This window comes from Sphingobacterium olei (assembly GCF_005048855.1).
Classification (GTDB): Bacteria; Bacteroidota; Bacteroidia; order Sphingobacteriales; family Sphingobacteriaceae; genus Sphingobacterium; species Sphingobacterium olei.
This window is the reverse complement of sequence record NZ_SUME01000001.1, coordinates 517776-633118: the sequence shown is the minus strand read 5'-3', so window position 1 is coordinate 633118 and position 115343 is coordinate 517776. Positions and strand designations below refer to the sequence as shown.

Annotated in this window: 116 protein-coding genes, 4 tRNA genes and 1 pseudogene (2 of these 121 cut by a window edge); 58 read left to right on the top strand and 63 right to left on the bottom strand. The window is 39.2% G+C overall.

Annotation, left to right across the window (positions count from 1 at the left end):
- The 3 genes in view from FAZ15_RS02685 to FAZ15_RS02675 are tightly spaced (each overlapping or abutting the next) and all read right to left on the bottom strand, a layout consistent with a single transcriptional unit that may run on beyond the window.
- Window positions 1–1244 carry the beginning of an error-prone DNA polymerase gene (locus tag FAZ15_RS02685; protein ID WP_317130481.1) on the bottom strand. Its footprint begins 1927 nt before the window's first position, so only the first 1244 of its 3171 coding nucleotides appear in the window; the start codon lies at window positions 1242–1244; its stop codon lies beyond the left edge, outside the window.
- Window positions 1217–2719, bottom strand: coding sequence for a Y-family DNA polymerase (locus tag FAZ15_RS02680; RefSeq protein ID WP_136899758.1), 1503 nt, complete (start codon window positions 2717–2719; stop codon window positions 1217–1219). Before FAZ15_RS02680 ends, FAZ15_RS02685 begins: the two co-directional genes overlap by 28 nt.
- On the bottom strand, window positions 2713–3513 hold the full coding sequence (locus FAZ15_RS02675) for an ImuA family protein (RefSeq protein WP_136899757.1): 801 nt from the start codon (window positions 3511–3513) through the stop codon (window positions 2713–2715). Before FAZ15_RS02675 ends, FAZ15_RS02680 begins: the two co-directional genes overlap by 7 nt.
- A 54-nt stretch (window positions 3514–3567) precedes the next feature.
- Between FAZ15_RS02675 and FAZ15_RS02670 the strand changes: the two genes are divergently transcribed.
- On the top strand, window positions 3568–4374 hold the full coding sequence (locus FAZ15_RS02670) for an XRE family transcriptional regulator (protein ID WP_136899756.1): 807 nt from the start codon (window positions 3568–3570) through the stop codon (window positions 4372–4374).
- Between the two features lie 7 nt (window positions 4375–4381).
- Here FAZ15_RS02670 and FAZ15_RS02665 read toward each other — a convergent pair whose 3' ends face one another.
- The 5 genes from FAZ15_RS02665 to FAZ15_RS02645 all read right to left on the bottom strand — a co-directional run bounded on the left by FAZ15_RS02665 (window position 4382) and on the right by FAZ15_RS02645 (window position 9441).
- Window positions 4382–5344 carry a helix-turn-helix transcriptional regulator gene (locus tag FAZ15_RS02665; RefSeq protein ID WP_136821929.1) on the bottom strand — a complete coding sequence of 321 codons (963 nt, stop codon included), beginning with the start codon at window positions 5342–5344 and terminating at the stop codon, window positions 4382–4384.
- Window positions 5345–5439: 95 nt separating this feature from the next.
- Window positions 5440–5727 (bottom strand): transcriptional repressor, encoded by a 288-nt coding sequence (locus tag FAZ15_RS02660; protein WP_136821928.1) that lies wholly within the window; start codon window positions 5725–5727, stop codon window positions 5440–5442.
- A gap of 6 nt (window positions 5728–5733) precedes the next feature.
- On the bottom strand, window positions 5734–7479 hold the full coding sequence (locus tag FAZ15_RS02655) for a heme ABC transporter ATP-binding protein (RefSeq protein WP_136899755.1): 1746 nt from the start codon (window positions 7477–7479) through the stop codon (window positions 5734–5736).
- Between the two features lie 7 nt (window positions 7480–7486).
- Entirely contained in the window at window positions 7487–8512 is a 1026-nt protein-coding gene (locus FAZ15_RS02650) for a FecCD family ABC transporter permease (RefSeq protein ID WP_136899754.1), read from the bottom strand.
- A gap of 68 nt (window positions 8513–8580) precedes the next feature.
- Window positions 8581–9441 (bottom strand): heme/hemin ABC transporter substrate-binding protein, encoded by an 861-nt coding sequence (locus FAZ15_RS02645; protein ID WP_136899753.1) that lies wholly within the window; start codon window positions 9439–9441, stop codon window positions 8581–8583.
- Between the two features lie 253 nt (window positions 9442–9694).
- Between FAZ15_RS02645 and FAZ15_RS02640 the strand changes: the two genes are divergently transcribed.
- From FAZ15_RS02640 to FAZ15_RS22790, 10 genes are all read left to right on the top strand, one after another.
- The gene (locus FAZ15_RS02640; RefSeq protein WP_238387129.1) at window positions 9695–12073 is read left to right on the top strand and encodes a TonB-dependent receptor; all 2379 of its coding nucleotides are present in this window, start codon (window positions 9695–9697) and stop codon (window positions 12071–12073) included.
- Window positions 12074–12127: 54 nt separating this feature from the next.
- Window positions 12128–12859, top strand: coding sequence for an HmuY family protein (locus tag FAZ15_RS02635; protein WP_238387128.1), 732 nt, complete (start codon window positions 12128–12130; stop codon window positions 12857–12859).
- A gap of 133 nt (window positions 12860–12992) precedes the next feature.
- Window positions 12993–13790 carry an HmuY family protein gene (locus FAZ15_RS02630; RefSeq protein ID WP_162304850.1) on the top strand — a complete coding sequence of 266 codons (798 nt, stop codon included), beginning with the start codon at window positions 12993–12995 and terminating at the stop codon, window positions 13788–13790.
- 128 nt (window positions 13791–13918) lie between these two features.
- Window positions 13919–14611: a hypothetical protein gene (locus FAZ15_RS02625; protein ID WP_136899751.1), complete on the top strand. Its 693-nt coding sequence runs from the start codon at window positions 13919–13921 to the stop codon at window positions 14609–14611.
- A gap of 85 nt (window positions 14612–14696) precedes the next feature.
- Window positions 14697–15521, top strand: a complete 825-nt coding sequence (locus tag FAZ15_RS02620; protein ID WP_136899750.1) for a hypothetical protein — start codon at window positions 14697–14699, stop codon at window positions 15519–15521.
- 21 nt (window positions 15522–15542) lie between these two features.
- Entirely contained in the window at window positions 15543–16553 is a 1011-nt protein-coding gene (locus tag FAZ15_RS02615) for a hypothetical protein (protein WP_136899749.1), read from the top strand.
- An 87-nt stretch (window positions 16554–16640) separates the two neighbouring features.
- The gene (locus FAZ15_RS02610) at window positions 16641–17945 is read left to right on the top strand and encodes a S41 family peptidase (protein ID WP_136899748.1); all 1305 of its coding nucleotides are present in this window, start codon (window positions 16641–16643) and stop codon (window positions 17943–17945) included.
- A gap of 44 nt (window positions 17946–17989) precedes the next feature.
- Complete coding sequence (locus FAZ15_RS22670) at window positions 17990–18148, top strand: alanyl-tRNA synthetase (protein WP_202912297.1); 159 nt, start codon at window positions 17990–17992, stop codon at window positions 18146–18148.
- A 332-nt stretch (window positions 18149–18480) separates the two neighbouring features.
- Window positions 18481–18672 (top strand): cold-shock protein, encoded by a 192-nt coding sequence (locus FAZ15_RS02605; protein ID WP_136900099.1) that lies wholly within the window; start codon window positions 18481–18483, stop codon window positions 18670–18672.
- A 327-nt stretch (window positions 18673–18999) separates the two neighbouring features.
- Entirely contained in the window at window positions 19000–19158 is a 159-nt protein-coding gene (locus tag FAZ15_RS22790; protein WP_238387127.1) for a hypothetical protein, read from the top strand.
- A gap of 12 nt (window positions 19159–19170) precedes the next feature.
- Here the strand turns inward: FAZ15_RS22790 and FAZ15_RS02600 are convergent, their stop codons facing one another.
- The 4 genes from FAZ15_RS02600 to FAZ15_RS02585 all read right to left on the bottom strand — a co-directional run bounded on the left by FAZ15_RS02600 (window position 19171) and on the right by FAZ15_RS02585 (window position 22411).
- Entirely contained in the window at window positions 19171–19557 is a 387-nt protein-coding gene (locus FAZ15_RS02600; protein WP_136899747.1) for a hypothetical protein, read from the bottom strand.
- A gap of 137 nt (window positions 19558–19694) precedes the next feature.
- Window positions 19695–20327: a fibronectin type III domain-containing protein gene (locus FAZ15_RS02595; protein WP_136899746.1), complete on the bottom strand. Its 633-nt coding sequence runs from the start codon at window positions 20325–20327 to the stop codon at window positions 19695–19697.
- Window positions 20328–20610: 283 nt separating this feature from the next.
- Window positions 20611–20826: a hypothetical protein gene (locus FAZ15_RS02590; RefSeq protein WP_136899745.1), complete on the bottom strand. Its 216-nt coding sequence runs from the start codon at window positions 20824–20826 to the stop codon at window positions 20611–20613.
- A 391-nt stretch (window positions 20827–21217) separates the two neighbouring features.
- Entirely contained in the window at window positions 21218–22411 is a 1194-nt protein-coding gene (locus FAZ15_RS02585; RefSeq protein ID WP_136899744.1) for a collagen-like domain-containing protein, read from the bottom strand.
- Window positions 22412–23500: 1089 nt separating this feature from the next.
- Here FAZ15_RS02585 and FAZ15_RS02580 point away from each other — a divergent pair.
- The 6 genes and pseudogenes from FAZ15_RS02580 (at window position 23501) to FAZ15_RS02560 (ending at window position 26845) form a co-directional block, all read left to right on the top strand.
- Complete coding sequence (locus FAZ15_RS02580; protein ID WP_238387126.1) at window positions 23501–23821, top strand: RNA polymerase sigma factor; 321 nt, start codon at window positions 23501–23503, stop codon at window positions 23819–23821.
- A 2-nt stretch (window positions 23822–23823) separates the two neighbouring features.
- Window positions 23824–23976 (top strand): annotated as a pseudogene (locus FAZ15_RS22785) (RNA polymerase sigma factor); the annotation flags it as partial.
- A 2-nt stretch (window positions 23977–23978) separates the two neighbouring features.
- A complete protein-coding gene (locus tag FAZ15_RS02575; RefSeq protein WP_136899743.1) occupies window positions 23979–24521 on the top strand; it encodes a hypothetical protein in 543 nt (180 codons plus the stop codon).
- A gap of 273 nt (window positions 24522–24794) precedes the next feature.
- A complete protein-coding gene (locus tag FAZ15_RS02570; protein WP_136899742.1) occupies window positions 24795–25034 on the top strand; it encodes a DUF1456 family protein in 240 nt (79 codons plus the stop codon).
- A gap of 168 nt (window positions 25035–25202) precedes the next feature.
- A complete protein-coding gene (locus FAZ15_RS02565; protein WP_136899741.1) occupies window positions 25203–25736 on the top strand; it encodes a dihydrofolate reductase family protein in 534 nt (177 codons plus the stop codon).
- 164 nt (window positions 25737–25900) lie between these two features.
- A complete protein-coding gene (locus FAZ15_RS02560; RefSeq protein ID WP_202912296.1) occupies window positions 25901–26845 on the top strand; it encodes a CvpA family protein in 945 nt (314 codons plus the stop codon).
- Window positions 26846–26933: 88 nt separating this feature from the next.
- Here the strand turns inward: FAZ15_RS02560 and FAZ15_RS02555 are convergent, their stop codons facing one another.
- The 3 genes from FAZ15_RS02555 to FAZ15_RS02545 all read right to left on the bottom strand — a co-directional run bounded on the left by FAZ15_RS02555 (window position 26934) and on the right by FAZ15_RS02545 (window position 28455).
- The gene (locus FAZ15_RS02555; RefSeq protein ID WP_136899739.1) at window positions 26934–27548 is read right to left on the bottom strand and encodes an arsenate-mycothiol transferase ArsC; all 615 of its coding nucleotides are present in this window, start codon (window positions 27546–27548) and stop codon (window positions 26934–26936) included.
- An 18-nt stretch (window positions 27549–27566) separates the two neighbouring features.
- Window positions 27567–28040, bottom strand: coding sequence for a DUF6428 family protein (locus FAZ15_RS02550; protein WP_136899738.1), 474 nt, complete (start codon window positions 28038–28040; stop codon window positions 27567–27569).
- An 85-nt stretch (window positions 28041–28125) separates the two neighbouring features.
- A complete protein-coding gene (locus FAZ15_RS02545) occupies window positions 28126–28455 on the bottom strand; it encodes an ArsR/SmtB family transcription factor (RefSeq protein WP_136899737.1) in 330 nt (109 codons plus the stop codon).
- Between the two features lie 210 nt (window positions 28456–28665).
- On the opposite strand from FAZ15_RS02545, the gene FAZ15_RS02540 reads away from it, so the two are divergent.
- The gene (locus FAZ15_RS02540) at window positions 28666–29328 is read left to right on the top strand and encodes a Pr6Pr family membrane protein (protein WP_136899736.1); all 663 of its coding nucleotides are present in this window, start codon (window positions 28666–28668) and stop codon (window positions 29326–29328) included.
- 519 nt (window positions 29329–29847) lie between these two features.
- On the opposite strand, the gene FAZ15_RS02535 is transcribed toward FAZ15_RS02540, so the two are convergent.
- Entirely contained in the window at window positions 29848–30351 is a 504-nt protein-coding gene (locus FAZ15_RS02535; protein ID WP_136899735.1) for a VOC family protein, read from the bottom strand.
- 134 nt (window positions 30352–30485) lie between these two features.
- On the opposite strand from FAZ15_RS02535, the gene FAZ15_RS02530 reads away from it, so the two are divergent.
- On the top strand, window positions 30486–30989 hold the full coding sequence (locus FAZ15_RS02530) for a GNAT family N-acetyltransferase (RefSeq protein WP_136899734.1): 504 nt from the start codon (window positions 30486–30488) through the stop codon (window positions 30987–30989).
- A 100-nt stretch (window positions 30990–31089) separates the two neighbouring features.
- Here FAZ15_RS02530 and FAZ15_RS02525 read toward each other — a convergent pair whose 3' ends face one another.
- Entirely contained in the window at window positions 31090–31980 is an 891-nt protein-coding gene (locus FAZ15_RS02525; RefSeq protein WP_162304849.1) for a DUF6807 domain-containing protein, read from the bottom strand.
- A gap of 239 nt (window positions 31981–32219) precedes the next feature.
- On the opposite strand from FAZ15_RS02525, the gene FAZ15_RS02520 reads away from it, so the two are divergent.
- Entirely contained in the window at window positions 32220–33737 is a 1518-nt protein-coding gene (locus tag FAZ15_RS02520; protein WP_136899732.1) for a GH3 family domain-containing protein, read from the top strand.
- Window positions 33738–33758: 21 nt separating this feature from the next.
- On the opposite strand, the gene FAZ15_RS02515 is transcribed toward FAZ15_RS02520, so the two are convergent.
- Window positions 33759–34433: a hypothetical protein gene (locus tag FAZ15_RS02515; protein WP_136899731.1), complete on the bottom strand. Its 675-nt coding sequence runs from the start codon at window positions 34431–34433 to the stop codon at window positions 33759–33761.
- A gap of 166 nt (window positions 34434–34599) precedes the next feature.
- Window positions 34600–37074: a glutaminase family protein gene (locus FAZ15_RS02510; RefSeq protein WP_136899730.1), complete on the bottom strand. Its 2475-nt coding sequence runs from the start codon at window positions 37072–37074 to the stop codon at window positions 34600–34602.
- A 261-nt stretch (window positions 37075–37335) separates the two neighbouring features.
- Between FAZ15_RS02510 and FAZ15_RS02505 the strand changes: the two genes are divergently transcribed.
- Window positions 37336–37896 carry a biliverdin-producing heme oxygenase gene (locus FAZ15_RS02505; protein WP_136899729.1) on the top strand — a complete coding sequence of 187 codons (561 nt, stop codon included), beginning with the start codon at window positions 37336–37338 and terminating at the stop codon, window positions 37894–37896.
- Between the two features lie 91 nt (window positions 37897–37987).
- On the opposite strand, the gene FAZ15_RS02500 is transcribed toward FAZ15_RS02505, so the two are convergent.
- From FAZ15_RS02500 to moaCB, 8 genes are all read right to left on the bottom strand, one after another.
- Entirely contained in the window at window positions 37988–38836 is an 849-nt protein-coding gene (locus tag FAZ15_RS02500) for a hypothetical protein (protein ID WP_136899728.1), read from the bottom strand.
- A 330-nt stretch (window positions 38837–39166) separates the two neighbouring features.
- On the bottom strand, window positions 39167–39739 hold the full coding sequence (gene mobA, locus FAZ15_RS02495; RefSeq protein WP_136899727.1) for a molybdenum cofactor guanylyltransferase: 573 nt from the start codon (window positions 39737–39739) through the stop codon (window positions 39167–39169).
- A gap of 34 nt (window positions 39740–39773) precedes the next feature.
- Window positions 39774–40727 (bottom strand): GTP 3',8-cyclase MoaA, encoded by a 954-nt coding sequence (locus FAZ15_RS02490; protein ID WP_136899726.1) that lies wholly within the window; start codon window positions 40725–40727, stop codon window positions 39774–39776.
- A 31-nt stretch (window positions 40728–40758) separates the two neighbouring features.
- The gene (locus FAZ15_RS02485; RefSeq protein ID WP_238387125.1) at window positions 40759–42252 is read right to left on the bottom strand and encodes a rubredoxin domain-containing protein; all 1494 of its coding nucleotides are present in this window, start codon (window positions 42250–42252) and stop codon (window positions 40759–40761) included.
- Window positions 42242–45766, bottom strand: a complete 3525-nt coding sequence (locus tag FAZ15_RS02480; RefSeq protein WP_136899725.1) for a nitrate reductase — start codon at window positions 45764–45766, stop codon at window positions 42242–42244. Before FAZ15_RS02480 ends, FAZ15_RS02485 begins: the two co-directional genes overlap by 11 nt.
- Window positions 45753–47093: an MFS transporter gene (locus FAZ15_RS02475; protein WP_136899724.1), complete on the bottom strand. Its 1341-nt coding sequence runs from the start codon at window positions 47091–47093 to the stop codon at window positions 45753–45755. The genes FAZ15_RS02480 and FAZ15_RS02475 overlap by 14 nt, the downstream gene beginning before the upstream one ends.
- Window positions 47094–47129: 36 nt before the next feature.
- Window positions 47130–48314, bottom strand: coding sequence for a molybdopterin molybdotransferase MoeA (locus FAZ15_RS02470; protein ID WP_136899723.1), 1185 nt, complete (start codon window positions 48312–48314; stop codon window positions 47130–47132).
- 2 nt (window positions 48315–48316) lie between these two features.
- A complete protein-coding gene (gene moaCB, locus FAZ15_RS02465) occupies window positions 48317–49267 on the bottom strand; it encodes a bifunctional molybdenum cofactor biosynthesis protein MoaC/MoaB (protein ID WP_136899722.1) in 951 nt (316 codons plus the stop codon).
- Window positions 49268–49855: 588 nt separating this feature from the next.
- Here moaCB and FAZ15_RS02460 point away from each other — a divergent pair.
- The gene (locus FAZ15_RS02460) at window positions 49856–50602 is read left to right on the top strand and encodes an isocitrate lyase/PEP mutase family protein (protein WP_136899721.1); all 747 of its coding nucleotides are present in this window, start codon (window positions 49856–49858) and stop codon (window positions 50600–50602) included.
- Between the two features lie 91 nt (window positions 50603–50693).
- Here the strand turns inward: FAZ15_RS02460 and FAZ15_RS02455 are convergent, their stop codons facing one another.
- On the bottom strand, window positions 50694–51002 hold the full coding sequence (locus FAZ15_RS02455; RefSeq protein ID WP_238387124.1) for a phosphoribosylpyrophosphate synthetase: 309 nt from the start codon (window positions 51000–51002) through the stop codon (window positions 50694–50696).
- A gap of 77 nt (window positions 51003–51079) precedes the next feature.
- The gene (locus tag FAZ15_RS02450) at window positions 51080–52075 is read right to left on the bottom strand and encodes a Gfo/Idh/MocA family protein (RefSeq protein ID WP_202912295.1); all 996 of its coding nucleotides are present in this window, start codon (window positions 52073–52075) and stop codon (window positions 51080–51082) included.
- A gap of 246 nt (window positions 52076–52321) precedes the next feature.
- On the opposite strand from FAZ15_RS02450, the gene FAZ15_RS02445 reads away from it, so the two are divergent.
- Window positions 52322–52648: a YegP family protein gene (locus FAZ15_RS02445; RefSeq protein ID WP_136899720.1), complete on the top strand. Its 327-nt coding sequence runs from the start codon at window positions 52322–52324 to the stop codon at window positions 52646–52648.
- A gap of 71 nt (window positions 52649–52719) precedes the next feature.
- Here FAZ15_RS02445 and FAZ15_RS02440 read toward each other — a convergent pair whose 3' ends face one another.
- Window positions 52720–53535, bottom strand: coding sequence for a ZIP family metal transporter (locus FAZ15_RS02440; RefSeq protein WP_136899719.1), 816 nt, complete (start codon window positions 53533–53535; stop codon window positions 52720–52722).
- Window positions 53536–53618: 83 nt separating this feature from the next.
- Window positions 53619–54998: a tRNA uridine-5-carboxymethylaminomethyl(34) synthesis GTPase MnmE gene (mnmE, locus tag FAZ15_RS02435; RefSeq protein WP_136899718.1), complete on the bottom strand. Its 1380-nt coding sequence runs from the start codon at window positions 54996–54998 to the stop codon at window positions 53619–53621.
- Window positions 54999–55218: 220 nt separating this feature from the next.
- Here mnmE and FAZ15_RS02430 point away from each other — a divergent pair, with 220 nt between their 5' ends.
- Window positions 55219–55749, top strand: coding sequence for a YceI family protein (locus FAZ15_RS02430; protein ID WP_136899717.1), 531 nt, complete (start codon window positions 55219–55221; stop codon window positions 55747–55749).
- A 248-nt stretch (window positions 55750–55997) separates the two neighbouring features.
- The gene (locus tag FAZ15_RS02425) at window positions 55998–56210 is read left to right on the top strand and encodes a hypothetical protein (RefSeq protein ID WP_136899716.1); all 213 of its coding nucleotides are present in this window, start codon (window positions 55998–56000) and stop codon (window positions 56208–56210) included.
- Between the two features lie 17 nt (window positions 56211–56227).
- On the opposite strand, the gene FAZ15_RS23095 is transcribed toward FAZ15_RS02425, so the two are convergent.
- The 3 genes from FAZ15_RS23095 to FAZ15_RS22780 all read right to left on the bottom strand — a co-directional run bounded on the left by FAZ15_RS23095 (window position 56228) and on the right by FAZ15_RS22780 (window position 58319).
- Window positions 56228–56383 (bottom strand): rhodanese-like domain-containing protein, encoded by a 156-nt coding sequence (locus FAZ15_RS23095; RefSeq protein WP_394343805.1) that lies wholly within the window; start codon window positions 56381–56383, stop codon window positions 56228–56230.
- Window positions 56384–56720: 337 nt separating this feature from the next.
- On the bottom strand, window positions 56721–57518 hold the full coding sequence (locus FAZ15_RS02420) for a sulfite exporter TauE/SafE family protein (RefSeq protein WP_238387123.1): 798 nt from the start codon (window positions 57516–57518) through the stop codon (window positions 56721–56723).
- 9 nt (window positions 57519–57527) lie between these two features.
- Window positions 57528–58319 (bottom strand): DUF6691 family protein, encoded by a 792-nt coding sequence (locus FAZ15_RS22780; protein ID WP_238387122.1) that lies wholly within the window; start codon window positions 58317–58319, stop codon window positions 57528–57530.
- 337 nt (window positions 58320–58656) lie between these two features.
- Between FAZ15_RS22780 and FAZ15_RS02410 the strand changes: the two genes are divergently transcribed.
- Together FAZ15_RS02410 and FAZ15_RS02405 are read left to right on the top strand one after the other, a co-directional pair.
- Window positions 58657–59808, top strand: a complete 1152-nt coding sequence (locus FAZ15_RS02410) for a DmpA family aminopeptidase (RefSeq protein ID WP_136899715.1) — start codon at window positions 58657–58659, stop codon at window positions 59806–59808.
- Between the two features lie 10 nt (window positions 59809–59818).
- Entirely contained in the window at window positions 59819–60664 is an 846-nt protein-coding gene (locus FAZ15_RS02405; protein ID WP_136899714.1) for an aminotransferase class IV, read from the top strand.
- A gap of 178 nt (window positions 60665–60842) precedes the next feature.
- Here FAZ15_RS02405 and FAZ15_RS02400 read toward each other — a convergent pair whose 3' ends face one another.
- From FAZ15_RS02400 to FAZ15_RS02390, 3 genes are all read right to left on the bottom strand, one after another.
- Window positions 60843–62405 (bottom strand): calcineurin-like phosphoesterase C-terminal domain-containing protein, encoded by a 1563-nt coding sequence (locus tag FAZ15_RS02400; RefSeq protein ID WP_136899713.1) that lies wholly within the window; start codon window positions 62403–62405, stop codon window positions 60843–60845.
- Window positions 62406–62543: 138 nt separating this feature from the next.
- Entirely contained in the window at window positions 62544–63506 is a 963-nt protein-coding gene (gene trxB / locus FAZ15_RS02395) for a thioredoxin-disulfide reductase (RefSeq protein ID WP_136899712.1), read from the bottom strand.
- Between the two features lie 38 nt (window positions 63507–63544).
- The gene (locus tag FAZ15_RS02390; protein WP_136899711.1) at window positions 63545–64498 is read right to left on the bottom strand and encodes a 3'-5' exonuclease; all 954 of its coding nucleotides are present in this window, start codon (window positions 64496–64498) and stop codon (window positions 63545–63547) included.
- A gap of 172 nt (window positions 64499–64670) precedes the next feature.
- Here FAZ15_RS02390 and FAZ15_RS02385 point away from each other — a divergent pair, with 172 nt between their 5' ends.
- From FAZ15_RS02385 to FAZ15_RS02370, 4 genes are all read left to right on the top strand, one after another.
- Window positions 64671–65042 carry a hypothetical protein gene (locus FAZ15_RS02385; protein ID WP_136899710.1) on the top strand — a complete coding sequence of 124 codons (372 nt, stop codon included), beginning with the start codon at window positions 64671–64673 and terminating at the stop codon, window positions 65040–65042.
- Between the two features lie 364 nt (window positions 65043–65406).
- Window positions 65407–66216: an MbnP family protein gene (locus FAZ15_RS02380; protein ID WP_136899709.1), complete on the top strand. Its 810-nt coding sequence runs from the start codon at window positions 65407–65409 to the stop codon at window positions 66214–66216.
- A complete protein-coding gene (locus FAZ15_RS02375) occupies window positions 66209–67234 on the top strand; it encodes a cytochrome-c peroxidase (protein WP_136899708.1) in 1026 nt (341 codons plus the stop codon). The genes FAZ15_RS02380 and FAZ15_RS02375 overlap by 8 nt, the downstream gene beginning before the upstream one ends.
- Window positions 67235–67306: 72 nt before the next feature.
- Window positions 67307–68230 carry a transporter family protein gene (locus tag FAZ15_RS02370; protein ID WP_136899707.1) on the top strand — a complete coding sequence of 308 codons (924 nt, stop codon included), beginning with the start codon at window positions 67307–67309 and terminating at the stop codon, window positions 68228–68230.
- Window positions 68231–68294: 64 nt separating this feature from the next.
- Here the strand turns inward: FAZ15_RS02370 and FAZ15_RS02365 are convergent, their stop codons facing one another.
- Both FAZ15_RS02365 and pyrE read right to left on the bottom strand, forming a co-directional pair.
- Window positions 68295–68693, bottom strand: a complete 399-nt coding sequence (locus FAZ15_RS02365) for an SRPBCC family protein (protein ID WP_136899706.1) — start codon at window positions 68691–68693, stop codon at window positions 68295–68297.
- Between the two features lie 12 nt (window positions 68694–68705).
- Window positions 68706–69353 carry an orotate phosphoribosyltransferase gene (gene pyrE, locus FAZ15_RS02360; RefSeq protein ID WP_136899705.1) on the bottom strand — a complete coding sequence of 216 codons (648 nt, stop codon included), beginning with the start codon at window positions 69351–69353 and terminating at the stop codon, window positions 68706–68708.
- Here pyrE and FAZ15_RS02355 point away from each other — a divergent pair.
- Window positions 69352–69963 (top strand): NUDIX hydrolase, encoded by a 612-nt coding sequence (locus FAZ15_RS02355; RefSeq protein ID WP_136899704.1) that lies wholly within the window; start codon window positions 69352–69354, stop codon window positions 69961–69963. The genes pyrE and FAZ15_RS02355 overlap by 2 nt on opposite strands.
- A 47-nt stretch (window positions 69964–70010) precedes the next feature.
- On the opposite strand, the gene FAZ15_RS02350 is transcribed toward FAZ15_RS02355, so the two are convergent.
- Both FAZ15_RS02350 and leuS read right to left on the bottom strand, forming a co-directional pair.
- A complete protein-coding gene (locus FAZ15_RS02350; protein ID WP_136899703.1) occupies window positions 70011–70511 on the bottom strand; it encodes a hypothetical protein in 501 nt (166 codons plus the stop codon).
- Between the two features lie 541 nt (window positions 70512–71052).
- Window positions 71053–73833, bottom strand: a complete 2781-nt coding sequence (gene leuS / locus FAZ15_RS02345) for a leucine--tRNA ligase (RefSeq protein WP_136899702.1) — start codon at window positions 73831–73833, stop codon at window positions 71053–71055.
- A 230-nt stretch (window positions 73834–74063) separates the two neighbouring features.
- Here leuS and FAZ15_RS02340 point away from each other — a divergent pair, with 230 nt between their 5' ends.
- From FAZ15_RS02340 to FAZ15_RS02320, 5 genes are all read left to right on the top strand, one after another.
- Window positions 74064–74942: a cell division protein FtsX gene (locus tag FAZ15_RS02340; RefSeq protein WP_136899701.1), complete on the top strand. Its 879-nt coding sequence runs from the start codon at window positions 74064–74066 to the stop codon at window positions 74940–74942.
- A gap of 19 nt (window positions 74943–74961) precedes the next feature.
- On the top strand, window positions 74962–75204 hold the full coding sequence (locus FAZ15_RS02335) for a DUF3098 domain-containing protein (RefSeq protein WP_136899700.1): 243 nt from the start codon (window positions 74962–74964) through the stop codon (window positions 75202–75204).
- Between the two features lie 4 nt (window positions 75205–75208).
- Window positions 75209–76003 (top strand): undecaprenyl-diphosphate phosphatase, encoded by a 795-nt coding sequence (locus FAZ15_RS02330; RefSeq protein WP_136899699.1) that lies wholly within the window; start codon window positions 75209–75211, stop codon window positions 76001–76003.
- Window positions 76003–76719 carry a tRNA pseudouridine(55) synthase TruB gene (gene truB / locus FAZ15_RS02325; protein WP_136899698.1) on the top strand — a complete coding sequence of 239 codons (717 nt, stop codon included), beginning with the start codon at window positions 76003–76005 and terminating at the stop codon, window positions 76717–76719. The genes FAZ15_RS02330 and truB overlap by 1 nt, the downstream gene beginning before the upstream one ends.
- 62 nt (window positions 76720–76781) lie before the next feature.
- Window positions 76782–77765, top strand: coding sequence for a bifunctional riboflavin kinase/FAD synthetase (locus tag FAZ15_RS02320; protein ID WP_136899697.1), 984 nt, complete (start codon window positions 76782–76784; stop codon window positions 77763–77765).
- A gap of 279 nt (window positions 77766–78044) precedes the next feature.
- Here the strand turns inward: FAZ15_RS02320 and bshB1 are convergent, their stop codons facing one another.
- Genes bshB1 through FAZ15_RS02305 form a run of 3 tightly spaced genes read right to left on the bottom strand, consistent with a single transcriptional unit; the run spans window position 78045 to window position 79944 of the window.
- Window positions 78045–78764 (bottom strand): bacillithiol biosynthesis deacetylase BshB1, encoded by a 720-nt coding sequence (gene bshB1, locus FAZ15_RS02315; protein ID WP_136899696.1) that lies wholly within the window; start codon window positions 78762–78764, stop codon window positions 78045–78047.
- A 39-nt stretch (window positions 78765–78803) separates the two neighbouring features.
- Complete coding sequence (locus tag FAZ15_RS02310; protein WP_136899695.1) at window positions 78804–79295, bottom strand: glutathione peroxidase; 492 nt, start codon at window positions 79293–79295, stop codon at window positions 78804–78806.
- A 7-nt stretch (window positions 79296–79302) separates the two neighbouring features.
- Window positions 79303–79944, bottom strand: coding sequence for a DUF4294 domain-containing protein (locus FAZ15_RS02305; RefSeq protein ID WP_136899694.1), 642 nt, complete (start codon window positions 79942–79944; stop codon window positions 79303–79305).
- A 145-nt stretch (window positions 79945–80089) separates the two neighbouring features.
- Here FAZ15_RS02305 and FAZ15_RS02300 point away from each other — a divergent pair, with 145 nt between their 5' ends.
- From FAZ15_RS02300 to coaA, 8 genes are all read left to right on the top strand, one after another.
- On the top strand, window positions 80090–82297 hold the full coding sequence (locus FAZ15_RS02300) for a RelA/SpoT family protein (protein WP_136899693.1): 2208 nt from the start codon (window positions 80090–80092) through the stop codon (window positions 82295–82297).
- 78 nt (window positions 82298–82375) lie between these two features.
- Window positions 82376–82864 (top strand): Fur family transcriptional regulator, encoded by a 489-nt coding sequence (locus tag FAZ15_RS02295; protein WP_136899692.1) that lies wholly within the window; start codon window positions 82376–82378, stop codon window positions 82862–82864.
- Between the two features lie 126 nt (window positions 82865–82990).
- Window positions 82991–84262, top strand: a complete 1272-nt coding sequence (locus FAZ15_RS02290; protein WP_136899691.1) for an adenylosuccinate synthase — start codon at window positions 82991–82993, stop codon at window positions 84260–84262.
- 8 nt (window positions 84263–84270) lie between these two features.
- Window positions 84271–85551, top strand: a complete 1281-nt coding sequence (locus FAZ15_RS02285) for an anthranilate synthase component I family protein (RefSeq protein ID WP_136899690.1) — start codon at window positions 84271–84273, stop codon at window positions 85549–85551.
- 39 nt (window positions 85552–85590) lie between these two features.
- The gene (locus FAZ15_RS02280; protein WP_136899689.1) at window positions 85591–86823 is read left to right on the top strand and encodes a nucleoside recognition domain-containing protein; all 1233 of its coding nucleotides are present in this window, start codon (window positions 85591–85593) and stop codon (window positions 86821–86823) included.
- A gap of 66 nt (window positions 86824–86889) precedes the next feature.
- Window positions 86890–87264, top strand: a complete 375-nt coding sequence (locus tag FAZ15_RS02275) for a methylglyoxal synthase (RefSeq protein ID WP_136899688.1) — start codon at window positions 86890–86892, stop codon at window positions 87262–87264.
- A gap of 6 nt (window positions 87265–87270) precedes the next feature.
- On the top strand, window positions 87271–87672 hold the full coding sequence (locus FAZ15_RS02270; RefSeq protein ID WP_136899687.1) for an OsmC family protein: 402 nt from the start codon (window positions 87271–87273) through the stop codon (window positions 87670–87672).
- A gap of 95 nt (window positions 87673–87767) precedes the next feature.
- Entirely contained in the window at window positions 87768–88721 is a 954-nt protein-coding gene (coaA, locus tag FAZ15_RS02265) for a type I pantothenate kinase (protein ID WP_136899686.1), read from the top strand.
- On the opposite strand, the gene FAZ15_RS02260 is transcribed toward coaA, so the two are convergent.
- Window positions 88708–89580 (bottom strand): mechanosensitive ion channel family protein, encoded by an 873-nt coding sequence (locus FAZ15_RS02260; protein ID WP_136899685.1) that lies wholly within the window; start codon window positions 89578–89580, stop codon window positions 88708–88710. The two genes, coaA and FAZ15_RS02260, sit on opposite strands and share 14 nt — an antisense overlap.
- A 212-nt stretch (window positions 89581–89792) precedes the next feature.
- Between FAZ15_RS02260 and FAZ15_RS02255 the strand changes: the two genes are divergently transcribed.
- Window positions 89793–90746, top strand: a complete 954-nt coding sequence (locus tag FAZ15_RS02255) for an acetyl-CoA carboxylase carboxyltransferase subunit alpha (protein ID WP_136899684.1) — start codon at window positions 89793–89795, stop codon at window positions 90744–90746.
- Window positions 90747–90825: 79 nt separating this feature from the next.
- Here FAZ15_RS02255 and obgE read toward each other — a convergent pair whose 3' ends face one another.
- From obgE to FAZ15_RS02235, 4 genes are all read right to left on the bottom strand, one after another.
- The gene (obgE, locus tag FAZ15_RS02250) at window positions 90826–91824 is read right to left on the bottom strand and encodes a GTPase ObgE (protein WP_136899683.1); all 999 of its coding nucleotides are present in this window, start codon (window positions 91822–91824) and stop codon (window positions 90826–90828) included.
- Between the two features lie 12 nt (window positions 91825–91836).
- Complete coding sequence (locus FAZ15_RS02245) at window positions 91837–92412, bottom strand: adenylate kinase (RefSeq protein WP_136899682.1); 576 nt, start codon at window positions 92410–92412, stop codon at window positions 91837–91839.
- A 74-nt stretch (window positions 92413–92486) separates the two neighbouring features.
- Window positions 92487–92560: transfer RNA gene (locus FAZ15_RS02240), tRNA-Arg, on the bottom strand.
- Between the two features lie 182 nt (window positions 92561–92742).
- Window positions 92743–92816, bottom strand: a tRNA-Arg gene (locus tag FAZ15_RS02235).
- Between the two features lie 158 nt (window positions 92817–92974).
- Between FAZ15_RS02235 and FAZ15_RS02230 the strand changes: the two genes are divergently transcribed.
- Window positions 92975–93799, top strand: coding sequence for an alpha/beta fold hydrolase (locus FAZ15_RS02230; RefSeq protein WP_136899681.1), 825 nt, complete (start codon window positions 92975–92977; stop codon window positions 93797–93799).
- A gap of 45 nt (window positions 93800–93844) precedes the next feature.
- On the opposite strand, the gene FAZ15_RS02225 is transcribed toward FAZ15_RS02230, so the two are convergent.
- Window positions 93845–94636 (bottom strand): patatin-like phospholipase family protein, encoded by a 792-nt coding sequence (locus tag FAZ15_RS02225; protein ID WP_136899680.1) that lies wholly within the window; start codon window positions 94634–94636, stop codon window positions 93845–93847.
- 180 nt (window positions 94637–94816) lie between these two features.
- Between FAZ15_RS02225 and FAZ15_RS02220 the strand changes: the two genes are divergently transcribed.
- Window positions 94817–96283: a glycoside hydrolase family 130 protein gene (locus FAZ15_RS02220; protein WP_136899679.1), complete on the top strand. Its 1467-nt coding sequence runs from the start codon at window positions 94817–94819 to the stop codon at window positions 96281–96283.
- Here the strand turns inward: FAZ15_RS02220 and FAZ15_RS02215 are convergent.
- The 3 genes from FAZ15_RS02215 to FAZ15_RS02205 form a co-directional block, all read right to left on the bottom strand.
- Window positions 96280–98499, bottom strand: a complete 2220-nt coding sequence (locus FAZ15_RS02215; RefSeq protein ID WP_136899678.1) for a glycosyltransferase family 4 protein — start codon at window positions 98497–98499, stop codon at window positions 96280–96282. The two genes, FAZ15_RS02220 and FAZ15_RS02215, sit on opposite strands and share 4 nt — an antisense overlap.
- Window positions 98500–98723: 224 nt before the next feature.
- Window positions 98724–100991, bottom strand: a complete 2268-nt coding sequence (locus tag FAZ15_RS02210) for an alpha/beta hydrolase family protein (RefSeq protein ID WP_136899677.1) — start codon at window positions 100989–100991, stop codon at window positions 98724–98726.
- A gap of 518 nt (window positions 100992–101509) precedes the next feature.
- Window positions 101510–101583: transfer RNA gene (locus FAZ15_RS02205), tRNA-Arg, on the bottom strand.
- 168 nt (window positions 101584–101751) lie between these two features.
- Here FAZ15_RS02205 and FAZ15_RS02200 point away from each other — a divergent pair.
- From FAZ15_RS02200 to FAZ15_RS22775, 3 genes are all read left to right on the top strand, one after another.
- Window positions 101752–101836, top strand: a tRNA-Ser gene (locus FAZ15_RS02200).
- A 253-nt stretch (window positions 101837–102089) separates the two neighbouring features.
- A complete protein-coding gene (locus tag FAZ15_RS23090) occupies window positions 102090–102494 on the top strand; it encodes a phage integrase SAM-like domain-containing protein (RefSeq protein WP_162304872.1) in 405 nt (134 codons plus the stop codon).
- Window positions 102494–102637, top strand: a complete 144-nt coding sequence (locus FAZ15_RS22775) for a hypothetical protein (RefSeq protein ID WP_238387121.1) — start codon at window positions 102494–102496, stop codon at window positions 102635–102637. Before FAZ15_RS23090 ends, FAZ15_RS22775 begins: the two co-directional genes overlap by 1 nt.
- Before the next feature lies 1 nt (window position 102638).
- Here FAZ15_RS22775 and FAZ15_RS02195 read toward each other — a convergent pair whose 3' ends face one another.
- From FAZ15_RS02195 to FAZ15_RS02180, 4 genes are all read right to left on the bottom strand, one after another.
- Window positions 102639–103073, bottom strand: coding sequence for a hypothetical protein (locus tag FAZ15_RS02195; protein ID WP_136899676.1), 435 nt, complete (start codon window positions 103071–103073; stop codon window positions 102639–102641).
- A gap of 356 nt (window positions 103074–103429) precedes the next feature.
- Complete coding sequence (locus FAZ15_RS02190) at window positions 103430–104041, bottom strand: GIN domain-containing protein (protein ID WP_136899675.1); 612 nt, start codon at window positions 104039–104041, stop codon at window positions 103430–103432.
- Window positions 104034–104411, bottom strand: a complete 378-nt coding sequence (locus FAZ15_RS02185) for a hypothetical protein (protein WP_136899674.1) — start codon at window positions 104409–104411, stop codon at window positions 104034–104036. The genes FAZ15_RS02190 and FAZ15_RS02185 overlap by 8 nt, the downstream gene beginning before the upstream one ends.
- Before the next feature lie 317 nt (window positions 104412–104728).
- Window positions 104729–105370 carry a hypothetical protein gene (locus FAZ15_RS02180; protein ID WP_136899673.1) on the bottom strand — a complete coding sequence of 214 codons (642 nt, stop codon included), beginning with the start codon at window positions 105368–105370 and terminating at the stop codon, window positions 104729–104731.
- A gap of 362 nt (window positions 105371–105732) precedes the next feature.
- Between FAZ15_RS02180 and FAZ15_RS02175 the strand changes: the two genes are divergently transcribed.
- Both FAZ15_RS02175 and FAZ15_RS02170 read left to right on the top strand, forming a co-directional pair.
- A complete protein-coding gene (locus FAZ15_RS02175) occupies window positions 105733–106467 on the top strand; it encodes a LytR/AlgR family response regulator transcription factor (protein ID WP_136899672.1) in 735 nt (244 codons plus the stop codon).
- 182 nt (window positions 106468–106649) lie between these two features.
- Window positions 106650–107093, top strand: coding sequence for a hypothetical protein (locus FAZ15_RS02170; protein ID WP_136899671.1), 444 nt, complete (start codon window positions 106650–106652; stop codon window positions 107091–107093).
- Between the two features lie 279 nt (window positions 107094–107372).
- On the opposite strand, the gene FAZ15_RS02165 is transcribed toward FAZ15_RS02170, so the two are convergent.
- Window positions 107373–107597, bottom strand: coding sequence for a hypothetical protein (locus FAZ15_RS02165; RefSeq protein WP_136899670.1), 225 nt, complete (start codon window positions 107595–107597; stop codon window positions 107373–107375).
- Window positions 107598–107781: 184 nt separating this feature from the next.
- Here FAZ15_RS02165 and FAZ15_RS02160 point away from each other — a divergent pair, with 184 nt between their 5' ends.
- The 3 genes from FAZ15_RS02160 (at window position 107782) to FAZ15_RS02150 (ending at window position 110099) form a co-directional block, all read left to right on the top strand.
- Window positions 107782–108399: an MCP four helix bundle domain-containing protein gene (locus tag FAZ15_RS02160; RefSeq protein ID WP_136899669.1), complete on the top strand. Its 618-nt coding sequence runs from the start codon at window positions 107782–107784 to the stop codon at window positions 108397–108399.
- Between the two features lie 120 nt (window positions 108400–108519).
- Window positions 108520–109701, top strand: coding sequence for a BaiN/RdsA family NAD(P)/FAD-dependent oxidoreductase (locus FAZ15_RS02155; protein ID WP_136899668.1), 1182 nt, complete (start codon window positions 108520–108522; stop codon window positions 109699–109701).
- Between the two features lie 89 nt (window positions 109702–109790).
- The gene (locus tag FAZ15_RS02150) at window positions 109791–110099 is read left to right on the top strand and encodes a DUF4342 domain-containing protein (RefSeq protein ID WP_136899667.1); all 309 of its coding nucleotides are present in this window, start codon (window positions 109791–109793) and stop codon (window positions 110097–110099) included.
- A gap of 61 nt (window positions 110100–110160) precedes the next feature.
- On the opposite strand, the gene FAZ15_RS02145 is transcribed toward FAZ15_RS02150, so the two are convergent.
- The 4 genes from FAZ15_RS02145 to FAZ15_RS02130 all read right to left on the bottom strand — a co-directional run bounded on the left by FAZ15_RS02145 (window position 110161) and on the right by FAZ15_RS02130 (window position 113004).
- The gene (locus tag FAZ15_RS02145; protein ID WP_136899666.1) at window positions 110161–110964 is read right to left on the bottom strand and encodes a M48 family metallopeptidase; all 804 of its coding nucleotides are present in this window, start codon (window positions 110962–110964) and stop codon (window positions 110161–110163) included.
- Between the two features lie 56 nt (window positions 110965–111020).
- Window positions 111021–111671 (bottom strand): glycerol-3-phosphate 1-O-acyltransferase PlsY, encoded by a 651-nt coding sequence (gene plsY, locus FAZ15_RS02140; RefSeq protein WP_136899664.1) that lies wholly within the window; start codon window positions 111669–111671, stop codon window positions 111021–111023.
- Window positions 111672–111687: 16 nt separating this feature from the next.
- On the bottom strand, window positions 111688–112545 hold the full coding sequence (gene nadC, locus FAZ15_RS02135) for a carboxylating nicotinate-nucleotide diphosphorylase (protein WP_136899662.1): 858 nt from the start codon (window positions 112543–112545) through the stop codon (window positions 111688–111690).
- A 78-nt stretch (window positions 112546–112623) separates the two neighbouring features.
- A complete protein-coding gene (locus tag FAZ15_RS02130) occupies window positions 112624–113004 on the bottom strand; it encodes a DUF4783 domain-containing protein (RefSeq protein ID WP_136899660.1) in 381 nt (126 codons plus the stop codon).
- 205 nt (window positions 113005–113209) lie between these two features.
- Between FAZ15_RS02130 and gpmI the strand changes: the two genes are divergently transcribed.
- Both gpmI and FAZ15_RS02120 read left to right on the top strand, forming a co-directional pair.
- The gene (gene gpmI, locus FAZ15_RS02125; RefSeq protein WP_238387120.1) at window positions 113210–114745 is read left to right on the top strand and encodes a 2,3-bisphosphoglycerate-independent phosphoglycerate mutase; all 1536 of its coding nucleotides are present in this window, start codon (window positions 113210–113212) and stop codon (window positions 114743–114745) included.
- Window positions 114732–115286, top strand: coding sequence for a hypothetical protein (locus tag FAZ15_RS02120; RefSeq protein ID WP_136899656.1), 555 nt, complete (start codon window positions 114732–114734; stop codon window positions 115284–115286). Before gpmI ends, FAZ15_RS02120 begins: the two co-directional genes overlap by 14 nt.
- Window positions 115287–115342: 56 nt before the next feature.
- Here FAZ15_RS02120 and FAZ15_RS02115 read toward each other — a convergent pair whose 3' ends face one another.
- Window position 115343 carries a 1-nt sliver of a TerC family protein gene (locus tag FAZ15_RS02115; RefSeq protein ID WP_136899654.1) on the bottom strand. Its footprint extends 776 nt past the window's final position, so only 1 of the gene's 777 nt is visible here; its start codon lies beyond the right edge, outside the window; its stop codon straddles the right edge of the window (only 1 of its three bases is visible, at window position 115343).

The following is a 115343-nucleotide window of genomic DNA, read 5'->3' as shown; positions in this document are numbered from 1 at the left end:
CGGTCACGTCCATATTTTTCATAGATGTACTGGATCACCTCTTCCCGTCGCTCGTGTTCAAAATCCACGTCGATATCCGGTGGTTCATCTCTGGCATCCGACATGAAACGGGCAAATAGCAGATTGATTTTTATAGGATTGACTGAGGTGATCCCCAAACAGTAACAGATCGTAGAATTGGCTGCCGAACCACGTCCCTGACAGAGGATACCGCGTTCGCGGGCAAATCGTACATAATCATATACCGTTAGGAAATAAGAAGCATAGTTCTTTCGTGCAATAAAATCAAGCTCCATCTCAATGGTTTCTTTTATCCTCGAAGGAATATCACCTCCAAATCGAGTAGCAGCCCCTTCCCAAGTCAATTGATTCAGTTCTTCTTGTGGTGTACGTCCATCTGTCGTCAATTCTTCGGGATACACATACTTCAGTTGATCCAGCGAAAAACTACAGGCATCTGCTATTTCTGTGGTACGCGCGATAGCATCGGGATAAGCCCGAAACAGACGCTCCATTTCTTCCTTGGGTTTCAGGTAACGTTCGGCATTGGGATGCAAACGAAATCCGGCATGATGAATCGTACATTTTTCCCGTATGCAGGTCAGGATATCCTGCAATTCGCGGCGCGATGGTTCATGATAATGTATATCCCCCAATGCCACCATGGGGGTGTGAAGCCGTTGCCCCAGTTGATTGATCCGAAACAGTTTTTTGGCATCATCTCCGCGGTAAGTACGTGACGCACCCAGATAGAACTGATGCTGAAGCGCACCCCGGTATTCTTCCATATGCTGGACAAATTCGGGCTCAAGTTCAAATGAGGGAGTAAGCTGATCAGGTGGCAGCGCGATGAATTTGATACCTTGACTATGGGCATATACATCGGCCTTATAGAGGTAACATTTTCCCTTCTCAGCACGCAGATTACCAGTAGTGAGCAAGGTTGAAAGCCGTCCATATGCCGCTAGATCTGTGGGGTAAGCCAATAAACTAGGTCCATCCAACAAATCAAGCCGACAAGCTGGAATAAGACGTATCTCCTGCTTACGTGTAGCGACATGAGCCCGCACGATCCCCGCCATGCTATTCCGGTCGGTCACTGCCAATGCTTTATATCCGAGCTGTGCTGCCTGTTCCACCAGTTCCTCCGGATGAGAAGCACCGCGAAGAAAACTGAAATTGGTGGTTACCTGTAACTCTACATACCCCATAGTCATCACGCAAAATATCCATGTAAATACCATTGATGAGATCGGTCATCGCTATAATGCCCTAAGCGGAATAACCAATACCGTCGCCCTTTCTCATCCTCTACATAATAATAATCGCGATGTTCGCCCTGGTCCATCCACCATTCCCGCTCAATCCGTTCGGGACCATCTGCCTTTTTGATCATATGCGTCTCTCCTTTATACCGGAACAGCATCGGAGGATAATCCGGAATAGGCACCGTTACTTCTATCGGCTGAGGTATGGTAAGCAATTGCGTAGGTCGTGGACGTTCGGTAGGCCAAGAAATCGAAGGTTGTTCTTCTAGCGATGCAGCCCGTTTCACGCCCCGCTCGGGCCAGTGGTGCTCATCGGGCAGATAACGTCGGATCGATTCCTCTCCCATGCGGCCAGCTATCCGATCCAGCAGATGGCCAATTTCTACACGATCAAAGGCGTTGTCCTTATTCCACAGTCTTTCCTGCTCCATATGCAGTTCCTCCACAACCGGTGCTTCTAAGACAAAAAGTTCAATCCCTAATCCCGGTGCTATATGAGCGATTTTCTCGTTGAATAACCGAACTAGATGCTGCCTGTCGCGCGAAGGGCGATTGGTTCCAATGGCAATTTCTTGAACCTTACCATCCATACGAAATGATTTGAAGACCGCTTTTCGCAATCCTTGACCTTCTTTAAACAGCCGAGCGGTTAACGTCTCCAGCAGATTATCCAAAGCAAGCTCTATTGCTTTTCGGGTGCGCACCGGTTCCATGCAGGGAAGTCGTTCCTGATACACGACTACTGGACATACCGGTTCCAGGTATTCCGGACTTGTACCCAATGCCTGCCCTATACGATCAAGCAACTGTTGCCCGAAACGACGACGTAAGGTCGTCGCAGGTAGATGTATGAAATCGCGAATTTTTCTCATCCCCAGCTTGTACATCCGTTGGGTAACAGCATCATCCAATCGTAGTGCTGCCGGTGGCAGGGGCAATAAAGCCGTCAGCAACTCGCCCTCCACAATAGTCTGTCCCTCTTTTCCATAGCGCGAAACAGCCCATGCTATCCCAGGGGTGTCTGCCATCGCAGCACGTACATGATATCCGCCCGCTTTCATCTTTGTTGTAATTTCTTTTAGATAATACCCCTCTCCTTTCCAAAGGTGTGTACAGCCACTTACATCCAACAGTAACCCATCTGGTACATCCACACTTACTAGGGGTGTATAGCGGAGACACCATTCTCCCAAACGGCGGAGCAATTTTTCGGACATAGCGGCATCAAAATCAAACACCAAGAGATTAGGAAAGAGTGCTTTGGCATCAGCCAGCACCATGTTCTCCTTAATACCTTCCGCCTCCGCTTCCTGGCTTACGGCGCGAATCAGCATTCGACCTTTTTCGGCCATGGTCAGCACAAAAGGTTCGCCCCGCAACTCAGGCTGACGAATTGCCAGCCTATCCGTGAGCAAATACGGAAACCAAATTGCGACATATCTCTTTACCATGTTCCTGTCTGTGCATAAACATCTCCCTTAGTTACTACTTGTGCATCTAGATAATGGAATTGTCCTGCAGCCCAACAAATCTGCCACGTTCCCGGTTTACCATTCCGGATCTTTTGCAGTTCCACTTGCCATGCTGGCCGGCCGATGCCGGGTAGCCCGGGATCTGAACTGCTCGGGAGCGGTCGAATATACCAACGTGACACGCAGGCCACATTTTCAATCCGTCTGGGGCGATACCGATGTAGGAAACCCGTGACCCGGCTCTGCTCTACCGCAAGCTGTAGCCTTCGGGAAGCTGTCAGGTCCATATCCCGGATTTCGCCCACTACTCCCGCTAAAGACGGACATTTTAATGCTTCTTCGATTGCCCATAGCGCATCCTTCTCCCGCGACACCTGGATGAATATCACCCGATCTGGATCTATACCAAAACCTGTAAGCGATGGCGGATACAGCTTGTTGCCTATACTTACCCATACACAAAGTCCTTTTTGTTTCATCAGCATCCCCATCAGGCAAGAAATAAATCCGCTGGACGATGCCGCCGCGGCTGCATCACTGCTAATAAATTCATGGATTGCACCTATCGGAAATATTCCTGTAGGAAAGGATTTATCCATTAGACCAAGATCGGAAAGTGGATTATTGCGGTCACTTGGCACAACGAATCCCTCTGCTGCAACAATCATCCTGCGCAGTTCCTCGATTCTATGCTTTTTATCCAATAAACCTTCCATATCCTCATTTTTTGCATATTCGCAAACCTGCGTATTTGCATCTAAGCAAAAATTCATTTATATTTGTCATTATAAATGACAAAACAACGTCATCAATAATAACAATACATAATGGAAGATGCAAAACTTTTTTTCAACACGAATCTGCGTTTCCTAAGGAATCGGAAAAAATTCAGCCAGGAATACCAGGCCCAATTGCTTGGTTTTACACGTAGTAAGTATACCGCGCTGGAAAACGGAAAGACAGAGAATCCACCACTTCTAGACCTCATAAAGATTTCTGATTTTTTTAAAGTGCCATTGGACAGCCTCCTTAAAGTAGACCTGAGCCATTGGAGTGAATTCGACCTGCGTAAAATGGAAACAGGTGCCAAAGAATATATCTCCGGTAACAATCTCCGGGTATTATCCATCACCGTGACTTCCGACAATAAGGAGAATATGGAGTACGTGCCGATTAAAGCCAAAGCAGGATACGCTGCAGGACATACAGATCCGGATTACCTGGCAACATTACCCAAATTTTCCTTACCCAATCTCCCCGAAGGAGCGACCTATAGGATGTTTCCTACTTCAGGTGATTCTATGCTCCCCATTCCCGAAGGAAGCGATATTGTGGCTTCCTATGTGCAGGATTGGACTACACTCAAAAGCAACAGCCTATGTATTGTGATTCTAAAAGGGGAACAGGATTTTGTATTTAAACAGGTAAGCCTACTCGAGGATGGAAAAATAAGGCTCACCTCATTGAACAGCAACTACCCCCCTTTTATAGTGCCCGTAGATGAGGTATTGGAGCTGTGGCAGTATGTGCGGCATCAGACCGATAGTGTCCCTGAACCAGAAACCGATTTACAGGAAATAAAACAACTGTTAATCGATATGCAAAAACATATCAGCAAATCGTCAATGGTCTAACCCTCTTTTACATTTTCAATTCACCGGGGGATATCCCGTAATACTTCTTAAAGGCGCTACTGAAATTATTCTGATGGCCAAATCCAGTAAGAAGAGAGACTTCATAAACCGTATTTTGTTTGGTAAGGAGCAGAATACGTGCTTTTTCCATTCTGATCCGCGTTAGGTAATCGTGTATCGTAACAGAGAAGTATTCTTTGAAATCCTTACGTAGTTTACTTTCACTCATCATAACGACAGAAGCCAATTCCTTTTGTGTTGGTGGATTAGCAATACGTTGTTCCAGAATCTGTCTCGCCATTTCGAGTCGCTGTATATCTTCGGAATTAAATACCTCCGCTGCTGGTGTCCCTTGCTCATTATATTGTTCAAATTGATACATGAGCAGCTCGACAATACGTGACTCCGTATGCAGTCGTCGGATCTCCCCTGACTTTTTAGACTCAATTAGTTCATGGATGGTATGTTGCATTTCATACGTAGCCATAAGATCCTCTTCGGCATAAGACGTATAATAGCCTTTTTCAATATTTTTCACAAAATCACGGTGCAAGAGAGAATCCCGCTTGATGAGGTTTAGGTAATATTCTTTAGAAATCACTGCGATGAAATAACTGTATTGCACACCGGTTTTCATCTCGTGGCTAGATTTTACGGTAGGAATATAGCGGATATTATGACGGCTCATTCCATAAGGTAGTTTACTGCCCGTTGTCTTGTAAAAGATAAACTGACTGGTAATGGCCTCACCTTCCACTTCAGTATAAATATGTACAGGCTTATCAAAACTCATCTCCGTATAGAGAATAAAAAGCCCGCTGGTAGACAGCTGATAATTTGTCATGGTAAGAGGATCGCGCTTAATCTCTATTCTTTTTTCGATCAGCGGCTTATCGGGCATGTAACGATCCGGTATCTCTTCGATAAAAAGCCATTCGTCTAACTCTTCAATTTTACTCTTGATCAACATATAGCAGGATATTCCATTATTTTCAGGTTAAAGATACGGTATTTTTTGCCAGAAAGTGCAGTTATTTAAAATCTTTCTAAATAAGAGGACACCTTTCAATCTGGCTTAATTGCGATCCGAAAAAGTTTCGTACGGTCTTCTTTCATTTTCTTTTCAACAATACCAGCACTTACGAACAGTCGCAATGTCTGGTAAATACAGCTCACACTCACTGTTCTTTTCATACTAATCCAAAGGTCTACGGCGTCTATCCAATCTTTTTGTAGTAGTATCTGATCAAGAATGATGTGTCGTTTTCTGGAGTACTGTAATTGCTGCTCAATACAATAATCCTGCAATAAACGATGTATATCTTCCTGTAAAGCTATTCGCATATGTTCCATAATGCATCAGATTTGAATGGATTTTTTTAGTTGTTCAGTCTGCGATTCTAATACAAAATTACTGCAACTGGGATGAGAAAGTAATCCCCTCTCTATTTGAAATTGCATCGCAACCCTATTATTTTCATCACATAAGCTAAATGTTACTCCATCTGTATCCTTTTCATTTATTTCCAACACAATTCTTAGCCCCTGTAACTTATCCAATGTAATGGTACAATCGGGATAGATAATCTGGTAGCGTTCTCCCTGATCGACCAAACTCATAATCTGGCCTTCGTACGTATATATCCCTTCTGCATTTATTAACGAACAAGATGCTCTTGTTTTCTGCGCAAAAGATTGAGCTACTATACTTTTCCACAAGGGCAGTGCAATCGACCTACCCATACATAGCGGAACAATAGATGGAGAAGTCGGCAAAAGTGTATCTGCATCTTTTTGAAGGGCGTCTTGATCGGGGGATTTATAGCGGGCCAGCAACCCATCATATTCTTCTTTGTTGCTGGTTCCTTCTATCAAAACCACCTTGTGGAGAAGTAAACCTTTATGATCGAAAAACTGGAAACTCTGTCCCCATTCATTGAATACGGCAACTCCTGCGCTCCACGTTGTCATATCCAAGCTCATTCGATATGCCTCATTTTGAACAATCCACACCTGGCGATTCTGATCGCTTATAGGCAGGGTATACACTCCTTTCATCTCCATATACCCCGCTTTATTATATGCGATAGAGTATACCGTACCCAGCTTAGCAAATTCGGTGAGTAATGCAACGAAGTCGGGAATAAGAAGACTGACGTGCTGTGGATAAGCCAATCTAAGCAGTCCTAGTTCCGATAGCCCCATCTCCATAGACTCTTCATCCAGTCTATACAACGGATCTGATTTATAATTCTTTATACAACCATCGATCACCTTATCCTTTTGTCGGATTTGTGGTAGTTTTGTATTAAACTGATCCGCATCCAAGAGCAACTCTTCCAACTTGACAATAGGCTTTAAAGTCTTGGTATCGATAGATACATCTGCCTGAACAGAAAATACCGTGTAAATATTTTGCTTTTCCATGACTTCAATCGGTGTGCCTTCACACCATTTACGGCCGTTTTTGAGCATCAGTATACGATCACTGTATAGGGCGGCCAGGTTGATATCATGTAATACAACCACCACCATAAAACCTTTTCTAGATAGCGCTTTAGTCAACGCCAGGACTTGTTGCTGAAACTGTAAATCCAGCGCAGATACAGGTTCATCCAATAAGAGCAAGCTATCCGGATTGTCCCATATCTGTACCAGCACACGTGCTAATTGTACCCGTTGCTGTTCGCCACCCGACAGGCTAAGGTAAGAGCGATCTGTAAAGATACTTACACCACACACGTCCATTACCTCCTCCACGATTTCTTGGTCGTGGATCGATGGCATAGAGCGGTAGTGTGGGTATCGACCCATTTGCACAATTTCTCCCACCTTAAACGCCATACTCATATTATTATGCTGTGCAAGCATTGCTCTTTTCTTCGCTAATTCCATGGGACTATATTGCTGAAGTGGTTTTCCCATTAAGCTTACCTGTCCTTCTGTAGGTACGGTGTCGCCACATAATAAACGCATAAGCGAAGATTTCCCAGCGCCATTAGCTCCCAACAATGCCAGTACCTCTCCTTTCCGCAATTGAAAGGAAACATCTTTAAGCAATTTTCTGCCCTTTACCTCGTAAGTTATTTTTTCGACACGTAACATGTGTATTTTATTCTTCAGTCATTAAAATATACAAGAAAACCGGTGTTCCCAGTAGTGCGGTAACTACACCTATCGGCAATTCTATAGGAGCCACCAGTACTCGGGATATGATATCAGCCAGCGTGAGGATTAAAGAACCGAAAACAGCCGAAGCAATCAGTACATATCGATGCTCTACACCTCCTAGTAAACGAACCGTATGCGGCACAAGCAGGCCGACAAAACCGATAATACCCGATACGGCTACCGAGGCCCCCACTGCCATTGTGGATAAGACAACAACCCACCGTTTTACTAGGTCGGTACGCATACCCAGAAGATCAGCTTGAGTTTCACCCAGTGCAAACGCATTCAGGGGTTTACTAAAAAAGGGTAAAATAAATAATGGGATCAAAATAAAAGGAAAGATTGCGATCACATTATCCCAGGTCGCACCACCAAGACTACCCAACATCCAGAACGTAATGGTCCGTAACTGCTGTTCGTCGGCTATGTAAGTAATTAATCCGGTCAATGCACCGGCAAAAGCGTTGATCGCAATACCTGCTAACAGCATTGTCGTTACCCGCGGTATGCCTTGCTTTTTTGAAAGCTGATACACCAAAAATGAGGTAAGCCCTGCTCCAACAAAGGCTGCAAAAGCCAATAGATAATACCCAAGCAATTGACTAAGACCCACAAAGAGGACAGTTTCAAACGCGATGATCAATACGGCGAATAACGAGGCTCCTGCAGATATCCCTATTAAGCCTGGCTCCGCCAACGGATTACGGAATATACCTTGTATGGCCGCACCAGACATTCCCAAAGCGGCACCGACCAACACACCCAATAAAACTCGTGGAAACCGAACGATGTAAAGTACATCATTATAGGTTTCATCAACCTGTACATCGTGCATCAGTCCAAACTTCTGTATCAACAGTATCAATACATCCTGCACCGGAATCGAAAAAGCGCCAACCCCAAGAGCAATGATCATCGTGAGCAGTAATCCGATACTCAGTATCCAGATAATCGTGTGTTGCTTCATCTAATTATATTGTTTTAAAATTGCAGATTCGGGAATACGCATAAGCAAAACAATCTGGAGATAAGCTCTTAATTTTTACCATACAATAGTGTATTAAGCTTAATTATCGCTTCAGGAAGACGTGTACTAAAATTAACCAATAAGGGACCGTTCATCTGTATGATACGCTTGTGTTTTCCCGCTTCTGTCGTCCCGATGCCTGGCATTTTAAGTATTGCCTCGATTCCCCCCAAGCTGCTCATTCCAAAGTCAAACATCAGGATGACATCTGGATTAGCTTTGACCAGGGACTCTGTTGTATAGGGTTTGAAATTCGCGAACTCCTGCACAGCATTGCGCCCTCCTGCCAAGGTTATTATTGCATCGAGACTGCTTCCTTTCCCAGCTACACTCATGGTACCAGTACCTCGTGCATAAATGAAGAGCACCTTTGCTTTTTCATCCTTCACATTTTTCGAAACAGCATCTTTTACAGCACGCAATTCCCGTTGCACCTTCTGTGTGAGCAGCTTTCCTTTATCGTTTACATTTAACGCCTGCGCAACAGACTCTATGTAACGGATAGCACCTTTTTCCGAAAATTCCTGCTTAATTTCAGCAACGCGAATGCCAGCGGATTTCAACTGCCCCAGAATACCTGCAGGAATATCGCCTGCAGGTGCTAGAATAAGGTCGGGCCGATAAGCTATAAGCCCCTCGGCTGATACCGACCTATTCTTACTGACTCGAGGCAGCTGAGCTGCCTCGGCAGGCGATACACTTGTTACATCAGCAGCAACAATGGATGCCCCCAACCCCAAGGAATAAACAGTCTCTGTTAAAGCACTACTCAGCGTAATAATACGCTGAGGTACTGCTGCCGTAGCCGTGAAAAACCATCCAATAAAAAGAATAGAAATCCAAGTCGGTAATAAATATTTGATCCTCATTTTGCAATATTAAAGTACAAATCAATCAATAATAAGTCTAAATAAAAATATTTTAATTTAGAACGCTTTGAATTAAGACAGATCAAATATTTAGTTAAAATACTAAAAAACAAGAACTTATTAAACAATCAAACCCATCTTTATCTGCAATAAATATCAATTTTCAGATAAGATTTATCAGATTTCATAGATATAATATCAGAAACATTCCCTTGTTTTGTAACATTATTTAGAATGATTAAAAATAAAAATAGTGAATCAAGCTATATTTTTCATAAAATTAACAGTGTACATTACCGGTTTATCCTCTTTCAGTTTACTTGCCTATGCGCAAGAATTGTATCAGATCAAAGGGCGTGTGCTCGACAAATCTGGCAATGCAATCGTACAGGCCACCATCATACTCCTTCCCGACCGACATACCACTCTTACCGATAAAGAAGGTAGGTTTTCTTTCGATAAGTTATATGAAGGCACTTATCAACTACGTGTCAGCAGCGTTGGTTACTACCCGATCGAGCAGGATCTGCCCTTGAAAAAATCAAGCAGCATAGAACTGACCATGCGTCCAAGTGAAGCTAGTATCACCGAAGTATCCGTTCAGGAGCGCCGACGAAGCGTCGACAATCTCATCAAAACCGAAAATTCGGCTATGCCGGTCAAGATTATTACCCGCCGGGAAATCGAACTTATGGGTAGCCGCAGGCTTGATGAAGTGATGAAAGAGCAGACCGGTATTGCGGTGGTCAACGACATTGCCGGAGGTTCACGGGCGGTAGGTGTTCAAATTCAGGGTTTCAGCAGCAACTACGTGATGGTTTTGATCGATGGGCAGCCCATGCTCGGTAGGAATAGCGGCAACTTTGATCTTTCGCGCATCTCGGTTACCAATATCGAACGTATTGAGATTATAAAAGGCGCGAGCTCTTGCCTATACGGCAGCGATGCCTTAGGTGGCGCCATCAACATTATCACCCGGCATGGAGCCGTAGCACCACAGGCGCATGCCTCCTTTTTATACGGTACGCTCAATACATTAGATGCCACATTAGAGGCTGAAACGCCCTTTGCCAACCAGCGGGGTTCCGTGGTTTTTTCGGGCAATTATTACCGAACCGACGGCTTTAATACCGACAGCAGGTACCTCACCGAAGAAAGCACTACCTTTCCACCCTATACGAACTACAGCTTTCAGGGGCGTACACGCTACCGCATCACCAAAAACGGGACTGTAGGTTTTACGGGGCGCTATGCGGTACGGAATTCCAAGATGATTAATGCGTGGTCGGATGATATAACAATTGAAGACACACAAACAGATCAAGATGTCAACCTATCTGCCAGCTATGACCATACTTTCCATTCAGGCCTTCGGAGCATGACACGTTATTATTTTACGCGCTTTCATACCGCTATGCAAGCACAGTGGCTTCGTCAGGGTATACTAGCCGATGCAGAAGAATTTGGCCAGCAGGTACAACGAGTGGAGCAGCAATTTGCCTATAGCCCTATTCGGACCGTTAAGTTTACCGGAGGTTTAGGTGGTAGTATAGAAATCATGGATAATCAAGATCTTGACGAAGAGCGATCACTCAATACGGCTTTTGCATTTCTCCAAACCGAATGGAAACCCATAGATGGCATACTGACCACACTAGGCCTACGTTACGATTATACCAATGTATATGATGGCCGTCTAAGTCCGAGTTTCGGATTACAGTACCACATCAGTCCGACACTATTGGCGAAGGCGGGTGTAGGTGCCGGATTTAAAGCTCCAGATTATAAAATGCGCTATCAGGTATTTTATAATCCTGCAGCCAACTATCTCGTTGTTGGAAGTGACCGTATTGCCGATGTGATTCAGGCCATGGAAAACAGTGGTGAATTAAGTTTTAAAAACTCCTATATGCTCAATCTTGTATCCGGAAATCTACAAGCGGAAAAAAGTTTATCCAACAATGTGGGATTGGTATGGAATCCGAATTCGAAATGGCAGAGTGAAGTTTCTGCCTTCTACCACCGCATAAATAATCAGATCAATACGATTATCGTCGGAGGAACCACATCGTTTTCAACAGTTTACAGCTACAGAAATCTACCTAAAGCGGTAAATAAGGGTTTTGAAGTTTCCACTACTTACCAGGCTACTGTAGACCTACAACTTTCCGCAGGCTACCAATACCTTATCGCAAAAGATCTCAGCGTACTGGACAGCATACGTGCCGGTGTCTGGCCTTATAACCAGACGATAAACAACCCCGTTACTGGCGAATCACGGGAACCAACCGTTGCCGATTATTGGGGTATCGAAGATCGCTCGCGCCATATGCTCAATCTGAAAGCATTATACGAGTACCGTCCGTGGGAGATGAACTTTAATCTACGGGCAAATATCCGCGGTAAATATCCTTTTCAGGAGACCACTTCCAATCAATTTATCGATAAGTATGATGAATTTGTACCGTATCATGTATTGCTTAATTTAACAATCGAAAAAAACCTATGGAACAGAAAGTTAACCTTGCGCTTAATAGCAGATAATCTGCTCAACTTCACACACCGTAATATGCTCGGCCAGCCCGGAAGGATTATTCTGGGTGGATTAAGTTATCGGTGGATGAAGGAGTAGATGTGAGATACCTTAGAAGTTAGGGATTAGATTAAGATAAAAGAGCAAAGAGCAATGAAAACACTACAAATAATATTAAATGAATGCCGAAGTATCTTCTTGCTAGGCAAGGTATCCTTCGGATTACTGTTTATCCTTTCGCTTTCTTCTTGCGACAAAGATGAGGATCCGCGTCCAGCGTTGGAAGATGGAAAAAGCACTGTTATCTACGATTTGGCAGGCGATGTAGAGGCCTCTATGGCTGAGGGAGTAGAAGGAAAGGAAAACCGACCCTTTTATACCTTTCTCTTCCGTTTTCGTGATCAAAAACAAGTTTGGATCAAAACACAACAAGATTCCTTGCAATGGCTTAAAACCAACGATTGGGATTTAGCTTTTACGGGACCTTACAACTCGGAGGTATATGTCAATAATGCCAACGACAAATTCAATCCTGGATATGAAGGTCCAGCAAGTCATAGCGCTGTGGTACTATTGAAACAATCTTATCAAAGCGTGATCGCAGCGCCGAGCGATGAAGAATTTGATCAAAGCGAGGTTACCAAAATCGGCTGGGCGTCTTCTGAATCGTCGTATGGCTGGTTTCGGTATAGCTTAAGTACCCACATTATGCAGGCCTTGCCAGATAGAACCTATGCTATCCGATTACCCGACGGAAAATATGCTAAATTACAACTTATCAACGCCTATAAAGGTAATCCACCAGCGGTCACCAATATGAATTGGCCTGCCCCCTACTATACTTTCCGGTATTACGTACAACAGGATGGCAGCAAGAATCTGTAAATTAACACTTACTTTCAGCTTCCACAAAAACCGAATTTCATAAACGAAATATCACTTTTCATACATTACCTCTTAAGTAAAGCTATTATATTTGTTATTATTTAGAATGATTTTAAATAAAAATAAAGAAATTATGGATATTAATAAATACATCGAAAAGGCAGCTGTCAGCATAACCTACGTCTTCCTTGCATTTTTAGTTATCGGATTTGTAGCCTGTGACAAGGGAAATGACCCCGGACAGGACGAAGAAGAGATACCAGATGATACAACACCTTCCGATGAGTCCAATTTCTATAAACTTATTCGGGTAGAGAACTTTCAAGGAACGCAGGACAACAATTTCGAGTCTGCAGCAGCAGCTATATATTATAGTTTAGAAAACAATAAGCCCATGGAAGCAAAATATCAACAAACCAACCGTTGGGACCTGGCTTTTGGCGGCTTGTTAAATAGCTTTGTATCTGGCAACAACGGCAGCAACTCTACCAACTCTGGATACGGAAATACGGCCAAAGGAGGTATTGCAATTATAGAAAAACCCTTTGACGAAGTTACGGATATACCTGTCGACAGTGAGTTTAAGACCGGCGGCAACCTCATCGGCACCGATAATTACGGAGAATTTGGTGAAGGAATAGGCTGGTACCTCTATGATTTCGCTGGTATAATCGTGCGTGACGGTGCTTACGCAAATCAACATGTGGCTTACGCACTTGATCGTCCTTTAACACTAAAGAATGGCACAGTCGTTCCTCCGCGTACCGTCATCGTCCGCACGGCAAAAGGAAATTACGCTAAGATCAAGTTAATATCACTTTATAAGGATCAGTTTGAGCGATCAGAATGGACCAGATCGTCGCCCAAAGTCTATTTCACCTTTGAATATATACTTGCACCGGCGGGAAGTACCAAGTTTGAGATTAAATAAAAGTAAACGCTATATATACCAAATAAAAAACCGGATATACGTTGCAGGTACATCCGGTACATGAAGACTAATTAACAATTTTATTCATTAACCGGCCCCTCTTGAAGCGGCAAAATTACAGAAAAAAAATGAAAAAATCATTTAGATTACTAACAATTGCATTTGGACTTGCTGTTATCGGCTTAACAGCATCATGTAATAAAGACAACGATGTCGCACCTGATTTACAGGCAAATAGCTTAGCAGTTACACCTCCAGCCATAGGCGGCACAGCCAACTTTACGGCAGCAAATACCAAAGGGTATCTTACCACAATTTCATCCGGTGTATACGGTGCCCGAAATTTCCATCAGGGAACAGTTCCCGATTTGGTAGATACGACGCAATGGGCGAACCCCGCTGGTACATACTATTACGACCTAGGCAATAACGATGGAGGTACTTCCGGAAATTATGATTTCCTATTTAGCGGAACAGCAAATGCCAGTTTTACCGTAAACACCGCAAAGTATGATTTGTATTATGTAAATACCGCATTTGGAAGTGTAAGCTCCACAGGAGGAACACTTATTCCCTCAGGTACGGCGGGAGCTAACAGTACAAGCGGAACTGGAAATCCAAGTAGTGCCGGATGGTATATCTACGACATCAGTGTCCACATTATGTCAAGCTATCAACCGCGCACCTATATTCTAGTAAATAAAAGTACGGGCAGTGATTGGAAAATCCGTCTAAATAGTGTCTATAAAGATGAGATACCAAATTCAGGGTTTGCAGCCACCAACTTTCCTTTTATGAGTTTTGACTACGCAGAACTGTAGGTCAGGAACAACGCAATAGTTTATTTGGTATACTATAGTAAAATTCCGGTGTCAAGATCTATTGACACCGGTTTATTTAAAAAATATGATGAATACAACTTTACAAACATCTAGATTAAAATTCGGATACAAAGCGATACTATCTGTCGCCTTGATAAGCATGGGACTTATTAGTGCATGCACCAAAACAGAAATTACACCCTACGAGGAAGAACCCATGGCACGCATCAGCAGTTTTAAGATTGTGAATACGGCAGCGGAAATCGTAGGCGCCATCAATGAAAATGACAAGACTATTACGCTTACTATACCCGCAGGCCAGTATCTCAATACATTAGAACCTGAAATTACCGTAGCCGAAGGTAGCACATTAAAAGCTGGATCCGATACCTTGATCACGAATGTACTCACCTACTTTGCCGAAGGCTCTACACGAGAAATCAGCTATCCTGTTACCGCCACAGATGGCAGTACAGCGACCTACCGATTGCTGATTAAAACCAATCAACCCCCATTGCTAATGAATGAGGTGACCACAGACCCCACTAATCCAGTAAGCTATGATCAAACTAATTGGCTGAACACAAACTACATATACATATATAACACCTTAAGTACCTACCCATATTCGACTAACTTTGAATTCGACCTTGAGCTGGCTCAAGCAAGTCTGATCAGCCAGGATGGGACAGCGTATAAGTTTAAGCTGGCACAATCAGGCGTACCTCCCATCATTTCGTCTGCTTATATGCTCCTGAATTTAAACAATATCGAAGGACGCGTAGTGGGAAGTGGACGAGATCAGGTTTATACAAATACCCCACCAGAAGGTTTGTACCACATTAAACTTCGGTATTACAGTCGCGAGACCACGCTGGAAAATCCAATCCGCATTTTCTACAATAATTAATCCGCTTTAACAATCATGACAATGAAAAAATATTTATATCCTGTAGCTTATCTGTTTTTGTTAATCGGAACAGGCGTATTGGGTTCCTGTAGCAAAGAATACGAGACCGCTCCCACACCTTACACTGAGATTACTTCTTTTAAAATAGGTTATTATAACGGACAAGACACTATTGCGGGGATTATCGATGGTTCAACCATTCATATTGTATGGCCTGGCAGTACCGAGTGGCCTATTCCAGAAACCGTCAATCCGGAAATAACCGTATCCAGGAATGCGACGGTCTCTCCAGCTTCTGGCGCAAACATACCACTGGAAGACGGAACGACCTATACCGTAACCGCCCAGAATGGTACAGCCAAGACCTATACCATTAAATTAATAAACGGGGCCCTATTGCCTTCTTTCGTCGACGAAACTGCCATTAATGTACAAGTAGGAACAAAATATACTATTAATCTGTTTAATACTGCAGGAGATGGTTCGGACAGCCTTTTCCTAGTTAACGACAACAATGAAGAATTTAAGGTAATTCATAGCGCACAGGTTTCGGTCGGTGGAATTAATTTTATTGCCGATCAGCCCGACGGATCAGGCATTCCAGCCGGAGATTATTATGCAAAGGTCGTCAACAAATACAACGTACCTGTCAAAAGCAGTACAAAAATGATAACCGTCACCGAAGAACCAAGTGTACCTTATATTTATTTTAATCACACACAAACGATCGAAGTTAAACGAGGAGAAACCTTTACTGTTCCAATCCGGCATTACGGCGAACAGTACGGTATCAACCGCTCACGTTTTTACTATATTGATCCTGGCACGGGTTATATATCGTTCTTAACATTAAACTATATGGGCGCCAACGAAGCTTATAATGAGGTTTCTTTTGAGGTTCCGGCAGACGCACCTACGGGTATTAATTTAGAAAGCGACCCAGGTTTACAGATCCGACTCACCTATCATGGTTCGAATCTGGCGACAAACGGTACCGGGTATTATCCGCATAACATCAAAATAGTCGAGTAATAGCTTCCATCTTAGTACGTTTTCCAAACTTCCCTTGTTTTTATTGGTTCAAGGGAAGTTTTTGATAATTTGACCAGCCTTATTATTATGTTGCCTAACAGGTATCCTTTTTATCCAACTTTCATTATTTTCAGCATACCTCTATTTTTGCTGTTTCCTTGCTGTGGCAAAGAAGATTCTACACCAAATGTTGCACCCGATGCGCTCATCTCCCCTACTACAGGTACGCGACAAGAACTTACCCTGGATTCAATTTTTTTGTACGCACGCCAGGCCTACCTTTGGAATGACGCTCTCCCTCCTTATACCGATTTCAATCCACGCAAGCGCTATGGTGGTATCACTCCAGAATTAACGGCCTACCAACTCGAACTGTACGATATCAGCCAATATAAGTTACGCACCGATGGACAAGCTTACGAGTGGTCCAATATTGATACCAGGGCAAAGTACTCCTACGTGGAGCGCTATACAGGCAACAGTATTTCTTCGGCCAGGGCCAATACCGAATCAGGAGTAGGCCTCAACATGCGCCAGCACCTGGAAATAGCCGGCAAGAAAGTTTCCTACCTCGCTATCAGTTCGTTTCCGCAACTTAGCAATATACAAAACGAACTCGACGAGGCTTTTGCCGAGATCGCCGCTGCCGGCAGCAGTCATCTTATTGTCGACCTGCGTTCCAACGGTGGCGGTTACGTGGAGAGTGCGGAATATCTTGCCAATCTGATTGCTCCTTCTTCGGTAAAAGGTAAAGTCATGTTCAGCGAACAGTTTAATGGTCGCATGCAGAACAAACAGGCTACCATTCTGCAATATCAGCCGTACCTAGATGTCCACGGTAAAAGCGTGTACTATAATGGCCGGCTGGCCACCATGGCAGATATCGATTACAGCGAAATCGCCAACACGCATTATTTTAGCAAAAAAGGTGCACTCGAAGGTATCACGCAACTTTATTTTATCGTCTCTAATCGTACGGCTTCGGCAGCCGAGCTGTTGATCAGCAGTCTCAAACCCCACCTTTCGGTCAAACTCGTCGGACAGCGGACTTACGGTAAACCCGTGGGTTTCTTCCCTATCCGGATTGACAATTACACCGTATACTTGGCTAGTTTCCTAATTCGTAATGCCGATGGTTGGAGTGATTATTTTGATGGTATGCCAGTAGATATCGAAGTGAGCGGCGATAACTCACTCCCGCTTGGTGACCCACAGGAACTGTACCTGCAAGCAGTACTTGCAGATATCGCGGGACAGTCGTCAAAAAACAAGCACCTTAAACCTCAAGCAAGCAGCAGACCGGACAAGATATGCGAACCAGATCAGTATTATCAAACTAACGATTACACAATTCCTGTTGTTAAACAATATTTTAAATTTAAACCTTTTTAAAACCTATATTGCGCACTTAGCCACTATTACTTATCTTTACGTACATGGAACCACAAGAAGAAATCAAAGTTAAAGATCCAAAAAGCAGCAAGCTTAGGCTATGGTTGAAGCGTGTAGGTGTCGGGGCTTTCCTTTTCTTTCTGGTCAAAGGATTGGTATGGCTGGCGGTGTTTTTCTTCTTTGCCAAAACCTGTCAGCAGTAACATCTCCCCGCCTTTTGATGATAAAAAAACAAAACTCTTTTATTTTCAATAAATTATATATACCTTTGGATTATAATCAGGCTCTGCCGACGCTTTTCTGAGACCGTTAAGTTTACTCTTCTCCTTCAGTCTTCGCTTTTACAGTTGCTAATTTTTGTTGTCAATATAACGTATGCAGTACCTTTTTAAACTTGGAAGCTTTCAAGTCTCATAAAATTACAAACATCCTTTCTCTTGCTAGCAAATTGATTTATTATTATGATAAAGTCCGCTTTAGCGTAATAATGGCGATAGCCAAAAAGAAATTTTTTTTATCAATAAACAATAATACAATGCAAGAAGGAACAGTAAAATTCTTTAACGTTACCAAAGGTTTCGGTTTTATTACACCAGCAAGTGGTGGTCAAGATGTTTTCGTACATTCATCAGGTTTAATCCATGATGTACGTGAAAACGACAGCGTAACATTCGATGTAGAAAACGGCAAAAAAGGCGTTAATGCAGTTAACGTACGCGTAGCATAATTTTAGAAGGAGGATGAACAATCCTTCTTCCTATTAAAAGCAGCAGATAACATTCGTGTTTATCTGCTGCTTTTTTTTGTGGGCATATTCGGCGGCGCCATCTATAGACTAACAGTGCATCTGCCTCAAGGATGACAATAATCCAATACCTTCTTGTACGAATAGCTTGATATACATCGGACTTCCAAGAGATCGCAACGGTATTAAGATGATGAACAGTGCTGTCATGGGTCTGCTTGCAAAGACGATTATATAAGACAGACTTTTTTACCCATAGCTTACCTCTTGTAGCAGACTCCAGGGGTTCCGTGGTTCGGACAAACCGGCTTGTCCATAGCACCAGGATACGAATGCAGCACACCATTGCTGTCCTTTGTCAAGATGAATGTACGTCAGATATCTCTCGACACGTTTGCCGTCGTTATTGCCCGTCGCTTCCTTGACACCAAGTTCGTTTTGGACAATGTCGAGGATGCGGATTTGTAAATTCGCCTTCGGTTACATCGCTATTGCCAACGCCCACAAAAGGGCATACAGGACTAAAAAGAAAACCGAGAAATAGAGAATACATTGTTGCCATGATGTCAATTGATTAAAATGATTACCTAAATGTTTACGAAACATATTAAACGGCTGCCAAAGCAGTTCCTGTAACCATAGACTACAGAAAATAGATAGTAAACCGCCGAGCAGACCCAGTATCAAAACGGATAAAATACCGACATCCATAATACCTGCAGTAGGATCAATAAGTTGCAGGATTCTGCCTGCAAAAAGGAAGAGCGTGAACAGCCATAATAGCAACATGCCCAGCTCTTGTTTTATTCCGATTTCCCCAAGCATATCCTGGATAGACCAAGGGGCGTTTGTTTGTAGTGTTGTCATTTGTTTTGAATTAGATATTAGATGTGAGGTATAAGATATGAGATATTAGAGATAGGAGAACCAGAAACCGGAACCAGATAGCAGGGATTCGATTTCGGCTACCCGATTCCTGATTTCTAGTCTCTAACCCCTATTCCCTATCTCACAATCATCGATACCGCTTCTGTCCAGTCACTACTGCCTTTTGCGTTTCGCGCACGTACCCTGACGTAGTACTTCGTGCCGGGGATTAACGGTGCCACGATGTTGCCTCTCGAGGTCGTCGTAAAATAAGACTGTCCCCATATAGTATCCATGGCATCACTTGGCCATTCCCCGACCTGGATTTCGTACTCCCAGACGCCCTTCTGTGGGGTAAAATCCACCCGCATCTGTCCACTTAGGCTACCGTCTTTCAAGATAACCCGCTCGATGGTGTAAGGTACTTGCCTACCGGTAGGCTGTTTAGCCAAAATCATAGCCGAACTGGTCAGCACAGCTAGATTACCTGCCGATTGGGTATTTACATAATGTGCCAGTTGACCCAACTGATAAAGCAGATACTTCCTACTTTCGTTCTTGATCCGAATATCCAATACGCTGCCACCACGTATGGCAATTTCATGTTTGGACCGATAGTCATTTACGAGCGTTGTTAAATCCACAAGCGCCGGTATAGGATCGGGAAAATTAGCATTATCTGTTAATGCGCCTAAAATTTTTCCCGCTAATGCTGCCAGTTCATCGTCTGACAGGTCTTTATAATTTGAGATCACTCTTTCTGTTCTCATGATATTTGTTTTTAAATGTTAAACTGCTTGCCTGGCTGTAGGCAGTGATATTGCCTGCCATAGGTAGGTAAAGTCGTGAAGCTGTCTTAAACAGCGTGTATTTTTTTTACGGATTGCTTCACCCAATCTGAGACAGATGGTGGAGCTCTTGTGGGTATGTTTATCGTTTTCATACCCAAAGGTGGCCAGCAGAAAAAGGGAATACGAAAATTTGACCAAGATTGACCAAGATTGATCCTCCGCTGATCAAGATTGAACAAAGTCGAATATAATGGCTTATTATCTAGGTTTTCCGAATCAGGTTCATGCTGCTCCGCATCGGATCGAGGACTATCCTTAACCAGTTACGTGCTATGCCGATTGGGTCGACATACGATCCGGTTCGGTCATGGAGTAACCGTATCAGATTGCCCGTTAACCCTACCCGGATAGGTGCCAACCAGGTACGGTTTACCGTTAAACTGATCCGGTTGCCCGTTAGTGATATGAGGTGGAACACTAACTATTTCCGCTTAGGTACCACCCCGGTCGGATCTACCGATAACCTAATCTGATCAGGGGTTAATGGTGCAGGATGAAGCGTTGACTATACCCAATTAGATACCAACGCAATTGAGTCTACATTTAATTCAATCCGGTCAAGGACTAATCTTATCGCGTTAACCTCTAATCATAACCACTTAAATACCAACACAATTTCGTTAACCTTTAATACTGTTGGTCTAGGCAATAGTTCTAATCGATTACGGCCTAACCTTACCCGGTTAGGTATCAACCCAATCCATCTCCGATAACCCCAACCGGTCAAGGGACGTGTTAGATGTGGCAATAGCTAAGTATGAGCAACAGATAGTAAATCGTTTTCATGAATATGAAGTTAGATGAACCTGCTAATCAGGGATATTAAATGCAACCTTCACCTGGTTAAAGTCTCTGAAGTTTATTTTAGCACTTGCCTGAATACTGCCTGGAATCAAGACATACCGAAAAGCGTGGTAGCCGTCAATAACAAGTGTACCGCTTGAATAGATAAAAATATTGCCGGGTTGGACCATAAAATAGATATAGGCATTGCTTGATTCCCCACTAATCTGTTCGACAAACTCAGTATTCTTCCCACTTATATATCTTCTGTACACCAAAATCTGTCCACGATCTACAATAGCCTGCGTAAGTTGTGGTGCAGGAATCCCATATCCGGCCTGTATATACTCATCTGCAAGATACCAATTACTATAAATCACATTTGCTGTTCCCGGCTCGCCATCTTTGCCCGGAGGGCCCTGTGGACCGGCAGGGCCACGGAGATTTAGCGGCGTACCCCAGCCCGTTGTTGTCTTCGGTCCATAGAAATCTGCATTGCTTATATTGACATAAAAGTCGCCGGTACGTCCCAGGGTAAGCGTCGGCGTTGCCGTACCGCTTAGTACGGTAGCACCCGCCGTTCCTGTTGCGCCCGTTGCTCCTTTAAGACTGGTCGGAGTACCCCATCCGGCATTTGTTTTCGGGCCGTAGAAATCGCCTGTCAACGCGCGGAAGTAATAATCGCCTATCGCACCCACGCTAGTAGTCGGCACCGCTGCACCACTAATAATAATTGATCCATTTTCGCCTTTGGACCCAGCCGCACCTTTTAAATTAACCGGTGTGCCCCAGCCGCTGCCGGTCTTCGGACCGTAAAAATTTGCTGTTCCTGTTTGGAAATAGAAATCTCCCACGGCACCGACAGAAGTTGCTGGCATCGCTGTCCCGCTCCAAATTTTAGTGCCATTGGCACCGCTAGGGCCCGTTGGCCCCGGGTCTCCCGGTTGTCCATCTTCACCAACGGCACCCCGTAGGTTCGTGGGGTTTCCCCATCCCTCCGTCAGTTTCGGCCCATAAAAATCACTCGTAGTCACACGGTAATAGTAATCACCCTCCCTACCCAGGTCCGGAGCAGGAACCGTGGTTCCGCTATAAATTGTTGAACCATCCGATCCTTCTGTCCCCTGCGGACCAACAACACCTTCCTTGGTACAATTGGTGATGCCGGCAAAAATGGATAGCAGCACAAGAATTCCCGAAAAACGCAATAATATTTTCATAGTCGATATAGATTTGTTCATCTTTAGTAATCAATAGGTCACCCCTATTGAATATTTAAATATATACGATAAAGAAAGAGCGTTTTTTGAAAATGAGTAAACGGGGCTTTTCAATGATTGAATACCTGTTTTCAAAGAGAGAAGGTTTTTTCGAAGATTATCGATATCATCCTCGCGAAAGCGTGAAACAAAAAAGCCATTTGATAAGCAATATGTAAACATTTTATAACCTAAGTTTGAAAAAACCTCATGGAGCCAAATTTCCACCTGAAAAACATTCCCCTCTCTCCACATGCGTACGCGATTTTCGGGGTGTAAAAAATGGATCGTTTCCCCCAATCGGGACAGCTGACCACGCTTACTAATTTTCCAAGCAGACGGTAATACAGAACTATTATCCATTATCCCGATAAGATATCGGAAATATCCATATCTATAAGTGATAGACCAAACTATTTTGTTGACGAACAGGTAAAAGGGGCTTTCAAATCCATATATCACGAGCATAGTTTCATACAGATGGATGATAAAGTAATCATGAAACATTCTTTTGAATTTCAATCGTCTTTTGGCATACTCGGACAGTTATTTAACGAGCTTATATTGACGAAGTTTTTAAAGCAATTCCTTATTGAAAGAATTCACTTTAAATTTGTAGTTTAGCTTGGCATTCGGCCTTGTAATAATCCTGCCCGATGCAAAGCTTAAAAACTGGGACCTAAATTCAAAAAGACACCGATACATTGACAGAATGGAGATGACGAGAAAAAGACGGTCATAAAAAAACATGTGCTTTTAAACTTCTTTATTGCGACTGTCTGGATTGCCAACGGACTTCTTTCTAAGGTGTTTAATCCAAATTGTTTCATGTTTTTATGATTTTAGACTCTTCGTTATACAGCAACAGCAAAACTTACATCATGTCCCAATCAAATGACTTTAGGTATGCCTCCTTTAGCAAACTCAAAATATTTAATAAAACGCTGTAAGTTTTTTCATATTTCCGCTACTTATTAGGAAATTCAGATAATATGAATAAAACGAACATACAGCGGGTTGCAAAATTATTACCTTTAATAAAAGATAGTGATGGATGAAGCCTTGTTCTTAGCACTTATAAGTGAGCATCAGGGAATTATCCATAAAGTATGTCGCCTGTACCGCGATATCCGCGAGGATCGTGAAGACCTCTTTCAGGAAATAACATTCCAACTTTGGAAATCCCATCAGACATTTAAAAATGAGTCTAAAATCAGCACCTGGATCTATCGCATTGCGCTGAATACTGCAATTGCCTCATTCCGTAAAAAGAAACATGCAATTGAGTACTCCCCTGTCTTGCACGATCTGGCAGACGAACAGCCGATGAAGAACTTGCCTTTCGTCAAGAGCGTTTATTCAATGCGCTAAAAAGGCTTAATGATGCCGAAAAGGCAATAATTACCCTATACCTTGAGGATTTGAGCTATCAACAAATAGCGGAAATAATAGGAATAAGTGAAAATAATGTTGGTGTCAAATTGAACAGGATTAAAATCAAAATTAAAAACTTATTAAACAATTAATAATGGAACTGAACGACATAAAGACTACATGGAGCACAGTGGAATCTCCACGAGTTTCCGATCAGGAAATTCGCGACATGGCATCCGAAAAAATGCACCCTGTTCTTAGCGGTATTAGAAAACAATTGACCATCGAAATCATTGCATGGAGCATTTTTCTGATATGCTATTATTCTATGTTCGACGGTGACAAAAAACCAGTATGGATTAATATCGTGCTTGTACTATCTGTGCTTATACCCATTATTCACAACCTTCTGGGTTATCGCATTGCTAAATACCCGGTGCAGGGAACTAATATTCGAGAATCGTTAAACAGGTACAAATCTAAAGTTAAAGTTTACGCTATCGCTTCCATTATTACCAGACAGATTTACCTCTCTGGGTTTCTTTTGTTTTTTTTCAACGGAGTAAACTTTAACCCGGGTAAATATATTTCACTGGCTATTATTATTTCCATATTCCTCGTACAGCTATTTATATCGTACCGAATATGGGCAAAACGTGTAAAAATTCTTGGCAGTGCATTAACATCATTTCGGTAATCGTGAAATGTGGAGATAGGACTATCGTGAACAGATAGCACAATACGATCCGCATTGCTCGGTATTTTCGTAGTCGACCAGCGGTATCCAAGGACACAGATTGAGTTACACTTTCTAAAAACCAGGTTGACGAATTCGCTGACAGTAATTGATTCCTCCTGAACGAATAATAGATTTTCCGTTACGATTTGGAAAACCATAAAAATGGAGTTCTACGCAGTACTATTCCTCAAAAGATATGTTTTTTTAGCATAGTTTTCATAAATTTACATCATGAGCAACAATGATATTATGAAAAAGCTTCGAGTAGCTTTAAAATTTACTGACGACGATATTGTTGAAGTATTAGCCTTAGTGGATTTCAGGGTGACGAAAACTGAACTAAGTGCAATATTCCGCAAAGAAGACCATCCAAATTTTAAACCTTGCGGCGATCAACTACTCCGAAATTTCCTTAATGGACTGATTATCTACAAACGTGGCCCCCAGCCCCGTCCTAATTCGAATGCTTAAATTTATCCCAAAATATGCATGCTTTCCCAACTATTCTTAGCATTTGGCCAAGCATATATTAACAGATAAAAAATTGAATGGTTCCTGAGCACGAACGAATCGTAAACCAACATAGTAAGAAACGTCCGGATCTTTTCATTCCGGCGAACTGAACAAGTATAAAAAGAAATGCGAAAATTATCACTTTTCATTGCAACAAGTTTGGACGGTTACATTGCTAAACCCAATGATGACCTTAGCTTCTTGAAATTAGTAGAAAAAGAAGGAGAAGACTATGGTTACGCAAAATTTATAAACACAATAGACACTTTAATTATCGGTAGAAAAACCTTTGATTATGTGGTTAAAGAAATCGGATCTTCTCACTACGATGACGGACAAAGAAATGTCTATGTCATAACAAGAACTCAAAGGCCGAGCGTAGGCAGAACCAATTTTTACACAGGAAGCTTGACCGATTTGGTTAAACGATTAAAAGCTGAAAGTGGAAAAAATATTTATTGTGACGGGGGTGCAGAAATAATAAATGAACTACTAAATCACGACCTAATAGACGAGTTAATAATTTCGGTTATACCAGTTTTATTAGGCGTCGGAACAAGACTATTTAAAGACGGAAGACCTGAGCAAATACTTGAAATTATAACTACAAAAACATTTGATACGGGATTGATACAATTACATTACAAACGAAAAAAATGAACAGCGAATTAGTTTGAAAAGCAATACGATTGATAAACTCTTCTATAGTCGAAATAGGCATTTTGAAGGCTTCTATAGGTCGCTACACTGTAACACTTACATAATAATTTCCTTTTAAATAAAACATTTAATTGTATTAATTGTAATATCGAAACAGTATGAACATGATCGATATTATACTTTTGCTCATTTTCCTGACCTCTGTATGGAGTGGGATGGCTAGGGGTTTCTTTGCGGGAATGACTGGGCTGGTCTCATGGCTAGGAAGTTTGCTAGTTACTTTCGCATTATATAGACATGTAGCCCGTTTTTTTGAGGCTAATATCACAGCCGGTATATGGGCAATGCCTTTGTCATTCCTGCTCACGTTGCTTATCACTGGTTCTGTCCTGTCACTGTTTGCAACCAAGGCCTTGAACGCTATCCCGTTGAAAATACAGAAACATCGATTGAACGCCATTTTAGGATTTGTACCCGGTGTCATCACGGGATTGCTCTATGCCGCTATCCTTTCCACTCTTTTACTTTTACTGCCCTTGTCGGAAACGCTAACGTTACAAACACGGAAAAGTAAAATCGCAGAGCGGCTGACAGATGGTTTGGTCCGGATTGAGCGGCCATTCGCCCCGGCACTTGAAGCGGTAAACCGTTCCATCAATAAAATGACCATAGCGCCTGAATCGTCTGAAAGTATAAAACTTCCCTTTGCAGCGGAAAATCCAAAACCGAGACCAGATTTGGAAAGCCAGATGCTCAATCTTGTAAACGAAGAGCGGGCAAAAGCAAACCTGCCGGCGCTCGAGCTAGATGAAGAATTGACACCTGTAGCCCGCCAACACTCGGAAGATATGTTTGCAAGAAGGTATTTTTCACACATTTCACCGGACGGGAAGACGCCTTTTGATCGCATACGTACGGCTAACATCAGGTTTCTCACGGCAGGCGAAAATTTAGCACTTGCACAAACCCTCCCCTTGGCTCATGATGGATTGATGAATTCGCCGGGACATCGTGCCAACATACTTCGAAAAGCATTCGGTCGCGTGGGAATCGGCATCCTTGATGGTGGCATTTATGGTTTGATGGTTACACAAAAGTTCCGCAACTAAATAAAATTATACCTAAAAGATAAGACCTGATCTGACTTAAACCGTATACTCTTTTTACATTGATTCAACTGTAACACTTCTGCATTGGCTAATTCGTAATTTTTGAAAAGACATAAAACATTTCTGCTGCTATCTGTAAGCTTCTTTCTGCATATACCGTTGTCTGCTCGGAAGTGCTATCTGAAATTTTAGGATCTTCAAATGTAATGGGAATCCTTTTTTCAGCTCCAGCGATAAACGGACATCCACCATCAGCTTGTGAACAAGTCATTATAGCCGCAAAAGCGGATACAGGATTAAAAGGACTATCATACTTTTTAGAAAACCCGATTATTGGTAGAGAATTCTCACTATATTTTATGACATATACAGGATTATTGCCTTCACTAATCTGGAAAATATGAAATCCGTTATCGGATAACGTCTCTGCTACTTTTGGAAACAATGCCGTTTCTTCAGTACCTCCCGAATAGCACGCTATATTCTGAATACCGAAGTGAGAAGCGGCTACTTGTGCCCAAATCTGTGATAAATGGCTCCTACGGGAATTATGGGTACAAATAAAATTGAGATTTATTTCTTGCTTGCTATTTATTTTTTGCTGAATAAAATCAATTAATGGCTGTAAAGTACTTTTACGCGCATCATTATTGATTTGGTCCCATTGTAATTGTTGAATGGTATTTAATAATATCGGATACATAATATCTAATTTGAAGGTTTAACAACACCCGGAATTTGGAGCGCAACAAGAGGATTGATTTACAGTTAACGTGGACAAGCTTTTCTTTTCTTTTTCGGAAGGGATACCACAGGCATCCTGAGCTAAACAGGCAGTGGTTTTATTTTTCAATACAAATGTATTTCCGTTGAAATCCAAATCGTATTTACCAATAGTATCGCTTTGGTATTCTACTTCAATCTCAGCATCTTCTATTCCTAATTTTTCCTCTGAAAGTTTAATTATATTTAATAGCTTTTCCGGTTTCAATCTGTGTTCATAATCATCAGCATTCCACAATTGAAAATTGACTGTTTTTTCCTTGCGGAGTACTCCACCACAATCGATAAAATTTTTAATGATTTGTCCCACTTCCGTAACATGAAAATGTTCGGGAACAAATGTTCCGTTTTCTAATTGAAATTCAACATTCTCCAATGCTGGTAAGATTTCTTTGATTTCTGATAATTTCATAATAACTAAATTCTAAAAAAAATGAATAACTCAAGTATACATATGTTATATAGCGATATAACGATATTAAAATAAAAAAAAGATTTTAACAGCACTGGTGTACTTTCACATCCTGATTGAAAAAGATATTGAAGTCTTTTTGAAATTCTTTCCATACTTTCTCTTCAATACAATAACAAACAGATTTCCAGTCTATTGAACCTTGGATAATTCCGATACCTTTTAATTCTTTTAGATGTTGTGAAATCGTTGCCTGTGCCAATCCTAATTCCTCAACCAAATCATTACAAATACATGATTTTTGGTTGATAATAAATTGCAGGATAGTTATTCTAGCAGGATGTCCTAGAACTTTAAGAAGCGATGCTAACTTGTTTTGTTCGTCTTTATATATCTCTGTTTTTGTAACTCCCATTTCTGTATTTATTTACATCGCAATATTACGATAATAAATTTAAAAACAAAAGAATTTTCATCTTTTATTTAATAGTTTCAATCAATAGAGCTTTCAAATTCGATTAAAAACTGATAAAAAAGATTTGGATCATATCGTAAAGAGGCTATTCACCTTTTTTTAATAAAAATTTTCCGTTATCTTTAATCGCCGTGAAATATTGAAAAACCAATGAAAAAAGCCGAATTACCACATAAAATAAAATGGATAAATGCGATCATATTGATTGTGATGGCGATGCTCACCACATATGCCGTAACACCATGGAATGCATGGAATGTCGACCCCAGTTCCCCTAGTTATGGGTGGAACAGGTTCAGTTTTTTTACCGTACAGAGCAACTTTATTGCTACCGCCACTTACCTTATAGCGGCACTAGCAATTTTAAAAAAGAAAAGGTTGGGAGAATGGTTCCGATACCTTCGTGGGTCAGCTGTTCTCTATATGATGGTAACAGGAATTGTATATGCACTTTTATTGCAGGATACAGACGTAAACCCAAACCCCGGTCACTTTAACTGGAGTAATTTTATATTGCACCAATTGGGGCCATTCTTTATTACAGTCTGGTGGCTACTGTGGCCATCCAGACTTGTCGTCACATCGAGTGGTTCATTGCTCTGGCTTATCTTTCCGCTCCTGTGGCTTATTTATACATTTATCCGTGCATCGTTTACGGGGTGGTATCCTTATCCTTTTCTTGATCCTGATAAGACTGGGGGGGCAATCGGGGTAAGTCTATATGTATTCGGTATTACTGTTTTCTTTTTAATCCTCAGCCAGCTGCTGGCCTGGATAAGCCGTGCAAGGGCAAACAATCATACATTATACTAACAGTTAGTTAAAATTCTTCTTAAGATTAAGACACGGACTTTGTTCCTATAAACATCGAACCGTCATTTTAATTGTTATATTTAAAGATATCACTGTATCGTATCTTTAAAAACATTACCTTACAAAAAACATTACTTTATAAAAACATCATGTCAAAAGATAAAGGAGCAAAGAAGGATACTGGAAAAAAGACCGCGGTAAAAAACTTCAAGGAAAAAAGGGCTGACAAAAAATTGAAACAAGCCGAAAAAAAACGAAAAGACTAGTTTGGGAATAAAACACAAGATCCGACTCAATTCAGATTAAATCAACCTAACACCTTGATTCATATCCCATGTTCCCTTGGTTAACATAGTTTAACCTTGCTTCGGAACGATTGACTTCAAAATTTCAAATATTTTCTCTCTTTGTAGAAGCTACATTCCTAACTTCTCTTCAGCTATGCCTGAAACCAATTGATAGGTAAAGTTAATAAGTTAAATTGGAAAGTGTTTGTTGATCAATTACAAACATATTTATTTAACTTTCATTAAGTTCTTTCAATAAATCATCCAAATCCAGCGCACGGGTATACATTTCCAAAGAACCATCTGGATGATGTGGCCATTGTTCTTTGGGGCGATCCCAATATAATTCTACCCCATTGCCATCGGGATCATTCATATACAATGCTTCTGAAACACCATGATCAGCCGCTCCTGTCAATGGATAATATGCTCGCCGCAGACGATCGACGACAAAAGCAAAATCTTTTCTACTCGGGTAAACAATTGCCGTGTGATATAAGCCTACACCATCTGCAGGCGCTGACCCAGCGCCCCTGCTATGCCATGTATTCAATCCAATATGATGATGATAACCTCCTGCGGATAGAAACGCAGCCTGATCGCCGTACATCGTGGTGAGCTCAAAACCTAATAGGTCACGGTAAAATTCCAGCGCTCGTTCGAGATTGGACACTTTTAAATGTACGTGTCCTATACGGGCATTTGAAGGAATAACATAGTCCTTTTCTTTTGACATTTTTATATATTTAGAAATAAAGATAGGTAACACCTTTTACTTCATCAAGAGTTCTCTCTGATTCCATAATTTGCTGTTCTTTTCAACACAATTATAATTGTTAATTAAAGCAAATATATCTAAGTTTGAATAGCATGGAAGCCAAACTCAAATTCAAAAAATACCAATTGACAGATTTTCCGGATTTCTATAATCGGGTCAAGGACGATAGTGTAATGAAATACATTACGGGAAAAGGATTATCTGAAGTAGAAGCAAAAAAAAAGTTTGAGTCTATTTTAAAAATCAACCAATCGGATAATTTATTAGGTTACTTTCAGATTTTGGATTCCGAAATTCAACTGAAAATCGGTGAATGCAAATTAGTTGATTCCACAAAAGATCCCTCCGTCTATGAAATAGGTTATATACTGGAAGAACGATTTTGGGGAAAAGGATACGGTACACAGATTTGCACGCATATGCTCGAGCTAGCAACTTCCATAGATCCTACTAAAAATGTAATTGGAATTATAGATCCTGAAAACAAAGCTTCGAAGAAGTTGTTGGAAAAATTTGGATTTATAAGTTTTTTTTCCGGTATAGAAGATGCCATAGCCACCGAAAAACTTATTTTAAAAAGAGATGAAGTAAAATAACATATCTTTTTTTCGTTAATTTGGGTAACAATTTTCATTACTTATTGACATACGTATAAATAAAAAGAATTATAAACTTAAAAAGCAAGTTCCTTAGCATCTATTTGTGTGTTGCCTGATTCTTAGAAAAACTTTGCCAAGTTCTTTCTACACTATCTGCGTCCATACGCCCATCAAATACAATAAGCCGGTATTTTAATATATAGGTATGCCCGGGTTCCAATAACCAATCACGATCTTTTGTAGGGGAGACATTGAGAAAAAAATCTCCGCGTCCATTATTACCACTTTCATCCCAGATTCGCAAGGGTTCGGGATGATTGTAATTATCTGGATGGGAAAGAACAGCCATACCGCCATGGGAATTATTTGGTAAATCACCTTGCACCAAACACCATCTTGCCTTGCTGCCATCGGTGTTTTTACGGTCGTTTCCTTCCGAAGTCAATACCTCACAATTGTTTTTATCCCAAAATTCCGTGGCTCGCCATCCTAATCCGCCATACCGATAGGTAAGTAGGCGCAACGGACTTGTTGAAGCACAACGAAAGGTGGTCGTAATATCAACCCAATAGTAATCTTTGCTCTCCTCCGGAACCTCTACCCTAACAGTTTGCCATTCTTCCAAGGCCACTTTTTCGATACCGTTTTTTTTGAATGCGACATGATGGTGCAGAGCGGTATATTCGGCATAATTCCGGCCTTTATCCTTGTTGGTAATGCGGACAAAACGGACGGTTCCGGTTTTCTTCTTCAGATTCCAAAAATCGACGGTATCCTGCTCAAAAAGGGTATGCGTCCATGGATTCCAGATACCATAATGATGATAATGGTCATTAGGCTGGATACGAGTAAGTCGATGTCCTTTAAGTGTGTTAAGTGGATGGATAAAGCCACTGCGTTGGAAACTACTGTCTTGCCCTTCGGGTGGGTATATCGTGTTGAATTGATAACTGAGCAGGCGGTGTTTACCTTTGCTGATAGTCAACATACTATCGATAACTAACTGTAAATTTTGTGATTGTCCGTTTACTTGTGCCTGGCACAAGTACGATAATAACCATAATATAACGGTTATTAAAAAAATCAAGTTGTTGGGGCGTAAATGCATCTAATACAAACATAAATAATTTGTTCTTAAATACTAAAGCCTTTTCTATTCGACGATGAGGACAAAACTTCCGTGGTCCTTTGTGTGTTATATGGTATAATGTAAGCAATCATTTATTTATGGCAATCATCGGAGAAATTATAAAACGGGTAATCAACGTAAACGGTATCATTAGTAAGGCCCCACTGCCTGCAGATGCACAGCGGGAAGTGCTGATTGATATGCTGGAAAAAGCAAAATACACTGCCTTTGGAAGAAAATATGATTTCATCGCGATACTGGCTGAAACGGATCCAATCAAGGCCTTTCAGCGCACGGTACCGATATACGACTACGACAATATATATGCTGAATGGTGGCATTATCTGGATGAAGGGCATGAAAACATCACTTGGCCGGGTGGTCAACGCTACTTCGCGTTGAGCAGCGGAACCACTAGCAACAGTAAGGCTATACCGGTCACCGATGACATGTTAGATGCCATAAAAAAAGCGGGCATACAGCAAATTCTGAGTCTGAAAAACTTTGGTTTGCCGGCGGATTTTTTTGAAAAAAATATCATGATGCTCGGAAGCAGTACGCAGCTAAAAGAACGAAACGGCTTCCTTGAAGGAGAAATTAGCGGAATTTCAGCATCCAATCTTCCATTATGGTTCAGAAAGTTTTACAAACCCGGACGAAAGATCGCAGCAAGCAAAGGTTGGGATGAACGGGTCAGTAGAATAGCGAAGGCCGCGAGAAAATGGGATATTGGCAGTATGACAGGTATACCTTCCTGGTCTGAACTCCTGCTCAAAGAGATCATTCGTTACCATAAGGCCGACACCATCCACGATATCTGGCCTAACCTTCAGGTATACAGTACAGGAGGAGTCGCTTTTGGACCTTACCGCAAAAGTTTTGAAAAGCTGTTTGCACGTCCGATGACCTATATTGACACTTACCTCGCTTCAGAAGGCTATTTAGCCACACAAAAAAGACCAGATACCAATGGTATGGCTCTTATCGTCGACAATGGTATTTTCTTCGAGTTCGTTCCCTTTATAGAGGCAAATATGGACGAAGAAGGACGGGTGAGACAGGACGCAGAAGTACTCACGTTGGAGGACGTAGAGGAAGGTGTGGAATACGTACTGTTGATCTCTACCGTAGCTGGAGCCTGGCGTTATATGATAGGTGATACAGTTATCCTCACAGATAAAGAACAGGCTGAAATTATGATCAGTGGCCGGACAAAGCATTTTCTAAATGTCGTAGGTGAGCAATTATCCGTACATCAAATGAATAACGCTATCCAAAAGTTACAGGAACAATTTGATTTGCAGATAGCAGAATTTACCGTTGCTTCAATTCGCAGAGGAGAAAAATACATCAACAAATGGTATTTGGGTGCAGATAAGATCTACACTTCACCACAGATTACCGAGTTTTTCGACGCAGAGCTTCAGGCCACCAATAAAAATTATAAGGTGGCTAGGCATCAAGCGCTGGATGGTATAGAAGTAAATATCATACCCGTATCGTATTTCCACAGCTGGAGCGAACAATATAAAAAACTGGGAGGTCAAACCAAAATACCTCGGGTTATGAAAGAAGAGGAATTTGAGGAGTTTGAAAAATATATCTCCACCTTATAAAAACTAGGGCTGTGGTGGAGTTTATAGATTTTCTGTTGCAATATCATCCGCTATTTCGGCTTCCTCGGCCAATATTTTCTCGCGGCGATCTTGCGTCTTCTCTTCCAATTTGGCTACCAATTCGACAATATCGTCGGGAGAAAGGTAGAGACGTGCTATTTTATCTTTATACCGCTGCGACAATTCACTATGTCCTAATATAAATTCTTTGGTAGCCAAGATATAGGAGCCCATACCACGGTTTACGGCAAACGTATCCGCTACACGTTCCGCCTTACGGATATACGTTTTGGACAGCCAGTAGAGTAAACCAAATCTAGCAATGCCTATCGTACTTCTTTGCTCGTAGTCCATAATATGGCCAAGTTCATGACCGATCCACCCGATTAGCACAGCATCTGCCACCTGATGAATGGGTTCGATGCTGTGTTTGAGTTTGAATACCGGACTGATTAATATATCGTACGCACGCCTTTTACGTGAACGTAATAGTGTCTTAATCACCGGCCGTGCGGCCATTACGGATGCTTTCAGCTGTTGTGTAAAAAAAAATCTAATACATGTATCACTTAGCTCAGGATAATGCGATAAAGCGGTAAGTACCTGCTCTTCTATTACCTTAGGAATTTGCTTATTGATGGAAAGGGAACTGAAATCTGCTACGATATTTATTTTTGTATCTGTGTTTAAACCCATAAGATTTTCATTATGATGTCTAAAAATTAACAGATGGAAGCAAGAATTGTTGTAATATATAACAATTTAGATGTGAACAAAGGATGGATACAGGTTAAATTGGTAATATAAGAGAATAAAAGAGTCCAAAACGAAGAGTGATTTCTTTTTGGACTCCTTTATTGGCTTATTTATTTTTTAATCTATCGGAAAACATTTTCATATAAAAACCTCCCACCACACTGCGGGCTTTAAAGTTTTCCCGAATACCGGTTTTAGAATCGTAAAAATCATTTAGCGGTACCCTAGATTTTGTTTCAATTGCATGCAAATAAACAGGATGAATAAATGACTTAAAGTCTTTTTCATTGTTCGTAAAAGTCGCCGTCCATAAAATCCAATCATTTTTAGTATAATCTTTTCGACTGTCAAGAGGCAGTCCGTATTTATTTTGTCTGCCAAGATAGTACGCGATTTCAGTATCATATACTTTTTGAGGAAAAAGCTGCAGATCTAAAACTTTATCCCATACCAAATTATATTTTTGACTCCATGTATTTTTGTTATCAAAAGTCAATGCATAGTGATCTCCTGCATCTGCCATTTCCATCCAAGTTGGAACCATTCCATCTGCAATAGCCCTGTATTTTTTGGCGACATCGTCATAGCCTAACATTTTAGCCAGCTCAGCGTAGCAGGCAATGCCTACAATTGCCTTAACAGATAAATTTGCATTTCTGGCAAGATGCCCTGCGAAGTCATCGGTACACAATTGGTGCTTTGGATCTAAACCCTCCTTGGTTAGATAATCCGCCCAAGTGGTCAATATTTTCCAATGTTTTTTTGCATATTCTGCATTTCCTTGTGCTTTTGCTATAGCAGCAGTAAGGATAATCATATTACCCGATTCCTCCACTGGCATAGGCTCGCCATACGTTTGTCCATTCGCGAAAGGGTAGGTACCAAGATCGTGTGCAGCCCATGGATATGGATATTTACCACTTTCGCTGAAATAGAAAATTGCATTTAGCATACCCTCTAACAACTGTGAATTATAAATCAGGTATAGTGGAGCCGATGGATATGTGACATCCACGGTATTGATAAAACCTCCGCTGTTGTTTTCCTTGGACAACCACAAAATTTCACCTTCTGGACTTTGGACCAGTGTATGCGCTGCAATGCTTTGACGATAGGCTAATACACACAGATTGGCGTATTCCTCTCCGCCCGATTCTAATACATTTGCATATAATGTTTTGTCAAATGTCTCACACTGTGTTATGACCTTTTGATATTCATTCGTCGCCTTTGTGAGTTGATTTTCTATCGTTTCGTTACCGGATAAATTCCACCATGGTCTTAAGTTATTTTTAAAATATTGTATGGAATATATCTCATCATAACCTAATGAAACGTAATGTGTTACTGGTTCTTTACCGACACTTCCAAATGGAATAATGGTATTCAACGCGAGCTGTCTCCCCTGATCTGCAGTAGATGTGGCAACACCATTTCTAAAGGCATTCCCTGCCTCCTTCTGTGAAGTAATAAATTGAACTGATTGACTCTTCTTCGGTACGGCGACATAGAAATAGCCCCAATCTATACGCATATCGTCGGCTCCTTTTTGCAGTATAGGCTGTTCAACTGTACCTGCTTTTAGAATGGAAAGCTGATCAGTATTATATTGCTTCGCCGTTACCTCCTGTGACGGTTCGTAAACAGCGATATTCGATGCTGCGCTGAGGTAAACCTTGACTTGGTGGTTTCTGTTGTCGTTTGCCTGCACCTGATAGGAAATATAGGAGACTGGACGTGCTAACTGATCTAAGTTGTCCATCAACAACGGTGAGGTGAAAGTTAATTTCAGGTTGACTGTTCCGCAGGTAAAATGATATATGGTTTGCGTAGCATTTACTTCTACGTTGATTTGTTTTGCTAACTGTGTCGCTGCTGATCGGTCTATTTCCCTATCAACTAATCCAAAATCGAGGAACCGTCCTCCCGCTGTATTTCGTAAATGAATTGCAATGACATTTTTTCCTGGTTTTAATGCTTTTTTATCTTCTTCTCTTAAAGAAATATATTCAAAGGTGTTTGTCCATCCTACTTTATCATAAATCTTTTTTCCATTGAAGTACACGTCTATATTATCATCATGATTTAATTTTAAAAAAAGTGCATGAATCGTTTCTGGATTGGTAACATCAAAGGTACGTCTCACCCAAATATCATTAGATTGCCAAATCGTTTTAGCTTTTTGAGCCAAATCGCCGATAGGCGCTTTTCCTAATTTCCATTCAGATGTGTTATAGTCTGTTGCTTGCCACTCTCCCTGAGGTTGTACTTCGGTATAATGTACTTCATAAGATCCCTCATCTGAGGCAGGCAGTATGGTTTTGTAATTTGGAACCTCCTTACCTAAAAAGCGATATATTGTTCCGTCCACATCGATCATACCCAATAGAGAATGGTCTGCCCCAGTCCAATGTGCTGTAGTAGATTCCGCAAGCTGATCGGTATTAGACCAAATACTGAAATTGGGGTTATGGGTGATTAAGGGATAAGAGGGTGCTTTCCTATTCTGGGCAGTTAGCTGTCCGAATACCCCAACTAGGATAAAAAGCACTAGGTACTTCATAAAATTCATTTTGTTCATAATTGCATTGTTTTTAAACTAAAAATTATACTTGGATCAAGTATAATTTTTCTGCAACATAGTTTTTTTTCGTTTAAAAAACAAAGAAACGTTAATTTCTCTCTGTAACGAAATTGATGTGCTCCGATATTGATATTTATATCCTAGAGAGTCTGTTTAAAAATAGCGGATTTCATAGATGATTAAGCGAAAAGAAGCATACAAATATTCCAATAAATAACAATCTTTGTATAGAATCGTTATAAATAAAAAGATTACATCATGTTAAGTCAAAATATCAAAGAAGGCACAAGTGCTGCACACCAAAAGCTAGAAGGAACAGTTGTTCGTCAACTGAAAGCCATTCGTTCCAATACTGATTACGCAGAAGTATTAAAAAATTTCTACGCATATTTCAATGCTGTGGAAAAAACCATAGCACCTTATATTACGAGCGATGTATTACCAGATTATATCGAACGTCGGAATTCAAGCTATATCAAGCAAGACATTGAAGAACTGGGCGGAAGTGTAGAAAACCTCTCTCAAGCTAATGTGCCGCAGATCAGCTCCCCTCTAGAAGCGCTATCGGCCTTATACGTATTAGAAGGTTCTATTATGGGTGGACCATACATTGTGCAGATGCTAAATAAATATGGTATCACCGCAGGAACTTCTTTCTTTTCGGGCTATGGAGCTGATACCGGTAATATGTGGAGTGCATTTACAACGGTGCTCAATGCATATGGAGAAGACCCAGCGAATCATGCAAGAGCAATAGAAGTGGCTAATGAAACGTTCTCTAAATTTGGAGAAGTGTTCAGTGCGACACAGGTATCGTAAATTCACGGATACGGATTCATCTGATAAGCAACCATACTCTAAGTCGATTTCAACATAGATTGGGGTTATATGTTAAATCATCTTATTTTTGTTAATCTGATAATATTGGATAACGGTAATAACGGCAGTCCAAGTCATTACTCAGGATGTTGCATAGTTCAGAATCTGTAGCAACATCTTTATAATGCATCTTTTTTCCATCGACGTAGAGATATTGATAAATCAATCGAATACCATGACTATAGTCTACATACGAATCTGCATGCCCTACATAGATCGGTTGAATGGGCTTTTCATCCAATTGATGCCAACCGTACAAAGCTACACGATTTAATGAAGCAAACAATCTAGAAGAAGAAATGACATCTTTCTTAATTCCAGCAATCAACCCTTTACGCTCTTGGCGTTGGTCCTCTATAATGCGATTATGCTCCAAAAAAGTATAAAAACTTTCTCTATCCGCTGTTAATGGCATAGGTTCCAGTTTGATCTCGGCAGCATGATAAATATCGTCACAAATTTTGGATGTACTTAGAAAAAAACCTAAGCTGTCCGCGATAAATTGGGCAGTATTAGGTGTCATCGGCAAACGTATAAAATCCACATCGGTACCAACCATTAGATAGTCTGGCATGGTAAAATAAGATGATTTTATGGATTTACCGTCTGCCTTATTTACGGATACGTCTATTCGTACTAATTGGCGCATAAAATCGGGAAAATTACCTTCCAATATGTATGCTGTTATTCGCTTTTCCCTATCAATAGCAGAAAGTAATTGAAGTTCATTAGCTATCTCAGTCCCTGTCTTCGCATCTGAAGCCAGCATAGGAATATCTTTTATATAGTGTGTTGCTGCTTGAGCATACAACTCTGTATCCGGTTGTGCTATTTTCAATAAGATATCAAAAATAATTAATAGATTTAAACATAGTTTCATGCGCTAAGGTATAACATATTTTTATTCATAAATTAAGTTTTCATACAAAACGCCACATTATCATTTAAATTACATTTTATTCCGGCAAATATCTGTATTTTTTTATTTTTTTTACAACAATTTAGAATCGCAAGCGTTATAATAGTAAACAACTAATAAGCAATCGAAAAAAATATAGGGTATAATGAATACCTCACGAAGAAGAGAGCCTGAGATAGTAATACATCTTAGGCTTTCGCATTAAAAACAACGTATTCTCTACGTAATTAAGTTGCTAATCGTATTTATACCGCGATTTATCAGGTATTGTATACGCTCCTTCCTCATGTATTATTTACGTAGATGATCGAAAGTATTGTAATTAGCAAATTTTACATGATCAGCGATCGGTACAATAGAAACGTGGAAATATGAAATAATTTTATGTAATGCAAAGTGGACAAGCTGACCTGAATCTAATTGTTCTGCAATTTGCGTTAACATATCGGAAGAATAAATAGCACACAAGGGCTCCACGCGACCATTGTTCCCGAAAAAGCAACCTTTTACGCCTTCATCTTCACCATAATTTCGTATCAACGTGTGTAACGTATGAGCATCCATATTAATCATATCACAGGCCAATACCAAAATGTCGTGCTCTGGAAAGTTAAAATGAAGACTCAATAACCCGGCTAGAGGTCCTTTCGCAAACACACAATCTACGATCAATTCCGGATTTGAAAAACGTTGCTGATATACCGGAAGCTGTCCTTCATTCACAGATATAAATACCGGTAAATCCAGACCATGCAAAGTTTGTTGGGCGTATTCAGCCCAGGTATAATTCCCATGCCGCAACATACCTTTATCCGTTCCCATCCGTTTACTTTCACCCCCGCATAAAACAAGTCCTATCATCATTCTTTTAAAATGGCATAAATTTCCATGGTAATTCTTACCCTCCTATATCAAGCATACTCAAGTTGCTCCCAGTAAATTTCAATGTTTGTTTCTGCCTCAGCGCCTTTTCTAATTGTCTGTCAAAATGTACTCCTTGTGTTAGATCTCTTATGGGAATAGGTTGATTGCTACTTAAACATCCATAGATATTTCCTTTCATATCTAGCCGTAGCCTATCACAATCTCCGCAAAAGGGTTCGCTTTCATTTGCAATAATGCCAAATTCACCTTCCGAGGTCTTCCAATAAGTTGCCGTAGCTGCATTTTCCTTCGGTTGCTTCGTAATCGTATAATGTTCAGAAATAAGGGCAAGCAGTTCTTGTTGTGAAAATAAATCAGATTTCTCTGTCCCGAATAAATGTCCCATGGGCATTAATTCCAAGAAGCGAACTTTTATTTTTTGCTGAAACGCAAACCTTAATAAAGGTAGGACCTGACACTCGTTTTGCCTCCTTATGATCACTGCATTAAGTTTGACATTTAAACCTACTGCTTTGGCGGCTTTAATTCCATCTAAAACCTGCGATAACCGGTCTCGACGGGTTATTTTAAAAAAGACAGCGGGATCCATCGCATCCAAAGAGACATTGACAGACAATAATCCACTGGATCTAAGTTCGGCTGCCATCCGTCCAAGTAACAGACCATTGGTAGTAAGTTTAATATCCTTTATACCCAATCTTATTATTCCCTGTATCAGCGGAGATAGTTGTTTATATAATAGTGGCTCACCTCCAGTAAGTCTTATGGTTCTCAGTCCCAGACGCTGATGCAGCTCTTTTATCACCTGTAAGAGCTGATCAACACTAAAAATGAGACCTTCTGGCTCTTCCTGTTTGATCGGCGCATCACTGCATACACAATATGTGCAAGCAAAATTGCATGTATTTATCAAACTTATGCGCAACGTACGAAACGACCTACCAAATTGGTCTTGAATTTTTTCCATCACATAAAACATCAAAGATAAGCATCTATATTCATGCGTTTATTATTTCTAAGGTTTTCTTATTTACAGCAATAAAGTATTCTTTATCTGCATTACAGATGGAACAGCAATAGGTATCATCCAATGCGGAAAATGCAATTCCAGGTTCTATGCTCGCTACCTCGTCGCCCCATTCGGGATCGTATAAGCTCAAACATTTCGTACATTGATGGATGACAACTACCTCTTGAGATGTTTCATTGGTTGAAGCGTAATCTACCTGATCGAATGTTGACATGTTTGATTTCGTTTCCTGCAATTCGTAGTAGTAACTACATAAGCTCGTCAATACATCAATCAGGCCTGATCTCGAAACCCTGTGTTCATAATGGATCAGATTCTTGGAATTCGGATTGAAATCTACGGTATGTAGTACATCAAACCACTCGCCATCTGCATCAAGAAATAATTGCTTTATAATAATAGAACCAAAAAGACTGCTTTTTGGATTTGTTTTTATCGCAAAGCACAATTTAAATGTTCTTAAATCCATTCGATCAAAATGCGAGATCAGCTCGTGCTTAAGGGCCAAGCCATAATCACAAATATCCTCCGTTTGCCAGTTCAGCTCATTCGAGGCATGACGTACGTTGATTCGGTGCTTATTGAGCACACCATTCCACAACTTCCTATCTGAAGCTCGGATCCCCTTTATAATAATGGATTTCCATGGGGTGGTATAAATCTGTGCTACTCGGGTTTTAGCACATACCGTACAGATATCCGACAGAAAATCTACAGAAAAAAGCTCACTGCGTCTATAAATGCCCAACCAGAACTTATCATTATATTTATTAAACCCTTCGTAATAGGGCAATTGAAATTCATCCGTCATCAAAGGAGCCGTTAATGCTTGCGAAAAATAATTTCCTTTGTCCTTTACCTTCTCCTCTAATAGAGTTCCATCAATTTCTTCGCAGCCAACAAATAGACCTGGCTCTTCCCATATAACTGCTTCTATGTTCTGACAGACGGAGGAGATGTCGAAGGAATAGATTAAAGACGACCAACAATACAAGATATTGGTCTTCGGAAATCGAACATACAGGTACCAATAATTACTGACTTCTGATGAAATGAAATTTAAATTTCCCGTAAATAAAGGCACTAACGACTGACTATTGTCTACGAGATTGACTTTAAGCTTCGGTCTATGGTTAAAGGAATCCAGGACATCGCGATAAACTCCCTCACGTAGCCAAGTAGACTGCGTAAACAGGTCGTCTGTAACATAAGAGCTCACAATATTCGGATAATCATCGCTATCAATTTCAAATTCACTATCGGTGCTTAAAAACCCATATTCTATTTGCTCAAGTTCATCATCCTTTACCTCAAAATAGAGCTGTTGTCGCGTACCAAATCTAACTTCTTTGATACCTACCTGTTGTAAAACTTCTAAAATAGGCAATAGATCCCCTACTGCGACAATTCCACCCCGCAGGTTTACTTTTATATGATGTACTGTTGTTATATTAGTTTTCAATTGGCACCTCCTCCGCTATAACTGCTGTTGCTAAGAACTGGTCCAAAATGGATTTCACCTCTGGTCGACAAGATCCGCACCCCATACCTGCTCCCGTAGTTTCACACAGCTGCTGCAGATCTGTACAGCCCGATTCTATTTTTCGAGTCAGATTACCTGTCCCAACTTGACTGCAGCTACAAACGAGTTTCCCTATAAGAGGCTCAGCTTTGTTACCACTTCGTAGCAGTTGAAGCCTTTTATCGCTTAGTTCAGTTTTATTTGCAATAAGATCTTTAAATTCTAAAAACTCATTCTTATCTCCGATAAGTACGGTACCCACAAGACGATCCTGATGTATAATACATTTTTTGTAATAGCGCTTTGCCTTATCGATAAAGACGACTTCCTCATACTCCTCATTAGGTGATTCGCTGAGGCCGATACTACAAAGATCAAACCCTTGGATTTTGATAATATTCATAAATAAACTACCTGTATAATGGCTTCCCACATCTCCATTGTGAAATTTTGCAACAACCGCTGCCTGTTGTTCTGCTGCGGCGGTAATTCCATAAAGCGTACCGTTAAATTCAGCAATTTCACCTATTGCATAGATATTTGGGTCGCTCGTTTGCAGGCGTTCATTTACTACAACACCTCTTTTGCAAAACAGTCCTGCCTCCCTAGCCAATTCAATATTCGGAGTCGTACCAATTGCCAAAATGATCGCATCGCATTTTATCTGCGTCCCACTTTTCAGTTCAACCTTTGTTAATTTACTTCTTCCATAGTACAGTTGCACCTCATCATTGTAATATATATCGCAGCCCTGTTCTACCATTTCCTCATGTAACATCTGACTGCCTAATATATCTAACTGTCTATTCAGAAAACGGGATACCCTTTGTACTACTGTGATCTTGACACCTATTTCCCGTAATGATGCTGCCATTTCCAAGCCCAACAAACCTCCACCTACAATGACGACATGCGGATTTTTCGGTAAATATTTCTTTAAATTATCTGCGTCATCCCGTCTTCTCATCGTAAAGATACCAGGTAATTTTGGTACATTCTTAGGTAATGTAGCACGACTACCGGTAGCTAAAATCAAGATATCATAAGGAGTCTTCCTTCCTCGGGAATCAACTACATATTTATTTTCACGATCTATACGCTGGACACCTATCCCACGCAGGTGTTTGATGTTATACTCATTTTCCTCTTCATCTTTCATTTTCACGAGCTGCTCCCATCCCTGCTCTCCACTTACATAGTGAGGTAACATGACTCTGTTGTAAAATGGCTGATCTTCATTACTGAAAACCGTAATCTCGTCCAATTCATTTAGCGTCCTATACGATTTTACAAATCCGAATGCCCCCGCACCTGCGCCTACTATTACAATTTTTTGAAATGGCTTTGAAAATGGCTCGATATGAACTGCGCAATATTTAAAATCAGGTTCTTTTGATAATGGATCTATGTATGAGCTTGTTAAATTGTTCGTTCTATGCAGATCACTTCCCAACGCCTTTCCCCAATGCATGGGGAGAAAGACAACTCCCGGCTTAATACTATCCGTAATCCTGGTCTTAACTTGTACTTTTCCGCGCCTGGATTGTACGCATACAATTTGATCATCTGTTATATGCAATCGTTCGGCATCGACAGAATGAATTTCTAAAAATGTTTCTTTAATATGCTGTTTAAGCTTACTTACCTTACCCGTTTTAGACATGGTATGCCATTGATCCCTGATTCTTCCTGTTGTAAGAATAAAAGGAAATTCTGAATCGGGAAGTTCACTTGTCAGCACATCGACAGGGCTATGTATAATTGCTTTTTTGCTTGGCGTATAGAATACGTGATCAGTAAACAACCTCGCTGTTCCAATCCGCTTTCTTTTCTGAAAAGGCCACTGTACGGTTTTGCTGCTATCTATAAGCGCATAGTCTAACCCGTCAACGTTTGTATTCGTTTTAGCGGAAAGCTTGCAATGCTCTTTATAAATATCCGATGGATGGGAGTAATCAAAACCTTTATAGCCCATTTTCTTAGCGAACCGGCAAATAATTTCCGCATCTGGTAACGCCTCACCCGGAGGATCAATGATTTTATGAAGGTGACTTATCCGACGTTCAGAATTTGTCATGGTACCCTCCTTTTCTGCCCATGCTGCCGCAGGTAAAATAACATCCGCATAAGGCAACGTTTGGGCTTTATCAGTAATCTCCTGCACGACCACAAATTTTGCCTTTTTTAAAGCCTCCTCTGCAAATCGCGCGTTTGGTAGGCTCGTCATTGGATTCGTACACAAAATCCATATCGCTTTCAGCCGTCCGTCATGGAGTGCTTCGAACATCTCCGTTGCTGTGAACCCTGTCTCACCTGATATCGTAGTGCCACCCCAAAATTTCTGAACTTCTTTTCGATGTTCCTCATTGGATAAATCCCGATGTGCGGGCAGTAAGTTAGCTAAACCACCAACCTCCCGCCCCCCCATTGCATTGGGTTGTCCGGTCAGCGAAAAAGGGCCACTACCGGGCTTTCCGATTTTTCCGGTAATTAGATTCAGGTTGATAAGACTCAAATTTTTATTCACACCAATTGCGCTTTGGTTAAGTCCCATCGTCCAAAGACTTAAGAAACCTTTTGCATTGCCTATGTATTCGGCAGCCAACCGGATGGACTCCTCGTGCACACCACAGATGATTGCAGCTTCGGAAACAGACTTTTCAAAGACACGTTGTGTATAGACTTCAAATCCCTCAGTGTGATCATGGATAAAATCGTTATCTATCTGATTGTTTTCGATTAATACCCTTCCTATCGCATAGTTGAGCACAATGTCAGTACCGGGATTAATCTGTAGATGCAGATCAGCTAATGAACAAGAATCGGTAACACGTGGATCAACTACAATAATCTTAATATGCGGATTGGTGGATTTGTGCGCTTCAACACGTCGCCATAAAATAGGATGACACCAGGCAGGATTTGCACCCGTTACCAAAAAACAATCTGCTATCTCGATATCGTCATAACATATGGGTACACTGTCTTCTCCTAATGTCATTTTGTATGCGGTAACCGCGCTACTCATGCATAAACGTGAATTAGTATCCATGTTATTGCTGCCAATAAACCCCTTTATCAGCTTGTTTATTACATAATATTCTTCCGTAAGACATTGACCGGAAGCATAAAACGCAACAGAATTTGGCCCGTATTTTTCAATAAAAGTTTTGAATACCGCGACCGTGCGATCCAGCGCAGCATCCCAAGATGTACGCTGTAAAGGCATATTTTTATTATAACGCATCTGCGGATACAATAGACGGTCCGATTTATCATTTACCGTATATTGCAAATTGAGTCCCTTGCTACAAAGCATCCCTCTATTAACCGGGTGATCCTGATCTCCTTTTACGGAAACGGTGCCCTTGCTTTCGATTTTAACCTCAACACCACAGCCTACGCCACAATAGCAGCAAGTACTGGTAAAAGTTTCTTGTTTATCCCTGCTCATGAAGAATGTGTTGTTTATCTTCTAATTCAAGAGGAACCGAAACCGGCTTCTCAAGAGTTTTCAATTGAAACTTGGTAATAACTACAATTACGCCTATTATTGTGACACCAATACCAATATATCGAAAGGCATCTGCGTAGGTTAGGTTCTCAGATTTAAACAAAAATCCAACAAACATAGCCCCTATATTTCCGCCGGCACCTACTATCCCACTTATCGTACCGATCGAATCTTTGTTGATAAAAGGTACAATACCATAGGTACAGCCATTTGCCATTTTCAGGAAGAGTGCAAACAACAACATCGTTATTATCGCTATGGTAAGCGTATGTGACTGTGCAAACAATCCTATTCCTATACCTTCTAAAATTAACAAACCGCCCAACAGAATACCTTTACCTTTTAAACCATAGGATCTGCCTATTTTATCACTTACGATACCTCCCAAAGCCCTGGCAAAAAGATTCATTCCGCCAAATATACCAGCCATTGCACCCGCCATGATCATACTCGTCCCGAACTGATCTATAAAAAATGTCGCAGCAACGTTATCAACGGTAATCTCAATTCCAAAACATGCAGCATAAGCAAACGTTAAAATCCATACACGATAATCCTTTAACGCTTTTATAAAAGTTCCTTTTTCTGCTTTTTTATTCTTACTCTTTCTGATAGCTAACTCATCATAGTTACCCTCGGGAGTATCTTTCGTATATCTGTAGTAAATAAACGCCATTATCAGTAAAATAACGCCGGGTACTACCATTGCTACTCGCCAAGAATCGGAATTACTTACTAATCCCATTCCCACAAAACCCGCCGCAATTAGTGGCATAACTAGGTTCGTTACTCCTCCTCCTAGGTTTCCCCACCCTCCAGTCACTGCATTGGCCGTGCCAACTACACTAGGCGCGAACATCATAGATGTATGAAACTGGGTAATGACAAACGATGCACCTATTATACCGATAAAAAATCTAAACAGTAAAAATGATTCATAGCTGTTACTTAAGCCAATGAGCATAACGGGAAGGGAACCTATCGCTAACAATATAGTATAGGATAGTCTTGGCCCTAATGTATCACATAATTTCCCGATGATTAGCCGTGCTATAATAGTAGCAGAAACAGATGCGATAATAATGTTTCCGATCTCACTTTTACTTAAATTTAATTGTTCTCTTATAAGCGGCATTAACGGCGCTACACCAAACCAACCAAAAAAACAGAAAAAGAACGTGATCCAGGTAATGTGAAAAGTACGCATCTGGATGCCCTTGATTGAAAAGATGCGGAGCGTGGCTAATGGCTTTAGTGTTTCTTTCATAAGTTGTAGTTTTAGGTTGAGATGAATAATTAATTACTATAATCGATAAAAATATATACAGCTCTGTTGTACGATTTCTGTTATGTCGTGAGGATGTATTGCTATGCCGTCTGCTCCCAGTACAGCGGTGATATCCCCGGAACCGTTATACGTCAGCATACATAATCTGCCATCTGATGGATGGATTTTTACGGGGAAAAACTCGGTTAGGTTACTTTTCTTAGATCTAGATTCTAACATCGGAAGCTTATAGATCACACGTTCTTTATATTGAAAACTGCGATACAGGTATTCTTCTACAAATACCGTAAAGGTCACAAGGCACGATAAAGGATTGCCCGGCAAGGCAAATATAATTCCACCTGATGTTGTCTGACCAACTAAAATCGGTTTCCCCGGTTTGATAGATACTTTATGAAACAGAACTTCCACTCCCAGTCTTTTCATAACCATAGGGATGTAATCGGCATCTCCCGCTGACACACCTCCATTTATTATCGTGATCTTGTTTTTTAATGCCTCCATGAGTACTGCTTGGAGCGACAGCATGTCATCAACAACATGTGTACAAAATTTTGGTATGATAGACCATTTTTTTAGTAAGGACCTTAACAGAAACTGATTGCTGTTTCTAATTTGAAAATGACTTATCGGTAAATTAGGTTGTACGACTTCGGAACCGGTAGTCACAACAGACACCGTAGGAAGGATATAAACGGGCACGCGCGACACACCCAAAGCAGCTAATACACTAATTAACTGCGAATTACATTTTTGAGGTGCGTGCACAACTATTTCATATTGTTTGACATCCTCACCGCGCCGAGCGATATGCTGAAATTCTGCAAGGCGATCTACTGTAAAGCTTACGGTATCTGACTCTTCGATCGCATCTTCGCTTTTAATGATTACGTTAGTTCCATCGGGGCAGGCTGCTCCGGTCATGATTTTATAACATTGTCCTTTTTTCAATTCCTGCTTATGCTGTGCCCCGGCATATATTACTTCCACAATCTCATAGATACGCATACCTCTTTTCCAATCTTTAAACCGGAATGCATAACCATCCATTGCCGCCCTATTAAAAGGAGGATAATCGCGATCAGCAACTATATCTACAGCTAAAATTCGATTATCAGCTTCATGTAGTTCCACCTCTTCACATCCGAATGAAGATGCGGCTTCGTGAAGTAATCGTTTTGCGCTATCAAACGTTTCCATTTTTAATGCCCTCCTCCCAACATCATTTTTCGAGCATGAAAAACACCCGGTAAAATCGCATCCAACGATTCCCGTGCACCGTTGCTACTCCCCGGAAGTGTTATAATAAGACTTTGTTTTATTGCACCCGCCACCGAACGGCTCATCATAGCCATTGGTGTCCGCATTTGCCCAAAAGCTCTCATTGCCTCAGTAATACCATCTGCATCTCGCTCTAATATCTCTGAAACAGCCGCTACCGTATGATCTCGGGGACCTAGACCCGTTCCGCCTGTTGTGAAGATAAAATGAACATCTGCTGCTACCCATTTCTGAATCTGACTTTGTATCAGCGTCTTTTCGTCGGGTACAATCTGATAGTCGATGATATTTGTCTTGTAGCTTTCCAAGATCTCTTTAATAAGCAGACCACTTTTATCGGCTCGCGTGCCCGCCGCAATAGCATCAGAACATACCAATATGGCACACGTCGATATCATGCCTAAGTACGCGTGGTTCTCAGATTTCCCTCCTGTTTTCTGACATAGTTTTATGTTTCCGATTTCCAGCTTTTGATCAACAGGTTTTAACATATCGTAAATTTCTAATGCGGCTATACTTGCTGCCGCGAGTGACTCCATTTCTACCCCTGTACGACCTATGGATTTAGCGTTCACTGAAATCAATATTCCGGAAGATGGAAGATTCGGATCTGAAAAATAGGTCGGATGCGTTGTACCGGAAAGGTACTCGAAGAAAAGATCCATTCCATCTATTCCGACAGGGTGACAATGCGATAAAAACTGTGGTGTTAACTTTGCTCCTATAAACCCCGCCGCGCGGGCGACATCAAATAAATTTCCTTTCGGAAGCTGATCACACTCGACCAAGCGAATGGTTTCTTCAGAACAGTAGACTACAGCTATGGCATGAGCTGTTCGTAATGTCATTTGTTTACGGCTGATATCTCTCATATTAACACCTATCTATCTTCATAATACTCTTTAATTTACTTTTTAAAATAAGGACACCTCAAACTGCCAATATCAACAGAAAAAAACTTTGTTTTTTTACTATTTCACAACATATACTACTTAAAAAAGTAACTTTAACATCATTTTCACAGCAATTAAACTACAAATACACACACAAATATATTTTTACACAAAAAAAAGATATTATAAAAAATTAAAAAGATAAAAATCAAAAAAAACTTAACAATAAAACATATAAAAAAAGATAAAAATCATTAAATAATAATTTAAAACATAAATAATTTACATTTTTTAATATTAAACATCGTAAAAATATGATTTAAACAACAAAATAAAGAATAAATATAAAATTTATCACAAAAAAAATATGATAACATAAATAAAATCAAATAACAAACAAAAAAAACACAACACAAAGGCATATTTTTTGATTAAAAAACATAAATAATTAAAAAAACCTTTAAAATAAGGAAAAACACAATACAAAAATTGGCAGAGTCGACATTATATTTCATCAAACAAATAGGTTGTTAGTCTGTTAAAAAGATATAACTAAATATTTTTCGTATGTCATTATCATCTTTCAAAAACTTACACAAACAATCTTCCCCTTTAATACTAGGTAATGTATGGGATGCACATTCTGCCAAAATAGCAGAGAAATGCGGATTCAAGGCACTAGGTTCTTCGAGCCACGCTATTGCCAACATATTAGGATATGAGGATGGAGAGAATATTTCATTCGATGAGCTCTTTTTTGTTGTACAACGCATAGTAAAATCCGTAGAGATTCCGGTATCGGTAGATTTGGAAGCCGGCTACTCTGACGATCCTCAACAGGTGGCACAATATGTCAAAAAATTAACGGACATCGGTGTGGTTGGAATCAACCTGGAAGACGGCAAAGTGGAAGGAGGTAAACGCATTTTAGGCTCTTCTACCTTACTTGTTGATAAGATACAAGCTATAAAAGAAGTAACTGATGTATTTATTAATGCACGCACAGATACTTACGTCACCCAACATCAAGATAGTTTAGCAGAATCTATAAAACGTTCATCTTTATATATGCAAGCCGGTGCAGATGGAATTTTTGTACCGCTGATCGAATTAAAAGAAGATATTAAACAACTCACACAGGAAATAGGACTTCCGTTGAACGTGTTTTTAACACCAAATTTACCTAATCTCGAAGTCCTTGGGAAAATTGGTGTAAAACGGATAAGTCACGGAGCGAAACTTTATGAATGGTTGACGAAAAAAGCAGAAAAAGCTTTATCAGAATACTTGGAAAATCCGAAGATACCCGAGTAATATAAACCACTATTGAAAATAGCTGAAAGAACTCAATTAAACTATTTCAATAAGCTCATTGGATGCAGTATCGCATTGGAAAACCAACTAATTATTTAGAGGGATGCTCCAACAATGAAATAATATTTGCGGCCTTTTCATCGCTATAAAGGCCATAACTGTTTACCAACACGCCTTTTATAGTACCATCTTTGGATGATATGGCATACACTATTGCCTGATCACTTGGGTCAGTTTCGCCTTCAAACCGAAAATACCTATCAATCCTAAATGTACTGGGATCCAAAGTTGTATTATTATTTGAGCAGATAATGCAATCATCTGCGATATTAAAATCTTGTGTATACCCTTCCGATTTGAGTTTTTCAAGGATATCAGTCAATGGTGTCATCGCATTCATAATCAACAATATTTTAGAACAAACATCCAACTTCTTATCCAAACTTAGTTAAAATGTTTTGCATGTACAAATACAACTTAGTGCCCCTCCAGTATCTGCTCCATTACCTTTGCAGTCCGCATTCCTGATATTCCTGTGGAAGGGCACGTACCTCTCCCTGTCAACTCGTCGACAATGGTTTGAATGAGCCCCATTTGTATATGCTGTGGTCTATCGAAGTCGAACATTTCCACCCCCGTATCTGTACGCACTTCTATAGGCGTCAGTTTGAAGATACTGAATGAGATCGTACCGCGGGTACCCGTAATAATCACCGTATCCGATTCTGCGGATTGCGTACTGGAGAAAGTCCAAAGTCCTGTTCCTAAAATACCGGACTTAAATTTCCAACTTGCCGCAACGGTATCCGCGACTGCATAATTACCTGCAATATTAACAGCATTGCCACGTGCAGTTTCAATTTCACCCAGTAAATAATCCAAAATATCAAACGCATGAGGAGCCAGATCAACAAAATATCCTTCTCCACCAATGTTTCTATCAATTCGCCAGCTGTGCTTTTTGGGGTCAAGATCACTGGCAAACGGAGCTTGTACAATTTTAGTATCTACCGTAAGTATCGTTCCGATTTTACCTTCACTGAACAACTGTTTTACCTGATTAAAATATTCCATACCCCTTCTATAAAATGCGACAAAAAGTGGAATTCCTATCTGCTCAGATATCCTATTCATCTCTTCACATTCTTTTACACTCATTGCCATCGGCTTCTCCACGTAAACCGGCTTACCAGCTCGCATCGCTCTAATTGCATACTCCATATGTGTACTTGGAGGAGTAGCAACATAAATTGCGTTCACCTGTGGATCATCAATTAATTGCTGTGCATCTGTATAGTAAGTAGAAACGTCATGCCGCTGGGCGTAGTCCTTTACCTTATCGAAGGTGCGTGCCATCACAGCCACTAATTTCGAATCTTCTATTTTACAAAATGCAGGGCCGCTCTTTACTTCAGTTACATTTCCCGCACCTATCATTCCCCATTGTACGGTATCCAATTTCTTAAAAGCCATAAGTATATTTCCTCGTTTGAGATAAGTAAAGTTCAATATAATTAAAAATTGAATATAGACAATGGACAATGAAATAAATGGTAAAAGTTGGTTAACAAAAGTTGGATACAAAAAAAATCGTAAAACAATACACCTAAAAGTTCGCGAAGTTTTTATTTTCTATCATTATTCGTTATTTTAGAGTATAAATAAGTAACCAAATAAGAATATTGTATTCTAGTATATAAACCATATAAAACTAAAGTAATGGGAAAATTTGTAGTAAGCACCAGAAAAAATGGAGAGTTCCAGTTTAACCTTAAAGCTGGCAACGGACAGGTAATATTGACTAGCGAGGGTTACTCCACAAAAGCAAACTGTCTAAAAGGCATCGAATCGGTAAAGAAAAATGCACAGCTAGATGCTAGGTTTGAAAAAAAGACGTCGTCCAATGGCAAGTATTTCTTTAATCTTAAATCCACGAACGGCCAAGTCATTGGCAGCAGTGAGATGTATGAAAGTGAATCTGGGCGAAATAATGGCATAAATTCAGTAAAGGAAAATGCTCCTTCGGCAATGACGATTGAGCAATAAAAAAATATTACAGAGGTGGTTACATTTGCACATAACAAATACAGCCACCTCTGTTACAATATGCTTTTTTGTTATCCTAAAACTACATCTAAAGACATCATAATCAAAAATCCAATAATAAACCCGATTGTGGCAATATCTGAATCTTTATTTTGTTGTGCCTCTGGAATAACTTCTTCTACAACGACAAAAATCATAGCTCCTGCAGCAAACGCAAGGGCATAAGGCAAAATTGGTGTAAAAATCGTAACTGCTAACGCGCCAACAATTCCCGCTATGGGTTCCACTATGGCCGAGAACTGTCCATAAAAAAAACTTTTTCGACGACTCATGCCTAAACGTCGAAGAGGCATCGCTACGGCAATTCCTTCCGGCAGATTCTGTAATCCGATACCTATTGCTAAGGCCACCGCACCCGCGATACTGGCTTCCGGAAGTCCCACAGCAACTCCTCCAAACAAAACACCGACGGCAAGCCCTTCTGGAATATTGTGAAGCGTAATAGCAAGCACCAATAGTGTTGTTTTTTGCCAAGGAGATTTAACTCCTTCAACTTGTTTAAAATTAACATGAAGGTGAGGCAATAGCCTATCTAACGCATATAAAAAACCAGCACCGAAAAGAAATCCTAAAATCGCGGGTATTACTTTTACAAAACCTTCGCCCTCGCTCATGTTCATAGCTGGTATCAACAAACTCCATACGCTTGCCGCTACCATGACTCCACCCGTAAAGCCGAGCATACCATCCATAAAATTACGGTTGATTGCTTTGAAAAAAAACACGGTTGATGCGCCTACTGCAGTGACAAACCACGTAAAGGTGGTGGCATAAAAAGCACCAAGAATTGGATCCTGATTTTCAAAAAAAAGAATAATATCATCCATAAAAGCGATCGTTAATAATGTCCAATACGTTAGATTAGGCCCTAAAATTACATATATTATATTACATCTTTATTACAAAAAAATTACTTTCCGATACAAAACTTAGAAAAGATATTATCAAGTAAATCATCCGTAGTTACGGTCCCGGTTATCTCTCCGAGGTGGTACAGCGCTTGACGTATATCCATTGCCAAAAAATCTGAAGTCACAGGATTATCAATTCCGTATAGCACTTTTTCTAATGCTCGCTGTGTTTTTTGCAGTGCATCTACATGTCTGATATTTGTTACCATCACGTCGTCTGTATTGATATTCGACAGATTAACTTGATTGAGTAATTCACCCTTCAATATTTCTATACCTTGCTGCTCTTTAGCCGAGATAAATAATGGGTTCAAAACATCAAATTCGGTTTTCTGAGATTCACTTAACAGGTCGGCTTTATTAATAATCGTGACAAATGGAATCCCCAGAGATTTAACTTCTTCGACTTGTGTCTCGACATCTGTGATATGATCCTGCGTAGGATCGAACAAGTAAATGATCAGACGTGCTTGTTTCATTTTTTCTCTAGTCCGCTCCACTCCTTTCGCTTCAATAATATCTAGCGTTTCCCGGATACCTGCGGTGTCGATGAAACGAAAAGCAACACCATGGATATTAATTTCGTCTTCAATTGTATCACGCGTGGTACCGGCAATGTCAGATACAATTGCACGTTCCTCATTTAATAACGCATTTAATAACGTGGATTTACCAACATTCGGCTTCCCTGCTATAACAACAGGAACCCCGTTTTTCAAAACATTACCTTGTTCGAATGAGGATACAAGCTTATTGATAACCGTATAGATTTGCTGAATTAGATTTGTTAGTTGATCCCGATTTACAAATTCAACATCCTCTTCGGAAAAATCCAACTCTAATTCTATTAAAGATGCAAAATGCACCAAATCTTCACGAAGTTTCTTCAATTGATTGGAAAAGCCACCGCGCATCTGTTGCATAGCAATTTGATGCGAAGCCGCCGAGTTCGACGCAATCAAATCAGCTACTGCTTCCGCTTGAGAAAGATCTAGTCCACCGTTTAAGAACGCACGTAATGTAAACTCACCCGCCTTTGCGGCACGCGCCCCATTTTTTATCAGTAGATTGATCACTCGCTCTATAATATACTTTGAATTGTGGGTGGAGATCTCTACTGAATTTTCTTTGGTATACGAATTAGGACCTACAAAAAGTGAAACTAATACCTCATCAATAATATCGTCCCCCTCTCGAATGGTTCCAAAATGAATGGTATGGGAAACCTGCTTGGTTAAATCTTTACCTTTGAATATAGAATTAGTAATGTGTATTGCTTCAGACCCCGAAACGCGTATCACGGCGATTGCTCCATTCGAACCAGAAGAAGTGGCCAATGCAACGATCGTATCCTGTGAAATTAAACCTGCTGTAGACATAATTACAAAGGTACAGCTTTGCAGTGATTAGTACACAGAATCGAAAAAGATTATACATAATCAACTACCTTTTACATATCTAGATACGAATATGCCGAAAAAATGAATTTCTTAATCTATGTTAAGTTTTGTCTTGATTTTAATTTAGACTTTTGTTTCTACATTTAGCAAGGCAAGCTATTTAAGATAGTTAAATAAAAAATCATAAAAATTTTAGACCATGGCAACTTGGAATTTAGACAAAGCTCACAGTGAAATTGAATTTAAGGTAAGACACATGATGATATCAAGTGTTAAAGGACAATTTCATGATTTTGACATCACGGTAGACAATTCGTCCGAAGATGTCGTGAATGCTGGAATTGAAGTAAGCATTCAAACTGAATCGATCAACACTAAAAACGAACAACGGGATCAACATCTAAAAAGTGGCGATTTTTTTGACGTCGAAACATTTAAAACGATCACATTCCAATCTACAGATATTGAGAAAGTGACTGATGATGAATTTAACTTAACGGGTAACCTTACGATTAAAGACATTACCAAATCAGTAACATTCAAAGTTGAATTCGGTGGTATTGCAAAAGATCCTTGGGGAAATAAAAAAGTTGGTTATACCGTAATAGGTAAAATAAACCGTGAGGAATTTGGATTAACCTGGAATGCTGCATTGGAAACGGGTGGTGTAATGGTAAGTGAAGATGTGAAATTTCAAGCTGATGTACAATTTGTATTAAGTGAAGGGTAATCCAAAAATTATTCATAAAAAACACAGTATACAGTATTTCTATATAATTGAGACAAAAAGAGCTTTTCTGATCGGAACGCTCTTTTTTTTGGATTTAGACTGACGACAATCCATCCATTAAAATTATTCACAATGAAAATTAACGTATTTATTACATAATATATTGCGTATTTATCACCAAGCAACTTTTGTTTTCTATTGTTTTAAATATAGAGAAAAGCATATTTCACCTCTTAAACTATATGACTATGCCAACAAAAGTAGAAAATGATACTACAGGTATCGAAAAAAAAAAGGATGAAGATACCGAACGTGAATTAACCTCCGTCGTAAAGAAAAAGGAAGACAAAAAGCAAGATGCGGACGGTGAAGCCGGTGTTGATGCTCAAGCGGAGCAACTCAACGATATGCCCAACAATCCTACTGATAGACCGAAAGAAAAGGAAAAAGTACAAGAATAAAGCAATTCAATTCTGTTTTACACTGAAACTATTGGTTTACCCAATGCTTTCCAATCAGCAAAACTACCTGCGTAGTTGTACATTTGTATAAACTCTTGGTTTTCCAAATGCGAACTTGCGATGGTCGCTCTATCACCATACTGGCATTGCACAATGAGCTTTCTATTCCTTATGTCGACGGGTAAACCTTTGGGAGTGGTCTACCTGATCTGTATCTACCACGTTAGTAGATACTAATTCTGCATCATCCATGTCAGTTAAGAATCCTACAATAATCCATACCGATCCGCATTTGCTTGCGTGTGATATCCTCTTGCATTCCCTCTTCGTCCACAATCAACAACTTTTCATCATAGCTCAACATCCACCCTGCCCAATCTTTCAGCTAACTCACAGGATCCACACAAAAAAATCCGCAAGAATATGTGTTTCTGCAATATGCGTAATACGCATATTGTTTTGTTTAGCAATAACTAAATAAGTATTTATGTCTATCGTCCTTACAATCGATTATTGCAATAAGAATTCTGCAAGAAGGATATAGATGCCGACAAACAGAACTAAATATCCGAAGATTACCTTCAATCTCGAACCATCCACTCCTTTTGATATCGAGAATCCTGCAAACATACCGGCAATAACCGTTACGGTATAACTCAATAATACCTGCCAGTCAACTACATGAAACTTCTCCAAATCTCCAAGTAGTCCAAAAAATGAATTGACGGCGATAATAACCAGTGATGTACTGACCGCTCTTTTGATCGGCATTCGAAAAAAATTAACTAAAGCTGGAATGATTAAAAAACCACCACCTGTACCAACTAATCCGGTTACCAATCCAACAGCGCCACCAGCAGCAGTTATTTCACCCCCAGACACTTCCCGTTCACTTTTATATTCTACACGCTCGTCATGCCTTATTATCATCGATACCGAAGCTCCTAACATGACTAACGCAAATAATACCATCAACGCGTTATTCTGATGTATTGCATATGGCCCAATGATAAGCACATCTGGCACCAGCGGTAGGATAAACATGCGTGTAATATAAACCATGAGCAATGAAGGAACACCAAATGTTAACACCTTTTTGATGTCGACTGTTCGAGTAATGAACCCACGTACCCCACCTAGAAAAGAAGTCACACCAATCGCAAATAAGGAATATGTGGTAGCCAAGACGGGATCAACCCCCATGATATAGACGAAAATAGGCACCGTTAATATCGATCCCCCACTCCCCACTAATCCCAATGTAATACCCACTGCTATAGCTAACAATATCCCTAAAATAATCATCATCTAAGATTATTAAAGGGGTAAATTATCTTTCAGTAAGCCATACGCATAAGTACCTAATAAAGAAAATACAATAACGATCAATATCGACCATACCCCTGCTCCCAAAAGCACAAAGATAGGCCCTGGACATCCACCCACCAGAGCCCAGCCCAACCCAAATAGAATGCCTCCTACCAAATAGCGTGTTATTGATCTCTCTTTTGGTTGTATCACAATTTTTTCACCATCTATGTCCTTCGTCTCATATCTTTTAAGCAGTCGCAAACCCACTGCGCCGATCAGTAGAGCCGTCGCAATAAAACCATACCTATGAAAGGATTGAAAATTAAACATTTCATATATCCGGAACCAAGAAGCAACTACAGCTTTATACATCGCAATGCCGAAAACTACACCTAAAAAAATGTATATTAAATTCTTCATTTTTAAAATACTAAAGAGAATAATATGTGAACCATAAATAAGCCGCCAATACATATGCCTTTCCTGCACTGTCAAAACCAAGTTGATGTAATTGGACCACCGTAATATCACTAATTTTGGGAACCTGATTAACAGACAAATAATTAGCTGAAATACCCCCCCAATTAACGCTCCAATTAGAAACATAAGATTCCACCGCCGTGCCTTCCAATCATATTTAAAGAAATCACAGCTATTTCCAGCACCCAAAGCCGAGCAGATGGTCTTGAAATTGGATGAAAATCCGAAGCTTTTACCTAGAATAATCAACATTAGCATGATAATTGCAACCAAAGCACCCCCGACATACCATGGCCACGGCACCAGTATTACATCCATAACATCTTTTCATTTAGTTTATACAAACTTAGATAAAATGCTTTGCATTCACGAGTGCGCCATACAAAAGACACTATCGGTATTTTGCTTAAATACAATTATAATATCCATCTAGCATCAGGCCAGATCCACCGTTCTTGACCCTTTGGATTTATTTAATGGGGAAATATAGGATTCGAAAGCTAAACAACTAACATATTATTGAAAAATAGCAGGCATCTTCCCTTTTTATTACAAATCAGAAAAATAGCTCTTGTAAAAAAAGACAAGTTTATTTAAGTTTGGCTTGCTTCGCAACAAAAGCAAATGGATTGTCACATTTTTGAATTGAAGTATTATGATAAAAATAATATCAGCTATCTGCCCTTTATTATTCTCTACCCTTGTATTATATGCACAGAAAACTGAAAAGAAGAAACGTGTACGTGATTATGGTATAGAGATTGGTGTAATTCCTCCAGGCAAATGGAATGCGATTACGGATGTACCGGGTGTACAAGTTGGCCATCTAACACGAGAAGAAGGTGATTCCATACATACCGGTGTTACTGCCATCTTACCCCATAGTGGCAATATATTCCAACAAAAAGTACCGGCTGGCATTTTTATCGGAAATGGATTTGGGAAATTAGCGGGCATCAGTCAGATACAGGAACTGGGGAATATAGAAACCCCAATAATTCTGACAAATACCCTTAATGTGGGTAGAGCCATAGAAACAGTCGTCGAGTACTCCCTTTCTCAACCGGGCAATGAAAAAGTACAATCTATCAATGCTATCATTGGCGAAACCAATGATGGAGAGCTCAATGATATCAGAGGTATGCATATCTCAAAGGAAAATGTGCTAAGTGCGCTAAATTCGGCAACTTCAGGCCCCGTACAAGAGGGGAATGTTGGAGCTGGCACAGGAACTGTTTGCTTTGGTTTCAAAGGTGGAATAGGTACCGCATCTCGCTTGCTTCCTGCATCTCTAGGTGGTTATACAATAGGCGTACTCGTGCAAACTAATTACGGCGGTATTTTACAAATCAACGGAGCACCTGTTGGCCAAGAGCTTCAGCAGTTTTCGTTTCGGAACAAACTGCTGAATAACGTAGATGGATCCTGCATGGTTGTGATTGCCACAGATGCACCTCTCAACGAACGAAACCTCGAACGACTTGCCAAGCGTGCATTTATTGGTTTAGGTAAAACCGGTGGCATAGTATCAAACGGTAGCGGGGAATATTTCATTGCTTTTTCTACACACGATTCGGTACGCATACCTTTTGATGCCCCTACGGCGGTATTATATCAACCTTCTTTACACAACGACTACATGTCACCACTATTTATGGCTGTAATTGAAGCAGTGGAAGAAGCAGTTATCAATTCATTATTTGCGGCAAAGACGGTTAAAGGATACCGTGCAACTATTCCATCGTTGCCATTAGATAAAGTACTACCTATTTTACAAAAGTACAATGCAATACATTCGTCCAATTAAATAAATTCAAATGATCCAACCTTTGCAAGTTATTATTAACGGTCAGCTGATCGCAGAAAAAGAAGCGACCTTAGGTATTGACGACCTATCAATAGTTAGGGGATACGGCATTTTCGATTACTTCAAAACCGTAGAAAATCGACCTGTTTTTTTGGAAGATAACCTAGATCGCTTCTTTCACTCGGCTGAATTAATGGATTTACCTATCCACTATTCCCGTGAGGAACTGAAAAGACAAATTCAATTGCTAATGGAAGTCAATAATATCCCTGAGTCTGGCATCAAATTGCTTTTAACGGGGGGCTACAGTGTAGATAGCTACAGCATTGCCGCTCCCAACCTCATCATTACCCAACAACCATTACAACGCAATCTAGGTCAGGAAAAACAGGGTATGAAACTCATTACTTACAACTATCATCGGCCATTTGGAACCGTCAAATCGATAGACTATGTCATGGGAATACAAGCTTTAAAAAAAGCAAGAACTGTTGGTGCCGACGATGTGCTTTATGCGCAAGAAGGATTGCTTTCCGAATGCCCACGTGCCAATATTTTTCTCATTACTAAGACAGGTACACTACTCACGCCTGGAAAAGATGTACTGGCCGGTATTACCCGTAAGTATATTATCGAAATAGCAAAAACTCATCTTGACGTGGAAATCAGAGATGTTACACTAGAAGATATGAAAAATGCTGCTGAAGCGTTCATTAGCAGCACAACTAAAAATATCACCCCTATTTTATCGATTGATGACACCGTATATGGTGCCAATCCCGGCCCCATAACTATGCGCTTGCAACAAATGCTGGAGCCTATCGTATTCGGTCGCAAAGTAGATCTTCGTTGCTAACACATTCTAAATCGCTCCTATGCCGACCTATTGTCTGCTATCCCTCTTTTATTTTGTAGGGTGTAAAACAACGGGTGAAAAATTAACGTGTTCTTTAACTGGGATTGAAATAAAAAACATGGCTTTGGTCATCTTATACTACACCAAAGCCATGCCATACCACAGATAAAGGAATAGCTTATTTTACTACCGTGATGTTTTTAACCTGTACATGCTCACGACCAAACATATCCACAGCCTTTACTTCTATTTTATGTGTGCCTATTGCTAATTTAGGATACTTCACCTTCCACAGGTGTGATGAAGGAACTGGATCCGACGGCCTTCTACCCTCTTGCAATTTAATTGTATTATCATACGACAGTACACTGTACGCAAAATAAGGGTCAGAAGTATTGCTTATTTCCATATCCTTCCAAGCACCATTGTCTACACGATATTGTAATTTATCATCCGATTTACCAATAAAGAAATTGGCATATAAGGTATAACGTCTCGCATATTTTTCCTGTATCTCCTCAGGTCCGATTAGATTTATCTGGTAGTTGGGATCGTATCCAGCCACTTTATAATCGAAGGTGTATTGATTATTATTAATGGATAAGATCGCATAGCCTTTTGGTGTACCATCCCGCATCGTTGAAGTAGGTACCCCCTGTGCATTCAACTTGCCAGAATACCAGTCACCAGAAGTAGTACCGACATTATATTCGTGATGCGGTTTTGCTTGTTTCCACCCATCTGCCCTGCCATAGTAATTCTGTTGTTGAAAATGCGTATGAGCCGATAAAGAAAGTGTATTGGGATATTCCGCTAATAGATCAAACAGGCGTTGTCTGTCTTCGTTTCTAAATACATCTGAGTTTTCGTGTCGAAGTGGAATATGGAAAGCAAGGACAATCAATTTGTCTTTCGGCACGAATTTCAAATCATTTGCAATAAAATCCAGCTGATCGTTCCGCCATCCGCCCAAATATCCAGTACCGGTGCGGGGATTAGGATAGATAATATTATCTAAAATTATGAAATGGGCATTGCCATAATTAAATGAAAAATTATTAGGTCCAAAATTCTTTTCATATGTCTCATCTGACAGAGAATCTGATTTCACGTCATAGTTCATATCGTGATTGCCCATGACATTATACCATGTCAGTCCCAATTGTCCAACAGTCTGTTTATAAGCAGGATGAAGGCTGAGATTATCACCTACTAAATCTCCGAGACTGATACCGAATGAAATCCCATCTTTTTGTTGAATATCGTCGATAATTCCCCTTTTAAAATAGGCTATCTCATCTAAGTTGTATGCTTGCGGATCGCCGAAAACGAATGCTTTAAACACATCGTTTTCTTTGTTCGGAAGAAGCGGGAAATCTAATGACTTAGGAATACTACCTGTTGCTGGGGTACCAGCATATTTAAGTTCAGGTGATCCTTTAGTTTTATGAATGTAATAAAATTTCGGATGATTGTCCTGATCTACCGGAAATTTAAAATCTCGGGGTTTAATAACAAAAATGATGTTATCTTCACCTACAGGTAAGCTATATTCGCCTTTGACATTGGTCAACACGACCTCCCGTCCATTGCTCACAGCGACTTGTGCAATGCCGTGTTCATTTCGGTCCCGTGTGCCGTTGTTATTATTATCTTCAAAAATAACGCCTTTGGCGAGTTGTTGCGCCTGTGCTGATCCGAATAGTATCGCGCAACTGGTTAATAGTACTTTAAAATCCATATATTATTTGCTAATCCTACAAACATATACTTTACGGAATAAATGCTAGTTAACCTGATATTAACAAATTATGAATTGTAATAAAAAAGGGTTAGTTTTTTTATGAACTAACCCTTTTTAAAGATAAAGAGAAATAACTTATTCACCACCCTCTTTTGCTGCCAAGTAACGCTCGGCTTCCAAGGCGGCCATACAGCCCGTTCCAGCAGCGGTAATTGCTTGGCGATATACATTATCCTGCACATCCCCACAGGCAAATACACCCGGTATGTTTGTCGCCGTAACATTAGGTTTCGTAATCAAATATCCCGTTTCATCCATATCTAAAACACCTTTAAATAGATCGGTATTCGGTTTATGTCCAATAGCCACAAAGAATCCTGTAATATCCAGATCTTTTACCTCTTGGGTCTGATTATTTTTAACACGTAATCCAGTCACCACCTGTCCATCACCGAGAACTTCCTGTGTCTCGGTATTATAATGAATTTCAATATTTGGTGTATTCAATACGCGATGTACCATGGCCTTAGAAGCGCGGAATTCATCGCGGCGCACTAACATATGCACCTTATTACATAACTTAGCCAAGTAGGTCGCTTCTTCAGCGGCAGTATCACCGGCACCTACTATGGCGACATCCTGACCTTTAAAGAAAAAACCATCGCAAACAGCACAAGCTGAGACACCGAAACCATTGTATTTTTCTTCTGAGTCTAATCCCAGCCATTTTGCAGTTGCCCCTGTTGCAATAATTACGGTATCTGCAGTTACCGTTTTAATATTATCGATCTCTATTTTGTGCACACCACCAATTATCGAAAAATCTACTTTCGTAGCGTATCCAAAACGTACACTCGTACCGAATCGCTCGGCTTGGGCACGTAAGTCCTCCATCATTACGGGTCCGGTAATGCCATTTGGATATCCAGGAAAATTATCTACTTCAGTTGTTTGTGTTAATTGCCCCCCCGGTACTAATCCAGTATAAATCACAGGTTTCATATCAGCCCGTGCAGCGTATATCGCCGCAGTATAACCCGCAGGACCTGAACCAATAATCAAACATTGTATGTGCTCTATTTCTTCTTTTGTATTCATTTTATAATCAACAATATACTTTACTTTATTTAACTCTATTATTTACCAAATTTATTTTTTAGATCATCCAACATATCCAAGGTAATGGGTTTAGGTTTTTCCTTGCTTGGTGCATTTTGAAAATTCTTTTTAGCGTCTTTCTTATTGTCTTTCTCTACTTCCGTCTGGGCTACTTTGGCTTCACGTTTTACCTGTCGATGTGCGTTCCAAATGTTTTCAAGAACTTTTTTTGTGTACAAGGGGAAATCACCATTTTGCATCCAAGCATAATAACTTGGTTCCACATCAAATACATCTGTAACTACCCGACCTTTATGCTTTCCAAAATTAATGACTACTTGATTGTCATCGTTGTACACTAATCTTCCGGCAAAATCAACAGGCTTAGACATATTGGTAAAGGTGTGCAATGCATTCACATCATTAACGACAGGAACACTTATCTTACCATGCTTATCTTCAAATTCAACACCTTCGTATTTGATCAATTGTGCTTTTAATACTTCAAAAGTGGCTCTCACATCTGCTTCCGCTTGATGCGCATTTTCTAAACTCTTACCACAGTAAAATTTGTACGCTGCCTTTAATGTGCGCTGTTCCATTTGATGAAATATATTTTGTACATCGACAAATGACCGACCTTCCAACGTAAATTCGACACGTGCACGTAAAAATTCTTCCATTAGCATCGGTACATCAAATTTATTGGAGTTATAGCCAGCTAGATCCGAATCGCCTATAAACTCGGCCACTTCTACCGCCAATTCTTTAAATGTGGGAAGATCTTTTACATCTTCATCATAAATACCATGAAACATCGAGGAAGCTAACGGAATAGGCATCTCGGGATTAACCCTCCTAGTCAATACCTGCTCACTGCCATCGGGCAACACCTTTAATATAGCTATTTCAACAATTTTATCTGCTGAAACGTTGACCCCAGTAGTCTCTAAATCGAAGAATGCCAATGGTCTTTTTAATTTCAATTCCATGCCCTAAAGATATAGCTAAATGCGAATAAACAAAAATACAATTCATATTTTACCCTTTCATCAAGCGAAAGTAATTTCATAGGTTTATAATTCCTTTTTATTAGATCGTAGCATATAAATATTTCATATTTTTTCTTTTTTATAAAATCTATGCATTAATTTCGTGGCGATCATGAAAAGATGCCTGCTATATCTATTGATACCGATCATGTTATTACAAAGCAACATGACGTTATTGATATGTACATCTTTTTATTACAACCAGAACTATATCGAAAAATATCTGTGTGTACAACGCAGCATGACCAACAATACCTGTCACGGACAGTGTTTCCTGATGAAAAAAATTAAGGCACAGCAGGAAAAAGAACACCCCAATTTTAAAGTAAATTTCAACGAATCCGATGCTATTGTCGTTTTCGATTTCGACTTCACACCTCTGTGTCACCCCCACAGTTCTGACATCATCTATTCCATCTATACGACCGATCTCAGTCCCAAAGACTATAATGCATCGATATTCCGCCCTCCCGTATTAGGATAATTACCTTTTTCATCTTATTAATTAGAAGCTATGGCATGCAATAGCTTAGTTGTTCATGTACTATTGATGTATTCTATATGATTATATTCATTGAGGAGATATCGCGCAAATACGGATTAATTAAAATCATCAAACCGATATAATGAACTATGCATTACCTAGCACTGTAAAATAAGTATAGATGAAATGTTCATCTCAATATTAAGGCGAGACCCATACATTAGCATGAACTAAATTCAGGTAAACCCATGAGCGCCGGTAAAAAAGACAAGGAACGTCACTAATGCGTTATAGCGTCATAAAGAAACAATAATAAATACCCGAGCCTTACGAGCTCACAAACTAAATGCGAAACTATATACATATGAAACTTCAACATATATTGCCATGCATGCTATCTGCGTGTATATTATTTTCCTGTACAAAGGATGAGCCTACTCTCGATGTTACTAAAAATGGGCAATTGAAAATTAAATTTGATCAGATTGTAGGCGGTAAAAAATTAATCCTCAATGAAACGACTTACACCAACAACAGCGAAGAGCAGTTTATTGTAAGCACTGCAAAATATTATGTCAGTAATATTGTATTGACCAATAATAACGGACAGTCTTATACCGTTCCCAAATCCGAATCCTTTTTTTTAATTAATGCAGCTAACTCCGAATCCCTTACGCCATCCGTATTAGTGCCGGAAGGCCAATACACTACTTTACAATTTAATTTAGGAATAGATAGCATAACCAATACATTGCCCGTTTCTGAACGAACAGGCGTATTGGACGTAGCTGGTAACGACATGTATTGGAGTTGGAACAGTGGATATATTTTCTTCAAACTGGAAGGATCATCCACATCTTCTACAACAGCGGATCAGAAGTTTAGATACCATATTGGTCTCTTTGGCGGATACGACACGAAAACAGTTAACAACAATAAAACTGTTGTCCTCGATCTATCTAAAGCCGGAACTGCTATCGTACAGGAAAACCTAAGTTCAGATATCCATCTTATGGTAGATCTGGGAAAAGTATTTGACGGTAAAAATAAGATTAGTATAGCTACCAATTCTACAGTGATGACTAGTGGTCCACATCAACTAATAGCAGAAAACTACGCACAGATGTTTACCCACGATCATACGCACAATTATCAAAAGATAAGCAATGAATAAACGTCAAATTTTGTTTTTTATTGGTATAATCGGCTTAGTGATAGCTTGTCAAAAAACAGATGATAAACTAGATACATCGCTATTTGAATTTGTACAACCAGAGCATTTCCCTGCTCCGGTATACAACTTGGCGAGCAATCCGATCAGTAAAGAAGGCTTCGAATTAGGCAGAAAATTATTCTACGATCCTATCCTATCCCGAAATAATACAATATCTTGTGGAAGCTGCCACATTAGTCAGCATGCCTTTACACATCACGGTCACGATGTGAGCCATGGCATAGATGATCGATTGGGTGTACGTAACAGCATGCCATTGATGAATCTTGCCTGGTCGAAAGGCTTTTTTTGGGACGGTGGCGTATTTCATCTGGATCTTGCTCCAATAGCACCTATTGAAAATGAAGTAGAAATGGATGAACAATTTGTTACAGTCCTAGAGAAACTAAGAAATTCTAAAGATTACCCCACTTTATTTCAAAAAGCATTCGGTTCGTCAGAAATAAATTCTGTAAACACACTTCAGGCACTCTCACAGTTTATGCTCTTACTCATATCCGACAACAGCAAATACGACAAAGTAATTCGTAAGGAGACAAATTTTAGTGCAGCAGAGCAACGAGGATATACACTCTATCAACAAAAATGTAGTACATGTCATCAAGAACCCCTATTTACCGACTATTCGTATAGAGACAATGGACTGGGCATCAATCCCTCACAGGATCAGGGAAGGTATGAAATAACCGGATTAGAATCTGATAAACTAAAATTTAAAGTTCCTTCACTACGCAATCTTGCATATACATCTCCCTATATGCACGATGGTAGTTTTATCACTTTGGAAGCAGTCATTAATCATTATCGAAGGGAAATCAAACAGACCGACAACCTAGATCCGCTCCTGCGTAACGGTATCGCGTTGTCCAATATGGAAGTCAGCGATCTAACTGCGTTTCTGAATACACTTAATGATGAAAAATTTATTAGAAACACGCTATTTTCTGAACAACCATGAGACCACCCAACAATCTAATGATGAGAATAGGATAGTTTCTTAGGTGATTAGATCGTATAAAAATAATTAAACATGAAAAAGATATTAATTCTTATCGTATTAAACCTATGCCTTTCCTATGCCAAGGCCTGTGACATTTGTGGATGTGGTGTAGGTAGCTACTACATTGGTATTCTTCCGGATTTTAACAAGCGTTTTGTAGGTCTAAGGTACCAATTCAACAAATTAACCACTCAACTCGATGTCAATGGTAACCGATCCACTCTTACTTCTGATGAACAGTATCAGAACATAGAGCTTTGGGGGGCATGGAATTTCGGATCACGTTGGCGTGTGATGGCGATCGTACCTTACAATTTTATCGAGAAATACAACGACGCTTCTCAAACATTGCGTCGTAAAGATGGTCTAGGAGATATGGTACTAAATGGTTACTTCAACATTCTGAACAAAACCGGCCAAAGTAACAATAAATTGATTGTTCACTCCTTGTGGGCCGGATTGGGGCTAAAATTACCCACTGGAAATTACAGTATTCAAGAAGTCAGCAAAAATCTTAACTCACCTAACATCTTTCAGCTCGGAACCGGTAGCACTGATGTACTGGCCAATATCATGTATGACATACGCATACATGATATCGGTATCAATACCAATTTCAGTTACAAGTTAAACACAGAAAATGCGGATGACTACCGATACGGAGATAAAATATCTGCTAATATATCGGCTTATTATAAAATCAGCTTGGGAATGGATAAAAGATTAGCACCAAATATTGGCGTAGCGTATGAAAACCAACAAAAAGATCACACATTGGGTTATCGCGTTACGGAAACCGGTGGAAGTGCCGTTAACGGTATTGTTGGACTGGAAACAAATTTTAAGCAACTATCCTTGGGAGTTAATTACCAACTTCCGTTACAACAAGATCTTGGAAGAGGAAGAATTGAATCTGGAAATAAATTCTTAACGCATATTTCCTATTCTTTTTAGTAAAAAAAGACCAACAAAAAAGCAATCCATATGCGGATTGCTTTTTTGTCATATTATAAATATCTTATCCCAATACCTCTTTTACTCGGGCTATTTGGTAATCGACCAATTTTTGTAAAGGACCTGAAGCCATCATCTTCATCATCATATTCAATTGTGCTTCGATTACAAAGGTAGCTTTGGTGTCCGACGGAGAAATTTCTTCTACTTGCCAAAACAATTTAACCTCAAAAGGAGCTTCTTCCGACGGTACGCAGACAATTTCTTTATTCTCGACACGCTGGTTGATCTTAAGCGACAACTTGGCCATATTTTTAATGGTAAATTGCGCTTCATCCGATGTCGAAGTCCAATTGTATATATTATCCGGCATCAATTGCTCATGATTATTCAAATCCGCTAAAAAAGAATACACTTCAGAAACAGCTTTATTGATAACCGTATGATTTTGAATGACTGTCATGATTACTTTTTATTACACGCTCGGCTCCCAATTCGCAGGATCTTTACGCCATTGTTCTAACATTTCCACGTCACTTTCTAATACATAACTTTTGTCCACAGCTACTTTGATTAATGAATCATAGGTACAAAGACTGAATAAAGGACATTTCGCTTCTGTAAAATTTTTCGTAGCCTCATCAAAGCCATAGGTAAATATAGAAATCAGCCCCACAACATTGCAACCTGCTTCGCGCAACGCTTTCACAGCGATCAAAGAACTTTTACCTGTAGATACCAAGTCCTCTATTACCACTACACGCTGTCCACTTACCACCTCTCCTTCTATTAAGTTTTGACGTCCATGATCTTTGGCACTGCTACGTACATACGTAAAAGGAAGGCCTAAATCCTGAGCTACCAATACTCCCTGCGGTATACCTGCGGTAGCTACTCCGGAAATCATTTCTACGCTTCCAAATTCTTCCTGAATACGTTGAGATAGTTTTTGGCGGATGTAGGTACGGATAGCGGGATGTGATAGTGTGACGCGGTTATCACAGTAAATTGGAGACCTCCAACCCGAAGCCCATGTAAAAGGACTTTTAGGTTGCAATTTTATTGCTTTAATTTGCAATAAGGATTCAGCAACTTTTTGTTCAACCTCATTAAAATTATTCATGGCGCAAATTTATAAAATTTATATGAACCAAAGCCTGCTTATTTTAGCAGATTTTACACCTAAAATTAAGAACGACATCCAAACTGTTGGATTACAAGAGATTGACTTGGAAAAACTTTTCAACAACAGTACAAAGAACAGTACTGTTACTTATTTGTATATACATCCAGAAGTGGAAAAAGTTTTTAAAATGGTCTCTAGTAAGCTCAGAATCATTAAGGCTGCGGGTGGTATTGTAAAAAATGGTGATGGTCATTACCTGTTCATTCATCGTCTCGGAAAATGGGATTTACCTAAAGGAAAGGTAGAAGATAATGAAAAAATGCGTGATGCGGCCGTCCGTGAAGTGGAAGAAGAGTGTGGGATTAAGATTCATTATCTTGGAAAAAAAGCGATTACAACATACCATATCTATCTAATGCGTGGCAAGATCGTTTTGAAACAAACCAATTGGTATGAAATGGGGGTTAATAAAATTCCCAAATTAATCCCACAACTTGAAGAAGACATTGATCGGGCAGAATGGTTATCCAAAAAAGATCTAAACCAAGTGAAAGAAAACACCTACCCACTCATTCTGGAAATAGTAAATGAAAAAATTTTAAAATAAGAAAAGCCCTGAATTACTTCAGGGCTCCCATCTAAAACATATAACCACTAACTATTTGAACTTTCTTCCTTGGTATCTGCAGATTTTTCAATCTTTTTGCGGATAGGTCTGTCCCCCTCTTTGCGATCTTTAAAATGTTGACCACGTTTGTGGATACGATCTCCGTCACGTTTTACCATGCGCTCTTTTATTATCTTTTGTTGATCTTCTGTCAATAAATTTTTAAATCTATCTCGATCAGCTTTCATTTCGTTTTGTATCGCCATACGTTCTTTTTTTCGTATTTCTGAACGTTGTTTTAGCTTCTTCGCCTGATCAAGGTTATATGTATATACCTCTTGACGCTGCTTGTCGGTAAATTTTAATTCCTTATCCAAGCGCTCTGTACGGATTTTAGCGATGTCTTCAGGCGATTTATTTGCCCCTAACTCTTTATTAAATGATTTACCACCTTTACGATCTATACGCTTACTATCTGACTTGTCCTGTGCAAAGGATGCAACACTCAACCCTGTAAACAATACCGCTAATGTTAATATCTTTTTCATAGTCATCTTAATTAAATTGTAAATAATATTTTAATAAGCTTGTTTGTATTTATAGATACAATCCGAATGAAACAGTTTAATGTTCCTATTGTTAAATTTAGTTAAGGCTTTGGATAAGATATTAGAATTCTAATAACCAACTCCTAATGACTGTTCAAAGTTATTGCAAGAGTATATAAAACAAAAAAATGCTTTCGTTTTGAAAAGCATATGTGAATTGTTTTAATTTTCTTTAAGAAAGTTAACGTACAATTAACGTTTCTCTAATTTTCTGATCTTCTTCTTTGATCGGTTCAATGAAACCTACATTTGTAATGTAGTATAGAAATGGATTACTCTCAAATACTGTTTTTTTCTCTTTCTTTTTTTTAATCATATATTCTTTTTTTGATTCTTTGTAAGTTACTCAATTATCAAGCCAAATCCAAATATTGTTTCAGACAGATCCCTATTCACAACGATTAATGACATTTAAAGAACATAATAAACAAAGGACCGGTTTATTGATCCGGTCCTTTGTTTATTAACGAGTAAATTCGTGTTACACGACAATATTAATAATCTTACCCTTCACAAAAATTAGCTTTTTCACCGCTTTGCTGTCTAGATAACGCTGAACATCGGCATTACTGATAACGATCTCTTCGACAGCTTTCGCATCTAGATCCAAGGCCAATGGTAGGTTCATTTTCATTTTACCATTTATCGACACAGGATATGCAAATTCAGATTCTACTAAATACTCCGGATTGAATGTAGGATAGGTAGCATAAGAAATTGTTCCAGCTTCATTACCTAACAATGTCCAAAGTTCTTCCGTTATATGTGGTGCATAAGATTCTAGTACAATGATCAAATCCTGTAGGATCTGACGTTTATTGCATTTTAGATCTGTGAGTTCATTTACACAAATCATGAACGCAGAGACAGAAGTATTGAAAGAGAATCGTTCGATATCATCTTCCACTTTTTTAATAATCTTGTGCAACGCTTTATATTCAGCCTTTGTAGGTTTTTCATCTGAAACATTGAAATTACCTTGGGCATCATGAAACAACCGCCATACTTTACGCAAGAATTTATGTACGCCTTCAATACCGTTTGTATTCCAGGGCTTTGCCTGCTCTAAAGGACCTAAGAACATTTCGTACAAACGCAATGTATCTGCACCGTATGTCTCGATAATATCATCTGGATTAACAACATTGAATTTAGATTTAGACATCTTCTCTACCTCGGTTCCACAGATATATTTACCGTTCTCCAGAATAAACTCGGCGTCTGCAAAATCAGGACGGAACGTTTTGAATTTATCGGTATCCAACACATCATTGTATACAATATTTACATCTACATGCAACGGAATACTATTGTATTGGTCTTTCAATCCCAATGAAACAAATTGATTTGTTCCTTTTCCTTCATCGTCCAAAACGCGGTACACAAAGTTCGAACGACCTTGAATCATACCTTGGTTAATTAGCTTTTTGAACGGTTCCTCTTCTTGATGAAAACCTAAATCTTTCAAAACCTTATTCCAAAAGCGAGAGTACAACAAGTGTCCTGTAGCATGCTCAGAACCACCGATATATAAATCAACGGCCTTCCAATAGTCAACGGCCTTTTTGGAAACGAATATATCTTGATTTTGAGAATCCATATAGCGGAACCAATACCATGAAGAGCCTGCCCAACCCGGCATTGTACTCAACTCGTATTCATATTGATCTTGATATTTCCATCCTTCGGCACGTCCCAGAGGCGGTTCCCCTGTTTCCGTAGGTAAATATTTATCTACCTCTGGCAACAATAGAGGCAACTCCTCTTCCTTTATCAGATAAGGCATTCCATTCTTAAAGTAAACCGGAACAGGTTCCCCCCAATAACGCTGACGGCCGAAGATCGCATCGCGCATCCTAAAATTGACTTTTGCCTTTCCCAATTTCAGCTCTTCTAGTTTCGCAACCAATACCGGAACGGCCTCTTGATAGGTCATTCCATTGATAAAGTCTGAATTGATATATTTGCCATTCTTATTTGGATCAGCCTGTTCTTCAATATTTTGCGAATCAGATATTGGAATAATCGGCAAATTAAAATGTTTAGCAAAAACATAATCACGTTGATCTCCCGAAGGAACTGCCATCACAGCACCTGTTCCATATCCTGCCAAAACATAATCCGCTATCCAGATTTGAACGTCGTCACCGGTGATCGGATGTTTGGCATAGGAACCTGTAAATACCCCTGATACGGATTTTGTATCTGCCATCCGGTCGAGTTCCGATTTTTTTGCAGTTTTTTCGATATAAGATTCAACAGCCAAACGTTGTTCATCTGTAGTTAGCACTTCGACTAACTCATGTTCCGGCGCCAAAACAACAAAAGAAACACCAAAGAGCGTATCTACCCTTGTCGTGAACACCTCAATCCCCCTTTTGTGGGAAAGGGGGAAAATCACTGATGCTCCTACAGATTTGCCAATCCAATTACGTTGCATCTCTACCAATGGTTCAGGCCAATCTACATTATCCAGACCGCTCAACAAGCGATCTGCATATGCGGTAATACGCATAGACCATTGCATCATTTTCTTTTGCTCGACAGGATAACCGCCCCGCTCGGAAACACCATTTATAACCTCATCATTCGCTAACACCGTCCCTAGCGCTGCACACCAGTTCACCGTACTTTCACGTAAGTAAGCCAAGCGATATTTCAGCAGTTCTCTCTGTTGCTCTTCTTCTGAAAATACTTTCCAGTCCGCAGCAGAAAAGACTGAAGTATCTTCATCTGATTCTGCATTAATACCTTGAGAACCGGAATTATTAAACTTATCAATTAATGTATCTATAGATTCCGCTTTGCCCGCATCCTTATTATACCAAGAATTAAACAATTGCATAAAAATCCATTGTGTCCACCGATAATAATCGGGGTTGGACGTCCGTACTTCACGCGACCAATCATAAGAGAAACCTATATTATCTAATTGTTCACGATAGCGATTGATATTTACCGCTGTCGTAATAGCGGGATGTTGCCCCGTTTGTATCGCATATTGTTCTGCCGGCAAGCCGAAGGAATCGTAGCCCATTGGATGCAATACATTAAATCCTTTTAATCGCTTATATCTGGAAAAAATATCAGATGCTATATAGCCTAGTGGATGACCGACATGTAAACCGGCTCCCGAGGGATAGGGAAACATATCCAACACGTAATATTTTGGCTTGTCAGTCGATTCAGCTGTTTTAAATGTTTGATTTTCGGCCCAGAATTTCTGCCACTTTTGTTCAATTGATCTGTGATTGTAGTCCATCTTCCTAAGTAAGAATTGTATAAGAGTTGCGAAATTAGCGATTTTAAGACAAAAACAGTATAAAAGTTTTTTATTCTAGACAATAAATTCGGATATTCGTTGTTAAAACTTAGAGAGATATCAAACTTTACTGTTATCGTCTATTAAGTTTCGATTTGAAGATATTACATTTAATATTCAAAAAATCATCTTTATTAATTACTTTCGCATCAAATATATTTTAAAGCTTTATGTCAGTAATAGAACAAGGCTCACCACGTAAAAAAACAAAATCTGTATATATTTCCACTGTAATCAGTATTGCATTGGTTTTATTAATGACTGGTTTACTAGGACTTATACTTGTACACGCAAAGAACTTATCTAAATACGTAAAAGAAAATATTGTCTTAAATGTTATTGTAAACGACAATGTAAACGAGGGCGATGTACTTTCTCTACAAAAGGATTTTGAAAAAGATCCTTATGTATTACGCACCGAATACGTGAGCAAAGAGCTGGCCGCTAAAAATCTCAAGGAAGATTTAGGTGAAGACTTTGTAGAATACCTTGGACACAACCCACTATTGCCTTCGATAGATATCTACATGAAAGAACAATATGCAAATACGGACAGCATCCAGCCTTTCATTGAGAAAATATCGAAAAGTAGCCGCGTTAAAGAGGTCGTATATCAAGAATCCCTAATTGACATGGTCAATAAGAACATCCGAATAATCGGAATCGTGGTACTCGCTTTTACAGTGATATTATTGATTATCGCAATTGCTTTAATTAATAATACGATTCGATTAGCAATATACTCACAGCGTTTCTTAATAAAAAGCATGCAGTTAATAGGTGCTACGAAAAATTTTATTCGTAAACCCTACATTTTATACGGAATTATCCACGGTCTTATCGGAGCACTGATTTCGATCTTATTGTTGATTTTCACATTACAATTTGCTCAAAAACAGATTCCTGAGTTAGTTTTTCTACGCAATTGGTATGAGTTTGGCGCGATCTTTCTGATCGTCGTCATATTAGGAATATTGATTTCAGGCTTAAGCACTTATTTTGCAGTGACCAAATACTTACGCGCCAAATCACATAGTCTGTACCGTTAACTTCTATTAAAAATTGAAAATGGCTTTAAAAAACACAGTACCTAGTAATGAAAAGAAATACGCCGGATTTGTATTTCAAAAGATTAACTATATTTTATTTTTGACCAGCATCCTGATCGTTGCGCTGGGTTTTCTACTTATGATGGGAACGGAGGATATCTATAGCTTTACGAAAATCACTTTGGCTCCTTTAGTTGTTATTATCGGATTCGCAATTGGATTTGTTGCAATTTTATACAAACCTAAGAACAAAGACATCTAAAAAAATGAGTTATTTAGAGGCTATTATTTTAGCCATCATTGAAGGATTAACAGAATTTTTACCTGTATCCTCTACAGGGCACATGATCATAGGTACAGCCCTAATGGGCTTGGAACCTTCAGATTTCGTAAAACTTTTTACCATATTCATTCAATTAGGCACTATACTTTCTGTACTGGTATTATACTGGAAACGCTTTTTTAAATCGTTAGATTTCTATTATAAATTGGTAGTGGCAGCTATTCCGGCTTCTATCTTAGGTTTGGTATTCAATGATGTTATCGATTCGTTATTGGAAAGCCCGTTAATGGTAGCAGTCATGCTGGTCGTAGGTGGAGTTATTTTGCTCTTCGTCGATAAATGGTTCAACAAACCAGAAATCGCCAATTCAGATGACATTTCATTCAGACAAGCCTTTATTATTGGTTGTTACCAGTGTTTAGCGTTGATTCCAGGCACTTCGAGATCGGCAAGTACCATTGTTGGCGGTATGACACAAAAATTGACACGTAAAGCAGCTGCGGAGTTTTCCTTTTTCTTAGCGATACCTATGATGCTTGGCGCATCACTTGTAAAGCTTTACAATTTTTTTAAAGATGGTAATACGATAAGTAACGAGGAGATTAACCTGCTTATTGTAGGGAATATCGTGGGATTTATCGTTGCCATTATCGCTATCAAAACGTTTATTGATATCTTGACGAAATATGGTTTTAAGGCTTTTGGATGGTATAGAATTGTATTGGGGCTGATTATTATAGTTATGCTGCTTAGCGGACATAGCTTACAAATGATTTAATGGAGAACATTCAAGAAGAAAAAAACGAACCTGCTTTCTCTTTTGCAGAGGGGGAGGTATTATTAGTTGATAAGCCATTGACCTGGACGAGCTTCGATGTGGTGGGAAAACTAAGAAACACCATAAAACCTCTTAAACTAAAAGTAGGTCATGCCGGCACACTAGATCCTCTAGCAACAGGTTTATTGATTATCTGTACAGGAAAATTCACTAAAAAAATCGATTCGTTTCAAGCGGAAGACAAAGAATATACTGGCACAATTACGTTAGGAGCTACGACTCCATCCTATGATCTGGAAACAGAAATCGATCAAACATTTGATATCAGCCACCTAACGGAAGAACAAATAAAAGAAGCAACTCAATCTTTTATCGGAGAGCTAGATCAATTTCCACCGGCTCATTCTGCAATTAAAATTAACGGAGAACGCCTCTACGAAAAAGCACGGCGAGGAGAAGAAGTGGAACTGAAATCCCGCAAAGTAGTTATACAAGAGTTTGAAATTGAGAAAATAGAACTCCCATTGGTGTTCTTCAGGATTAAGTGTTCAAAGGGAACTTATATACGTTCTATCGCACAAGATTTTGGAAAAGCGTTACATAACGGTGCACACCTCTCCTCTTTGCGTCGTACCATGAGTGGCGAATTTCATGTAGACAATGCTTGGAATCTAGAAAATTTAATTCAAACTATAAGAGCTCAAAAAGCGCTGTAATTGAAAAGGGGCATGAAAAATAGCTCATGTTAGCTTCATCAATTTTAAAAAGTAATTTATAGATGAAAATATATAAAAATCTTGAAGAATTCAATACGTTAGAGAATGCGATTGTAACCATAGGCACTTTCGATGGCGTGCATGTTGGGCACCAAAAGATTTTAAAACAATTAGTAGATTGTGCGAGAGAAAACAATGGAGAATCTGTTCTTTTGACCTTTTTTCCACATCCGAGATTAATTATTAACCCTGATGATGAAGCTTTAAAGCTCATTAACGATATTGAGGAAAAGACACATCGTCTTGCTCTCGCGGGTTTAGATCATTTAATTATTACTCCTTTCACACGCGACTTTTCCAATCAAAATCCAGAGGAATATATTCGAAATGTATTGGTCGGAAAATTAGGTACAAAAAAAATCATCATCGGCTATGACCATCATTTTGGCAAGAATAGAACCGGTTCTATTAAAGACTTAGTTCACTTTTCCGAAATATTTGATTTTGGTGTAGATCAAATTCCTGAACAGGATATTGATGATGTCGCCGTATCCTCTACTCGTATTCGTGAAGCACTTATTAAAGGTGATGTTGATACCGCTAATAAATATCTGGGATATCCATTTGAATTGACTGGTACGATTGTAAGGGGTGATCAAATTGGCCGACAAATCGGTTTTCCAACGGCTAACCTACACGTACATGAAAGCCATAAACTTATTCCCGCTTATGGTATTTACGCCGTCGAAGTAGAGATTTATCCCAAAGTTCCGTCAACAGGTTCAGGCAATTATCTTCATCCTGAACCCATTGCCTTAGCTAAAGGTATGTGTTATATAGGCACTAGACCTACAGTTGACGGCATGAACCGTAAAATTGAAGTGAATCTTTTGGATTTTAAAGATGATCTCTATTCAAAAACGCTACGCATTAAATTCTTGCATTTTGTACGTCATGACGAGCGATTTGACAATTTAGAAGATCTTCAGACTCAGATTAAAAAAGATGAAGATGCAATCAGAAGTTATTTTGATAAAAATTATTAGAAGCAGAGGTTGTTTAAAAAAGGCTAAACGTTATATTTTTTATCATCTTTACAGCAGGAATTGCGAAGCAATCATTCATGTAGTTTAATACAAACACAAATGAATAACGATTTAAAAACTATGATTATAAATCAAGTATTTAAATCACCCGTGCTGAGCTCGCAAGCTCGGTTATCTTCCATGAGCCCTTCGGATTCTTCGGCAAGCCCAGAATGACAATGTATGTGTATGCAGTTTAATCCTGCTTTTTAAACAGTGTCTTCTCATTTAATATAACCACTAGATAAGATCAAACAAATCTTTTACCCCCAATAATTTTCTCGCAGTAAACCCCTCCCCATATTTCACCTGTATATTCCGGCCAAGCTCTCTCGCCCTACCTCTTGTATATTCCATAAAATCCGGATTGGAGATATATGTCTTCGGACCATCATCATCAGATGAAGCATTAAACTGTGTTTTATAAGCTAAAATCGATTGTTCTTTGATGTTCCAATAATCGGATATATCTAAGATCACGTGAGGCTGGATATATTTATCTTGAATAAGCTGTAGCTGTAACCTTGGTCGGAAAGCTTCTTGCGTCACGCCGTCCAATTCCGTTTCTACACGTCGAAGACCCGATAAAAAAACAGCATCATTAACCAGTTTGCTAGCTCTGCCATGATCAGGGTGGCGATCGTCCCAAGCATTTGTAATAATCACCTCTGGACGATATTTTCTCAGTGTACGGATAATAGATAATTGAGAGGTTTCTTCATTTAAGAAAAAACCATCGCGCAAGCCCAAGTTCTCTCGCACCTCAACGCCTAAAATTTTCGCCGCGGCATTCGCTTCTTCTGCGCGCGTAATCGCCGTACCTCTTGTGCCTAATTCTCCACGAGTAAGATCTATAATACCTACTTTCTTTCCTTCTGCAACATATTTAGCGATTGTACCTCCAGCGCCCAACTCGGCATCGTCTGGATGTACTGTCATCACCATTAAGTCTAATATCATCTTTTTATTATTTGTACAAAGGTACAGAATTCCGACAATTTACTGGGAAAGCAAATGTTCAATACGATTTTGTATTTTATCGGACATGGGATTGGTAAAGGAACAGTAATAATCTACGACTTCTCCATTCTTGTTAATTAGATACTTATGAAAGTTCCAATAAGGTTTCACATTGATATTTCCATTTAATTCTTTTGTCTGCAAGAATTTATATAAAGGATGAACATAGTCCCCTTTGACATGTATACGTTTGAAAACAGGAAAAGAGATTTGTTGATTTAGACGACAATATGTTTCCAAGTTGAGTCCCGTCCGCGGTTCTTGATTAAGAAAATCATTAGAAGGAAATGCCAATATCTCAAATCCCTGATCCTTGTACTTAAGATAAAGCTTTTCTAACGTTTTAAATTGTTTTCTAAAATAACATCTGCTTGCCGTATTAACAATAAGCACCACCTTACCGGTATAATCAAGTAAAGATTTTTCGTTACCCGAGAACTCAAGAACCTTATAATCGTAAATCGTCTTCATCTGTATGCTATTGATATTGATTACTAATCGGTCTTACACGTTCATATTCGCGGATTATATTCTCTATTTCAAAATCTTCTTTTGGATCAAAAGTGGTTTTTAAATTATGACCGAATACACGGGCGACCCCTTGATAAACAAAAGCAGTCACTCCCCCTTTCATATCTTTTACCAGATCGTAGCTGGTATTACCAGTCTGCCTTTCTATTAATTTTATCAGAATTTTACCCTGAGAGATAGTTAAATTTTTAACTTCAGAATTTATTTTCTGCTTAATCTCATCCTCACATGCCCTTATCAGCCTTCTTTCTTCTTTTTTGGAATTAGTCATCGCAAGATCCCTATCCAATTTTTCATATCTCTTTTGCGCGTATATCGCATATGGAAGCACCCGTAAAACATTTCTTTTCAGTCTAAAATAGGTTTGACGTTGCTCTTCATTTTTCCAAATCCGATTGGCTACGATTACCACTTCTTCAATCGGAAACCAAGGAGCAATTTCGCCGGACTCCAATTTTGTCGTGGTATAGAATTCAACCGTCTCGGGTGTCCCTGCTCCATAATGAGGTAAAGTCAAAGTCTGTCCATAGCTCTCTGAACCGAATGCCCAATAACCAATTAAAAGCAATGCATATAAACATTTATTCATCAACAAAACGGCGAAAACCCTTTTAAATTAAACTAAAATTTCTTAATTTTATTTGTTTAATAATAAGTCCCAAAAGCTTATCTTCAAACCATTAAATAAAATTAGTAAAATTCACTGATATTACGAAAAAAAGAAAATAGTTTTTATGGAAGAATATGTGATTGATATTGAGGCGGAAAACAAAGAAATTCGTAAAAGATATAGAGCTTTATTAAGGGCATGCAAACCCACCCTACAAAAGGGTGACAAGCAAGAGATCAGAAAGGCTTTCGATCTGGCTTTGGAAAGCCATATCGAAATGCGCAGAAAATCCGGCGAACCTTATATATACCATCCTATTGCCGTCGCCCAAATTGCGGCAGAAGAAATAGGCTTGGGAACAACTTCTATCGTATGTTCATTATTGCATGACGTGGTAGAAGATACCCATATGACGCTCCGCGACATAGAAGATCAATTTGGAAAAAAAGTAGCTCGAATTATCGATGGTCTAACAAAAATTGCAGGCGTATTTGATCCCAATAGCTCCATTCAGGCAGAAAATTTCCGAAAAATGCTCTTGACGCTTGCCGACGATGTGCGCGTAATCCTCATCAAGCTTGCCGACCGTTTGCACAACATGCGTACAATGGAGTTTATGGCACGTCACAAACAGTTGAAGATTGCCTCAGAAACAAGCTATTTATACGCTCCTTTAGCTCACCGGTTAGGACTTTATGCCATCAAGTCGGAACTGGAAGATCTCTCCATGAAATATACAGATCCGGACACGTATAAGTTTATCGCGAAGAAATTAAATGAGAAGAAGGCGGAAAGAGAAAAATTCGTTGCCGATTTTATTTCTCCGGTGAAAGAAATATTGGTAGAACAGGGCATTACTGCAGATGTATTCGGTAGACCAAAATCGATTCATTCTATCTGGAACAAAATGCGTAAAAAATCTATTCCGTTTGAGGAAGTATACGATTTATTCGCTATTCGCGTCATCATAGATACCGATATTGATAAGGAAAAAACGGAGTGTTGGAAGGTTTATTCCATCATTACAGACCTTTATCGCCCAAATCCAGATCGTTTACGCGACTGGGTATCTTCCCCCAAAGGAAATGGGTATGAATCCCTACATACTACAGTAATGGGCCCTCGAGGACAATGGGTGGAAGTACAGATCCGTACGCGGAGGATGAACGAAATCGCTGAAAAAGGATTTGCCGCACACTGGAAGTACAAAGAGTCTAATTCAGATAATGGATTGGACCAATGGATTCAAAAAGTAAGAGATGTCTTAGGTAACCCAGAGCCAAATGCATTGGATTTTTTGGATGATTTCAAGATGAACCTCTTCTCTGATGAGATATTCATCTTTACACCTAAAGGCACATTGATTCAATTGCCAAATGGAGCTACAGCCTTAGACTTTGCCTTTGAAATACACTCTGATATTGGAGCCACCTGCATTGGAGCAAAAGTGAATCATAAATTAGTCCCACTAAGCCACCCTTTGCAAAATGGTGACCAAGTTGAAATTATCACTTCCAGTAAACAAACACCAAAAGAAGATTGGTTGAATTTTGTTATCACGGCAAAAGCAAAGGGCAAGATCCGGTCTTCACTGAAGGAAGAAAAAAGACGTGTTGCAGAGGAAGGTAAAGAAATATTAGAACGCAAACTAAAATCCTTAAAAATCACCTACAATACAGACAACATCAATAAGATTGCCAATTACTTCAAATTCCTAAGTTCTCAAGAGTTATTTTATAACGTTGCCAAGGGCGTAATTGACATCAAAAATCTAAGGGAGTATGTAGCGAACGAAAAACTACCTGAGGTAACAAATAACCAGTTTGCATCTCATATCTCGGGGTTAGTTGAAAAGATCAATAAGAAAGATGTCGACACTATTCTAATCGGTGATGATTACCAAAAAATAGATTATACATTAGCACCTTGTTGCAACCCCATCCCCGGCGATGATATTTTTGGTTTTTTAACGGTCAATGATGGTATAAAAATTCATCGTACATCATGCCCAAATGCGTCCAAATTAATGGCTAACTATGGTTATCGGATATTGAAAGCAAAATGGTCCTCTTCGCAACATGACACCGCATTTTTGACCGGGATACGAATCATCGGTATCGATGATGTAGGGCTTGTTAATCAACTTACTACTGTCATTTCGCAAGAGTTTAAAGTGAATATTAGATCCTTATCCATATCCAGTAATGAGGGTATTTTTGAAGGAAATATCATGGTACATGTGAATAATACAGAGCAATTAGACAATCTGATTAAGCATTTAAAGCAGGTAACAGGTATTACAAGTGTAACACGTTATGAATCTGAAAATTAATCATTTAAATATCAGATTTTATATTAATGCAAAAAATAGATTAGAAATTGGTAAATTTGTTCAGGAGTAATAAAAACTATGAATCAAGGTGAAAATTACGGAACAGTCAAAAAAATTTTTGAAGCTTACTTAGAAAACAAAAATTTAAGAAAGACTCCAGAGCGTTATGCTATTTTGGAAGAGATTTATTCAAGAACAGACCATTTCGATGTGGAGTCCCTGTATATCCACATGAAAAATAAAAAATATCGTGTGAGCCGAGCCACTGTTTACAACACATTGGAGCTTTTGGTATCTTGTGACCTGGTCACCAAACATCAGTTTGGGCGAAATATGGCACAATTTGAGAAGTCTTATGGTTATAAACAACATGATCATATTATCTGCATAGAATGTAATAAAGTGGTAGAATTTTGTGATCCTCGTATTCACCAAATCCAAAGTATGATGGGTGAATTATTAAAGTTTGACATTAAACATCACTCGCTAAATTTGTATGGTGTATGCGAAGACTGCAGAAATAAGGAAGTGCACACCAATCCAAAAATCCACGCGGAAGTAATTTAAAATTAATTCCCAATCCAACGTATAATATACTAAATTTGTTCAGAAATTGCTTTTTCAATTTCTGAACATTTTATTTTTAGTAAAACGGAAACATACATTCAATATTAATCTCAATATAAAAAAACTATGCAAGTTGATGTGCTATTGGGCCTACAATGGGGCGACGAGGGTAAAGGAAAAATCGTAGACGTTTTTTGTCCAAAATACGATTTAATCGCTCGCTTTCAAGGCGGTCCTAATGCCGGACACACATTGGAGTTTGACAACAAAAAATTTGTTTTGAACACGATCCCATCGGGAATTTTCAACGAAGGAACACTTAATCTAATCGGTAATGGTGTTGTAATTGATCCCATTATTCTGAAAAGAGAGTTAGACAACCTGAAAACTGCTGGTTTCGACCCAGTTGGTAAAGGTAATTTAGTACTTGCACGCAAGGCACATTTGATCTTACCCACTCATCAATTATTGGATGCGGCATCCGAATCCAAAATGGGCGCAGGCAAGATCGGTTCAACGCTAAAGGGCATTGGCCCGACCTATATGGATAAAACGGGTCGTAATGGCCTACGTGTTGGTGACACCACGCTTCCGGACTTCCAAGAACGTTATGAAAAATTAAAAGAGAAACACCTTTCAATTCTTGCACATTACGGTGAAATACCAGATTTTTCTGAAAAAGAAGAAGCTTTCTTAAATGCCATTGAGTTCATTAAAACGATCCCGCATGTAGATTCGGAACATTTGGTGAATAAATATTTAAAGGAAGGAAAAAAAGTGTTGGCGGAGGGTGCTCAAGGTACGCTTTTGGATGTTGACTTCGGATCCTATCCTTTCGTAACTTCATCCAATACCACTACTGCGGGAGCTTGTACAGGATTGGGTATTGCTCCAAACAAAATTGGAGAGGTATATGGAATCTTCAAAGCCTATGCTACACGTGTTGGCGGTGGCCCCTTTCCAACCGAATTGGATGATGAAACCGGTGAAAGACTACGGCAATTGGGACATGAATTTGGAGCAACGACTGGCCGTGCACGTCGTACAGGCTGGATTGATATCCCTGCTTTGAAATATGCGATCATGCTAAATGGTGTCACGGAGCTAATCATGATGAAAGCAGATGTATTGGATACATTTGATAAAATCTATGCATGCACACATTACAAATACAACGGTGAGATAATCGATTATATGCCTTATGAGATTATCACGCATACAGCAGAACCAGTTCTCGAAGAAATCGAAGGATGGAATCAAGATTTAACAGGTATCCGTAGCAAAGATGAAATTCCAGCAGCATTAGCAAATTACATCGCATACTTAGAAAAAGCGCTAGAAGTGCCTATCAAATATTTGTCTGTAGGTCCGGACCGCATTCAAACTATAGAACTCTAAAATATACTATGGCTAAAGCCACTTATGAAGTAAACAGAAACATTTTTCAGGCTAAGGCGTTACAATGGGCGCAACAGTTTGAACAAGTATGTTTTCTTCAATCTAATGATTACAAGGATGATTATGCATCAATAGATGCGATGCTCGCTGTAGATGCATCCGAAATATTTGAAAGTGATAGCCTTACTACTTTTGAGAAATTAACAATATTTAAAGCCAAACATTCCAGCAATTGGATGTTTGGCTTTTTCAGTTATGATCTTAAGAATGAGATTGAATCACTAAAGACCTCCTTTCCCAATCCAGTAGGTTTTGCAGATGCATATTTTTTTATTCCAAAAGTCCTTATTAAATTTATCGGTACATCTATTGAAATAGAAGCTGAGAAACCTTCTCAAATCTACGAATCGATAAATCATTATTCTTCTACCGAATCTATTGCTGACTTTAACAAGAAAATAAAAAGACGATTTTCAAAAAAAGCTTATTTCAATGCTTTTCATCGGATGATGGATCACATCAAACGAGGGGATGTTTACGAAGTAAACTTATGCCAGGAATTTTATGCTGAAAATGTTGAGTTAGATCCGTTAGCGGTTTACACCAAACTCAATACTGTCTCTCCTACTCCTTTTTCCACGTTTTTCAAAGCGAATGACAAATACATTTTATCGGCATCGCCAGAGCGTTTCTTAGCCAAAAGAGGCGATATATTAATATCACAGCCCATCAAAGGTACTGCACCGCGAGGTAATACGCCACAGGAAGATCAGGAAATCATTCATACATTAAAAAACAATCCGAAAGAGATTGCTGAAAATGTAATGATCGTCGATCTTGTACGCAATGATCTAACACGCAGCGCATTACCCGGTACGGTAGCGGCAGAAAAGAGACCACAGGTACATACCTTTAAACAGGTTCATCAATTGATTTCAACTATTACTTGTAAAATAGATCAATCAAAATCTGATATCCAGGTAATTAAAGATACCTTTCCTGCCGGATCGATGACAGGAGCACCTAAAATTAGTGCCATGCGTCTATGTGATCAATATGAAATAAGCCGTAGAGGTGTATATGCTGGTGCTGTTGGCTATTTTTCGTTTAATGGCGATTTTGATTTTAATGTCATTATTCGCACCATTCTGTACAACAAAAGTTCTAAATATCTTTCTTTTCACACAGGGGGCGCTTTGACCATAGAAGCAGATCCCGAAAAGGAGTATAACGAGTGTGAACTAAAAGCCAGTGCTATACTAAAAACGCTTAACACTGTATTGGAATAATCCTTCTTAAATACTACATTTACTCAAACAAACAAGCATATGGCATTAAATTACGTTTGGGTAGGCTTCTTTATTATCTCTTTTGTTGTTGCATTTATAAAGCTCATATTTTTTGGTGATACAGAAATTTTCTCAGCAGTTGTTAACGGTATTTTTGATAGCGCAAAAACGGGTGCTGAATTATCGATAGGACTCATTGGTATTATGACCTTTTGGCTGGGCATTATGAAGGTTGGAGAACAGGCCGGCATGATTACCTTGTTTGCAAAAGGAGTAAGCCCCTTCTTCAGTAAATTATTTCCTGGAATTCCAAAAAGCCATCCGGCAAACGGTTCTATTATTATGAACTTCTCGGCCAATATGTTGGGATTAGACAATGCAGCGACTCCCCTAGGCTTAAAAGCGATGAAGGAAATGCATGAGATCAATCCAGAAAAAGACACGGCTACCAATGCCCAGATCATGTTTTTAGTATTGAATACTGCGGGCATCACCTTGATACCAACTTCTGTTATTGCCTTACGTATGGCTGCCGGCGCAGAAAATCCTGCAGACATTTTTATCCCGTCGCTTATCGGAACATTTATATCATTCGTATCGGGTATGATAGCCGTAGCGGCTTATCAGAAGATTAACCTTTTTAAGCTTCCTATTCTTATCTTTCTCGGATTTTTTGTCGGACTGATGTGCTTGCTATACTTTGGACTTAATGGGTTACCCCCCCACGAAATTCAAAAAATAACTGGGTTAATTGGTGGATTACTTATCTTTTCTATCATCGTGTTGTTTATTGCCTACGCTGCAGCAAAAAAGATCAATGTCTATGATTCGTTCATAGAAGGTGCCAAAGAAGGCTTTAAAACCTCTGTGATGATCATTCCATTTCTAATAGCAATTTTGGTCGCGATTTCGGCTTTTAGAACGACAGGATGTATGGATTATATTGTAGATGGGATTGGCTCGATAGTTTCATATTTTGGATTAGACACACGATTTGTCCCCACCTTACCAGTTGGATTCATGAAAACACTTAGCGGTGGTGGAGCCCGAGGACTCATGATTGACATTATGGAAACCTACGGTGTAGATTCTTTTCAAGGAAGACTTGCTAGCATCATACAAGGGTCGTCAGAAACTACTTTCTATGTATTGGCTGTTTATTTTGGTTCAGTAGGCATTAAGAATACCAAATACGCCCTGACGTGTGGTTTAATAGCTGATCTGGTAGGATTAATAGCGGCAATTTTTTTAGCATATATATTCTTCGGTTAATCAACTTTTTTATAAAAAATGAACCTGACGTATACATAATAAAAGCTTAAACTTATCAATAAATAGATGAAAACAATTGCACTGATTGCTCACGACGGAAAAAAGGCCGAAATGGTGGGTTTTGTAAAAGATCATATCGAATATTTACGCAAAGCGAAGCTCGTTGCTACAGGTACAACGGGATCTTATATCCAACAAACTGGACTCGCAGTTGAACTCAAATTAAGTGGTCCTAAAGGCGGCGATGCGCAAATAGCGGCATTGGCAGCTGAAGGGAAAATTGACGGGATAATATTTTTCAGGGATCCCTTGGGCAAGCACCCACACGAACCTGATATCCAAATGTTGATGCGGATCTGTGATCTGTACAATGTTCCACTAGCCACAAATCCGGGAACGGGATCATTAATAATTGAAGGCCTTTTAGACGACAACTTATAAATCAACATGACGAAAGAAGTTAGCGTTATCATCGGGAAAGAAAAATACACAACCGAGATCAATTTTGACAAGCACACAATCATTGCTGACGAGCCCGAGGAATTGGGTGGACAAGATAAGGGCTTCTCGCCTACTCCACTGCTACTCTCTTCTTTAGGAACATGCAAAGCCATGACAATGCGCATGTATGCCGATCGAAAAAATTGGCCATTAGACAAAGTGGAAGTGCGTTTATCCTCAGAAGTAAAAAAAAGCGAACAACAACAGACCACGTACATCCGTTGTCACATCACACTTTCGGGCGACCTTACTCCCGAACAGAAACAACGTATATATAAAATTGCCGATAAATGTCCAATTCACAGCATCTTGACTAATCCCATTACAATAGAAAGCAATATGATATAATTTATTATTCGTATGCATGAGCTCATTATGTTCGTTTGTGAATACAAAGCATTTTATCTAAGTTTGGCAAAATTTTAGTATCAACGCATATTTTCATGACATCTCTCAGCGAGCAAACATTCAGCAATCCTTACCAAACCTTCGAAAGAGAAGAATGGAAGAGTCTGAATGGACATTTTAATCATACCCTAATTGCTCAGGATATTGACCAATTACATGCCTTAAACGAGCCGCTGAATATGCAGGAGATTGAAGAGGTATATTTTCCGCTATCTCACCTCTTGGAGCTACATATTAACAACTACACAACACTCCGCGATAACAACAATAGTTTCTTTCAACGAACTCAACAAAAATTACCTTTCATTATTGGTATAGCCGGTTCTGTAGCCGTAGGAAAAAGTACAACAGCCCGCGTATTAAAAAAGGTATTATCCCTATTACCTGATAAACCTAAAGTTGAATTGGTAACCACCGATGGCTTTTTATACCCCAACAAGATTCTTGTCGAGCGTAATATATTGAACAGAAAAGGTTTTCCAGAAAGCTATGATACAAAAAGCTTATTAAATTTTCTCTCGTCTATGAAATCAGGGCAAAAATTAGTCACCGTGCCTGTATACTCTCATATGAAATACGATATACTGGGGCACGAAAAACAAAAGATACAAAATCCTGATATCCTGATTGTAGAAGGAATAAATGTATTACAAGTCAATTCGCAACGTACACAAGGATCAGGTGTATTCGTATCTGACTTTTTTGATTACGCCATTTATGTAGATGCTGCAGAAAAGGATATTGTGAATTGGTACATCAACCGGTTCGAATCCCTACGTGCAACAGCTTTCCAGGATCCATCGTCATATTTTCACAAATACGCGGATTTATCCCGGGAGGAAAGTGTTCAAATGGCCACCCAAATCTGGAACGAAATCAATCGCCCAAATCTTCTGGACAATATTCTACCAACCAAATATCGTGCAGACTTAATTTTGGAAAAAGGTTCACAGCACTTTGTAAAAACAATTAAAGTCAGGAAGATTTAATTAAAGTTTTTTCAAAAATAAGGATCTGCCTTAAAAGCTCATTCTCCAATTGTTTATGCAGGCGATTGCTGCTGCTTATGGCATGCAGTTCAATTTTATATCGCACGAAATCCTTCCCAATTTCTTCGACATTCAATATCATATCGCTCTCCTTTGCTAAATTTGGATGATTCAATATCACCGCTTGTACTTCATTTTCTAATTTATCTATTTCGGTCGCAGCATGTAGCGGGAGTTCGAATTTGACGGTAAATAAATTAGACCGATGAGCCGACAAATTAACGGTAGGATTGGTAAAAACCAGGTTGTTCGGCACCATTACAATATCATCCTCTTCATTCTGCACAATGACATTTGCAAAGGTAATATCAACTATTCGCCCTTTATGATCTCCTATTTTAATACGATCGCCTACAGAAAGCTGTTCGGAAAACATAATGAATAAACCACTTATCAGATTCGTAATATAATCCCGGAATAGGACCGCAATAGCCATCGCAACAATGGTCAAACTTGTGACAAATTCAATAGGATTTATTCCCAATGCAATCATGATGGCTATTATTGCAAATACGGCATTGAGGATTGCAGTAAGACGATTAATCCCCAATACAAAATTTCCTCGTACCGCTTTATTAGCATGTTGTGCGTTATATAATGCAATCACAATAAAACGGGAGACAGAAAGTATTATACTGGGAATCAAAAAGGTGTTCAAACCTTTAATGACTTGAATAAGCCATTTATTCTCATTAATCTTATCCTCAAACAACAAAAAAGAGCCTATTAACAGAATAACTGCGACAATTTTTAAAATAAAAGAAATGGGTATTTTATTCTTATTTTCTTTCTCTACCATACGAAAACATAACATGCTAAACTAGTAAATTTATTTAGAATGTAGCTTAATAATTTCTGATTATATAGTCATACTTATTATAAAATACTTCCAATAGATAATAAATACCATTTGATTCTCTTCTATTGTTGAGGGTTCTTTTTAGCACGCAAATATTTTAAAATAGACAAAAATACACTAACTTAGCTCGCTTAAAGTGAAAGAGCTTTTATATGGAAACAACATTTGATTTTGAAAAACCAATTGCAGATTTGCAAACACAGATAGAAAAAGTACAGCAGGTAGCCGAGAAAACGAAAGTAGACATGAGCGCGACTGTACGTGAGCTAGAAGAAAAATTGGAAATAACCAAACAGGAGATCTACAATAATATGACCGGTTGGCAAAAGGTTCAGATGTCCCGCCATCCGGAGCGTCCACAAACCTTCGATTATATCGAAATGATTTGTGATGAATTTGTTGAATTACACGGTGACCGTACGGTTAAGGACGACAAAGCAATAGTAGGTGGTTTTGCGTCTATAGGTGGCCAATCTGTCATGGTAATCGGGCATCAAAAAGGAAAAAATACCAAAGAAAGACAATACCGTAACTTCGGTATGGCGAATCCTGAAGGGTACCGTAAAGCTTTACGTCTAATGAAAATGGCAGAAAAGTTCAACAAACCCGTTATCACGTTAATTGATACAATGGGTGCTTATCCTGGGATAGAAGCAGAAGAAAGAGGTCAAGGAGAAGCTATTGCACGAAATCTGTTAGAGATGTCGATTCTAAAAGTTCCCGTAATCTGTATCGTAATAGGCGAAGGAGCCTCAGGCGGTGCTTTAGGAATCGGTATTGGTGATCGAGTCTATATGATGGACAACACTTGGTATTCCGTTATCTCTCCCGAATCCTGTTCTTCTATCTTATATCGCAGTTGGGATCAGAAGGAAAAGGCCGCTGAATCACTAAAACTTACCGCAAAAGACATGTTGGGTAATGGGTTAATTGACGGTATCATTGCTGAGCCATTAGGTGGCGCTCATCAAAACCCATTAATTGCTGCTCAAAACGTAAAAGATAAAATTTTAAGCGATTTAACTGTTCTTCAAGCAAAAGATACAGACACGTTAGTTGCCGAACGTATTGATAAGTTCAGTAAAATGGGCGTGGTAAACGAATAAAGTATACTATACAGATAAAATTAAAGGCTAATCAAGTAAAATCGGTTAGCCTTTAATTTTATCTTACTTACATATGCGCTTAAGAATTGATGGTCCTCCACAGCATATCTTTTAATTCCTGAATATTCTTACCTGCTACAGAAGAGATAAATATATATGGAATATGAGGAGGAAGCTGCAGCTTCATTTCATTTTGTAATTCTTCATCCAGCATATCCGATTTAGTAACAGCCAATAAACGAGGTTTGTCTAACAGTTCACGATTATATGTAGTCAACTCGTTCAGAAGGATATTATATTCTTCTGCAATTGTACGATCGGTATCAGACGGCACCATAAATAAAAGAACGGAATTTCGTTCGATATGTCTTAAGAAACGATACCCTAAACCTTTTCCTTGCGATGCTCCTTCGATAATTCCCGGAATGTCCGCCATGACGAAAGATTTACTATCTCTATAGCCGACGATACCAAGATTAGGAACCAAGGTTGTAAACGGATAATTTGCAATTTCTGGTTTTGCTGCCGACACGACCGACAACAATGTCGACTTGCCCGCATTAGGAAAACCCACAAGCCCAACATCGGCTAATACCTTCAGTTCAAGAATAACCCATTGTTCCTTACCCGGTATACCAGGTTGCGCATGCCTAGGTGTTTGCTGTGTTGCTGATTTAAAGTGCCAATTACCTAATCCTCCCTTCCCACCTGGAGTTAGGATTTGAGTTTCTCCATCCGCTGTAATCTCAAAAAGAACCTCCCCAGTTTCAGCATCTTTAGCCACAGTACCTAACGGAACTTCTAAAATCTCATCCGTCCCGGTCGCTCCAGAGCGTAAGGAAGCACCTCCACGTTCACCATCTGCAGCGATAATATGTTTCCTATATTTCAAATGCAATAGAGTCCAATGTTGAGAGGAACCTTTGAGAATAATATGTCCACCACGACCACCATCTCCACCGTCAGGACCACCCTTAGCTGTATGTTTATCGCGATGTAAATGCGCAGAACCAGCTCCACCATGTCCCGAACGACAACACACTTTCACATAATCAACAAAATTCGAGCCTTGCGCCATACTAGTTAAAAATTAAACACTATATTTATCAATAACAGCTGATAACTCAGCAAAAATAGCTTCTATATCACCAATTCCGTTCACTTTCGATAATTTACCTTGTTCCTCATAATAAGGTAACACATGGATAGTCTTATGGAAATATTCCTCAATACGCTTTTTAAGTTTATCAGCAGCATCATCAGCTCTTCCCGATATCTCTTGGCGCTTCGCAATACGCTGCGTCAATTCTTCTTCAGTTACATCCAGCGCGATAACTCCGCTAATAGCAGTATTGTTATCCGCGAGAAACCTATCTAAAGCTTCTGCCTGAGCGACAGTGCGGGGGAAACCATCGAAAATAAATCCTTTAGCATCTGGATTATTTTTGACTTCCTCTTCCAACATAGCGATAGTAATAGAATCGGGAACTAAATTTCCCTCAGCTATAATTTGGCTTACCTGCTGCCCCAAACTTGTTTGATTCTTGATATGCGAACGAAAAATATCTCCGGTAGAAACATGGACTAATTGGTATTTATCAATAAGTTTTTCCGATTGAGTACCTTTTCCTGCTCCTGGAGGTCCGAATAATACAAGGTTTAGCATAAGTTTTAGTTGTTATATTATGACAAAATAAAAGCCTAATCCGTTTTAAAGAATTAGGCTTTTCAGTTAATGAGTGCGCTCAAAGGGAGTCGAACCCCTAACCTCCTGATCCGTAGTCAGGTGCTCTATCCAATTAAGCTATGAGCGCGGCAACCATCACTTCATGACTAACAGCCTTTTCTGTTTTGGTGATGCAAATATAGAGAATTATCTAGTTTATCACAAACTTTTTTTTACATTTTAAGATTCAATATAATAACGCAAATTATCCGATAATTACGCCTCATAAAGAAAAAAAAGTAGATTATTACGTTTTAGGAAGAAATAATGTGCGCTCAAAGGGAGTCGAACCCCTAACCTCCTGATCCGTAGTCAGGTGCTCTATCCAATTAAGCTATGAGCGCAGCATTTTATTCAAAACCAACGTGATTTATTGGTTTTAGTGATGCAAATATCGACACTTTTTTAAATTTAGCAAATTATTTTTAGCTTTTTTCATTGTTTAAAAACAATCTTTTCGCTATATTGTTGATATCAATATATTTATATTTTATTATTTTTTATGGCAGAACGTATAATTCGTACGAATAAGATCCGAATTGGTGATATCAGCATCTCTTACTATATAAAAAAAGCAATCGAGAAAAATGAGAAAACTATAGTTTTCCTTCATGGATTTCCTTTTAATAAAAACATGTGGAAGGATCAGCTGGAATCCTTGGAAGATAACATCACCGGCATTGCAGTAGATATACGTGGACACGGACTAACGACAAGTGGTCATGGTTTTTTTAGTATTGACGTTTTTGCAAAAGACCTCAAAGTATTTATAGAGAAACTGGACTTGAATAATGTTACTCTATGCGGGATATCGATGGGTGGTTATATTGCTCTTCGTGCTTATGAATTGTTCCCTGAAAAAATAAAAGGATTAATATTATCTGACACCCATCATCTAGCAGATGACAACGCCGGAAAACAGAAGCGCTTTGACACAATACAATCTGTCCTCCAACATGGGCGTCGGCCTTTCGCCATTGGCTTTATCGACAACCTCTTTGCCAAAGATAGCATTGAAAAGCAACCCGAAGCTATTGAAATGATCAAAAGCAGCATTCGACGCAATACCGTAAACAATATATGCGCCACGCTTTTGGCACTCGCTGCGCGCACAGATACTTCAGAAGTATTAAAAAAAATAAATGTGCCTACTTTACTCTTACGGGGATCTCTTGATAAAATTACACCTAGAGAGCCAATGGAACACATGCACGAAAAAATAGAGCGATCACAATTCACCGAATTGGAGAATTGCGGACATCTTCCCAACGTCGAAGATCCCCTAGCTTTCAACAAGCAGATGAATGCCTTTTTACTCGAATATTAAATTGTGAAAGCGTAAACACAATGGCCGAAGATTAGTTCTATAAGGCTAGCCATACTTTTTTAAGAGATCGTTTGGAATAGCATCTTTTGCGAGTTCATGTCCCTTTTTAATAAGTTCAGCAGAGCGGGGAAAATCCCATATGCCGGCCATATTATGCGGAATATGAACTGTATAATCTGGCTTATAAAGTTCTAAACTCATTTCACTCAATCTCCGACGCATAGCATAATAAGACTCTTGCAATAAAGCTATTGCATTCAATTTCCCAAATACTTTGGCTGAAGTTGCATCCGGGCGGCCGTCTAAATTGACTGCAACAATAATATTCGTCTTATTCTGCACGTGGTTAACAGGTACAGGATTTAAGACCCCTCCATCTACCAAATAACGATCCTTCAGATCAATTCCGGTAAATACAGCAGGTATGGCAATGGAAGCCCTGATGGCCTGATATATACTCCCCTCCCGAATAAGCACCTCCCTATCATTTCGCAAATCTGTAGCTACTGCAGTATATTTGATAGGGAGGTCTTCGATATTAACATCTCCAAAAACCTCATGCAATGTATCCAATACACGCATACCTTTTAATAGACCATACCTCGGATTGGAGAAATCAAGTAATCTAAAGACATCTCTTTTTGTCAACTTACTCATCCAGTCACCGAGCAAACCTACTTTTCCTGCTGCATAAGCTGCACCTACCAAGGAACCTATAGAGCATCCTACAATTTCGTCAATCTCCAGCTCCCGTTCCTCCAAAAGCTTAATAACACCTATTTGTGTAATGCCCCGTGCACCGCCGCTTCCCAATACTAAAGATATTTTTTGCTTCATATATGTAAAGTTAAACTTCTTTATTCTTTTGGTATATTTTTTTTGTTTTCAACACAAATATTGGCAATTCATGCGTCTCATTTTTATTCCCGTAAAATTAGTATATCTTCGTCTTAACAGATTATAAATTAATTTCAAACAATTTACAATCTTTTACCGTTATATAATAAAAATATCTTTATGACCCTTAATATTATCAGAAAAAACATATTCTTCAAACCTGATCCAAAACGTGTATTAGCGCGCTATTTTAACCTGAGTGTAGAACGCTCTAGTAAAGTGGTGAATCGCGTGTTGAGTATGAGTAGAGAGCAACAGGCGGACACATTGAATCAGGTACTACGTAATTTTTCAAAACGTCATCGCAGTGTGGTTTCTATTTTAGAAAAAAACTATAAACGTACACAATCTCTACTTCATGGTATGAATATCCGAGATACTGATATTTCATACAAGCAAAAGCTACTTATCGGCTCCTATTTCACGATGGAATACTCTATCGAAGCTGCCGCTTTTTTCAATCCTTCGGTAGTAGAAGCGATCGACCAGACACAACTGCGTGACGGTGAAAAAAGGATAATTTTGAGTTTTAGAGCTACTGGCGAAGGTCATGTTTCGTCTATCGTATTTCGGTCTGCTGTCATCGATAACGATTTAAATATTAAACAAGATACAGCAGGCGCCTTATTGGAAAAACCTAAAGTGATAAAAAGCCATCGCTACCAAAAGGACGATTTTGTCAATAAGTTGCTACAAATGCATTATCCGGAAGAACACGTTTTAGATATTATTAGAAATAAGCTGACGGATACATTCACGTATGAAGAGTTGCGTCGATATGTGATCGAGATGCAACGTGAAAATGAGTTAAGTCTAGATGGCATAACGCTAATGAATCAGATAATGTGGCTTGCTTCGTCCCACTATGAAATGACCTATTCTTTAGACACGTCGATTTCAGAACGCGTTATTTTCCCGATCAGTGATACGGAACAAAGAGGTATCGAAGATGCGCGCTTCGTGCGGTTTATCGATGAAAAAGATAGAGTCACGTACTATGCGACGTACACGGCATATGATGGTTTCACCATATTGCCAAAATTGTTGTCAACGAAAGATTTTATACATTTCAAAGTACTGCCCATCAATGGCAAGATAGCAAATAAAGGTGCAGCACTCTTTCCTCGAAAAATTAATGGAAGGTACGCGATGCTTTGTCGCGTCGACGGCGAAAATAATTATATCGCTTTTTCCGACAATATCAATAACTGGCAACAGGACATCACCCTGCTTACCGGTCCTGAATACCCTTGGGAGTTTATACAGCTCGGTAACTGCGGATCGCCAATAGAGACGGATAAGGGCTGGCTCTTACTTACCCACAGCGTGGGACCAATGCGGGAATATACCATTAGTGCGATACTACTCGATCTAGAGGACCCTACTAAAATTATTGGTAAGCTCAAGGAACCGCTATTATATCCCAATGCGGAGGAACGCGAAGGTTATGTGCCGAATGTGGTATATTCCTGTGGACAGATCGTACATAATGGTCATTTAATCATACCGTACGCTATGTCCGATTACGCTTCAACCTATGCAACTATTGAATTGGAAGAACTTCTTACCGCATTGATCGAATCTTAGGTCAGTGCAGTGAGCACCCGTTTTACATGCATGTATGAAATCCAGAAACAGATCGTGCTTTCCGCCCCTTGGTTGCGGTTTACGCCATGGCTCTCCAATCCATCGCAGCATCCTTTCGTTTCTGGATCATACAAACTGAGGTGAAGCTCATTTTTACCTAAAAACCATTGAAATGAACTTATCATCTTCGTAAGGTATTTTTCGTCTTGCGTTATCTTGTGCGTTTGATCGTAGAGCAATATGACGGTGGAAACCTCAATAGGCTGCTGTCCGAATTTGCTTCTTTCGGCCCCTTCCACATACCATTTTGTATTTCCTATAATGGATAAGTATCCTTTTTCGAAAATTAACTGATCCAGAAATTTAAAACTCTCCATTCCTACTTCTATGAGCACATCGTCCTTCAAAATCGTCCCTGCCCTTAAAATGCTTAACGGTAAAAGTGCATTATCATACGAAATTATCTTTTCAAACCATTGCCAGTTTTCACCTGAATTCTGTCGATATTCACTGACAATATAATGCGCCATTGCGCTCAGTTCTGCTAATACATCCTTATCGTTAGGCTGGTGCTCAAGATAATAGGTTACCCCCATTATGTTATAGGCTACTGCTCGTACGGATTTCATCGTTTTAAAGTGGGGAACGGCGTTGAAGAAAAGCTCTTTTCCCATCTGATAAAAACTATTGAACGGTGCTGCTTTCAGCAAATACCCCAAAGACCAGATAGTACGGCCGAACGAATCTTCGGTACCCTCGTCATCCAGAAATTCGTTAGAAAAGGACATAAAGTTTCTAAATTTACCGCTATCCAGTTGCATATAATGCACATAATTTAGATAGGTTGAAATTAGTCCCTCCAGCTCTTCTGACGGATATAACTCATAGGCCATTAACGCCAATAGCATAGCTCGAGAATTATCATCCAGGCAATAACCGTGGTGATAGTTTGGCGTGGCATACTTGGCATGCTGCAGAATACCGACATGGTTAGTCAATCTTTTGATATGTGTAAGATCAAATTCTGGGAAATACAACGCTATTTTTTTTAGCTGATTTACAGCATCTTCTTCCACTTGCCGCAAAACCACCCGCTCAAAAAGGTTAATATACCTAACACCTAATTTATTCCAAGAAAGTTCCTGCCCATACAAGTAAGCCTTCTGCCGGACGGTGTCCAGCTTATCCGGATTGGAAAAAAGATCCAACAATATATGTGCTAGTTTTTTATCGTCGTTAAAGTTAAACAGCACGCCCCTCCCCTCTGCGAGCATTTCTTTTGCGTGCCAGTATGGAGTAGACAACACTGCAGCTCCGGCACCAACTGCAAAAGATAGTGTACCGCTAGTGATCTGAGCTTCATTGACATAGGGCGTGATATATATGTCGCAGGCAGATAAGTAAAGCGATAGATCTGCTATATCAACAAATAAATTGACAAAGCGGACATTGTTTTGCAGGTTCAGCTCTTCTACCAGTTCTTCTAAATAATGTCGGTATTCCTCTCCGGTTCTTTTCAGGGTTGTTGGATGTGTTTTACCAACAACTAAGTATAGCACCTCCGGGAATTTAGCAACTAAAGCTGGTAGTGCTTTTATCGCGACGTCGATTCCTTTGCTCCTACCAATGAAACCAAAAGTCATAATGACTTTGCGATCCGACAGGTTTAGTTTCTGTTTGGCATCTTGGTGCTCGACCGAAAATTGGGGTACACCGTGGGGAATCAAAAGTATTTTCGTTTCTTTAATCTTATAAACTTGGGTAAGTAACTCAATAGCAAATTGACTCATCACCACAAGCTTCGAAGCCCGCTGTGCTATGCGATTTAAAATTGACCTCTCATCGACCGACGGCCTTTTCAGGACAGTATGTAGGTTAACAACAAGTGGAATGTCAAGGTTGTCAATTAGTGAAAGTATAAAATCACCGCTTTTTCCTCCAAATATACCGTACTCATGTTCCAATACACAAACATCATATTGATGCTGATTAATGTATTCAGCTGCTTTAATATAATCCGCCAATGTATGTTGGGCAATTGAAAATACGACGTCGTCAGGATAATCATATATTTCTCCCTCGTCTGTCAATGCAAAAACATGTTGGTCTATTTTTTTATCTTGATCATTAAAAGAAATAGCGGAAAGAATGTCGTGGGCAAAGGTAGCTATTCCACATTGTCTCGGGGCGTAGGTACTAATATAAGCGATTTTCATGTTTAATTCTATGTTATTCTAATAAGTAGAAAAGAATCAAAAATGTTTTCGTTTCCAACCAAACATAAGCAAAATGCTTTGCATTAGCAAACCGGACAGCATGCGTTCAGTTGTACAGTTGAAAGTAAACTCGGCTTTCCTCCACCGTCTCCCAGAAGCAACTTTCTTAAAAACATAAAAGCATTCCCGCTTATGGAATGCTTTTATACTGCCTGCATACTTTATTAGTTAAGATACTTACTAAAAAATCCAAGCATTGATTTATAAAAATCGATACTATTCGCTTCTTTTGCAAAACCGTGTCCTTCGTCGTACTTCACCATATAAGGTACATCAACGCCTTTATCACGTAAAGCCTTGACAATTTGATCTGATTCAGCAATTTTTACACGTGGATCATTTGCACCTTGCACTACAAATAACGGAGCTTTAATTCTATCCAAATGGAAAACTGGAGACACTTCCTTAGCAATTATGGCCTCTTCAGGATTGTCCAAATCATACCAAATTTCTTTTATCATCTCCTTATAAGGTTTCCAATATTCTGGAAACGACTCAAAGAATGTATAAATATTGGATACCCCTACATAGTCTACCCCTGCCTTGTACAAATCCGGTGTTTTAATCAATCCCATCAATGTAGCATAACCTCCGTGACTTCCGCCGTAAATAGCAACATTATCTTTATCTGCCCAACCTTGTTCAATGGCATACTTTACACCGTCTTCTACATCATCCATTGCTTTACGGCCAATTTGTTTAAAACCTGCCCGCAAAAACTCTTTTCCGTATCCACCCGAAATACGAAAATTCACCTGCAAAGTAGCATATCCACGACTTGCAAACAGTTGTGTCTCCGGATTAAATCCCCAGCTGTCTCTAATTCCTTGTGGGCCGCCATGTGGATTTACTACAAGAGGGACTTTTTTTCCTTCTACTGCAGCTTTAGGCAATGTAATATACCCATGAATGGTTAAGCCATCTCGCGTTTCGAATTTTATTGGGCGCATTTCAGCCATATCTTCTTCCTTCAATTGCGGCATCAAATCATAAAGCAATTCCAGCTTACCGGAAGAGGCATAATAGCTGTAATATTTACCATACAATTTATCACTCTGCACTAATATAAGGTACTGATCTTCGTTATCCGTTTTACCTGTAATAGAAAATTGATGGTTTGGAAATTGTTTAGTTACATTAGCATAAATTTTTTTAAATACAGTGCTTATCGGTTCGATAAGCAATTTCTCCCCCTCATAGCCTAAATAATCAATTTCCCAATTACGCTTGCGAGAAAGGCCTAAAATAGAAGCATCAAAATCTTCGTTGGAATATATTTCTTTTAGATTGTTTTTAGTCTTAAAATCATACAATATGATACGTGCTTTATCCGAATCCAGATTGGTCAACACATATGCATCGTCTGGATTTTCGCTTGCGTAGTTGAAGGATAATACCGAAAAACTATCGTCCCATTTTGTGGTATGGAACAAATCAAAATCAGCAGCTCCATTTACTTTATAGAAATATTGCTGATTGATTCCATTCTGCATTTTGCTGTATCCACGAAGATTACCGTCTTTATCAAAATCGTAACCCGCTATCGGGTTAGCAGGGTCGTCATTCGTAAAAAGTTTAACCAGTTCGCCTGTGTTCACGTTGACCTTGTATGGTTCGAACACTTGTTTATTATCCTTATTCATGGATATGATCATAAAATCCTTCTGTTCCTTTAGCAGATTCAAAATACTCGCTTGCACTCCTTCGTATGGCGTAAGGTCAACATTGTTATTGCCATCTAGATCCACAGCATATAAGTGATAGTTCTCATCACCTCCTTTGTCCATGACATAGACTAAGCGATTGTCATTAATCCATCCGTATCCCCGTATTAGCTCCTTCTTCTCCTCTATTGCACGAGCAATTTTACCAGTAGCGATCTCTTTTATCATCACATGCCTTTTGTTCTGATCGTCTTTCTCCATATAGGATAGGTATTTACCATTAGGCGAAAGTTGGAAACTAGAAGATTTAGGTCTAGCAAAGTAATCCTCCACCTTATACTTGTAATTGCCATCGGCTAATAAAGCCAAGGCGGCCAAATCAGCAGATGACGATACTAAAGTGGTATCCCCGGGTTTACTGAGAATCGCCTTTTCCAGATTCAACGGGAACTTCATGCCTCCCTGTAAAAATTCACCTTCTACCTTGTCGCCCGTCAAAGTACCTTCGTACTTGATGCCTGCTTGAGTTTGGGACAACATCAACAGCGAATTTTCAAATTTAACTTCCGTTAAAGGTAACCCCATTGCCCCCTGAGTAGGCACATCCATAGTTCCTTTTAACTTTCCGTCCTTTTCTGTGATATGGAAGATTAAATCCAGAGAAACGCCCTGTAACTCTAGGGTTCCTTTCCAATCTCCTTTTATTTGGGCAAAACTATTTGTCATCCCCAAAATTACACATACTGCAATTAAAATAGAATTCTTCATCCGTGTTAATTTATTTAAATGATTAGTGTCATAAACATCAACTTTGTTACAACAAATTTAATTTTTAAATATTTCCTTTTTTCATATTTTGGTTTTAATACCAATAAAAAGTATCTAACTATGCTTCTAAAAATACCGGATGGTTGAAAATCATTTTTTAATGATGAAAACAACCCCAAATGCTTCAAACGTCGTTTTTATTCTTCAACGGAGTCTAGCACAACCAAATTAAAAACGGACACTTCTTTACAAACCGTGTTCGACAACACAAAAAAAGACGACAAATATTCTGTAATGTCGTACAAGTCCGCAAAAAAAGAAGGCTGGTATTTTGAAATGTAGTCCAAATGTGGAAGAAAAGAGAAAATGTTTTTTAGTAGTATTAACCAATATATAGCAAATATCAGCAGGTTATTAAAATGCTATGCCAGTTCTCCTAGATGTGGTATCCGAATTCTGACGATTTCTATTAAAGAAATGAGGCTTTTCTAAAGCATGTAGAAAAGCCTCATTTGCAGTACGCCCAACAGGATTCGAACCTGTGACCGACGGTTTAGAAAACCGTTGCTCTATCCAGCTGAGCTATGGGCGCCTCCTTTCGGTGAAGCAAAAGTAGCTATTTGCAGGTTATTTGCAAAATAAAAAAAGTATTTTTTCGCAAAAAGCTAGCAATCAACAGAATTGATCTTAGCGTACTGTTGAGAGTGATATTTTTCAAAATAAATTTTGCAAATAACGGTAGAATTTCTACTTTTGTCGCGGAGAGTTGGCAGAGTGGTCGAATGCGGCGGTCTTGAAAACCGTTAACTGTCACAGGTTCGGGGGTTCGAATCCCTCACTCTCCGCATCAAGTAAAACATTTAATATCAAAACCCTATAAATAGCAGTATTTATAGGGTTTTTGCTTTTATAAGCCTCCCTAAATATTTCAGATTTCCTATTTCGTGCGAGACCCTAAAAGCTGGTCTTCTAGGGTCTCGCTCAAATGTACAGGTATGCGTCTGTACAAAGCATGCCATCAGGTGAACATCTTGACAGTATTAAAAGCAAAGTCAATCAAACTCAGATCATTCTCGAGTATCAGGAAGAGCCAATCCCATTAGAAAAATTCATGAGTGCCTACCTCAGAAAGAAGTAAGAAAAGGAAAAGACACTGATTCCCATATTCCAGAACCACAACAAAAGAGTAAAATCTCTTATTGGTTTAGAGTATTCTGTAGCACACTTGAGCGCTACGAAGTATCGCTCAAGCATACCCAAGAGTTCCTACAAGATCGGTATGGGATCCAAGATATTGCACTTCACAAAATCAATTATACATTTGTAGCCGACTACGATTTCTATTTGCGTACCGACAGGATCCATTCATCAACTACAAATCTAAATTCATTGAGATCAAGTAGATTTTTACGACGATTAATCAAAAAACTACTGTACCCTCCAACTCACAATATCGCTCCAGTCACCAGTCCCATAGCTATTTTTAGCACGCACGCACCTTAATGAAAACTATTGATCTGGACGGCACTCCTTTAATCAAGTTATTCCAGGATCGGATAGTAAAAAATGAATTCTCCCCTTGGAGTTTGGGCGAATGGGGTTCAACTTCATCATATGACGTCCATATCGCATACCTGCACTCATAGGTCAGATCTCTGCCCAACGGATTGAAATCGAAGCGGATTTCGTCGAGGAGTCGCCCATCAGAAAGCCGACCGCCTGGCACTGCAGGAACCATGCACTTCTTCCGTCCTGTAAACACGGGAAAACCCGATGTATACAGGATGGACGATTTACCTTTGGCCACAAAATTAACATGGCCGCCAGTTGTTCGCCCAATAAAGTGGCTAATCTTGCCTTGCTTTCCCGTTTGAGCACCCTGTCGACACGTCCGGGTGTCCAGTTAACTCGAACCAGATTCATCAAATACTCATTATAGGCACTTTCCACTTCTGCAAGCGATGGTGTAGAATCCGGAAAGTGAGGATTCCCCTCCATCGCAGTAAGCACAATATACGCTTCTAATAACAGCACGCTATCTCTATGCTGAGCGAAGCCTCCTAATGCACGTATATAGCTCACAACTAACGATTTTAGATTTACTTGTTTATATTCTGGATTAGATAATGACACTCATGGTGAGGCAACATAATGTAATTATATATTAATATACCGATAATATAGTTAATACCAACGTTATTAAGGAATATAAGTAACGAATATCTAATTTAAATTAATGTTATAATATATTCAGATTACGATATTATAATTTACAAATACGTTTTTATATATAACATTGTCGTTATTATTAATCAAAATAACATTAATATTAATCAAAATAACGTAATTAATAGATACTATAACGACATGTAATATTTTTTATACGTTAATTACATTAGAAATAACGTTAAAATACTATTAAAATACATTAATATTTCTTAAAATAACGTTATTATATTATAAGGATTGAGCAAAAGGGTTGGATTTCTCAGATTAACCCTGTAGCCCATTCTGCTTTGTCCGAACAGTCCGAACTCTAGCTCTTCTTCGAACCATATAGACGTCTTAGCCTCGTCGTGGACATGTACATTACCTTCCGACGCTTCCAGATCCGATCCATCATAAACACTTCGCTGATGCGCCAAGACACGTGAGAAAATTGTTCTGCCGGACAGTTTTGCATATGCACTTTTTATCACGGTACAGTCGAGTGAAAAAGCGTCTACGATTATATCCAGATTTCCTTCTCTTACGATTATACCCATATTTTGTAGGGTGAGTGTCTCTGATGATCGGACAAAGCATTTATCCAGTATCTGCAATCCTGTCAAGATTTTATAGGTGATCGTTATCTGCGGATAATAATCGTGTAGTAACAGATAACCGTAATATTCAGGCTTGGTGTATACGACTAATTGATCGTTGACGATAGATATATTTACCCAATTCGCTTTTTCTCCGCTTTCGTCGATGGAGAAAGACGGTTGTTCGCCATGTGATAGTTTAATCGTACAGCGAGTTTGTACAATTAAATTGTTAAAATCATTCATCGCCAATTTCTCCTTTCCTAACGTTGATGAGATAATTAACCTTCGATTCGAATTTAATAGACAACAGTAAACCTTCTACAATTTCAAAACAGTCTTTAAAGTGTCCTGTCAAGCATTCTTCCGTTAAACGGTCTCTATCGGACAGGTATTGGGATGACTCGATCAATTTATCGCTTCCACTCTCTGTCGCGAATAGCTGAGGAAGGTACGTAGAGATCTTTGTTCTGAGTTGTGATAAAGATACCCCGACACAATAGCTATAAAGGGGATCAAATGCGAAGCCAATAGCGTTGTATAGCTGTTCCATCACGCTGTCCAGTAATATATAGGCTTGATAGGTTTGGCTTTTTTCCAACAATAGCTTGGCCATTTCAAATCCTTTTGTAGCCTTCTCATAATGCTCATTACGATCAGAATTTTCTGCTCTGCTGTAAAGATTCTTGGGGTACTGCGAGGTACATCCTTGATGAAGTTTTCGGGGGTTGTTTTTTTGGTCTTCCCATGATGATTAAAGTTAAATCTTTTTAGAAAAACACTCTCTTAGTTTTAATGAATTATGTCCAAATTTTGCTGACGATTTACACTAAAATAAACTAAAGCATACCAGATTATTAAAATTTAAGGTTGGATGTAAAGTATCGTGCATACGGACATAGAGGGAGATAGCGACAGTAAGATAAACAGAATTTAAAAGTTCTTAGATTTCAACCGCCATTCCAATGGAAAGTAAACTATATCGTCTTCTTCCTCTCCTATTCGCATATATCCCATTCCCTCCATTTTTACAATTCCTGAAGATAGACTGATGAAATAATCCGCATAGTAATTTGAATGAGAAGAAGCTGTTTCCCGAATCTTGTAGACATCACTGTACGTTTTCCCCGCAGCCGTGACGGTAGCGTTTATTGCTAAGACCTTGAAAATTATAACACCCGATAAGGCGTCATCTTCAGGATCTAAAGGTGCAGGAACAAAGTACTCCCAACTATCGTTCACTTTACTATCCTTTTTCAACATTGTAAACTTAATATCATTGTCCGGCCATGCGGTTACCATGCTGAACGTAGTTTGATCTGCAAACCAAAAATGATCTATCACTGGAAATTCCGAATCAGGGAAACTTAACAAAACTTTAAAATAGTCTTTCTCGGTTTTGTCTACAATCTTGTAACTGACCTCTGCTTCACCCTCTTCAGTTACCATCAAATAGTTCCACTGGTTACCAACTTTCATAAATGGAAACGTCTCTTTATCCAATACTTGGTTCTCATCCCGCTTGCACGCTAACAGCAATAGACCCGATACAATAATTAATACGATTTTTTTCATTGTTTTATAGTTCTTTAATTGTTCATATTTTGCTTTTAACTTTTAATAATACTGCAACCTAGGCAGTGTCTTCATAGTTAAAAGCATCTAAAATCATTAAATAAGGTTGATCATTTTACCGCCACTGCTAGCATTTGTGATGCAAAATGGAATCAACCCAAATCGACACGAAGCTAGTCGGATCTCTAGGAAGAAAACACTGTATTAGTTCGTACTTCGACATTCCCGTAATTATACGTAAGACCTAAATATGACATAGATTATATTAGAATGAAATCTAATACAAAACATAACGGTATATTTTTCTGACATATGTCAGTTCCTCCATCTTACTTATATATCTATTTTTGAAAGACCTAGTAATGAATAGAATAATGAAAAAGCAAACGTTACTTATCGTGGACAAAGATTGTCTGTTTCGTAAGCAACTTATCGAAGAACTGAAACAAAATGACTACCCTGCAGTCATCTGGGAGTGTAGTAATGGTCTAGAAGCCATAAGGTACATAAATACCCTACAACCTGATGTCATATTTTTGGATGTAAAACTACCTGGTATCAATGGCTTTGAAGTTCTTGACAGGACAGAACACTCCCCCTTCGTGGTGTTAACTTCAGACTGTTCTACTTATGCAGCAAAGGCATTTGAATACGATGCGATAGACTATCTGCTTAAACCACTTACCAAAAAGCGGCTACAGACTTCCTTGCAAAAGTTAGGTAATCAAAGCGAGATAGTCTTAAATTCTTTCAGTAAGCAATCAACCGTTTACCCCCGTCGTATTCTCGTCGAAAAAGGAAACCGGCTAACAAGTATCCAAGTCTCCCATATCACTCATTTAAAAGCAGACAAAGATTACACCTGGATCTATACCTTGAATAATGAGTCGTTTTTGAGTAACTATGGCATTGGAAAACTTATGCATAAACTTGACCCACATCAATTCCTGCGTATCCATAGATCATACATCGTCAATCTAGATTACATTCAGGAGCTGTATAGAGACATCAACAGATTCTTTTTAACCTTATCTAATAATGTCGAGATCAATGTAGGTCGCAATTATCTACCATCTGTAAAAGAGTTAATCTTCTAAACACACAATCTTCGTTGTAGTAGGTATCGGTAATTCTACTGAAAGCTAAAATTCAGTTTTACTATCGTAAGCGCCCACCTCTATTTCCCATACATTTAATTTGTTAAAATAAATTAAGGCTAGGAAATGCAATACCCGTCTACTATTGTGATAGTCTATAATAAATCTTTGAACAAAAAATCATGAAAACAAAAAATATTTATTTCCATTTTTTGATCGTTACTTCCTGTTCTCTCGGCACATTGCAAGCTGTAGGACAAACGGATATCCCAGCATTTGTCAGAAAAACTGTAATGGTCAACGGCAATGGAGTCCCGGTAAAAAAATGGATAATACAACAAAAACAAGGGAAATATATTGCTATTTTAGGAAATGGAACTATCCTGGAGATCGATTCCGAAGGGACTTGGCTTTGCACAAAAAGCATCATTAAAAAAAGAAATATGCCTAACGAGATGAAGAATGCAATGGATAGATATCTCTCAGAAGGGTATCAAATAACCCGCATAATAGAAACAAAAGAGGTCGGACACAGTGGTGTTTCCTATCACATATGGTATAATTCGAAAAAAAAGAACGGTAGGATTTTTCTCAATTCCGCTGGCGAAATCCTGCAAGATGATTAAGCCATAATACTGAGGTTTAAAAGTAGCGAGGTATTCAACTGCGATTCCTGACTGTTTTACTGAATTGCGCAGAAACTCCGCCCCGAATGCCAAAATTAGGTTTCAAAAAGGGATGTCCGGCTGCCCAGCCCTCGGTTTTAGATTCAAGGGTCGCGTATATTTTCCATGTACTATTAAAGGAATAAGCGGAACGGAGTCTAAGCAACCCACCTGGACGACCTTACTCACTATAAAAACTCAGTGCTTGCCCCCATAACACGGCACTTTAATGCAAAGCCACTAATATTCTTCAGATGTTAGAAAAGTGGGGCATATTCCTCGCGCTTCATAAGGTTCATTTGGTCGGTACAAATCGTAAACCCACGGTGTAAAATCCCATCCTACAAAGTCCCGGTCATTGATTTGTAGACCATGGGCGTTCATGCTATCAATACTAGCATTATAATCATTCCTCCTAAACTGATTAACATAGTCGATAGTATGTTTCTTCAATAATATATTCAAAAGTAACGTATTGATGGTGTAGAATACGTTGTCTCGACCGAGTTCAATATAAGACGATGAAGATCATTTACATTTGAATAAAATATATACTGCATTAAAAATAGAAAGGTCTATATTGAAATAAATCATTAAATTGCTTAATTATATATTTGACGTACTTCGTCATTCACCTAAAATTAAGATTATGTGGGCATTTGCTATTAAACAAAAAATGACGGCTGCAATATTACTCTGTACCGTACTCTGTCTAGTAATGCTGACTAATATTCGTGAGCGACGAAATGCAGCAAGAATAAGCACAGCAGTGACTTCCATATACGAAGACAGACTTGTGGTTGGTCTTTATATCCTTAAGTTGTCAAAACATATTGAAGCCATTCTTGGCGTACTTGAAAAGGGTGGAACAAACACCACTCCATTAATAAGTAATCAGCTTGCCGATATACATGAACTGAATACCTTATATGGAAAAACATTGCTAACGGAAACTGAAAAAAATAGTTTCGAGCAATTTAAAAAACTTTGTCAAACCATCTCGATAAACAACAGACCGGAAGAATACGATACCGTAAAAATAGCAGCCTTGCAAGCAGAAGATGTCTTGCAAACCCTTTCATCGATACAAATAGAGGAAGGGAAAAATCAGCTGGATAATGTTTTAAGCATGACAAATTTATCAAGCATAATTTCATACATCGAAATGGCCATTTTGATTATTATTGCAGTTATTATACAAGTGTTGGTGCTTTCTTCGAAAACCTTGTTATCAGCCAGGAAACCGCCTAATGAAAATTTAAATTAGAGAATTATCCTGTTATCCTTCACCTATAATTCGCGCAAAGTTAATGAGTACTGTTGCTGCCATTAAGGCCAATGACTATCAGTTTCAACTGGATGTAAAAGAATTGTCTATTTTTGTTGGATGTCGAAACCACCCATTGTTATAATTGGAGCCGGTGCTGCTGGATTAATAGCTGCACAAAAACTCGCTGAAAACGGCTTTAACGTAAATATATATGAGCAAAATAAAGCGGCCGCACGTAAATTTTTAGTAGCGGGTCATGGTGGATTTAACCTTACACACAATGAAAAGATCGATACTTTTATACAAAGGTATGACAAGATTGAAATACAAAAAATTGTCAAATATTTTGACAATCAAGCAACTATAAAATGGCTAACTAATCTAGGAATCCCAACATTCACCGGAAGCTCCGGAAAAATATTCCCGACTAAAGACATAAAACCCATACAGGTACTAAAAGCGATACTAACGAAATTAGCAGATTCCCGCGTAAAAATTCACTACGGATATCGTATGATCGATTTTGATGAAAAGTCTGTTACCCTCTCCTATCAAGGGGAATTATTACGAACCCCCTATCAAAGATTAATTTTGGGTCTCGGAGGCGGATCTTGGTCAAAAACAGGTTCGGATGCTAAATGGGTAGATCTATTTCGGACAAAAGGCATTGAAGTTAATACACTTCAGCCAGCTAACTCAGGGTTCAATACAAAAGCTGATTTTTCAACACTAGCCGGTCAGGTGTTAAAAAACATTCAGTTAAAATTTGCAGAGCACACAAAAACAGGTGAAGTCGTATTTACATCTTATGGTGTTGAAGGTGCTCCCGTATATTATCTGAATCGTCTCATTCGTCAGAAGCCTTTTCCAATCACCCTGTTCTTAGATTTAAAGCCTAGTCACACAGAAAAAGCTATCGAGAAGGAATTGGAAACCAAAGCACATATAGCGTCCATTCTTAAAGACAAGCTAAGATTATCCCAGACAGCTATCTTGTTGGCGAAATTTCTGGATAAAGAAACTTACACCAATCCTGGTAAATTAGCACGTGCTATAAAAAACTTCCCAATTGAGGTCACTTCATTAAGACCCATTGATGAAGTTATTTCTACCGCAGGGGGAGTTTCTTTTGAGGAATTAACGGATTCACTGGAACTAAAAAAATATCCTAATATCTTTTGCATTGGCGAAATGTTAGATTGGGAGGCTCCAACTGGGGGCTATCTGTTACAAGCTTGCTTTAGTTCGGGAGTTTGGATTGCGGACAAGATTAAGCAGGACGATACTCCTTCTTTTTAAAACTAAAATAACCCCACCAGCATAATACTTTTTTGATAAAAATTAACGAACTTTATAAAAGGCTATTAACAGTATAAATGAGAATAATTATGTCATTCAAAGAATCTTTTAACGTCAACGGAGAGAATCTGCTCAAAAAGATAAAAGAAATCATTGCAGAGGGAAATGTCCGAAAAATAATAATATCTGACAAAACTGGAAAAGAAATATTAAGTTTTCCGGTAACTATAGGTGTTGTTGGAGTAGTATTATTACCCGTTTTTGCTGCAATAGGTGCACTAGCTGCTTTATTGACGGAGTGTACAATTACGGTAGAACGATCAGATACCCCGAAAGATGAAGATCATAACGACACAGCATCTCCTACCGAAAATCCAAATACACCGACCGATATCTAACAAAACGTCTTTAAACAAAAAAGGATAGACTAATCTATCCTTTTTTGTTTCTATTATTGTTTTATTTCTTATAATATTTCATGGCTTCCGGAATGTAGCTTTGGAGCTGAGAAATACGTCTTGCATCACTTGGATGCGTACTCAAAAACTCGGCAGGCGCTTGTCCGGATTTAGCAGAAGACATTCTTTCCCAAAATTTCACCGCTTCATTTGGATCATATCCCGCCATTGCCATAATAATTAAACCTGCTCTATCAGCTGCTAACTCATCATTTCTAGAAAACTTCAACATACCAAGAGGAGCACCTATACCATATAACTGATTTATCGCAGATACTGCTCGGTTATTTGTTGTCGAAGACGCGGCACCAATTACTTGTGCTCCCAATTGCAACGCAATTTGGTTCGAAGCTTGTGCTACAGAATGTTTTTCAATAGCATGGGCAATTTCATGTCCCATTACTGTCGCCAAACCGGCTTCGTTACCCGTAATAGGGATAATTCCGCTGTATACAGCTACTTTACCTCCAGGCATACACCAAGCATTGACCTCATCGCTCTGTACTAAATTAAACTCCCAGTTAAAATCGTATTGGTCGGCGACACCTCTTTCCTGCAAAAAGCGGTTAGTTGCCGAGGCAATATTATTTCCTACTCTTTTCACCATCGTAGCGTTGGATGTACCTGTAACAACTTTTGTTCCAGACGACGATAAAAACTCTTTATAAGCCAAAGCTGCCTGATCATTCAGCTGGGATTCATTCACCAAGCTTAAATATTTTCTTCCCGTAACTGCCGAAGTAGCACAGCTCGCCAATATTCCCCCAATCAGAAACATGGCTGTATAGTTAAATATTCTCTTCATAACGTTATATTATATCGATCTTTAGTTAGCTTATGCAATTCTAATGCCCAAACAGATCAATTAGGATTCTTTTTTTTAAATAAATATATTTTAGACTCATGGCCCTTCAATAACCGCTCAATATTCTTTTGATGTGTAATAAGAATTAATGCACAGATGGCAATACCATATAACAATACAGAGGGGACTGTCGTCTTAAAAATAAATGCGACACTTATTGGAAAAGTAAATCCCGCCAGTATGGAACTTAAAGAGACATAATGCGTTACCAGTAAGCAGATGGTAAAAATAGAAACACAGCACAAAGCTGCCGGCGCATGGATAGCTAGCACCATTCCGAATAACGTCGCAACCCCTTTCCCGCCTCTGAAACCCGCAAATATCGGAAATAGGTGACCTAAAACGGCAATTACTCCAAGAGCCAATTGGAAATTCACGAAATGAGGCGAATTGTGATTTCCTACGATCGAACTGTCCAAAAGATACGGTAAATTAGTTGCTGTCCAACCCTTAAAAATATCTACAAACATAACTATGGCCCCTGCTTTCGGCCCTAACACCCTGAACGTATTGGTTGCCCCGGCATTTCCACTGCCATACTCCCGTACATCGACGCTATAAAATGCCTGACCAAACCACACTGCAGTAGGTATTGATCCAAACAAATAAGCTAATATGACAATACCTACTAAATAAATAGAAATCATTAATCGTCCTCTTATGTTATATTAGTTTGGCCTTCAGACTTAAGTCAAGGCTTTTTACTGAATGTGTTAATGCCCCTACAGATATATAATCTACTCCTGCTAAGGCATAGTCTTTGATCGTATCTAATGTAATACCACCAGATGCCTCCGTCACTAGCCTCCCCTTAACCAGTTTCACCGCTTTTTTCACATCCTCAGGGATAAAATTATCAAACATCACCCTATCTACCCCCTCACATGCTAAAACTTCATTCAATTCTTCAAAATTCCGAACCTCCACCTCTATCGGTATATCAATTCCAAAGTCCTTTTTGTAAATAGTTGCATTATTAATCGCACTAGAAATACCGCCTGCATAATCTACATGATTATCTTTAATAAGTATCATATCATACAGACCGAAACGGTGATTTTCTCCGCCACCAATCTTCACGGCCTGCTTTTCTAAAAAACGCAAAAGTGGAGTCGTTTTGCGCGTATCCAAAACCTTGGCATTAGTTTCTTTCAACAGGTCGACATAAGTAGCAGTCCGGGTTGCGATGCCAGACATCCGCTGCATAACATTCAGAACCAATCTTTCGGCCTTTAAAATACTATGTATGTTTCCTCGTACAATTAATATAATATCGCCATATACCACCCGAGATCCATCTTTAATGAAGACCTCTAGTTGCAACGAAGAATCAATACAATTAAATATTTCCAAAGCCACATCTACCCCTGCAATTAACCCATCTTCCTTAGCCAAAAGTTTTGCTTCCCCACCTTTACTTTTACCAATAGTAGACAAGGAAGTATGATCTCCCTCTCCAACATCCTCTATTAGAGCAAGTTTTACAAACTCAAGCAATTTTACTTTAAAATCTTGATCCATTCCAAACTATAAAATATTAGGCTAAGATGAAGAAAATATATTTTATTCTAAAAATTATTGCTCAAAATAATCAACAAATCACTCTATTCGCAGTTCCGAAATATGGAAGTCTCCATTATTATCGATCAACTTCACAAAGACGCGGTAAGATTTTTTGGCAGTTTTCAAATTATAAACTAAGTATTTACTACTCGGATTTCCCGTTACTTTTTGCACATGTTTAAGTTCCATTGTTTTGTTCGTTTTAAAAAAATCACTCAATACCAATTCCGCCTGAAACTTAGAATAGACACTTTCTTCTTTATTTATAGATAAACTCAATGTAGAAGCAAAATGTTTAGATAAAGATTTGCTATTGCTGTTTTTTAAACCGTTATAAATATCCGATTGAATATCGCCTACTACAAATGATTGTAGCATCATGACCATGATCAACATAAACATCTTCAACAAGCTCATTAATAATATATCTAATAATAGTCGTGCGAAAAACTACTTGCTTATATTAAGTTAAAAATCATGCCATAGTTGATAAGCAGCAAGAATGCAAAAAACAATTTTCGACCATATCCGATCAATTATATTGCATAAAGACATAAATTATGGATTCGTGTCTTTTTCTATTAGGTGTTCGGAATGCAAAGCATTTTATCTAAATTTGTGTGTGGACAGTTTAAATCAAAAAAAAGTTGCATTACTTATCCTGGATGGGTTAGGTTATGGAAAAAACGATAATTCAAATGCAGTAATAGCTGCGAATACTCCTTATCTAGATTATTTATTATCAACGTATCCAAATTCAAGACTTGAAGCTTCGGGTGAAGCTGTAGGACTTCCTGAAGGTCAAATGGGGAACTCCGAAGTAGGACATATGAATTTGGGAGCTGGTCGAGTCGTTTACCAAGAATTAGGCCGTATCAACATGGCTGCGCGTGAAGGACTATTCGCTACACATCAAGTTATTCAGGATGCATTTCAATATGCGAAAGACAACAACAGAAAAGTTCATTTTATCGGGCTTCTATCCGATGGTGGTGTTCATGCACATATCGAACATTTAAAAGCGCTATGTGACGCTGCACAACAAGCTGGCTTAACAAAAGATGAGGTATTCATACACTCCTTTTTGGACGGTCGCGATACGGATCCTAATGGAGGAATCAATTATATAAGGAGTCTTCAAGATCACTTAACTCATTCTACCGGAACAATCGCTTCTGCAATTGGCCGTTATTATGCAATGGATCGTGACAATCGATGGGAGCGTGTAAAACAAGCCTATGATTTATTGACAAAAGGAATTGGAAGACCTTCAACCGATTTGCTTGCCTCAATTCAAGACTCGTATAATGCAAATATTACCGACGAGTTTATCCAACCCATAGTTATGGTAGATGCTAACGGTACTCCTATCGCTACAATTGAAGATGGAGATGTTGTTTTCTGCTATAATTTCAGGACAGATAGAGGACGTGAAATCACCATAGCCTTGACGCAGGAAGCATTTCCAACATATGATATGCAACCATTGAATCTGTATTATGTAACGATGACTTCTTACGACGATACGTTCAAAAATGTAAAAGTGGTATTTCAAAAAGATAATCTAACAAATACGTTAGGAGAAGCGCTTACTAATCAAGGAAAAACGCAGGTCCGTATTGCCGAAACCGAAAAATATCCGCACGTAACGTTCTTTTTCTCAGGAGGACGCGAAAATGAATTCGCAGGCGAAAGACGTTTATTAATTCCTTCTCCAAAGGTAGCAACATACGATTTGCAGCCAGAAATGAGTGCATACGGAATTGCAGAAGCCATCTGTAATGATATGGAAACCAATAAGCCGGATTTTATTTGTCTAAATTTTGCAAATCCAGATATGGTAGGACATACCGGTGTATTTGACGCTGTGATAAAAGCAGTTGAAACAGTTGATAAATGCACACAAAAGGTTGTAAACACAGGATTGGCTAACGGCTATTCATTTATCATACTGGCTGATCATGGTAATTCTGAATTTATGGTCAATAACGATGGTTCAGTTAATACAGCACATACGACGAATTTGGTCCCCTGTATTTTAATAGACAAAGATCACCACGCTATTACAGATGGTAAACTGGGAGATATTGCGCCTACAGTTTTGCGGTTATTAGGTTTACAAATCCCAACGGAAATGAACGGCCATGTTTTGGTATAAACAACACAAATATAGTGTATTCAAAGCAATAGGAATATTATCTCTTGCATCCGCTTTGTTTTCTTGCACCTCTACTGATACTTCGACAAAGGGACAGGTTAAATTATTTGACCTTCCCTCCTTCTTTCAGTCTGAAATTAAAAGATTGAAAAAAATCAATCCTACAATTACAAAAACGGTTAGAAAAGATAGCATTTCCGAAGTCAAGCAGATTAAAATCGATAACTGGGATACAGAGCTTTCAAGTTTCGTATCTACAGATATCAATAAACCAGCGTATGACGGCTTCGTAGATGTTGATAGTGTAGACAATTTAGTTACTTACACAGTTACTAGTCCTGATCTTGACCTTTCATGCATTCAAATACTATATAAAAACGAAAAAGTAAGTGATGTGATTATTGAAAGAAAGGTGAAAAACTCGCTTTATAATACGACCGAATTTTTAGAATATCGAAAAGACGATAGCTACACCGTAGAAAAGAATCAATCTGTAATAGCCGTAGGAGATAATTATTACAAGATAGAAGGTAAATTCTAATTAAAAGATCAATTCCACGAGAAGAATCGATCTTTTATTTGCACCACTTCCATCCAT

What these genes read in the sequence shown, in the direction of transcription:
- FAZ15_RS02680 (WP_136899758.1), bottom strand. Translation starts at nt 2,719, where the DNA reads ATGGTAAAGAGATATGTCGCAATTTGGTTTCCGTATTTGCTCACGGAT.
- FAZ15_RS02675 (WP_136899757.1), bottom strand. Translation starts at nt 3,513, where the DNA reads ATGAATTTTTGCTTAGATGCAAATACGCAGGTTTGCGAATATGCAAAA.
- FAZ15_RS02670 (WP_136899756.1), top strand. Translation starts at nt 3,568, where the DNA reads ATGGAAGATGCAAAACTTTTTTTCAACACGAATCTGCGTTTCCTAAGG.
- FAZ15_RS02665 (WP_136821929.1), bottom strand. Translation starts at nt 5,344, where the DNA reads ATGTTGATCAAGAGTAAAATTGAAGAGTTAGACGAATGGCTTTTTATC.
- FAZ15_RS02660 (WP_136821928.1), bottom strand. Translation starts at nt 5,727, where the DNA reads ATGGAACATATGCGAATAGCTTTACAGGAAGATATACATCGTTTATTG.
- FAZ15_RS02655 (WP_136899755.1), bottom strand. Translation starts at nt 7,479, where the DNA reads ATGTTACGTGTCGAAAAAATAACTTACGAGGTAAAGGGCAGAAAATTG.
- FAZ15_RS02650 (WP_136899754.1), bottom strand. Translation starts at nt 8,512, where the DNA reads ATGAAGCAACACACGATTATCTGGATACTGAGTATCGGATTACTGCTC.
- FAZ15_RS02645 (WP_136899753.1), bottom strand. Translation starts at nt 9,441, where the DNA reads ATGAGGATCAAATATTTATTACCGACTTGGATTTCTATTCTTTTTATT.
- FAZ15_RS02635 (WP_238387128.1), top strand. Translation starts at nt 12,128, where the DNA reads ATGAAAACACTACAAATAATATTAAATGAATGCCGAAGTATCTTCTTG.
- FAZ15_RS02630 (WP_162304850.1), top strand. Translation starts at nt 12,993, where the DNA reads ATGGATATTAATAAATACATCGAAAAGGCAGCTGTCAGCATAACCTAC.
- FAZ15_RS02625 (WP_136899751.1), top strand. Translation starts at nt 13,919, where the DNA reads ATGAAAAAATCATTTAGATTACTAACAATTGCATTTGGACTTGCTGTT.
- FAZ15_RS02620 (WP_136899750.1), top strand. Translation starts at nt 14,697, where the DNA reads ATGATGAATACAACTTTACAAACATCTAGATTAAAATTCGGATACAAA.
- FAZ15_RS02615 (WP_136899749.1), top strand. Translation starts at nt 15,543, where the DNA reads ATGAAAAAATATTTATATCCTGTAGCTTATCTGTTTTTGTTAATCGGA.
- FAZ15_RS02610 (WP_136899748.1), top strand. Translation starts at nt 16,641, where the DNA reads ATGTTGCCTAACAGGTATCCTTTTTATCCAACTTTCATTATTTTCAGC.
- FAZ15_RS22670 (WP_202912297.1), top strand. Translation starts at nt 17,990, where the DNA reads ATGGAACCACAAGAAGAAATCAAAGTTAAAGATCCAAAAAGCAGCAAG.
- FAZ15_RS02605 (WP_136900099.1), top strand. Translation starts at nt 18,481, where the DNA reads ATGCAAGAAGGAACAGTAAAATTCTTTAACGTTACCAAAGGTTTCGGT.
- FAZ15_RS02600 (WP_136899747.1), bottom strand. Translation starts at nt 19,557, where the DNA reads ATGACAACACTACAAACAAACGCCCCTTGGTCTATCCAGGATATGCTT.
- FAZ15_RS02595 (WP_136899746.1), bottom strand. Translation starts at nt 20,327, where the DNA reads ATGAGAACAGAAAGAGTGATCTCAAATTATAAAGACCTGTCAGACGAT.
- FAZ15_RS02585 (WP_136899744.1), bottom strand. Translation starts at nt 22,411, where the DNA reads ATGAAAATATTATTGCGTTTTTCGGGAATTCTTGTGCTGCTATCCATT.
- FAZ15_RS02580 (WP_238387126.1), top strand. Translation starts at nt 23,501, where the DNA reads ATGGATGAAGCCTTGTTCTTAGCACTTATAAGTGAGCATCAGGGAATT.
- FAZ15_RS02575 (WP_136899743.1), top strand. Translation starts at nt 23,979, where the DNA reads ATGGAACTGAACGACATAAAGACTACATGGAGCACAGTGGAATCTCCA.
- FAZ15_RS02570 (WP_136899742.1), top strand. Translation starts at nt 24,795, where the DNA reads ATGAGCAACAATGATATTATGAAAAAGCTTCGAGTAGCTTTAAAATTT.
- FAZ15_RS02565 (WP_136899741.1), top strand. Translation starts at nt 25,203, where the DNA reads ATGCGAAAATTATCACTTTTCATTGCAACAAGTTTGGACGGTTACATT.
- FAZ15_RS02560 (WP_202912296.1), top strand. Translation starts at nt 25,901, where the DNA reads ATGATCGATATTATACTTTTGCTCATTTTCCTGACCTCTGTATGGAGT.
- FAZ15_RS02555 (WP_136899739.1), bottom strand. Translation starts at nt 27,548, where the DNA reads ATGTATCCGATATTATTAAATACCATTCAACAATTACAATGGGACCAA.
- FAZ15_RS02550 (WP_136899738.1), bottom strand. Translation starts at nt 28,040, where the DNA reads ATGAAATTATCAGAAATCAAAGAAATCTTACCAGCATTGGAGAATGTT.
- FAZ15_RS02545 (WP_136899737.1), bottom strand. Translation starts at nt 28,455, where the DNA reads ATGGGAGTTACAAAAACAGAGATATATAAAGACGAACAAAACAAGTTA.
- FAZ15_RS02540 (WP_136899736.1), top strand. Translation starts at nt 28,666, where the DNA reads ATGAAAAAAGCCGAATTACCACATAAAATAAAATGGATAAATGCGATC.
- FAZ15_RS02535 (WP_136899735.1), bottom strand. Translation starts at nt 30,351, where the DNA reads ATGTCAAAAGAAAAGGACTATGTTATTCCTTCAAATGCCCGTATAGGA.
- FAZ15_RS02530 (WP_136899734.1), top strand. Translation starts at nt 30,486, where the DNA reads ATGGAAGCCAAACTCAAATTCAAAAAATACCAATTGACAGATTTTCCG.
- FAZ15_RS02525 (WP_162304849.1), bottom strand. Translation starts at nt 31,980, where the DNA reads ATGTTGACTATCAGCAAAGGTAAACACCGCCTGCTCAGTTATCAATTC.
- FAZ15_RS02520 (WP_136899732.1), top strand. Translation starts at nt 32,220, where the DNA reads ATGGCAATCATCGGAGAAATTATAAAACGGGTAATCAACGTAAACGGT.
- FAZ15_RS02515 (WP_136899731.1), bottom strand. Translation starts at nt 34,433, where the DNA reads ATGGGTTTAAACACAGATACAAAAATAAATATCGTAGCAGATTTCAGT.
- FAZ15_RS02510 (WP_136899730.1), bottom strand. Translation starts at nt 37,074, where the DNA reads ATGAACAAAATGAATTTTATGAAGTACCTAGTGCTTTTTATCCTAGTT.
- FAZ15_RS02505 (WP_136899729.1), top strand. Translation starts at nt 37,336, where the DNA reads ATGTTAAGTCAAAATATCAAAGAAGGCACAAGTGCTGCACACCAAAAG.
- FAZ15_RS02500 (WP_136899728.1), bottom strand. Translation starts at nt 38,836, where the DNA reads ATGAAACTATGTTTAAATCTATTAATTATTTTTGATATCTTATTGAAA.
- mobA (WP_136899727.1), bottom strand. Translation starts at nt 39,739, where the DNA reads ATGATGATAGGACTTGTTTTATGCGGGGGTGAAAGTAAACGGATGGGA.
- FAZ15_RS02490 (WP_136899726.1), bottom strand. Translation starts at nt 40,727, where the DNA reads ATGGAAAAAATTCAAGACCAATTTGGTAGGTCGTTTCGTACGTTGCGC.
- FAZ15_RS02480 (WP_136899725.1), bottom strand. Translation starts at nt 45,766, where the DNA reads ATGAGCAGGGATAAACAAGAAACTTTTACCAGTACTTGCTGCTATTGT.
- FAZ15_RS02475 (WP_136899724.1), bottom strand. Translation starts at nt 47,093, where the DNA reads ATGAAAGAAACACTAAAGCCATTAGCCACGCTCCGCATCTTTTCAATC.
- FAZ15_RS02470 (WP_136899723.1), bottom strand. Translation starts at nt 48,314, where the DNA reads ATGGAAACGTTTGATAGCGCAAAACGATTACTTCACGAAGCCGCATCT.
- moaCB (WP_136899722.1), bottom strand. Translation starts at nt 49,267, where the DNA reads ATGAGAGATATCAGCCGTAAACAAATGACATTACGAACAGCTCATGCC.
- FAZ15_RS02460 (WP_136899721.1), top strand. Translation starts at nt 49,856, where the DNA reads ATGTCATTATCATCTTTCAAAAACTTACACAAACAATCTTCCCCTTTA.
- FAZ15_RS02455 (WP_238387124.1), bottom strand. Translation starts at nt 51,002, where the DNA reads ATGAATGCGATGACACCATTGACTGATATCCTTGAAAAACTCAAATCG.
- FAZ15_RS02450 (WP_202912295.1), bottom strand. Translation starts at nt 52,075, where the DNA reads ATGGCTTTTAAGAAATTGGATACCGTACAATGGGGAATGATAGGTGCG.
- FAZ15_RS02445 (WP_136899720.1), top strand. Translation starts at nt 52,322, where the DNA reads ATGGGAAAATTTGTAGTAAGCACCAGAAAAAATGGAGAGTTCCAGTTT.
- FAZ15_RS02440 (WP_136899719.1), bottom strand. Translation starts at nt 53,535, where the DNA reads ATGGATGATATTATTCTTTTTTTTGAAAATCAGGATCCAATTCTTGGT.
- mnmE (WP_136899718.1), bottom strand. Translation starts at nt 54,998, where the DNA reads ATGTCTACAGCAGGTTTAATTTCACAGGATACGATCGTTGCATTGGCC.
- FAZ15_RS02430 (WP_136899717.1), top strand. Translation starts at nt 55,219, where the DNA reads ATGGCAACTTGGAATTTAGACAAAGCTCACAGTGAAATTGAATTTAAG.
- FAZ15_RS02425 (WP_136899716.1), top strand. Translation starts at nt 55,998, where the DNA reads ATGCCAACAAAAGTAGAAAATGATACTACAGGTATCGAAAAAAAAAAG.
- FAZ15_RS02420 (WP_238387123.1), bottom strand. Translation starts at nt 57,518, where the DNA reads ATGATGATTATTTTAGGGATATTGTTAGCTATAGCAGTGGGTATTACA.
- FAZ15_RS22780 (WP_238387122.1), bottom strand. Translation starts at nt 58,319, where the DNA reads ATGGATGTAATACTGGTGCCGTGGCCATGGTATGTCGGGGGTGCTTTG.
- FAZ15_RS02410 (WP_136899715.1), top strand. Translation starts at nt 58,657, where the DNA reads ATGATAAAAATAATATCAGCTATCTGCCCTTTATTATTCTCTACCCTT.
- FAZ15_RS02405 (WP_136899714.1), top strand. Translation starts at nt 59,819, where the DNA reads ATGATCCAACCTTTGCAAGTTATTATTAACGGTCAGCTGATCGCAGAA.
- FAZ15_RS02400 (WP_136899713.1), bottom strand. Translation starts at nt 62,405, where the DNA reads ATGGATTTTAAAGTACTATTAACCAGTTGCGCGATACTATTCGGATCA.
- trxB (WP_136899712.1), bottom strand. Translation starts at nt 63,506, where the DNA reads ATGAATACAAAAGAAGAAATAGAGCACATACAATGTTTGATTATTGGT.
- FAZ15_RS02390 (WP_136899711.1), bottom strand. Translation starts at nt 64,498, where the DNA reads ATGGAATTGAAATTAAAAAGACCATTGGCATTCTTCGATTTAGAGACT.
- FAZ15_RS02385 (WP_136899710.1), top strand. Translation starts at nt 64,671, where the DNA reads ATGAAAAGATGCCTGCTATATCTATTGATACCGATCATGTTATTACAA.
- FAZ15_RS02380 (WP_136899709.1), top strand. Translation starts at nt 65,407, where the DNA reads ATGAAACTTCAACATATATTGCCATGCATGCTATCTGCGTGTATATTA.
- FAZ15_RS02375 (WP_136899708.1), top strand. Translation starts at nt 66,209, where the DNA reads ATGAATAAACGTCAAATTTTGTTTTTTATTGGTATAATCGGCTTAGTG.
- FAZ15_RS02370 (WP_136899707.1), top strand. Translation starts at nt 67,307, where the DNA reads ATGAAAAAGATATTAATTCTTATCGTATTAAACCTATGCCTTTCCTAT.
- FAZ15_RS02365 (WP_136899706.1), bottom strand. Translation starts at nt 68,693, where the DNA reads ATGACAGTCATTCAAAATCATACGGTTATCAATAAAGCTGTTTCTGAA.
- FAZ15_RS02355 (WP_136899704.1), top strand. Translation starts at nt 69,352, where the DNA reads ATGGCGCAAATTTATAAAATTTATATGAACCAAAGCCTGCTTATTTTA.
- pyrE (WP_136899705.1), bottom strand. Translation starts at nt 69,353, where the DNA reads ATGAATAATTTTAATGAGGTTGAACAAAAAGTTGCTGAATCCTTATTG.
- FAZ15_RS02350 (WP_136899703.1), bottom strand. Translation starts at nt 70,511, where the DNA reads ATGAAAAAGATATTAACATTAGCGGTATTGTTTACAGGGTTGAGTGTT.
- leuS (WP_136899702.1), bottom strand. Translation starts at nt 73,833, where the DNA reads ATGGACTACAATCACAGATCAATTGAACAAAAGTGGCAGAAATTCTGG.
- FAZ15_RS02340 (WP_136899701.1), top strand. Translation starts at nt 74,064, where the DNA reads ATGTCAGTAATAGAACAAGGCTCACCACGTAAAAAAACAAAATCTGTA.
- FAZ15_RS02335 (WP_136899700.1), top strand. Translation starts at nt 74,962, where the DNA reads ATGGCTTTAAAAAACACAGTACCTAGTAATGAAAAGAAATACGCCGGA.
- FAZ15_RS02330 (WP_136899699.1), top strand. Translation starts at nt 75,209, where the DNA reads ATGAGTTATTTAGAGGCTATTATTTTAGCCATCATTGAAGGATTAACA.
- truB (WP_136899698.1), top strand. Translation starts at nt 76,003, where the DNA reads ATGGAGAACATTCAAGAAGAAAAAAACGAACCTGCTTTCTCTTTTGCA.
- FAZ15_RS02320 (WP_136899697.1), top strand. Translation starts at nt 76,782, where the DNA reads ATGAAAATATATAAAAATCTTGAAGAATTCAATACGTTAGAGAATGCG.
- bshB1 (WP_136899696.1), bottom strand. Translation starts at nt 78,764, where the DNA reads ATGATATTAGACTTAATGGTGATGACAGTACATCCAGACGATGCCGAG.
- FAZ15_RS02310 (WP_136899695.1), bottom strand. Translation starts at nt 79,295, where the DNA reads ATGAAGACGATTTACGATTATAAGGTTCTTGAGTTCTCGGGTAACGAA.
- FAZ15_RS02305 (WP_136899694.1), bottom strand. Translation starts at nt 79,944, where the DNA reads ATGAATAAATGTTTATATGCATTGCTTTTAATTGGTTATTGGGCATTC.
- FAZ15_RS02300 (WP_136899693.1), top strand. Translation starts at nt 80,090, where the DNA reads ATGGAAGAATATGTGATTGATATTGAGGCGGAAAACAAAGAAATTCGT.
- FAZ15_RS02295 (WP_136899692.1), top strand. Translation starts at nt 82,376, where the DNA reads ATGAATCAAGGTGAAAATTACGGAACAGTCAAAAAAATTTTTGAAGCT.
- FAZ15_RS02290 (WP_136899691.1), top strand. Translation starts at nt 82,991, where the DNA reads ATGCAAGTTGATGTGCTATTGGGCCTACAATGGGGCGACGAGGGTAAA.
- FAZ15_RS02285 (WP_136899690.1), top strand. Translation starts at nt 84,271, where the DNA reads ATGGCTAAAGCCACTTATGAAGTAAACAGAAACATTTTTCAGGCTAAG.
- FAZ15_RS02280 (WP_136899689.1), top strand. Translation starts at nt 85,591, where the DNA reads ATGGCATTAAATTACGTTTGGGTAGGCTTCTTTATTATCTCTTTTGTT.
- FAZ15_RS02275 (WP_136899688.1), top strand. Translation starts at nt 86,890, where the DNA reads ATGAAAACAATTGCACTGATTGCTCACGACGGAAAAAAGGCCGAAATG.
- FAZ15_RS02270 (WP_136899687.1), top strand. Translation starts at nt 87,271, where the DNA reads ATGACGAAAGAAGTTAGCGTTATCATCGGGAAAGAAAAATACACAACC.
- coaA (WP_136899686.1), top strand. Translation starts at nt 87,768, where the DNA reads ATGACATCTCTCAGCGAGCAAACATTCAGCAATCCTTACCAAACCTTC.
- FAZ15_RS02260 (WP_136899685.1), bottom strand. Translation starts at nt 89,580, where the DNA reads ATGGTAGAGAAAGAAAATAAGAATAAAATACCCATTTCTTTTATTTTA.
- FAZ15_RS02255 (WP_136899684.1), top strand. Translation starts at nt 89,793, where the DNA reads ATGGAAACAACATTTGATTTTGAAAAACCAATTGCAGATTTGCAAACA.
- obgE (WP_136899683.1), bottom strand. Translation starts at nt 91,824, where the DNA reads ATGGCGCAAGGCTCGAATTTTGTTGATTATGTGAAAGTGTGTTGTCGT.
- FAZ15_RS02245 (WP_136899682.1), bottom strand. Translation starts at nt 92,412, where the DNA reads ATGCTAAACCTTGTATTATTCGGACCTCCAGGAGCAGGAAAAGGTACT.
- FAZ15_RS02230 (WP_136899681.1), top strand. Translation starts at nt 92,975, where the DNA reads ATGGCAGAACGTATAATTCGTACGAATAAGATCCGAATTGGTGATATC.
- FAZ15_RS02225 (WP_136899680.1), bottom strand. Translation starts at nt 94,636, where the DNA reads ATGAAGCAAAAAATATCTTTAGTATTGGGAAGCGGCGGTGCACGGGGC.
- FAZ15_RS02220 (WP_136899679.1), top strand. Translation starts at nt 94,817, where the DNA reads ATGACCCTTAATATTATCAGAAAAAACATATTCTTCAAACCTGATCCA.
- FAZ15_RS02215 (WP_136899678.1), bottom strand. Translation starts at nt 98,499, where the DNA reads ATGAAAATCGCTTATATTAGTACCTACGCCCCGAGACAATGTGGAATA.
- FAZ15_RS02210 (WP_136899677.1), bottom strand. Translation starts at nt 100,991, where the DNA reads ATGAAGAATTCTATTTTAATTGCAGTATGTGTAATTTTGGGGATGACA.
- FAZ15_RS22775 (WP_238387121.1), top strand. Translation starts at nt 102,494, where the DNA reads ATGAAAACTATTGATCTGGACGGCACTCCTTTAATCAAGTTATTCCAG.
- FAZ15_RS02190 (WP_136899675.1), bottom strand. Translation starts at nt 104,041, where the DNA reads ATGAATGATTTTAACAATTTAATTGTACAAACTCGCTGTACGATTAAA.
- FAZ15_RS02185 (WP_136899674.1), bottom strand. Translation starts at nt 104,411, where the DNA reads ATGGCCAAGCTATTGTTGGAAAAAAGCCAAACCTATCAAGCCTATATA.
- FAZ15_RS02180 (WP_136899673.1), bottom strand. Translation starts at nt 105,370, where the DNA reads ATGAAAAAAATCGTATTAATTATTGTATCGGGTCTATTGCTGTTAGCG.
- FAZ15_RS02175 (WP_136899672.1), top strand. Translation starts at nt 105,733, where the DNA reads ATGAATAGAATAATGAAAAAGCAAACGTTACTTATCGTGGACAAAGAT.
- FAZ15_RS02170 (WP_136899671.1), top strand. Translation starts at nt 106,650, where the DNA reads ATGAAAACAAAAAATATTTATTTCCATTTTTTGATCGTTACTTCCTGT.
- FAZ15_RS02160 (WP_136899669.1), top strand. Translation starts at nt 107,782, where the DNA reads ATGTGGGCATTTGCTATTAAACAAAAAATGACGGCTGCAATATTACTC.
- FAZ15_RS02155 (WP_136899668.1), top strand. Translation starts at nt 108,520, where the DNA reads ATGTCGAAACCACCCATTGTTATAATTGGAGCCGGTGCTGCTGGATTA.
- FAZ15_RS02150 (WP_136899667.1), top strand. Translation starts at nt 109,791, where the DNA reads ATGTCATTCAAAGAATCTTTTAACGTCAACGGAGAGAATCTGCTCAAA.
- FAZ15_RS02145 (WP_136899666.1), bottom strand. Translation starts at nt 110,964, where the DNA reads ATGAAGAGAATATTTAACTATACAGCCATGTTTCTGATTGGGGGAATA.
- plsY (WP_136899664.1), bottom strand. Translation starts at nt 111,671, where the DNA reads ATGATTTCTATTTATTTAGTAGGTATTGTCATATTAGCTTATTTGTTT.
- nadC (WP_136899662.1), bottom strand. Translation starts at nt 112,545, where the DNA reads ATGGATCAAGATTTTAAAGTAAAATTGCTTGAGTTTGTAAAACTTGCT.
- FAZ15_RS02130 (WP_136899660.1), bottom strand. Translation starts at nt 113,004, where the DNA reads ATGAGCTTGTTGAAGATGTTTATGTTGATCATGGTCATGATGCTACAA.
- FAZ15_RS02120 (WP_136899656.1), top strand. Translation starts at nt 114,732, where the DNA reads ATGTTTTGGTATAAACAACACAAATATAGTGTATTCAAAGCAATAGGA.